Source organism: Microbacterium sp. Root553, from assembly GCF_001426995.1.
In the GTDB taxonomy this organism is placed as follows: domain Bacteria; phylum Actinomycetota; class Actinomycetes; order Actinomycetales; family Microbacteriaceae; genus Microbacterium.
Window position 1 is genome coordinate 967852 of the sequence record NZ_LMFY01000001.1, and the last position, 112333, is coordinate 1080184.

A 112333-nucleotide genomic window follows, 5' to 3' on the forward strand; every position below is an offset into this window, starting at 1 on the left:
AGGTCATGTGGCAGTTCGGGCAGACTGTCGACGGCCTGGCCGACGGATGCTACGAGCTCGGCACCCCGGTCACCGGCGGCAATGTCTCGTTCTACAACCAGACCGGCGACGTGCCGATCCACCCGACTCCGCTCGTCGGCGTTCTCGGAATCATCGACGACGTCTCGCGCCGCATCCCCTCGGGGTGGCAGGACGAGGGTCAGAACATCTACCTGCTCGGCACCACCTCGACCGAGCTGTCGGGGTCGGCGTGGGCCGAGACCGTGCACCAGCACCTCGGCGGACTGCCGCCCAAGGTCGATCTCGCAGGCGAGAAGCGCCTCGCCGGCCTGCTCGCGGCGGCTCGCGACGAATGGCTGATCTCGTCGGCGCACGACCTGTCCGAGGGTGGACTCGCGCAGGCACTCGCCGAGGGCGTCTCTCGCTTCGGAGTCGGAGCCCGCGTGTGGCTGAACGAGATCCTCGAGAGCTGTGGCGTGGATGCCGCATCCGCCCTGTTCTCGGAGTCGACCGGCCGCGTCATCGTGACCGTGCCGCGCGAAGACGACGTCAAGTTCCGCGGACTGTGCGAAGGCCGGGGATACCCGGTCATGCGCATCGGCGTGACCGACACCGAGGGCGCCAAGCTCGAGGTGCAGGGCGTCTTCACCGTTCCGGTCGCCGAGATCCGCGAGCGCTCGCAGGCCACCCTTCCCGCCGCCTTCGGCCCGACGGTCGCCGAGCCGGTCGGCGCATGAGCGAGCTCAGCCGGCGGCCCGACCCGTCAGGTCGTCCCGACCGGTCGCGGCCCGATGCGAGCGATCCTGCCGAGTTGAGCGAGGACTACGGCGATCTGGGCGAGCGTCGGAATCGCCGCATCCGCGTCGTCGCCTGGACGGTGATCGTCGCGCTCATCCTCGGCGGTGGCGGCGCGACCGTGCTGAGCCTCCTCATCGTCTGACTCGGGCTCGCGCTGAGGACCCGGTGACGACCTAGCGGGAGAAGAGGAACCGGGTCAGCTGCACGATCGACTCCGGGTCGTGGCGTTCGCGCCCCAGAGATTCGACGATGATCGCGCCGAGGATGGCTCGTCCGAGCTGTTCGACGGGGGCGTCGGCGGCGAGCTGGCCATCGCGGATGCCGCCGCGGATGCGCGCGCTCAGGTACTTCTCGACGCCGAGGCTCTCGCCGAGGTGCGCTCCGACACCGGCGTCCTCGGTCGCCGCGGCCACCAGCGACCGCAGCAGCACCCCGCCCTCCGGCGCCTCGAGGATCGAGAGCACGCTGCGCAGCCAGGTCTCGACGTCGGCGGCGAGGTCTCCCGTGTCGGGCACATCGAAGTCGACGGGGATCAGCCGTCCTTCGGCGAGGCATTCACCGATCAACGCACCGCGCGACGGCCACCACCGGTAGATGGTCTGCTTGCCGACACCGGCCTCCTTCGCGATCCCCTCGATCGTGAGTCGGTCGTAGCCCTGATTGTGGAACAGCCGGGCCGTGGCATCGAGGATGGCCTCGCGCGCCGCTGTGCTGCGCACGGGCCCGCTCCGATGATCGTTCACCACGAGTTCAGGATAACCACAGAACACTAGACGAGACGCACCGTATGATCATTGATGTCTGAAGGAGATCGTCGTGGCATCACTGCTCTACCGTCTGGGTTCCCTCGCTGCGCGCAAGGCATGGACGGTGATCATCTCGTGGGTCCTCATCCTCGGCCTCGGGGTCGGCGCGTTCCTGACCCTCGGCGGCACGCTCAGCAACAGCTTCGACATCCCCGGCACCGCGTCCGGCGCGGTGACCGACCAGCTGGCGAAGAAGCTGCCCGACACGGCCGGGGGCACGGGAACCGTGGTCTACCGGACCACCGACGGCTCGGCCTTCACGGAGCAGCAGAAGCAGGAGATCTCGACGCTGGCGTCGAGCGCCGAGGATCTCGACGGCGTGGCCTCGGTCATCGACCCGTTCGAAACCCAGCAGCAGCGGGCCGAGCAGGCCCAGCAGCTCGCCGACGGCAGCGACCAGGTCGAGGGCGGACGGGCGCAGCTGGATGCCGGACAGACGCAGCTCGACGAGGGACGCGCGCAGCTCGAGTCCGGGCTGGAGCAGCTGACCGCAGGCCGGGCGCAGGCCGAGGCCGGTGGCGCCCCCGCCGCACAGCTCTCGGCGCTCGATGGGCAGATCGCTGCACTGAACGCGCAGCTCACCGAGGTCGAGGCCCAGCAGAAGACCATCGACGACTCCCGCGCCGATCTCGACGAGAACGCCGAGAAGGTCGACCTCGGCACGACCCTGCTCGATCTCTCCGACGGCATCGGCGTCGTGTCGGACGACGGCTCGACCGCCATCGTCAACGTGTCGTTCGAGGACCCGCGGCTCGAGCTCTCGGAGGAGATCAAGCAGGGCACGATCGATCACTTCGACTCCGCGCCGATCGACGGCGTCGAGGTCGACTTCGGCACCGACATCGCGCAAGGCGTGCCCGAGATCTTCGGGGTCGGCGAGGCCGTCGGGCTCGCCTTCGCCGCGATCGTGCTGATCGTGATGCTGGGAACGCTGATCGGTGCCGCGCTGCCCATCGTCACGGCCATCGTCGGCGTGGGCGTCGGCGTGACCGCATCCCTCGCCTTCTCGGGCGTCGTCGACATGGCATCCGTCACCCCCGTGCTGGGGGTGATGCTGGGCCTCGCCGTCGGCATCGACTACTCGCTGTTCATCGTGAACCGACACCGCAAGCAGCTGCTCAACGGCGTGTCGGTGCGGGAGTCGATCGGCCTCGCCACCGGCACCTCGGGCACCGCCGTCGTCTTCGCCGGCACCACAGTCATCGTCGCCCTGCTCGCCCTCAACGTGACGGGCGTGCCGTTCCTCGGGCTCATGGGCACGGTCGGCGCGGTCTGCGTCGCGGTCGCCGTGCTCGTCGCGATCACGCTCGCACCCGCCATCCTGGGTCTCGTCGGCACCCGCCTGCTCAGCGGCAAGGCCCGCGCCACGATCGGCCAGCCGCATGCCGCGGGCACGCCGGTGAAGCGGATGTCGACGCTGCGCGCCGTCGTGACCGCCCTCGTCAGTGTGATCGCGCTGTTGATCATCGCCATCCCCTCGATGTCGATGCGTCTCGGCCTCCCCGACGGGGCCAGCGAGCCGTCGGACTCCACCAGCTATCGCGCCTTCCACGCCGTCGAGGAGCAGTTCGGCGAGGGAGCCAACGGACCGCTGCTCGTCACCGCGACCCTCGACGAGGCGGTGAGCGATGACGACCTGCTCGCCACGCAGGTCGAGGTCGCCCAGAAGATCGCCGACCAGGACGACGTCGTCGCCGTCGCCCCGATCGCGACCTCCGACGACAACACGCTGCTCGCGTTCCAGGTGCTGCCCGCCGAGGGACCGAACAGCTCGTCGACCGAGAAGCTCGTGCAGGACATCCGCGCGCTGCCGCAGCTCGACGGCGGCACCACCCTGGGCGTCGCAGGTCAGGCGGCGACCAACATCGACATCTCCGAAGCACTCGCCGGCGTCCTACCCCTCTACCTCGTGGTCGTGGTCGGACTCTCGCTGCTCATCATGATCGTCGTGTTCCGCTCGCTGCTCGTGCCGATCATCGCCACCGGAGGCTTCGTGCTCTCGCTGTTCGCGACCTACGGCCTGATCGTCGCCGTGTTCCAGTGGGGCTGGGGCGCAGACCTCATCGGCCTGGACAGCCCGGGGCCGATCCTGAGCTTCCTGCCGGTGATCCTCGTCGGCATCCTGTTCGGGCTCGCGATGGACTATCAGCTGTTCCTCGCATCCGGCATGCGCGAGGCGTACGTGCACGGTGCCTCGGCACGCGATGCCGTGGCGCAGGGCTTCCGCGCCGGCCGTTCGGTCGTCATCGCGGCGGCGCTGATCATGGTGTCGGTGTTCGGCGGCTTCATCTTCTCGGAGTCGACCATCATCCGCTCGATCGGTTTCGGACTCGCCTTCGGTGTGCTGCTCGACGCCTTCGTCGTGCGGATGCTGCTCATGCCGGCGCTCATGCATCTGCTCGGACGCTCGGCCTGGTGGCTGCCGCGGTGGCTCGACCGCATCCTCCCGAACGTCGACATGGAGGGCGCCGCCCTCGAGCGCGACCACCCCGGGGTGCGGACCGACACGGTTCAGGTGGTCTCACCGTCGGGCGGAGAACTCCCTGTTCGGCGGACCTCTGACAGCTAGGAGACCGCCCCACGCAGAGGACTCCGCCCGACACGGAGGTGCCTCCTGACGGGGAAGACGCCACTCGGGCGTGCGGCAGCAGCGGGTGCCAGAGGGGGGCGGCACGCGGGCAGCGGATGTCGGAGGAGCGGCTTAGAGTGTGCGGATGACGTCGGATGCCCGCTCTCGCCTCACCGTGCTGCGCGCCGAGTCCGCGGCTCGGGTCACGGCGACCGCGGCGACCCTTGCCGAGCTGATGCACGACCGCGAGGGGTCGAACGACGACGACGAGCACGACCCCGAGGGCGTCACGCTCTCGTCGGAGTGGTCACGATTGACCGGGCTGGCCGAAGCGGCGGCATCCGAACTGCGGCAGGTCGACGACGCGATTGCCCGCCTGGATGCGGGTACCTACGGCGTCTGCGCGCACTGCGGCCGACCGATTCCGGCGGAGCGCCTCGAGGTGCGCCCGTTCGCCACGCACTGCGTCGCCTGTGCCGAGAAGCTCGGCCTCTGAGCGACTGCGCCCGGCCGCGAGCCCGAGCCCGAGCCCCGGCCGCGAGCCCGAGCCCGAGCCCCGGCCGCGAGCCCGAGCCCCGGCCGCGAGCCCGAGCCCGGGCCGCGAGCCCGAGACATCGAGCACAACGTCGGAGCCGGATTCCGACTCGCCGCGCGCCCGTCCCCGCGGCACGGCGAGTCGGCGGCCGGATCCGAAGCCGTCCCCGGCGCCGCAGCAGACCGATCCCGGCCCGCCCCCGTCACCTCACCAGAGGAAGGTGACGCCGACCGCGAGCCCCGCACCGATCACGGCGACCGGCCACCAGAGCCAGGCGCGGCGACGCGGGAGGAACGGCAGCGGCGTCCGCGACGCGCGAAGCACGAGCACTCCGATCGCGGCGAGCGCGGGAGCGAGGGCGAGTCCCCACAACCACCCGCCGACCGCGAACCAGGGTCCGCTGTGCCAGAGCAGCAGCAGTCCGAATGTCGCCCAGATCAGGTCGCTGACCGACGGGAGCAGCGCCTTCACCCGGAACGAACGCAACAGGGCGATCAGGCCGAACAGCAGCGCGAGTCCGAAGACACCCCACGCCACGGTCGCCGTCGGGGCGTCGACCTCCGGGATCGGGGCGCCCGACAGGTATGACATCGCGATGTAGTCGGCGGGGGCCACGGTGTTCGACAGGGCGAGGAACGCCGTCCCGGCATCCCGATCGAGAGTGAGCATCGTGCGGAAGCCCGCGGTGCCGCCGTTGTGCCACGTCTGCAGACCCTCGCCCGAGAAGGAGGGGGAGGTGATCCAGCCCCACCCGATCTCGGTGCCTTCGCCCATCGGCGCGGTGGGTTCGAGCGCTGCGGCGCCCGGGGCCGTGCCATCGAGGTTGGCCTGCGCCCAGAGCGCGAGGTCTGCGGCGGTCGTGAAGGTCGACGATCCGGCCGGCAGGTATCCCTCACCCGACCAGCGGGGTGCACGGACGCCGTTGATGAGGAATCCGGGCACGGCATCGGCCGGAACCTCGTCGGCGGTCGCCGCGACGACCGTGTCGTCCATGCCGAGCGGGCCGGTGATGCGCTCCTCGAGCAGGGTCGCGTAGTCCCCGGCATCCGCTGCCTCGACGAGCGCGGTGCCGAGCAGCGAGACGGCGAAGTTCGAGTAGAGGGATCCCTGATCCGGGTCGACGGGCGCCACCGCGGCATCGGCGATCAGCTGCTCGGTCGTCGTGGTCGCGTAAGGGTTCTCGTTGAGGAGCACACCGGTGACTGCGGCGTCGGCGGCCGTGGCCCCGAGGCCGGGCAGACCCGACGTGTGCTGCGACAGCGAGGCGAGCGTCACGTCGCCGGCGGGCGTGCCCTCGAGTTCGGGCAGGTGCTCGGCGAGCGCGTCGTCGGCGCTCACCTCGCCGCGTTCGATCGCCTCGGCGAACAGCGCTCCGGTGAAGGTCTTGGTGATGGATCCGAGCTCGAAGACGGTGTCGGCGGTCGGCGCACCCGGGTCGGCCGGGTCGGCGTCGCCGAGTCCGGCGAAGACCGCCCCGTCGGGCCCGATCTCGGCGACCGAGAGCGAGCGGAAACTGTCGAGGCTGCCGGGAAGGGAGCGGATGCGGTCGGCGAGACCGGCATCGCCCGCCGTCGAGGCGCTCACGGTCTGGTGCTGCGGACCGATCGCCGCGCCGAGCGCGACGCCCACCACGGCGGCGGCGCCGATCACGGCGAGGATCGCGCGGGTCGGGCGGCGACGAGGCGCCTCCGATCCGCTCGCGCGGGCCTCGGGGTCGAGGGGTGTCGGGGGTGTCGGGGGTGTCGAGGGGGTGGTCACGGGGGGCTCCTCAGCTCGAAGCGATCATGGTCAGGACGAGAAGGGGGACGACGCGCGCCGCAGGAACTTCGTAGTACCCGCGGCGGGGCGAGACGAGCCACCCCGCCGCGACGAGCTGACGCAGGTGATGATAGAGCTGACCGGACGAGGCGAGGTGCTCGAGCTGCAGCAGCTCGGCCGTCGTGTGCGCGCCGCGCAGCACCTGACGGACGAGCTCGATGCGAGCGGGGTGGCCGAGCGCCTCGAGGGGGCGCGCGAGATCGCTCCAGTCCTGCGAGAGCAGGGCGTCGGCCATGAGGCCGTACTGCCAGCGGACGGGCCCTGCGGCGGTGTCGACCGAGCCGGCCATCATGACCGCACCCGGCACGCGTCGGCCGAGCTCGTTCACGAACCAGAGCGGGTCGTCCGCGCCGGCGGGCGTATCAGCGGCATCCGGCGCCGCACCGGCATCCGGGGCATCGGGAACATCCGCCGGCTCCGAGGAACCCGGAGCATCCGGGGAGTCCGGAGCATCCGAAGGCACGACGTCGATACGCCCCTGGGCGAGGGCGGAGAGCCGCGCGACCTCGTGCTCGAGGTCGGCCAGGCGGCGCTCGATCGCGCGCTCGTTCTCGGATTCCATGATTCGAACCTATCAAAAGTTCGTAATTACGGAAAATACTATCTAAGCGCGTCTCCGTGCACGCGGAACGTGGCCGCAGGGGTGCACGGCTGCGATCGACGGAACGTCGGAGGTCAGGTGACGACGGCCGGCCAGGACGTCACTCGGATGCCGCGCCAGAGCCGAGACAGCGACTCCGCCATGTCGATCGACGGATCCAGCAGCCACTGCACCTGCAGCCCGTCGGCGGCCGCGATGACCAGGTCCACGACATAAGGGATGTCGACGTCCGGCCCCATCAGCTCGACGGCCTGCTCGTGCCGCACGGCGTCGGTCATCAGCGTGCGCACCCACACGAAGCGCTCCTCGAAGAACGCCCGGGCGGGATGCCCTTCGATCGTCGCCTCGGCCGAGTACTCCACGTACAGCCTCACGAGTCCCGGCACGGTGGCGTTGTGCGAGATGACATCGAGGAAGCCCTCGAATGCCCCGTCGGGCGAGTAGTACTGCCGATGATCGCGCTCGTCGCGCGCACGGAGCACCTCGAGGAAGAGCTCTTCGCGGGTGCTGAAGTAGTGCATGAGTCCCGGCTGGGTGAGTCCGACGCGTGCCGCGATCTCCCGATTCGATGCCTTGCGGGTGCCCAGTTCGGCGACCACGTCGAGCGCGACGGCGAGGATCTCGGCGCGCTTCGCCGCACCCTTCGCGTACTGCCCCCGTCGTACCATGACGTCAGTCTAGGAGAATCCGATGAACGCTCGAGCGGAGACCCGTGACGACCGGATGCGCCCCCCGAGGCATCCGGTCGTCACTCCCCGTCCCCGCTATTTCACGCTCTTGATCGGGAAGATCACCGCGGCGCCTATCAGCGCCGCGACCGCGCAGATCGTGAACCAGACCGTGTAGTCGGCACCGCTGGCGCCACCGGTCGACGCCAGCACGAGACCTCCGATGAGAGGGGCCACCGTCTGCGGCAGCGCGTTGGCGATGTTGAAGACGCCCAGGTCCTTGCCCGAGTCGTCCGGGTTCGGCAGCACGTCGACGACCAGCGCGAGGTCGACGCCGACGTAGATTCCGAAGGCGGCCCCCAGCAGGATCTCCAGGACGTAGTACGACGGGACGTCCTGGATGAAGATCAGCGCGAACGTGCCGGCGGCGAAGAGCACCGTCGAGGTCCAGACGAACACCTTGCGTCGACCGATCTTGTCCGAGATCTTGCCCGCGATCCACGCCGTGACCACCAGGGCCGCGGTGTACACGAGCGTCGTGTTCGCAATCAGCAGGCCGATCTCCTCTTCGGGAACCCCCAAGTGGAAGCCCATGTACGCGAAGCGGAAGGTGGTGAACCCGAAGCTCGCGAACGTGATGAGGAACCGCGACCACCAGGCGAGCGCGAAGTCGGGGTGCGCGACCGGGCTGACCCAGATCGTCTGGACGACCTCGCGGAAGCTGATGCGCGGCGGCCGGGCCGGGAGCACCCTGTCTGGCAGCACGATCGCGAAGACGACCATGGCGATGATCGCGAGGATCGCGGGGATCACGAACACGATGAAGAGGTTGAACGAGAACCAGCCCGCGACATACGTGCCGCCGACGATGCCGAGGTTCTGTGCGATGCCGAGACCCGCGGCGACCGATCCGCGCTGGAACTTGGGCACCTGGTCGGCGATCGTCGCGACGAACGGCGCGAGCGTCATGTTCGCGCCGAGCTGGGCGATCGCCCAGCCGATCGTGGCGACGAGCAGGCTCGGGCCGAGCGCCATGAACACGAAGCCGATCGTCATGATGACGGTGCCCAGGACGATCCAGATCCGTCGGCGTCCCCACCGGCTCGTCGTGCGGTCGGAGACGCGGCCGAACACCACATTCGCGACGGTCGCGAAGAACGCTCCCACTCCACCGAGGATCGCGGAGGCCGTGTTGAAGCCCGCCGCGCCGTCGGCGATCGCCCCGGCGTTCTGCAGATCGGTGATCTTCAGACCGATGCCGACGATGGCCGGCCCCAGCAGGGCGATGAAGAAGATGAACTGCGCGATGATCAGCCAGGCGACATACCCCTTCTTCGCCGGCTCCGTCGGTTCTGCGAACCAGTGATGCTCCCGTGCGACCGCCGTCGCCGTCGTCATCCCCGACGGCGTACCCGCTGCGGAACCGCTCATGCCTGCCTCCTTCGGCCGGTGGGAGTCCGAAGGCGTCGCCACGCTGCGACATGCCGGAGATTCGCTCCCGTGGATGAAAACCTAGACCGTTCAGGTTTTCCGTGCAAGAGATTCTTCCGCAGATGTCGACCCTTCCTTGTGGGAGAAAACCATAACGACTAAAGTTTTGAGAATCGAGCGGATGCCGTACCTTCGACGCGGCCCGATCCGACTCAACGGCGAGAGGGATTCCCATGACCGAGCCCACCGGCGCGCGCGCCCACGACCTCACCCTCGAAGAGAAGGCCGCGCTCACCAGCGGCGCGGACTTCTGGACGACCAAGAGCATCGACCGCCTCGGCATCCCCTCCCTCATGCTCACCGACGGGCCCCACGGCCTGCGCAAGCAGGGCGGCGACACCGACCATCTGGGCCTTGCCGGCAGCATCCCCGCCACCTGCTTCCCGCCCGCTGTCGGACTCTCGGCGACCTTCGACCCCGCCCTCGCCGAGCGCGTCGGCGTCGCTCTCGGCGTCGAGTCCGCGATCGAGGACGTCGCGGTGATCCTCGGCCCGGGCATCAACATCAAGCGCTCACCCCTGTGCGGCCGCAACTTCGAGTACATGTCGGAGGATCCGATCGTGTCGGGCGCGATGGGGGCAGGGCTCGTGCGGGGCATCCAGTCGCAGGGCGTCGGCTCATCGCTCAAGCACTTCGCCGCGAACAACCAGGAGACCGACCGCCTGCGGGTCTCGAGCGACGTCGACCCGCGCACGCTGCGCGAGATCTACCTGCGCGGATTCCAGCGGGTCGTCGAAGACGCCCAGCCGTGGACGATCATGTGCTCGTACAACCGGATCAACGGCGTCTACGCGTCCGAGGACCCGTGGCTGCTGACGACGGTCCTGCGCGACGAGTGGGGCTTCGAGGGCATCGTCGTCTCGGACTGGGGCGCGGTCAACAGCCGCGTCGCCGGCGTCATCGCCGGAATGGACCTCGAGATGCCGGGCAGCAGCGGACGCACGGATGCCGAGATCGTCGCCGCCGTGCAGGACGGCACCCTCGACGAGGCCGCAGTCGACACCGTGGTCGACCGCCTGCTCGACCTGACCCGCAAGGCCCAGTCGCGCCCGGCGGCGTCGGGCCCGCTCGACGTCGACGGACACCATGCGCTCGCCCGCGAGGTCGCCGGCCGCTCGATCGTGCTGCTGCGCAACGAGGGCGGCATCCTGCCCCTGCAGCCGTCGACGAAACTCGCCGTGATCGGCGAGTTCGCGCGCACCCCGCGGTTCCAGGGCGCCGGTTCGTCGCAGATCAACCCGACCCGCATCGACACGGCTCTCGACGAGATCCGCGCGTTCAGCGACGGAGAGGTCGCGTTCGCCGCCGGCTTCACGATCGGCGCCGACGCGGATGCAGATTCCGCGGCCCTCCGCGATGAGGCCGTCGCCGCCGCATCCGCCGCCGATGTGGCCGTCGTCTTCCTGGGCGTGCCCGCGCACGAGGAGTCCGAGGGCTTCGACCGCGAGCACATCGACCTGCCTGCTGCGCAGCTCGATCTGCTGGATGCCGTGCTCGGAGTCACCTCGAACGTCGTCGTCGTACTCTCGAACGGCGGCGTCGTGGCCCTGCCGTTCGCCGACCGGGTGCCCGCCATCGTCGAGGCGTGGCTGCTCGGACAGGCGGGAGGCGGCGGCACCGCCGATGTGCTGTTCGGGGTCGTGAACCCGTCGGGACGGCTCGCCGAGACGATCCCGCTGCGCCTCGAGGACACGCCCGCCTTCGGCAGCTTCCCCGGCGAGCACGGCCACTCGTACTACGGCGAGGGCCTGCTGGTCGGGTATCGCTGGTACGACGCGCGCCACCTGCCGGTCGCCTTCCCGTTCGGACACGGCCTGTCGTACACGACGTTCTCGTACGGCGACGCGACGGCATCCGTCGACGGCTCGGGCGATGTCGTCGTCACGGTACCGGTCACGAACACCGGCGCGATCGCCGGCCGCGAGGTCGTGCAGGCGTACACGAGCCTGCCCGGATCGTCGGTGCAGCGCCCGCCGCGCGAGCTCAAGGCCTTCGCGTCGGTGCTGATCGAGCAGGGCGAGACCGTCGAGGTCGAGCTGCGACTTCGCCGCGCCGAGCTGGCGTACTGGGACGTGCGCGTCGACCGCTGGATCGTCGAGGGCGGCGAGTACGTGATCGACCTCGGCTCGTCGAGCCGTGATCTGCGCGCTCGCACCACGGTCGCGGTCGACGGTGACGAGGTCGTGCTGCCGGTCAGCCTCGGCTCGTCCTTCGAAGAGCTGCTGGTCGACCCGGTCGTGGGGGCGGAGTTCGCCGCAGTCATCGCCGAGAAGTTCGGATCCGAAGGTGGCGAGATGCTCAAGATGCTCGGCAACTTCCCGGTCGGTCGCCTCGACGGATTCCCGCTGCCGCGCGCCGAGCTCGTCGCGCTCGTGGAGCGCGCTCAGCGCGGCTGAGGCTCGGTCCGCGCCGTCCTGGAGCGCGCTCAGCGCGGCTGAGACTCGGTCCGCGCCGTCCTTCGGCGACGCCAGTGGGCGGGCTCCGGCGAACGTGGTTCACAATTCAGCAAGGAAAATCTCGCGCCCGAGGCCGAGCGCCGACGAACCGCGGATCGTCCGGCGCGCGACGCCGGCGGTCGACCAACGGTGCTGAATTGTGAACGGCGCCCGCCGGGAACCGTGCCCGCCCGTCACTCGGGGGACCGGCGTCGGCGCGGGCACACCGGCATCCGACGGTGTGCCCGCAGCGGAAACCCGCCCCGGCGGGCGCACCGAGAGCCGGCGACGGCGGGAACCCCGAGAAGTAGGCTGAGGGCATCATGGAACCCTTCTTCAGCTGGCTCGGCACCGTGCCCTGGTGGATCATCTTCCCCATCATGGGTGTCGCCGGCGGCGCGGCGAAGGCGTGGGAGCGCAACGCGAAGCGCCGCCATGAGCGACGCCTCGAGACGCTGCGCCTGAAGGCCGAGATCAAGACGGCACAGCTCGAGGCGCGCGGCGGCGCTGACAGGCGGGTCGGCCCGGCGGTCATCGACACGACGGCATCCGTGGCCCCGAACGCGCTGCTCGAGCGCCTGTTCTCGGAGCACGATGAGATCACCGCACGGTGGCTCGACTACGAGCTCGACGTCGCGAAGCTGATCGCCTTCCCGGCCATGAGCGACGGGCGCCAGCCTCTGGTCGCGGCGTTCCTGCGGGCCAAGAAGACGGCGGATGCTCTGCGACCGGCGTCCGCCGAGCAGACCGTCACCGAGAAGCAGGTGTCGGAGTACCTCGACGCGGTGGGCGCCTACGCCGTCGCGTTCGAGATCGCCGAGAAGGATGCCCGCCGTCTGCGCGACTCGTCGTTCACCGAACCGGAGCGCAAGAGACTGGATCGTGCGCAGCAGCTGCTCAAGGTCGCCGTCGACGAGTCGGCGACCCAGGCCGAGCGCAACGTCGCCTACCGTCGCGTGCGCGACGAGCTCGAAGGGCTGATCCTGCTGAGCGACGAGGCCGTGCAGGTGCTCGAGAAGCAGGTCGCGCGGGAGATCGCCGCTCCAGCCGCGCCCCCGCAGCCGATGCCCGAGCCGCTGCACCTGCCCCCGAAGACGACGAACGACGGAGAAGCGGCGCAGTGATCACACGGTTCGAAGAGCTCGACTGGCAGGAGACCCCGATCGGTGAGCTCATGCTGCGCCGGAGGACGGATCCTTCAGTCGGCCAGGAGATCTACGAGGTCAAGCTCGGCGACGAGTACCTCATGTCGAGTCTGTTCACGGTGGCGGAGGAGGAACTGTCGAATCTGGGTCTCGCCGCCGTCGCGGGTGACGACCTCGCCGTCCTGGTCGGCGGACTGGGGCTCGGCTACACGGCGGTCGCGGCACTGCGCGACGCGCGGGTGACCTCACTCACCGTGGTCGATCGGTTGGGCGCGGTGATCGGCTGGCATCAGCGACTGCTGCTCCCGGTGTCGGCCGAACTCGTCGAGGATCCCCGCACGAGCCTGGTCGAAGACGACTTCTTCGCGCTGGTGCGCGCCGCACCCCGCGAGGGCGAGGGCGGCTACTCGGCGATCCTCCTCGATGTCGACCACTCCCCGCGCCATCAGCTCGACGCCTCGCACGCCGACCTCTACACGGTCGACGGCCTGCGATCGCTCGATCGACACCTCGCCACCGGCGGAGTGTTCGCACTGTGGTCGGACGACCCGCCCGACGAAGACTTCCTGGAGACGATGCGCGCCGTGTTCGATGATGTCGTCGCTCACGTCGTCGACTTCGCGAACGCCGTCACCGGCGGCACCTCATCGAACACCGTGTACGTCGCGCGCAGCCGCACCGCCGGGGAACCGGCATCCGATCGCCCATCGAAGGCAGGATCATGACGACCAAGACGATCGTGCTCACGGGGGCGTCCGACGGCATCGGGGCGGCATCGGCCCGCCAGCTCGCGGAGGACGGCCATCGGCTGATCCTCGTCGGACGCTCGGTCGAGAAGACACGCGCGGTCGCCGCCGACACGGGTGCGGAGTGGTTCACCGCCGACTTCGCGCGACTCGATGACGTGCGCGAGCTCGCCGCGAAGATCGCGGAGGCGGTCGGCGACGGCGGCATCGACGTTCTCGCGAACAACGCGGGCGGCATCTTCGGCGATCAGACCCCGACGGTCGACGGCCACGAGAAGACCCTGCAGGTCAACCACCTCGCGCCCTTCCTGCTCACCAACCTCCTGCTGCCGCAGCTGCGCACCGGCCGCGCGGCGGTCATCAACACTTCCAGCGTCGCTCACCGGCTGTTCGGACGCATCGACGTCGACGACCTCGACAATCGCGCCAAGTACAGCGCGAACAAGGCGTACGGCGATGCCAAGCTCGCGAACGTCCTCTTCACGAAGAGCCTGCACACGAAGTTCCACGGCGAGGGCCTCACCTCGGTCGCCTTCCACCCCGGCACCGTGCAGACGAACTTCGCGTCCGACTCGAGCACCATCATGCGCCTCGTCTATCGCACGCCGCTCAAGCACCTGCTTCTCATCAGCAGCGACAAGGGCGGCCGCACCCTGACCTGGTTCGCCGAGGGGACACCCGACGAGACCTGGATCTCGGGGCGGTATTACGACGAGCGCGTGCTGACCCGACGGGTCAATCCGATGATCGAGGATGCCGCTCTCGCCGAGGCTCTGTGGCGCAGGAGCGCCGAACTCGTCGGCATCGACGCCTGAGGCGTCCGCTCCGCGGAGTCCACGTCCAGCGCGCAGGAGTATGCTGGCACGTCGGGTCATGTGACCCCTTCAGAGCGCGAGAGGCGGTGATGGCGATGTCCGGTGATAGTTGCGACGCCGCCTTCGTTGCGTCGCGTCTGACGGCATCCGTGCGTTGAGCTCCGGCTCCGCATCCGCTCGTCCCGCTCCGCAGCCGTCGGCGGCGTCATCCGCCCCCTGACGAAATCTGCGCACGACCCCTCTGTCCGGGCGTGCGCCTGCGAGAACGGAGCCAGCCATGGCCCTCATCGACAACGGCGTGTACGTCCAGGGACGTCGCGTGGAGACCCCCGAGAACCTTGACGAGACCTACCGGTCGCTCGACGCGCACGGCGGCATCGCCTGGATCGGCCTGTACCGTCCGAGCCCCGAGGAGGTCGCCTCGGTCGCGCGCGAGTTCGACCTGCATCCGCTGGCCGTCGAGGACGCCCTCTCGGGACACCAGCGGTCGAAGGTCGAGCGCTACGGCGACACCCTCTTCGCGGTGCTGCGCCCGGCCCGCTACCGCGACGAGCAGGAGTCGATCGAATTCGGCGAGCTGCACCTCTTCGTCGGCCCCGACTTCGTCGTGACGATCCGGCACGCGGAGTCGCCCGACCTCGCCGCCGTCCGTCGGCGCATGGAGGCGAACCCCGAGCTGCTCGCGATGGGCCCGGAGGCCGTCTTCTACGCGATCCTCGACGAGGTGGTCGACGGCTATGAGCCCATCGTCTCGGGCCTGCTGAACGACATCGACGAGATCGAGGACCAGCTCTTCGGCGACAGCGACGACGACGCGCTCTCCCGCCGCATCTACGAGCTCTCGCGCGAGGTGATCAACTTTCAGCGGGCGGTGCATCCGCTCTCCGGGATGCTGGAATGGCTGCGCCGCGGGTCGGAGAAGTACCGCATCGACGAGGAGCTGCAGCGGTCGCTGCGCGACGTGCTCGACCACGTCATCCGCGTGAACGAGCGGGTCGACTCGTTCCGCGCGATCCTCGAGAACGCGCTCACCGTGCACTCCGCGCTCGTCGCGCGGCGGCAGACCGAGGCCGGACTCGCGCAGAACGACGAGATCAAAAAGATCTCGTCGTGGGCCGCGATCATCTTCGCCCCCACGCTGGTCGGCACGGTGTACGGCATGAACTTCGAGGCGATGCCCGAGCTCGAGTGGGCGTTCGGCTACCCGATGGCGATCGGCGCGATGGCCGCGTTCGCCGTCGCGCTCTACGGGGTGTTCAAGTACAAGAAGTGGTTGTGAGGGGGGCCGACTCAGCGATCGCGCACCTCGATGTTGGCGACCTCGAGCTCGTCGTCGAGCTGCACGAGGATCCGGGAGTCCGGGAACTGCTTCGGCGCATCGAAGGCGACCAGCACGGCATCGGCGAACACCACCGCGGAGGTGGCCTCGAGGTCGTCGCGCAGATCGGTCTGCTCGATCACCGGCTCGTCGTCGACCGCCTCGTCGATGTCGTCGGCGACCTCGTCGATCACGGCACGCCACCGCCCCTCTGACACCGACAGGATGCGGCTGATCGCCCCGAGCAGCACATCGGCGTCGAAGCTCTCCTCGTCGTCTTCGAGCTCGGGGTCGACGTTGATCGTGACCACCGCGCCGGCCGCGTCGATCGTCGCCCGGCCGTAGACGAGGCCGTTCTCGGCGACCGGGTCATCGAGCATGCCGCTTTCGACGATGCGGGCGAGGAGGTCGTCGAGCAGTGGAGAAGCCATGAGACCAGTCTCCCACTGACGCCGCAGCTAGTCTTTAGGGCGTGTCGAACGCCGAATTCCCCGCATCCGCATCCGATCTCCGCCGCCTCGCCGACCTGCTCGCGGGCTCCAAGCCGCTGAACTGGGTCATCACCGGCGACTCGATCACCCACGGACTCGTGCACACGCAGGGTGCACGCACCTACGCCGAGCACCTGCACGAGCTGGTGCGCGGCGAGCTGGGTCGAACCCGCGATGCCGTCATCAACACGGCGATCAGCGGGCACCGTCTCACCGACATCCTCGGCGACTGGGATCGTCGCGTCGCGACGTGGCGCCCCGACATCCTGACCCTGATGATCGGCACCAACGACATGGCGACCGGTCCCGGCCTGGCGACCGTCGCGCCGGCGGATTTCGCCGCGTCGCTGCGCGAGTTCGTCACGCGCGCGCGGGCTGCGGGCATGATCGCCGTGCTGCAGACCCCGCCGTCGATCGACGTCCCCAACGCACCCGGTCGCGAGCGGATCGTGGAGTTCGCGGATGCCGTGCGCGAGGTCGCCGCGTCGGACGACGTGATCCTCGTCGACCAGCACGCGCGCTTCACCGACCTCGGTGGCGGTGCGGTGCCCTGGGGTCTGATGAACGATCCCTTCCACCCTAACGCCGCGGGTCATGCCGCACTCGCGCTCGAACTCACCCACGCCCTCGGCATCCGCCCGCAGCCCGAGGTCGACCGCACCCTGCCCCTGCTCGCGGCGCAGGTCGCGGTGGCGCGCCTCTGACCCGGCCCTCCTCTCCGTTCCCGCGTCGGGCGGTGAACGCCACGATGGGCGGAAGATCTGCAAGAGATCCTCCGCCCATCGGGGAGAATTCCGCCCACCGGGGCGGAAGCGCGGAAGCGCGAAAGCGACTCAGGTCAGCTGACGACCCAGTCGAACTCGTCGCCGTGCTCCTCGAGCCATGCGTCGACGGCATCCGCTTCCTTGCCCTCGCCGAACTCGTTCACGACCTTGTCTTCGAGCGAGCCGTACTGCTCGTCGTCGAGCTTGATCTTCTCGATCAGCTCGGCGGCCTCGGGGAACTCCTCGGCGAAGCCCTTCGTGCCGAGGAAGTGCAGGGCCTCAGCCTCGCCCATCGCGCCCTTGGGGTCTTCGAGGTCCTTCACGGGGAAGGCGTCATTGGCCCAGAACGGACGCCACAGCGTCACGACGACGTCCTCCTGCTTGTCGGTCGCGGACTTCAGCTCGGTGAGCATCGCCGCGGTCGACGAGGTGACGAGCTCGTACTCGCCGTCGAGACCGTACTCGGGCATCATCTTCTGCGTCTGCGCGGTCAGACCGGCGCCCGGCTCGATGCCGTAGATCTTGCCGTCGAGCTCTGCACCCTTGCCCACGAGGTCCTCGATGGAGTTCAGGTCGGAGTACTCCGGAACCGCGAGGGTCAGCTTCGCGTTGTCGTAGTACGCGCCGAGGTCTTCGATGTCGTCGCCGTACTGGTCCATGTAGGACTTGTGCGTCAGCTCGGGCCACGCCGACGGGTACATGTCGACATCGCCCTGGGCGAGGCCGGTGTACAGCGGGCCCGCCTCGGTCAGCGTCTTCATCTCGACCGTGTAGCCGATCTTCTCGAGCTGGTCCTGCAGCAGGTACGCGGTGCTGAGTCCGTCGGTCCACGAGGGCAGGAAGCCCAGCGTGATCGTGCCCTTGTCGCCCGATCCGGTGTCTCCGCCGCCGGTGCCTCCACCGGTGCCGCCCATGCCGTCTCCGCTGCATCCGGCGAGGGTCAGGGTCGCTGCGGCTCCGATGGCCGCGATCGTCAGGAACTTCTTCTTCATGTGTGTCTCTCTCGTTACGTATATATGGGTGCTGTGTTGCTGTGTACTGCGGTGGTGCTGTTCTCTTGTGGGAGGGATGAGTCAGTGCACGCCGCCGCCGACGGCGGTGCGGCGCGGAGAGGCCTTCTCGCGCTCGGCCGCATCGGCGGCATTCTTCGAGTCGGCCGCCTCGGCCGACTCGGATGCGGTCGACGACGCCTCAGTGGTGGCCGCCTCGAGGCGCTGGGTCGTCCGACGACGCGCGAGCAGGCCGAGCAGCGACGAGCGGTTGCTGCCGAGGTCGCCCAGCGCCGCGGTGACGCGGTCGAGGAACACGGCGATGAGCACGACGCCCAGACCCGCCTCGACGCCCTTGGCGATGTTGATGGTCGAGATCGCCTCGACGACGATCTTTCCGAGGCCGTCCGCGCCCGCCATTCCGGCGATGACCGCCATCGACAGCGCGAGCATGATGACCTGGTTGACGCCGGCGAGGATCGTCGGCATCGCGAGCGGAAGCTGGATGCCGCGCAGGATTTGCCCCGGCTTGGCGCCGAACGCCTGCCCTGCCTCGACGGTCTCGGAGTCGACTCCGCGGATGCCGAGCTCGGTGAGGCGCACGCCCGGGGGCAGCGCGAAGATCACGGTCGCGACGAGTCCGGGGACGACGCCGATGCTGAAGAACACGATCGCCGGGATCAGGTAGACGAAGGCCGGCATGGTCTGCATGAAGTCGAGCACGGGCTTGAGCACCGCGCGCACGGTGGCGTTGCGGGCCGACCAGATGCCGAGCGGCACGGCGATCAGCACCGCGATCACCGCGGCGACGAGCACGAGGGCGAGCGTCTGCATCGCCGGAACCCAGAGGTTCATGGCCACGATCAGCCCGAACGAGACGATCGTCCCGATCGCGAGCTGCCAGGAGCGCACGAGCCACGCGATGAACGCGGCGATCAGGATGATGACGATGAAGTGCGGGCTGAGCAGCGCGCGGGTGAGGCCGTCGACGAGGAAGCTGACCACGAACGAGATGACGTCGAGCAGACCGTCGAGGTTCGTCTTGATCCAGTCGACGCCCGTCGCGACCCAGCTGCCGAGGGGAATGCGGAAACCATCCATCAGCGCACCTCCTCCGTCGTAGCTGCGGCCGGCTGCGGGTCGGCCGTCCATCCGTCATCGAGCACCGCGTCGATCTCCGCCTGCGGCATCGGAAGAAGCGGCACCGTGATCTCGCCGGTCGCACCGGGGCCGGGGCCCAGCGCTGCGAGCAGGGTGATGCGCGGGATCACGCCGGTCAGTCGTCCGGCGGCATCCACCACGGCCAGCGGCAGGGGCGACTCCACCGACGGCACGAAGAGATTCATCAGGACCTCGTCCTCGCTCACGCTCTGCGGCACCGGCTTGATGATCGATTCGAGGGTCGACACGCCCTTGCGCACGAGCTTGACGGCATCCCGATCGGTGACGATGCCGAGCAGCTTGCGGTCCCGACCGGTGACGTAGGTCGCCGACATGAACGCGTCGCGCATCTGGCGCAGCGCGGTGCGCGGGCCCGCCGTCTCGGCGACGACCGGGCGTGGACGCTCCATGACGTTCGCGGCGGTGAGCACGCGGGCACGGTCGACGTCCTGCACGAACTGCTCGACGTAGTCGTTCGCCGGGTCGGTGAGGATGTCTTCCGGCGTTCCGATCTGCACGATGCGACCGTCGCGCATCACGGCGATGCGGTCACCGAGGAACATGGCCTCGTTGAGGTCGTGGGTGATGAAGACGATCGTCTTCTGCAGCTTCTCCTGCAGTTCGAGCAGCTGCTCCTGCATCTCGCGCCGGATCAGCGGGTCGAGCGCGCTGAACGCCTCGTCCATGAGCAGGATGTCGGAGTCGGCGGCGAGCGCGCGGGCGATGCCCACCCGCTGCTGCATGCCGCCGGACAGCTCGGAGGGCAGCTTCTCGGCCTGACCCTCGAGACCGACGAGGGCGAGGATCTCTTCGGCCTTCTTCAGGCGCTCGTCCTTGCCGATGCCCTTGAGCTCGAGGGGGTAGGCGACGTTCGCGGCGACCGTGCGATGCGGCAGCAGCGCGAAATGCTGGAACACCATCGAGATGCGGTCGCGGCGGATCTCGCGCAGGCGGCCCGCCGGGATGCCGGTGATCGGATCGCCGTTCACGACGACGGATCCGTCGGTCGCCTCGTGCAGCCCGTTGAGCATGCGGATGATGGTGGACTTGCCGGAGCCGGAGAGGCCCATGATCACGAAGATCTCGCCGCGGTTGACGGTGAAGCTGGCGTCGATGACGGCGGCTGTCCCTGCGTCGCCGACGGCGGATCTGCTCTCACCGGCCTTGAGTCGACGGACGGCACTGCTCGGATTCTTCCCGAACACCTTGTACAGATTGCGCGCTTCTAGAGCGATTTCGGACACGTTTCCCCTGCGGCTCGCCTTCGGGCGGCTGAGCCTGCTTCGGTTACGCCCGGGTGATCCTCCCGGCCGTTTCGACGTGGTGCTGTGGCGGCGCGGACGGCGGATTTCGGATCCACCGCGATAGAGCATCGACCGTACGTCCACGCCTCTTCGCAGCACAGCACATTCGAAAGAAGGACGTGGTCGCGGACTGGTCTTCGGGCCGTCAGGCCCATCGACCAACGTAACGAAACGGCCGGTCAGGGGCAAATCCGCAATATCTGATGTCGTTCAGTTCCCGCCGCTGACCGGGGGATTGTGCGGGTTTCGGACAGGGCGGCGAGGCGATGCCGCACGGGTGTTTCGAGGCGCGCGGTCAGCGACGGACGCTGCGCGTCACGGTGAATTTCGGCGTGCGCTGGAGCTGCTCGGTGGTGCCGACGAGACGGGTGAGTTCGCCCCGATATCCGAGCGACGAGTTGAAGACCGTGAACAGCTCACCGCCGGGGCGGAGCATGCGCGCGGCGGCCTCGAACAGGCGCGTCGCGGCGCCGGTGTGCACGCTGGTGCCGAGGTGGAACGGCGGGTTGAGGAGGACGACATCGGCACTCGCGTCGGCGATCTGCGATCCGGCGTCGTCGTGCATGACGGCGACGCGGTCGGCGACGCCGTTCGCGGCCGCCGTGGCGCGCGCGGAGGCCACCGCCGCCGCCGACCGGTCGGTGGCGATGACCCGCGCATCCGGGTGTGCGAGGGCGTAGGAGGTGGCGAGCGCCCCTGTTCCGCAGCCGAGATCGACGACGATCGGTGTCGGGCTCGACCCGTCGCCGTTCACAGCGCAGCACGGATTGCCGGGATCGGCGGGTTCCGGGGCGCCTTCACCCGGCGGGGTGGCGTCTGTGCTGAGTTGTGAACCACCGAGGCCGAGCACCTCGAGCAGGAACCGCGTGCCGATGTCGAGCTTCGCGCCCGCGAACGCGCCGCCGTGGGCGACCAAGACCAGTCCCTCATGCTGCGCGGTCACCGGGAACGGCGGCTCGGCGGGAACCGGCCGGGGCTCGGATGCCACGACGAGGCGCGACTTGCGCTCGGCGCGCTGCGCCTGCACGTGCGCGAAGCGGCGTCCGAGCACCTCGTTCTGCGCGATCGTCATGTGCTTCACGCGACCGCCGGCGACGAGCACGACGTCCGGGGCGGCCCACCGCGCGACCGCGTCGGCGATCTCGTCGAGCTCGGCGAGGGCCTTCGGCAGCTGCAGCAGCACGAGCCGCGCCCCGCCCAGCAGTGCGACGTCGAGTTCGTGGCCGGAGAACCCGGCGAGCCCGAGCTCTTCGGCGTTGCGCGCGAGGGCGCGTCGCCCGGTCGCGAGGTCCTGATGAACGCGGATGCCGTCGAGACCGGCGGCGGTCAGCGCGAGCGTGATCGCACCGTAGTCGTCACCGATGACCACGGTCTCCCCTCCGTCGACCCCGAGCGACAGGGCGCGCTCGACGAGCAGCAGATCGGTCGCGTCGTGGGCCTGCAGATTGTCGGCCTCGACATCGGGCCAGCGGCGCAGGCGGCTGTAGGGGAAGTCCACGCCTCCAGACTACGAGCGGCACCCCTTGACGCAGACTGAACAAGTGTTTAGTCTGCTGCACATGCGTTCAGCTTCTGACGACCTCACCGCCCGCGCCCGCATCCGCGACGCCGCGATCGCCGCCTTCGCCCGCGACGGATTCGACGCCACGAGCCTGCGGGCGATCGCCGCGGAGGCCGGGGTCAGCGCCGCGCTGATCGTGCACCATTTCGGCGACAAGAACACCCTCCGCGCCCAGTGCGACGAGTACGTGGTCAGCGTGTTCATCGATGAGGAGCACGACCTCATCGAGGCGCCGACCGGCGACCGCATCCGCGCGGCCCTGCACGATCTCGACCGCTACGGCAGGTACGTCGACTACCTCTCGCGGATGCTCGTCGACGGCTCGCCCGCCGCCGATCGACTGTTCGACAGCTTTCTGGCGAGCACCCGCAGCGTGCTCGCCGAGCAGCGCGACGCAGGGATGCTCGAGCCCATGAGCGACCCCGAGCTGACGACCCTGCTCGTGACTCTGATGGGCCTCGGCCCCGTCGTGATGCGCAGTCAGATCGCGCGCGCACTGGGCACGGATCAGCTGAGTCCCGCGGGGCTGCTGCGGCTGACGCTGCCCACGCTCGAACTGCTCACGCACGGCATCTACTCGACGACCACGCTGCTCGACAGTGCCCGCGACGCCCTCGCGCCATCCGCGGATGCCGCGGACCCCGCAGACGCCTCGGAACCCGCAGACGCCTCGGGCCCCATGACGACCTCGAAACCCGCAGACGCCTCGGAGGGAGACGCATCATGACCGACACCGTCGAGATCGACCGCCTGCACAAGCGCTACGGCAGCCGTGTCGCGCTGCACGAGCTCGGTCTGCACGTGCGACCCGGCACCGTCTTCGGGCTCATCGGCCCGAACGGCGCCGGCAAGACGACCACTCTGCGCACCCTGGTCGATGTCATCCGCCCCTCGTCCGGCACCGTGCGCGTGCTCGGGGAGGATCCGCGTCACGGCGGCGCGGCACTGCGACGTCGCATCGGCTACGTGCCGGGAGAACTGCACCTCGACGGGCGATCGAGCGGACACCGGATGCTGTCGTTCTACGCGCAGGTGTCGGGAACGCGCGACGCCGCGGCCACGCTGCGCACGGGCCGAGACCTCGCGGACCGCCTCGGCGTCGACCTCTCGCGTCCCGTCCGCACGCTGTCGAAGGGCAACAAGCAGAAGGTCGGACTCATCCAGGCCTTCATGCACAGGCCGGAGCTGCTGATCCTCGACGAACCCACCAGTGGCCTCGACCCGCTGGTGCAGCGTGAGTTCCTGCAGATGGTGCGCGAGGCGAGGGATGCGGGCCAGACCGTGCTGCTCAGCTCGCACGTGCTCAGCGAGATCCAGCAGACCGCCGACGAGGTCGCCGTGCTCGCGAACGGCCGAGTGGTCGCCGACGGCGACGTCGCCTCGCTGCGGCTGGGGTCGATCCGCCGGGTGCGCGTCGAGCTTGCGACGACGGATGCCGCGGCAGCCCGCGCCGACTTCGACCGGGTTCCGGGGCTGAGCGGGATCGACGCGACGGATGCCGACGGCATCCTGCAGCTGTCGGGAACGATCGACGGCACCATCGATCCGTTCATCAAGGCGCTCGCCCCGTTCGAGGTGCGAGACCTGACGGTCGAGGAACCCGACCTCGAGGAGTCCGTGCTGCGGCTGTACGGTGACACGGCGGCGAGCGCAGCGTCGGTTCGGACACGCGGCGAGCGCGGCACGGGTGCTGCCGAGCCCGACGCCGCTGCCGCTGCCGAGGCGCGTGTCGAGACCCGTGCCGAGCGCCGGACGAGACGCTCGATGCGCGACGGGGAGGGACGGCGATGAACGGCATCCTGCCGGTGTTCCGGCGCAGCCTGCGCGACTCGTGGCGGAGCCTGCTCGGGTGGACGGTCGGCCTCGCCGCCGTGCTCTTCCTCTACCTTCCGCTCTACCCGAGCCTCGGCGGCAACGGGCAGCTGCAGGACATCATCTCGGCGCTGCCGAAGCAGCTCGTCGAGACCATCGGATATGACCAGATCTCCAGCGGCGCCGGGTACACGCAGAGCACCTTCTACGGACTGATGGGCTTTCTGCTGCTCACGATCGCCGCGGTGCTCTGGGGTTCCGCCGCGATCGCCGGGGCGGAGGAGAGCGGTCGCGCCGAGCTCGACCTCGCGCACGGGATCGGCCGCGGTCAGTACGCGCTCGAGTCGGCGGTCGCCGTGCTCGTCCGTCTGCTCTGGCTCGGGGCGTTCTCGGGGTTCGTCGTCTGGGCACTGAACGACTCCGCCGAACTCGGCCTCGAGGGCTGGCGGATCGTCGGCGCCAGTGCGGCGCTCACCGGGCTCGCGTTCCTCACGGCATCCGCAGCCCTGCTCGCGGGGGCGGCGACCGGGCGCCGGGTCTGGGCGACCGGTGTCGGTGCAGGGATCGCGGTGGTCGGGTACATCCTGCAGGCGCTCGCCAAGCAGTCGACGGATCTCGACGGGCTGAACGCCCTCTCGCCGTACGCATGGGTCTACCGGCAGTCGCCGCTCGCCGATGGCGTCGATCCCGGCGGCCTCGCGCTGACCTGGGGGCTCGCGCTGCTGTTCGTCGCGGCATCGGTCGTCGCGCTGCGCGCCCGCGACCTGCGCGGCTGACGCCCGGGGTGGCGGATGCCGCCGCATCCGCCCCTTTCGCGCACCCGCTCGCCCGCTCGCCCTCCCGCTCGCGCGCGCCCGCTCGCCCTTCCACTCGCCCTCCCGCCACCGTGCGGGGCCGCTTCCGCACCGCCCCACCCAGCGGGGTCACTTCCGCACCGCCCGCCCAGTGGGGCCACTTTCGCACCGCCCCACCCAGCGGGGCCACTTCCGCACCGCCCGCCCAGCGGGGTCACTTTCGCACCGCCCCACCCAGCGGGGCCACTTTCGCACCGGAATCGAGCCTTTCCGATGCGAAAGTGACCCCGCCCGACTTGGGTCGGCAGCAAGGATGCGAAAGTGACCCCGCCCGACTCGGGTCGGCAGCGAGGGATGCGAAAGTGACCCCGCCCGAGTCGGCTGGACTCGGCTCGACTTGGCTCGACCGGCTCGACTCCACTCCACTCCACTCCAGGATGCGGATGCATGCAGAGGCGCGCGCTCGAAAGGGTTGACACGGCCAAGGTTCGGTGGTTACCTAGTCGAGTAACTAACCCACTAACCACCGCGGAGGACTCGTGATCGACGAAGGCAAGCCGCTCTTCCTCCAGATCGCCGAGCAGATCGAGGACTCCATCCTCGACGGCTCACTGGACGAGGAGGCGCAGGCTCCGTCGACCAACGAGCTCGCCGGCTTCTACCGGATCAACCCCGCGACCGCAGCGAAGGGAGTCGCCATGCTCACCGACAAGGGAGTGCTGTACAAGCGCCGCGGCATCGGCATGTTCGTCGCATCCGGGGCCCGAGATCTCGTGCTCGGCGAGCGTCGAGCGGCCTTCGCCGACCGCTTCATCGACCCCCTCCTCTCCGAGGCCCGCACGCTCGGGCTCGGCGCCGAGGACCTCGCCGCCCTCCTCCGCGAGCGCGCGGCACAGACAGTCGCAGATCCCGCCGCACCCCGACCAGAAGGGAAGACCGGAGCATGACCGCCGTCATCGAGGTACAGAACCTCACGAAGCGCTACAAGGACACCCACGCGCTCGACAACATCTCGCTCAGCCTCGAAGGGGGCGCCATCTACGGCCTCCTCGGCCGCAACGGCGCGGGCAAGACGACACTCATGTCGATCCTCACCGCCCAGAACTTCGAGTCCTCCGGCACCGTGCGCGTCTTCGGGGAGCATCCCTACGAGAACTCGCGCGTGCTGAACCGGGTGTGCTTCGTACGCGAGAGCCAGAAGTACCCGGATGACGCCTATCCGCGTCATGCCTTCGCCGCGGCGCGCCTGTTCTTCGAGAACTGGGACCAGGACCTGGCCGACGAGCTGATCGCGGAGTTCCAGCTGCCGATGAAGCAGACGATCAAGAAGCTCTCGCGGGGTCAGCTGTCTGCCGTCGGAGTCATCATCGGACTCGCCTCCCGCGCCGATCTGACCTTCTTCGATGAGCCCTACCTCGGCCTCGACGCCGTGGCTCGGCAGATCTTCTACGACCGGCTGCTCGCGGACTACGCCGAGCATCCGCGCACCATCGTGCTGTCCTCGCACCTGATCGACGAGGTCTCGAACCTCATCGAGAAGGTCATCGTCATCGACAGCGGTCGCATCATCCTCAACGAGGACACGGATGCCGTGCGCGACCGCGCCGTCACCGTGGTCGGCGATGCGGATGCGGTCGACGCCTGGGCCTCCGGCCGCGAGATCCTGCACCGCGAGACCCTCGGACGAGTGGCCTCGGTCACTGTGCTCGGGGCGCTGTCCGCCGCGGAGCGGGCCGAGGTCGCGGCATCCGGCCTCGATCTGACGCCCGTCTCGCTGCAGCAGCTCGTCGTCCGTCTCACACAGAAGGCCGAGGCCGCCGGCAGAGCCTCGACCGCCAAGGAAGGAGCACGCTGATGCGACGCACACTCAACGTCATCCGCCTACAGCTGATCAACCGTCAGACGTTCGTCTGGGTGCCGCTGATCATCCTCGTGTCGGCGACGGTTCTCTCGGTGCTGATCTACGCGATGATCCCCGGCGACGGACCCAAGTACGGCGGGGGCGGGCAGGCCCCGCTCTGGTATTTCTTCGCCATCGGGATCTCGGCGATGACCCTCACCTTCCCGTTCTCCCAGGCCATGAGCATCACCCGCCGCGACTTCTTCGTCGGCACGATGCTCACCGCGATCCTGGGCAGCGCGTTTCTCGCGGCTCTGTTCCTGCTCGGCGGGGGCATCGAGGTCGCGACGAACGGCTACGGCGTCAACGGCTACGTGTTCTACCTGCCATGGCTGTGGGAGGCGGGTCCGCTCGGGGCGTTCGTCGTGTACTTCGCCCTCGCGCTCTTCCTCTTCGTCCTCGGCTTCACCGGGGCCACGATATACAAGAGCTGGGGCCCCACGGTGGTGACGATCGTCGGCGTGGGCCTCTCCCTCGTGCTGGTGGGTCTCGTGTTCCTCGTCACCCGCCTCGAGCTGTGGGTCCAGGTCGGGCTCGCGATCGGCGATCTCGGTGCACTCGGGCTCGCGCTGTGGGGCCTCGCGGCCGTGGTGGTGCTCGGCGCGGTGTCGTTCCTCGCCTTCCGCCGCGCGACCCCCTGACGCCTCAGCACTCTCGACGCCTCAGCACTCTCGACGCCGATCACGCGGCGGCGCCGGCCCTCTTCGGCCGGCGCCGCCGCGCGTGCGCGTACCCGCCCGACGCCGATGGCGCAACCCGTTGGAGCGATGCGCACGCTCCCGACTAGCGTCGCCCTCCGGGAGGCGGACGGGAGGATGCAGTGACCGACATCAGAACGCGATTGCGCGCACGCCGTTCGGGCGCGGGCCGGTCGATCCGCGAAGCGGTGCACCCCGCACGCCTGCTCCTGGTCGCCAAGACGACGCTCGCCGTCGGACTGGCCTGGATGATCGCGCCGCACATGCCCGGCGTCACGGAGCAGTACCCGTACTACGCCCCGCTCGGCGCCCTCGTGAGCATGTACCCCACGCTGATGGGATCGCTGCGCTCGGGACTGCAAACGCTGATCGGCCTCGCGACCGGAATCGGCCTGGCGTTCCTGGTGGTCATGACCGTCGGGCCGAACTGGTGGACGATCCCCGTCGTCGTCGGGCTCGGCGTGCTGGTCTCGGGCACCGGATGGTTCGGCGCGGGCCGGGAGTACGTGCCGATCGCGGCGCTGTTCGTGCTGATCGTGGGCGGGCAGAACGCCGACGACTACTCGCTCGGATACCTCGTGCAGATGGCCGTCGGCGTCGCGATCGGACTCATCGTGAACGTGGTCATCGCCCCCGCTCCCCTCACCCTCGCGGCCTCTGCGAGGGTCGACGAGTTCCGCGCGCAGCTGAGCACCCACCTGCAGGACATCGGTGTGGCCGTGTCGGAGTACTGGCCACCCGAGCGGCAGCAGTGGGCGAGCGACGCGGCATCCCTCGCCGATACCACCGCCGCCCTGCGTACAGCGCTGGCGGAGGCCGACGACAGCCGACGGGGCAATCCCCGGGCCTGGGGCCGCCGCGGCGAGACCCGGCACATCCACGAGGAGCTGACCCGTCTCGACCGGATCGCCCACCTCATCCGCGACATCTCCGACGAGATCGCCGACACCATCTGGGACCGCCCGGGATCCCTCGATCTCGACCCCGCGCTGCCCGAGCCGCTGTCGGCTGCATGCCAGGCCGTGGCCGAGGTGATCGCGCAGCAGGATCCGGTCGACCCCGCAGACCACCGGGCGCGCGGCGAGGCCGCGCGTGCGATCCGGCTGCTGCTCGAGACGGTCGACGACCGCACGATCCGGCAGGGACGCTCCATGGGTCCTGGTGTGCTCGCCGCGATGGACCTTCGGCGCATCCTGATCGTCAGCGGCCACCGGGAGCCCGAGGAGGAGACGCCGGAGACGCCCGAGGAGGAGACGCCGGAGTCCGACAGCGAGCGGTCCGGCCGCGACTGACTGTCAGATGGTGTCGTCGGCGGCGAGGATGTCGATCTGCCAGGGACGCCCGTCGGGATCGTTCGGGTCGTGCGCGTCGACCGCCTCCGTGATGACCTCCTGGACGCGCTCCATCACCGCGTCGAACTCGGACTCGGTCAGCCGCACCATGCGCTGCGAGAACGCCGCGTGAATCTCGGTCGCACGTCCGGAGAGGTACTCGGGGGTCCAGGCGACGACCCGCGCCATCATCTCCTGATGGTCCTCGGCGAGCGAGCGCACCATCGCGGTCCCCAGCGCCTCGTCGGGCACCGGATGCTCGGGGCCGCCGAGATTGATCGACCCTTTGCGGGACTTCCAGACCCGATCGCGGCGATCCCTCGCGTGCTCCGGAGCCTCTTCGATCAGCCCGGCATCGGCGAGGACGCGCAGGTGGAAGCTCGCGCTGTTGGGGGCGACGCCGAGATCATCCGCCACATCGGCCGCGCGGAGGTGCTCGCGGCGGGCGAAGAGGCGGATCATCTGACGGCGCAGCGGGTGCGCGTAGGCCTTGAGCATGGCCGTGGTCATCCAGACCTGGTCTTCTCCGCTCTGCGACTCCGTCATCCCCGCAGTCTATCCGCACGCTAAATTGCGCAATAAGTATTGCGCAATTGTTCTTGCGGAACTATCGTGATGAGCATGACCACCGTGACCGCACCGCATCGCCTGTGGCGCAACACCCGATACCTGACCTGGCTCGTGAGCGACACGAGCAAGGGGCTCGCGGCCGCGCTGTTCTCCTTCGCCATTCCTCTACTCGCCCTGATCGTCACGAACGACCCCGCCCAGGCCGGCATCATCGGCGGTGCCGGCATGGTCGCGCGGCTCCTGCTGACCCTCGTCGGCGGCATCCTCGCCGACCGGCATCCTCGTATCGTCCTGATGCTGATCGGCTCACTCGTCGGCATCCTGTTCGCGGGCGCCTTCACGCTGCTCGCCCTCGCCGATGCGCTCACCTTCGGCACGCTTCTCGCCGCCAACGTGCTGCTCGCCGCCCGTGGCGGCCTGTTCGACGTCGCCGGCGAGAGCGCGATCAAGGAGATCGTCCCCGATGACGCGATGGGCCGGGCCCAAGCGGCGAACCAGGGACGGGATGCCGCGCTGCAGCTCGCCGGCGGCCCGCTCGGCGGCCTTCTGCTGGGCGCCGGCGGATGGCTGGTCGGCGTCGTGATGACCCTCTGCCACGCGGCCGCCGCCCTGACCGCGTGGATGCTGAAGAGAGAGGCCCGCCGCTCCGGGATCGTCGATGCGGGAGCGGATGCCGATCGCGAGGGAGCGGATGCCTCGAGGTCGGTCGCTGCGGCGCCCGCCGTCGATGCGCGCGATGGCCTCGGTTCTCCGACAGAGCTGAGCGCCGAGGTCGCCGTGGTCGCCGCCCCCGCCAAGCCCGACGCGTGGTCCGAGCTGCGCGAGGGATTCCGCTGGCTGCTCTCTCGCCCCGACCTCGGCGGTGTGCTGTTGATCATCACCATCATCAACCTCGGCTTCAACGCCGCCATCACGACCACGATCTACGCACTGCAGCAGGACGGCTACTCCGAGCTGCTCATCGGCTCGCTGAGCGCGGCCGTGGGCGCCGTCATGCTCGTCGGGGCCGTCGTCGCGCCGATGCTGGTGCCGCGCTTCCGGGCGGGAATCATCGCGATCAGCGGGCTCTCGGTCGTCGCCGTCGGCGCGATCGTGCTCTCGATGGTCACCGAGCCCTGGGCGATCGTCGTCGTGCTGGGCGCATCGGTCCTGCTGCTTCCGGCCCTCAACGCGGGGATGATGGGCTACTTCATGGTCGCGACGCCCACCCAGCTGCTCGGGCGCGCGAACAGCGCGGCCGCCGTTCTGGGGATGGGCGCGATGCCGCTCGCGCCCATGATCGCGGGCTTCGGACTCACGTGGATCGGCCGCGAATCGACGATCCTCGTGTGCGCCGCGCTCTGCGTGATCGCCGTCGCACTCGCGCTGGGCAACCGCGCGCTCCGCGGACTTCCCGTCGAGTCGCGCTGGGCCGAGCATGCGAAGCAGTACGAGAACGCCTGAGTCGGCTTCGAAGCCCGCGCCGCCGTCACAGCATCGCCGTGAGCACTCCTCCGTCGGCACGGAGGGCCGCGCCGTTCGTCGCAGATGAGAGCGGGCTCGCCAGGTAGGCGACCAGGCTCGCGATCTCGCTCGGATCGATGAAACGCTGCAGCAGGGTCGTGTGATTCCGGCCGATGATCGCCTCCCTCATCGCGTCCGCGGGGAGCGACCGAGCGTCGTTCACGAGGATGTCCACCTCATCGAGGGTGTCGACGAGCCTCGACACATCGCCGGCATCCGAGAAGTCGGCCGCGAGTCCTGACACCCGGGACCCCGGCCCGTATCGGATGTCGGTGTCGGTGCGTAGGATCGGCGGCACCGACCACCGCTACCCGAGGAGACGACGATGTCAGCCCTGGAGATCACTCAGAACCCTCTTCCCTCCGTCCGTCTTGCGACCCTGACCGAGTCGGTCGGCTCACAGCCCGAGGTCGCCGCGGTCGTCGGACCGCTGTTCGACCGCGTGGCCGACGCGCTTCTGGCATCCGGGGCGACGCCGGGGCTGCCGATCGCCGAGTACGACATGGACCGGCACGGGGTGCGCATCACCGTCGGTTTCACCTACGACGGCCCTCCGATCGACGGCCTCGTGATCGTGGAGCTGCCCGCCGTGGCTACGGCCTTCACCGCCACCCATCACGGGTCCATGGCGACGATCGACGAGAGCTGGGGCGCCGTCAACGCCGCGATCACCGAGCGTGGCGCAGAGGCGGTGGGACCATGCCGAGAGGTCTACCTGCAGTCCGAATCCGAAGACCAGGCCGACTGGATCACCGAGTTGCAGCAGCCGGTCTCGGCGGGCTGAGCATCACCCGGGCATGATCGTCAGAGTGCGCCGGACGGTGGCCCTGCCGCTCGGTCGGGCGTGACCGTCAGAGTGCGCCGGTGAGTGCGGCGACGCCGACGAGCACCGAGACCAGAGCCAGCACCAGGGCGATCGCGATCAGCACGGCGTGCACCTTGAGGAAGGTCGTGGCCTTGCCGTCGGCATCCCGTGCCCGCGGGTCGGTCGCGACGCGCTTGTAGAAGCGGGGCCACACCACCACGTTGAAGGCGGCATTGAGGAACAGGACGACAGCGAGAGCGATCACCCCTCCACGGTATCGCGCGCGGCATACGGCATTGTCCCGGCCTCTCTCCCGACAACCAGACCCAGATCCGGAAAACAACCGAGTCCATGTATCACCGAGCCCTTGCCGCGCTCCTTACTGGTGTGATCACAATGGGACTCATGATCGACGGCGCACCCGATGGCGCCGGCCTCGATCCTGCACCGGACGACGGTGCGGCGCGCTGGAAGCGCGCTGCCGACTTCTTCGAGGCATGGCGGGACGGCGACAGCCGCGCGATGGACGACCTCGTGCGGCTGATGACGCCTGTGCTCTGGCATGTCGTGCGCGCCTACGGGCTCGAGCGCACGCTCGCCGAAGACGTCATCCAGACGACGTGGCTGCAGCTGGTGCGCGGACACCGTTCGATCTCCGATCCGAAGGCCGTCTCCGCCTGGCTCACCACCACCGCCCGGCGGGAGGCCTGGCGCGCGGGCAAGGCGCACAACCGTCTCGACACGACAGAGGCGGATGCTCTCGACGCGCTCCTTCCTGAGCAGCAGTCGGCCGAAGACCATGCGGCGATCGGCGACGAGAGCCGTCGGCTGTGGGCGGCGGTGCAGCGCCTCGCCGAGCGATGCCAGCGACTGCTGCGTGTGATCGCCTTCGAAGAACGCCCCGACTACGCCCGCCTCGCCGCTGACCTGGCGATGCCGGTGGGCAGCATCGGCCCCACGCGACAGCGATGCCTGGCGAAGCTGCGCGACCTGCTCGACACGACCCCACGAACGGAGGGACGCTCATGAGCGAGAACGATGGGAACAACGGCGGCGACAACCACGAGGATGCCGAGCTGTTCGCCCACCTGCGCTCGCTCTGGCGCGGCGTGGACCCGATGCCGGCGAGCCTCATCGATCGCATGATCGCCTCGGTGGCGGCTGAGGGCATCTCGGCGGAGTACGCGCTGCTCACCCTCGTCGACGAGCCGCTCGGCGCGGTGCGCGGAGATGCGGACGCTCTGACCCTGCAGTTCAGCGACGGCACCACGAACATCCTGCTTCATGTCACCGGCACCGCGACCGGCGCGCACCGCGTCGACGGCTGGGTCGACGCGGTCGCCGGGTCGATCGAGCTCGTGCAGGGCGAGCACGTCCGCACCACGACCGCCAGCGAGACCGGACGGTTCGTGTTCGACGAGGTGCCGGACGGCCTGACGCTCGTGCGCCTCTCCACCATGGTCGGCGATGAGGAACGCACGCTGTCGACCCCGCAGTTCGAGCTGTGATCGACCGCGGGTCCGCCCGCACACACCGCGGGCAGGCCCGCACATACGGCAGGGCCGCTCCCGCACCTCGCGGGTCCGCCCGCATAGGAGGCGGGTGCGCCCGCGAGGAGAGGACCGACGATGGAACAGCCCGCGGGATGGACCTGGCAGGACAGAGCGGAAGGATCGATCAGGCGCGGCACGGCGCTCGATCCCTCGATCGAACCGGTGGGCGGGGTCAGAGCGTTCCCGACCGCCTATCTGCAGGATCGACTGCTGATCACGCAGGATCAGGACGACGATCAGGAGGGCTACGACCGGGAGATCAAGGAGCTGCAGGAGGCCGCAGGAACCTTCGGGTGGACCCTCGAGCTCGAACCCGACGACGATGGGGTCGTCCGCGGCCCGCTGGTGCCGGGAGTCCCCGGATTCCTGCGCGCACGGCTGTCCACCCCCGACGAGCCCACCCGTGGCGAGTCGCCGGTCCCTCCTGACGCGTGGCGCGTTCTGCAGCGTGCACGGCGCAGCTCCCGCACATCGATGCCGCGGACGAGCCTCGAGCACGTGCTGTCGATCGACCCGGTGGGGCTCAATCCGTTCAGTCGCACGAATCCCTTCAGCCGCACCAACCCGTTCAGCCGCACCAACCCGGTGCGCGGTGCGGGTGCCGGCGGCAGCGATGACTACCTCGAGCCCGGACGTGGAGCGCGGCAGCCGGTGGCCTGGGTGGGAGCGGCGCCGCAGCGCGCGGCGGCCCCGAAGCGCGGACGCCGCCCCGTCGTGGCCGTGCTCGACACCGGATGCGGTGTGCACGACTGGCTGCCGGATGACGTGGTGACCCGACACATCGAGCTCGACGGTGTTCCGGTCGGCCTCACCGACGACGCCGACCCCGAGCGGTACCCCGACCTGTACGGGCAGCTCGACGGCGAGATCGATGCGGTCGCCGGTCACGGCACGTTCATCGCCGGCATCATCCGTCAGGCGGCACCGGATGCCGACATCCTGTCGATCCGCATGGCGGGGGCGCTCGGCGTCATCGACGAGAGCACGTTCCTCACCACGGTCGCGCAGGTGGTGGAGCTGCTGCGGCGCCACCGTGAGGATCCGAAGACCGGGCATCCGATCGACGTGCTGAATCTGTCGCTCGGGTACTACCACGAGACGCCGGTCGACGGACTGTTCAGCCGCACCCTGCATGCGCTGCTCACCACGGCACGGCAGCTCGGATGCGTGGTCGTGTGCTCGGCCGGCAACGACGCGATCGACCGGCCGTCGTTCCCGGCCTCGCTGTGGTCGTGGCCGGGGGCTGACAACGGCATCCCCCGTGACCGCGATGCTCCGCATGTGTCGGTGGGCGCCCTCAACCCGTCGACCCGCTCGGTCGCCCTGTTCTCGAACGTCGGACCGTGGGTGCAGACGTACGCGCCGGGTGCGGCTGTGGTCAGCACCTCGCCGGCGTTCGTCGGCGGCGAGCAGGCGAGCACGAGGGCAGACGTCGAGGGACTGCGCCGCGAGACGATCGATCCCGACGACTACCGGGGCGGCTTCGCGATCTGGAGCGGCACCTCGTTCTCGGCGCCTTACGTCGCGGGGCGGGTCGCGGCCCAGCTCGGCACTGTCCCGACGCAGGGGGCGACTCCTGCCGCCGCGGCGAAGGCGGTCGCGGCGGTGCTGAAGACGCTTCCGACTCCGGTCGAGCGGGGGTAGGCGCGCTCGGGTGGCTGACGAACGCCCGGGCGGCTGACCGAAGGGGACGGAATCGTCAGCCATCCGGGCACCGTCCGGCCATCCGAAGCCGCGGATGCCGCCGCGGGCCTTCCCTGACACCCCGCCGACCGGCATTCTGGTGTGATGCCCCTGACCGCGCACGCGCTGCATCGGCGCGGCGTCGACGCGGCCAACTCCCGACGGTTCGCGCAGGCACGTCGCGCCCTCACCGCTGCATCGTCGCGCACCGACGACCAGGATCTGCGCGCCCGCATCGACGGCACCATGGCGTACGTGCTCGCACAGACCGGCCAGCCCGCCGCGGCCGAGCAGCTCTGCCGCGAAGCGCTGTCGCGACCGGGGCTCAGCCCCGAGACCGTCGCGCTCTCGCACGGTCAGCTCGGCACGCTGCTGATGCACGGCGGGCGGCTCGACGAGGCGGAGCTGTCGCTGACCACCGCGATCGACGGCCTCGACGACGACTCGATCGAGGGCGCGAATCTGCGCATGAGCCGGGCCATGGTCGATATGCAACGGCACCATCTCGACCGCTGCGCCGACGACCTGCAGCGGGCCATCGCGACCTATGAGGCGCACGACGCACAGGAGCCCCTCGCCGAAGCCCGCCACAACCTCGGCTATGCGGCCCTGCTCGGCGGCGACCTCGTCACCGCTCTCGCCCTCATGACGCGCTCTCGCCCCACCCTCGCGGCGACCAGCGACCTCGCCGCCGCCATCAGCGATCTCGACCGGGCCGAGGTGCTGCGCGATGCCGGCCTCACGACCGAGGCCGAAGAGCTGCTGGGTGCGGTCGCTGCGCAGTTCGGAGCGCAGCGGATGCGGCAGGCCCGGGGGGAGGCCGAGTTCCACCTCGCCCGGTCACTGCTGCGGCACGACGCCGCAGCAGCCGAACGTGCTGCCGCGACCGCATCCCGCCGGTTCGCCACCCTCGGCAGTGAAGGATGGGCGGCGCGCGCCGAGGCCGTGCGGCTCGAGGCCCGGCTGCGCGCCCACCCGACGCGTCCGCCGGCCGCCGCCGACTTCACCCGCACCGCCGCCGCTCTCACCCGCGGCGGATTCCGCACCGAAGCCGCCGCCCTGTCGCTCACGGCCCGGCTCGCCGACGGGGGACGGATGCCGCGGCTCGCCCCCGACGCCCCGATGCCCCTGCGTCTGCGGGCGCACGAGGTACGCGCCGTGCGGGCCGCCGACCGGGGCAGGGATGCCGACGCCCGCCGCACCGCTGCGGAGGGGCTCGACCTGCTCACCACCTGGCAGCAGTCCTTCGGCGCGCTCGACCTTCAGGCATCCGTCGCGATGCACGGCACCGAGCTGATGTTCACCGGCCTCGCCGCGGCTGCTCGCTCCCACGACCCGGAAGTGGTGTTCGAGTGGTCGGAGCGCGCCCGGCATCTGAGCCAGCAAGTGGCTCCGGTGCGGCCGCCGCACGACCCCGAGCTGTCGGCCGACCTGGCGGAGCTGCGGATGCTGCGCGCCGACCTCGCCGGGTCCGACTGGACGACCGACACCCGTGTGCGCGAGCTGCGCGACCGGGTGCGCGACCGGCAGTGGTCGTCGACCAGAGCCGGTGGCAGTCGCGAACGCCTCGGACTGCGAGAGACCCGTTCCGCCCTCGACGGCGACACCGCGATCCTGGCCTACATCTACACACGCACCGAGCTGCTGTGCGTGGTGGTGACGGCATCGGGATCATCGATCGTCGAGCTGTCGTGGTCGCGGATCCAGGACGCGCTCGACGGGCTCCGCGCCGATCTCGATGTCGCGGCGCTGACCCGCGGTGGCGCGATGGCGGCGCTCGTCTCCCGCTCGCTCGACGAGCGACTGCGGATGCTCGACGACGCCCTCCTCGCCCCGGTGCGCGCGGCCGCGGGGCACGCGCGGAGGCTGGTGCTGACGGTTCCCGGCATTCTGGCGGGAGTCCCCTGGGCGATGCTCCCGGGGATGTCGGGAACACCGTTCACCCTCGCGACGTCGATCTCGCGCTGGCTCGGCGACATCGCTCCGGCCCCCTCGACGGGCGCGCGAACCACCGCCGGCTTCGCGACGGGTCCGCGCGTGGCTCGCGCCGACGAGGAGGTGCGTCGAGCGGCGGCGGCGTGGCAGGACGCCACGGTGCTCACGCGAGACGACGCCCGGGTCTCCGCGGTCACCGCACTCGCCGAAGACGTCGACATCCTGCACATCGCCGCGCACGGACGTCACGCGGTCGACAACCCGCTGTTCTCCGGCTTCGAGCTCGCCGACGGCACTCTGTTCGGCTACGACGTCGATCTCATCGCGCGCGCACCCGACACCGTGGTGCTCTCGGCCTGCGAGCTCGGCCGTTCATCGGTGCGCTGGGGCGAGGAGGCGCTGGGAATGACGAGGGTCTGGCTGCACGCGGGCACGCGCTGCGTCATCGCGGCCCCGGTCGTGGTCGCCGACGACGTCGCGTGCGAGCTACTCGGAGCCGTGCATGACCAGCTCGCGGCCGGTGTCGCTCCGGCCGTCGCGTTGGCCGCCGCATCCGTGTCCACCGGCCTGGCCGCACCGTTCCAGTGCCACGGGAGCGGACTCTGAGGAAATTTCTCCACTCGATGTATCAGGACGTCGAGCGGTCACTCCTTATCTCCAGAAGGTGCCACGCGAAGGGCTTCGGAGACGGAGTGCGAGGGAGGCGCAGTCGGTATGGGGTACCTCGTGCACTGGGGAGTGTGAGGCCGACAGACACCATCTGCTCCGGGGATGTCGCGAGAAGGGTCGCGGCATCCCCGCATGGAGTCCGGCACCGGGATGCTTGCAGGGGTCGGCTCCGGGTGCGAGCATTGCAGAGATTCGGCGCGGACGGCCGCGTGAACTGCCGGGGAGCTGGTACTGATGAGATCGAGAAGCATGTTGCTCGTCGCAGTGGCGGTCGCCTGCGCTGCGACGACGGTGGGGTGCACGGTCCAAGGGCAGAACTCCGTGATGCCGACCCCCACGCCGTCAGCCTCGACGCTCTCGCCGAGCGACGCGCTGGTGGGCGCATGGGCCTCGCCGGATGATCCGGATGTGTCGCTGACGCTGAATGCGGACGGGACGATGGTCGGCTTCGACGGCTGCAACACGCAGTCCGGGACCTGGAGCGGTCCGAACGGCGGCACCATCTATCTCGAGTTCACCGGGCAGACCGAAAGAGGCTGCCCGGAGGGCGTGGTGCCCGTGCTCGCAGCGTCCGATGGCGCGATGGTCGACGGCGGAGCGCTCATGCTCTTCGGACCCACGGACGCTCCGACCATCGAGCTGGTGAGGTCTGAGGACTGAGGTCCGACACCGGGCTCATGAGGTCAGGACCTCGTAGCCTGCCGCGCGCAGGTCGGCGAGGGTCGCGGCATCCGCGCCGTCGTCTGTGAGGAGCACGGGGAACAGCTCCGCACCGCCGACGGCGGCGAACGCGATCGTGCCGAGCTTGCTGCTGTCGGTGACCACCACGGCACGACGCGCACGCTCGGCCATCATGCGGTTCACCGCGGCCTCGCGTTCGTCCTGCGTGGTGGCGCCGGCTGCGGCATCCATGCCGTTGACGCCGATGAAGGCGATGTCGAGTCGCACCCCGCGCAGCAGCTGCTCGACGAACGGTCCGACCAGCTCGTAGCTGCGCGAATGGATCACGCCACCCGTGACGACGACCTTGATGTCAGGGCGGGTCGCGAGCTGCGCCGCGATGTTCACGGCGTTCGTGACGACCGTGATCCCCGGACCGACCGCGAGGTCGTCGCGCGCAGCGAGGGCGGCAGCGATCGCGGTGGTGGTGGTGCCTCCCGAGAGCCCGACGACCATGCCCGGGGCGACCAGGGCCGCCGCGGCCTGGGCGATGCTCTCTTTCTGCTGCGTGCGCTGGTGGCTCTTGTAGCGGATCGGCAGCTCGTAGGCGACCGAGTGCGCGACCGCCCCGCCGTGGGTGCGGGTGAGCAGACGCTGCTCGGCGAGCGAGTCGAGATCGCGGCGGGTGGTCGCGGCGGATGCTCCGAATCGGGCGACGAGCTCGTCGACGTTCACCTCACCGTCCGCGGCCAGCAGGTCGAGGATCGCGTTCAGTCGGGCGGCGCGCTTCATGTCACCATCTTGCCCGTGTTCACGGGGTCACCCCGCAACTCCGGCGCCCTCGAGCGCGAACAGTCGCAGCATCCGGGCAGCCTCGCCGGCGAGCGCCTCCCGCGCAGGGTTCAGGTACTTCCGCGAGTCGACCAGGCGCGGGTCGGCGTCGAGCGTCGAGCGGACCGCCCGAGTGAAGAACCCGTTCAGGTGCGTCGAGACGTTGATCTTGGTCATCCCCGCGCGCACCGCGTCGGCGATCACGGCATCCGCGACGCCCGACGAGCCGTGCAGCACGAGGGGCACGTCCAGCGCCGCGCGAAGGCGGCCGATCAGCGCGAGATCGAGGGATGCCGTGCGATCCGTCATCGCGTGCGACGACCCCACCGCCACGGCCAGCGCGTCGACGCCGGTCGCCGCGACGAACGCCCGCGCCTCGTCGGGATCGGTGCGCACTCCGGGCGCGTGGGCTCCGTCTTTGCCGCCGACCTCGCCGAGTTCACCCTCGATGTAGACACCGGCGGCGTGCGCGCGCGCGGCGACGGCGGCGGTGATCGCGACGTTCTCGTCGTAGGGCAGTGCACCCCCGTCGAACATGACCGAGCCGAATCCGAGGGCGATGGCCTCGTCGACGAGCTCGGGCCGCTCCGCGTGGTCGAGGTGCACCGCCACCGGTGTCTCCGCGCGTCGAGCGACCGCGAGGGTCGCCAGCGCGATCGGTTCGAGGCCGCCGTGATAGTCGGCGCAGTTCTGCGAGATCTGCAGGATCACCGGCAGGTGCGCTGCCTCGGAGGCCCGCACCAGCCCTTCAGCGGTCTCGAGATGGATCACGTTGAACGCGCCGATGCCGGTGCCGCGGGCTGCGGCATCCGTCACGAGCTCGCGGGCGGAGACCAAAGTCACGGGGAGTCCTCTCGAGAGACGGGGGTGAAGGGGCCGACGGTGAGGCGGGCTTCGAGAGCCTCCCAGTCGTCGGAGATCTCGCCGGCGAGTGGCATCAGCACCGCGGCGGCCGACCAGGCGGTCGCACGGCGCAGGATCGTCTCGGGGTCACGCACACCGTCGGCGTAGAGCACGGCGCAGGCTGCGACGGCGGCGTCACCCGCACCGGTCGGATTGCCCGCGAGCGGGGTCTCGAGCCGTGCGTGCCGCACGTCGGACGCCGTCACCGCGAGCATCCCATCGGCACCGAGCGACAGCAGCACGAGCTCGACGCCGCGCGCGATCAGCGAGCGGGCGCCCTCGACGGGGTCGGCGATGCCGGTCGCCTCGACGAGCTCGGCGGCATTGGGCTTGAGGACGGATGCTTTGGCATCCGCGGCGAGCAGCATCGCGGATCCGGACGTGTCGACGATCACGGGCACACCGGCGTCCTGGGCCGTGCCGATCAGCAGGGGAAGCAGCGTCTCGGGCGCTCCAGGAGGCAGGCTGCCGGAGATCGCCAGCACCCGCGCGCCGGGAAGAGCGTCGACGATCTCGCCGACGAGCGTGGCCCACTCGGCATCGGTCGGATTCACACCACGCTCGTTCACGACCGTGGTGTCGCCGAGCTCGCGATCGACCAGCGCGATGCTCTGCCGGGTGGCACCCGCCACCGGAACGAGTCGGTGCGGCACGCCGCTGGCTCCGAGCTCGGAGGCGAGCTCGATTCCGCTGCGACCGCCCGCCGTCGAGACGGCCAGCACCGAGGCGCCCTGAGCATGAGCGACCCTGGCGACGTTGAGGCCCTTGCCGCCGGCGCGAACCGCGCCGGCATCCGCCCGATGCGTCTCGCCCGGCGTGAGCCGGTCGACGTGCCAGGTGAGATCGAGCGCCGGGTTGGGGGTGATGGTGAGGATCATGCGAGCTCCCTCGCGCGCAGTGCGGCGCCGAGGATGCCGGCGTTGCCCGACAGCTCGGCGGGGACGAGGGCGGGGATGCGGTGGAAGCTCAGCCGGGCGGTGAGCCGCGCCCGCAGCTCGTCGAACAGCGCCCCACCGGCGCGGGAGAGTCCCCCGCCGATCACGATGGCCTCGGGCGCGACGACCGCGGTCAGCTGCGCCAGCGAGAGAGTGAGCGCGTCGAGTGCGGAGTCCCAGATCTCGGCGGCGACGGGGTCGCCGGCCGCGGCACGGGCGATCACGTCCTTCGCACCGTCGGGGTCGACGCCGGTCGCCTCACGGTATCGACGGGCGATGGCCCCGGCCGACGCGACGGTCTCGAGACACCCGCGGGCACCGCACGAGCACACGGGGCCGTCGGCGATCGGGGAGTGGCCGATCTCGCCGGCGTAGCCCCCGGCCGTGTACGGCTCACCGCCCACGAGGAGGGCGCCGGCGATGCCCGTGCCGATCACGAGCACGACCGAGTTCGCGTACGCGCGCGCGCCGCCGAGGCGGTGCTCCGCCCAGCTCGCCGCCCGCACGTCGTGATCGAAAGCGACCGGAAGACCGAGCTTCGCCGAGGCGAGGTCGCGCAGCGGTGAGTTCCTCCAGCCGAGATTGCTCGCGAAGACGCCGAGCCCGGCATCCGCGTCGACGATCCCCGGCACCACGAGGCCTGCAGCCTCCGGCACGACATCGGGATGGTCGGCCCGCAGCTCCGCGGCGAGCACCCCGAGGCGCTCGATGAGCACCGCCGTGCGATCGCCGTCGGCCGCGGGAGTCGGCGTGCGCCGAAGGCCCAGCGCCGTGCCGTCGGCGTCGAACAGCGCCGACTTGATGTCGGTGCCCCCGACGTCGAAGGCCAGCACGGGGACTCCGGGGCCGACCGTGCGCGCCGCGGCGAGCGTCTCGCCGGACGGGTCACGCACGACATCGGCGATGTGCGCGGCATCCTCAGCGCTGGTCATGGACAGCTCCGGACTCGGTTCGGGTCATGCGTCCAGGATGACGGATCGCGTGAGGTTGCGCGGCAGGTCGGGGTCGAGGCCGCGGGCCACGGCGCGGTCGAGCGCGACGCGGTGCAGCCGGACGAGGTCGGCCAGAGGGTCGACCGGATGCTGCACGAAGCGCGCACCGGTGGCGCGAACCTGCGCGGCCAGCCCCTCGGGCGCCTCGCCGAACTGCCAGGTGACGCGACCGGGCGCCGCGATCGCGATCGGACCGTGGCGGTACTCCATCGAGGGGTACGACTCGGTCCACGACTGCGAGGACTCGCGCATCTTGAGCGCGGCCTCGTGCGCGAGACCGACGGTCCAGCCGCGTCCGAGGAAGGAGTACTGCTCGGCGTCCCGCAGCTCGTCGTCGTAGTCGTCGGCCAGGACTGCTGCGGCATCCTCGATCGCCCCGGTGAGGTCCTCCCCGAGCGACGCGCGGAAGAGCGCGAGCGCTGTGGTGGCGAATCGCGTCTGCACGACCGACTTCTCGTCGGCGAACGGCAGCAGCACCGCGTCATCGACGAGCGAGACGAGAGGCGAGGTCTCGTCGCCGATCACACCGATCGTGCGCACGCGCCCCTTGATGCGGTCGACGAGCTCGAGGACCTCGGTCGTGGTGCCCGAACGCGTCAGCGCGACGACGGCGTCATAGCCACGGTCGACGAAGGACTCGGAGGCGGCGAAGGCATCGGTCTCGCCGTGCCCTGCGGTCTCGCGAAGGAACGCGTAGGACTGCGCCATGAACCACGACGTCCCGCATCCGACGACCGCGATACGTGCCCCGGATGCGGGCAGCAGAGCCTGCGCGTCACGCAGATCGGCCGCGCGCGACCAGGTCTCGGGCTGCGAGTGGAGCTCTTCGCGCATGTGGGCGCCGGGCTGATATTCAGGCATGTCGGATCCTCCGGACCAGATGTTGCAGGTTTGTGATCGTTTTATAGCTTATTCGATCATAGTATTTCGACATCAGGAATCGATGCAAGGTTCCCCTTGATTTGTTTATTCTCCTGACAAATAATCGAACAAGTTCCACCGCCCCTCCGCCGCCCCGGTCTCGGAGGACCCCGAGCCGACCCGGCTTGACCGATCGCCCCGCCACCGGGAAGGGCGATCACACGCACCGTCGCGTGCAGTGCGTGCGCCTGTGCACCACCTACACAGTGAGGAATGCAATACACATGAAGAAGTCACTGCGATTCGGCGCCGTCGCCCTGGCGGCGACCGCCACTCTCACGCTCGCTTCGTGCGGGTTCGGCGGCTCGACCGGAGGCGGGGGAGACGCCGACGGCGAGACCACGCTCGACCTCCTCGTCCCGAGCTACTCCGACGCCACGAAGGGCCTGTGGGAAGACGTGATCGACGGGTTCGAGAAGGAGAACCCCGACATCAAGGTCGAGCTCGAGGTGCAGTCCTGGGACAACCTCGAGAAGGTCGTCTCCACCAAGATCCAGGCCGGCGAGGCTCCTGACATCTACAACGGCGGCCCGTTCGCCGGGTTCGTCGGCGACGAGCTCCTCTACCCGGTGGAGGATGTCGTCTCGGACGACACCTACTCCGACTTCCAGGACGCGTTCCTCGCGAACGCCGAGGTCGACGGCACCGCATACGCCCTGCCCCTGATCGCCTCCGCTCGCGCGCTGTTCGTCAACAACGCGCTGCTCGAGCAGGCCGGCGTCGAGGCGCCGAAGACCTGGGACGAGCTGCTCGACGCCGCGACCAAGGTGTCGGCGCTCGGCGGCGGAGTGGCCGGCTACGGCATGCCCCTCGGCTCGGAAGAAGCTCAGGCCGAGGCGGCCGTGTGGCTCTGGGGAGGCGGCGGCTCGTTCGGCGACGCCTCCGAGATCACGGTCGACACTCCGGCGAACCTCGCCGGTGCCGAGCAGATCAAGAAGATGATCGACGCCGGCGCGACGCAGGCCGACCCCGGCTCCACCCAGCGCTCCCCCCTGATGGACATCTTCATCCAGGGCAAGATCGGCATGCAGGTGGGACTGCCCCCGACGGTCGGCCAGATCGAAGAGGGCAACCCCGAGCTCGACTACTCGATCGTCCCCATCCCGACCGAGGACGGCTCGCCGTTCACCCTCGGCGTGATGGACCAGCTGATGGCGTTCGAGAACGACGGGGACAAGCAGGAGGCGATCACCAAGTTCTTCGACTACTACTACTCGGCCGACGTGTACGTGCCGTGGGTGCAGGCCGAGGGCTTCCTGCCCGTCACCAAGTCGGGTGCCGAGCAGCTCTCCGGCGAGGAGGCTCTCAAGCCGTTCCTCGACGTGCTGCCGGACGCGCAGTTCTACCCGTCGACGAACGCGAAGTGGTCGGCCGCCGACGGCGCCTTCAAGTCGCTCTTCGGCCAGCTGCAGACGAAGTCCGCACAGGACGTCCTGACCGAGATCCAGGCGCAGGTCGACGCGGGCTGAGTCCCGCAGACCCTGCCCCACACCAAGCGACGGAGAGGTTCGGGTATTCCCATGAGCCAGACGACAGAATCCTCGAACCTCGCGGGGGCGGCCACCGGTCGCCCCCGCACCCCCGGCCGCCGTACCGGCGGCACCCGCGGCACCCGCGGTAAGGACCTCCTGCAGGCGCTGCCGTGGATCGCGCCGGCACTGCTGCTCATCATCGGCGTCGTGCTCTTCCCCGCCGGCGTGATGTTCTTCAACTCGACCCGCGACATCTCGCTCTCCGGCCTCGACAAGGGGTCGGTCGGCTTCGACAACTTCGCGACGGTGTTCGCGTTCGCCGAGTTCTGGCCGATCATCTTCCGCACCGTCATCTGGGTCGTCGTGGTGGTCGGCTTCACCGTGATGATCTCGCTCGGGCTCGCCCAGATCCTCAACAAGGCGTTCCCCGGACGACAGATCGTGCGCATGGCCGTGATCGTCCCGTGGGCCGCATCCGTCGTGATGACGACCATGGTCTTCTACTACAGCCTCGAGCCGTACTTCGGTGTCTTCAACAAGTTCCTCTACGACATCGGCCTCTCCGACGACGCGGTGGGCTACGGGTGGACGAAGAACCCGGCGACCGCATTCGCCTGGTCGATCGTGATCGCGATCTTCGTGTCCCTCCCGTTCACGACCTACACGATCCTCGCCGGGCTCCAGACGGTTCCGTCCGACACCCTCGAGGCCGCGAAGATGGACGGCGCCGGCGCCACCCGCACCTACTGGACCATCGTGCTGCCGCAGCTGCGCAGCGCACTCGCGGTCGCCGTGCTGATCAACATCATCAACGTGTTCAACTCGCTGCCGATCCTCAAGGTGATGACCGGATCGATCCCGGGCTACGGCGCCGACACGATCATGACGATGATCTTCAAGTACATCGAGCTGCAGAAGAAGGTCGACGTCGCGAGCGCCCTGTCGGTCGTGGCCTTCCTCATCGTGATCGTGATCGTCGCGATCTACGTCAAGGCCGTCAAGCCCATGAAGGAGGTCTGATCGTGACCCTGACCGAGACCGCCCTCGTCACCACCGCCGGAGACGACGCCGCGCCCCGCATCCCCGGACGCAAGCGCCGGTACACCGAAGACCAGGTGACGCTGCCCCGCGTCATCCTGCGCATGGCCGCCGGGGTGCTCGTGCTCGCGATCTTCGTGCTGCCGTACCTGATCATGTTCTTCGGCAGTGTGAAGACCAAGCCGCAGATCCGGTCGGTCGACCCGACCTACCTGCCGATCGAGTGGCACTGGGAGAACTACATCTCGATGTGGTCGACCCCCGAGACGCCGCTGCCCTACAACCTGATCTCGACGATCATCATCGCCGTGTTCGCGACCCTGCTCGTGCTCCTGGTCTCGCTGCCCGCCGCGTACTACACCGCCCGCTTCAAGTTCCCCGGACGCATGGTGTTCCTGTTCCTGGTGATCGTGACGCAGATGCTGCAGCCCGCGGTGCTGACCTCGGGTCTGTTCCGCCAATTCACGGTGCTGGGGCTCGGCGACACGTGGGCGGCGATGATCTTCATCAACGCGGCGTTCAATCTGTCGTTCGCGGTCTGGATCATGCACTCGTTCTTCGCCGGCATCCCCAAGGAGATCGACGAGGCCGCCCAGATCGACGGAGCAGGGCGCTTCACGGTGCTCTTCAAGATCAACCTGCCGCTCGTATGGCCGGGAATCGTCACCGCGATCGTCTTCACGTTCGTCGCCTGCTGGAACGAGTTCGCCGCATCGCTGGTGATCCTCTCCACCGACAAGAACCAGCCGCTGTCGGTCGCGCTGACCAAGTTCGTCGGTCAGTACGAGACCAGCTGGCAGTACGTGTTCGGCGTATCGATCGTCGCGATCCTGCCGGTCGTCATCCTGTTCATGCTCATCGAGAAGCGTCTGGTCGGCGGGCTGACCGCCGGCAGCGTCAAGTAGATCGTCGGGGTGCCCGGGCGGTCTCGCCTCGTCCCGTCTGCAGGACTTCGGCACGGATGCAGGGCCATCCGGCCGATTCGATCGTGCAGACGTGCCCCGGTCCTGCAGACGGTCCACCGGATTCGCCCAGCGAGCCCGAGCGGCGGGCCGTCTGCCGCCGGCCCGGTTACGCTGGCACGGTCGACTCCGCCATCCGGTGCGGTGAGGCAGGGGGGGAATCAGATGACGTGGCAGGATGCGGGGCGCGTCGACAGACGCCCGGCGACCGATGCACACCCCGGCTGGGGCTGGGGCGTGATCCTCGTGCCCGTGGCGGTCGGGCTCGCCGCTCTCGGGATGTTCTTCCTCCGAGAGCTCGACCCCGGGGCGGGCACCCTGATCGGCGTCGCGCTCATCGCCTGGGCGGTGTCTCTCGCGATGCCCTTCTTCGTGATCGCCTGGTACGCGGTGCAGGCGGCATGGAAGTCGTCACGCGAAGAGCACGGGCAGACGTTTCGCGCGCCGTCGCACGCGCTGCGGCGCATCGGGTTCAGCATGCGCTGGAGCTTCCACGCGCGCGGCGTGCTCTTCAACCCCGCGTCGTACGACGGGCCCGACCTGCCGATGCTCGTCGCCGGCAAGATCGTGCACATCCTCGCGATCGTCGTGCTGGTGATCGCCGGACTCGTCGCCGCGCTCGTCGGGATCGCCACGCGCTGAGCGTGATCCGGCGCCGTGGAGGCGTCGGTTCGGATTCCTCGATCAGGATGCCGTGGCGGATGCCGGGCGCAGCTGCGCCGGACTCCAGCGCACCCCCAGCGCGCGGGACAGCGCCACCTGCGCGACGCCCGTCGAGATCGAGGCGTCGGCGGCCGAGTACCGCACGGACACACCGACGGTGCCCATCGCCGGGTAGTCGATCTCGCTCTGCACGAGTCGCAGGAACCGGTCTCCGAGGGCCCGCGCCGGCCCGCCGATCACGACCTCCCGGGCGTCGAGGACCGCAGCGATGAGGCGGATCGCGCCGGCCAGCGCCCGCGCGCCGACGACCAGACGCCGCTCGTCGGCAGAGGCCGCGACCTCGGCGATCACCGCCTCATCCATCGCGTCGTCGACGTCGTCGCCGAGCATTGCCGTCAGCGAGGCCACGGCTTCGAGGCACCCCCGCCGCCCGCAGCGGCACGCAGGAGCGTCGTCACCGAACTGCACCTGCACATGCCCGATCTCCCCCGCGCGGTCGCGCGGCCCCGGGGCCAGTTCGCCGTCGAGGGTGACCGCGGCGCCGATGCCCGTGCCGAGGTGGATGAAGAGGCGGTAGCCGGCGGCCTCGTCCTCGCGGGCGGCCTCGGCGATGGCCTCGGCATCCACGTCGTTGACGAGCAGCACCGGCACGTCGATCACCCGTTCGAGACGGTCGGCGAGCGCGACGTCGGTCCAGTCGAGCTGCACGCTCTCGAGCACACGGCGGCCGTCCGTGGTACCGGGCAGCTGCACGCCGACCACGAGAAGGCGACCCGCGTACTCGGCGGCGATGCGCGCGACGGCCTCGTCGAGGACCGCATCCCTCGAGCTCGGGGAATACGAGATCCGGCGCGACTCGACCTCGGTTCCGTCGAGGGCCACCAGAGCGAGCGCGGCCTCGGAGGGCCTGATCACGACGACGACGATGAGGTGACGGGTCGCATCGATCGTCAGCGTCGTCGCCCGCTTGCCGCCGGTGCTGGCGGCCTGTTCACCGTCGACGATGAGGTCGAGATCGATGAGTTCGGCGACGAGCGACGACGCGGTCGCCGCGGTGAGACCGGTGGCCCGCGCGATGCCCGCGCGGGTCTGCACGCCGGGTTCGCTGAAGACGAGCTGCAGTGCACGGCGCAGGTTCGCTCGGCGCAGAGCCGCCTGGGTGTCGAGGGTGTCGTCGCTGTTCAGCATGGATCCGATCCCGTCGACGCGATCTGTTGACAGGTTGGAGTGCCCTGCGTACGCTCAGTCATAGTTTATTCAATAAACTTAGTTCGGTCTCCGGGCGGGTGAGTGCTGCACACACTGTCATCCGCTCGGACGACCGGATCATCGTCCTTCTGCGGCTTCGGTGTGATGGCGGATGACCTCGGCCACCACGAAGTTGAACCACTTCTCGGCGAACTCGGGGTCGAGATGCGCCTCCTCCGCGAGCGACTTGAGCCTCGCGACCTGCTGCTCCTCGCGGCCGGGGTCGGATGCCGGCATCTCGTGCATGGCCTTGAGCTGGCCGACCTGCTGCGTCGCCCGGAAACGCTCGGCGAGCATGAAGATGAGGGCGGCATCGATGTTGTCGATACTGGCACGAAGGCGGAGGAGCTCAGCCCGAGGATCTTCGACGGCGGTCATGCCCCTACTCTACGGAAACACGGGGCCACACGACCCTCCGTGTGCGCGGATGCGGGCTCCACATCCTGCAGACGAGACCCGCGTCGGCAGTATCGTGAGCACATGAGCCGTGAAGATCAGGACCCCTCCTCGACAGCGCCCGATGCGGCATCCGGGGCTCCCGCGGCGGCCTCGCTGCCGGCTCTCACCGTCGACACGGCAGCAGCGACCGAGCATCCCACCACGGCGGACCCGCGGGCCACCGAGCCACACGCGACCGACCCGCACACCACCGGCCCGGCCGACACCGCTGTCGCACATGCGCTCGCCTCCCCCCGTCCGGTGATCATCGAACCGATGACCCCCAGCCGTTCGTTCTGGACCCGGATCGACCGCCCCTTCGTGTTCGGCTTCCTGGTGACGCTCGGCGGCCTGGCCGCCCTCGTCCTCGGCCTGGCGGTCGCCAACCTCTCCACCGTCCTCATCTACATCGCCCTCGCGCTCTTCGCGGCCCTCGGCCTCGACCCGACCGTGCGGTTCCTCGAGCGACGCGGGCTCTCGCGGGCGCTCTCCGTCGTCGTCTCGATCGCCGGGCTGGTCGTGGTGATCGCGCTGGTCCTCTGGATGGTGCTTCCGGTCGTCATCGATCAGATAGCCGGCTTCGTGAAGTCCGTCCCGGGCATGATCCAGGAGTTCACGCGCAGCGACCTCTACGCGACTCTCGACGCCCAGTTCGGCGATCAGTTCCAGAGCCTCGTCGCCGACGTGCAGAAGTTCCTCACCGATCCCGGCAACATCGCCACGATCGGGGGCGGGGCGCTGCAGGTCGGCGCCTCGATCGCGAACGCCATCTCGGGAATCATCGTCGTGCTGGTGCTGACGCTCTACTTCGTGGCGACGCTGCCCACGATGAAGGCGGGGATGCTGCGCCTCGCTCCCGCCCGTGACCGCGCTCGTGCGAGCGACATCACCGATCAGATCACCGATTCGGTCGGCGCCTACGTCATGGGCATGGTGGTGCTCGCGCTCTGCAACGCGATCCTCGCGTTCCTGCTGTACTTCTTCCTCGGTCTGCCGTTCCCCCCGCTGATGGCGACGGTCGCGTTCTGCATCACGCTCATCCCGCTCGTCGGTTCGGTGATCTTCTGGATCGTCGGCACCGGACTCGCGCTCTTCAGCGATCCGATCGCTGCCCTCGTCTTCGCGATCGTCTACCTCGTCTACATGCAGATCGAGGCGTACGTGATCACCCCGCGCGTGATGAACCGTGCGGTCGCCGTGCCCGGGGCGCTCGTCGTGATCGGCGCCCTCGCCGGCGGCACGCTGCTCGGCCTGCTGGGTGCACTGGTCGCGGTGCCGGTCGCGGCATCCATCCTCATCATCATCAAGCAGGTGCTGATCCCCCGGCAGGACTCCCGGGTCTAGCGCTCGCGACTCGCCCGCGGACGCACAAGTGCCCGGCCCCCGTGCGGGACCGGGCACTTCTGCGACGGGGCGACAGTGATCTCAGCTGAGGTCGTTGTCAGCCAGCCACTTCTTGGCGATCTCGGCGGAGGACTGCTGGTCGACCGTGCTCAGCACGTTGAGAGCGACGAGCTCCTCGCCGGTCAGCTTGGCGCTGATCGCGTTGAGCACATCGGACACGTCGTCGGCGATGTCACTCGAGACGATCGGCACGACGTTCGACGAGATGATGAGGTTCTCGGGGTCTTCCAGGGCCACGATGTCCTCGGTCTCGAAGGCCGGGTCGGCGGTGTAGATGTCTGCGACCTGGATCTGGCCGGCGAGCAGCGACTCGAGCGTGGTCGGGCCGGTGGCCGAGAACGTCAGATCGACGCCGTACACCTCCTTGGCCTTCGCCGGGCTGTACGGACGCTGCTCGAACTCGGGCGACGCGCCGATGGTGACCGGCGAGGTGACCTTGCTGAGGTCGCCGATCGTCTTCAGGTCGTTCTCCTCGGCGAAGCTCTTCAGCACCGTGTAGGAGTCCTGGTCGGTCGCCTCGGCGAAGTCGAGGGCCGTGAGACTGTCGGGCAGAGCATCCTGCAGGGCGGCGTAGACGTCGTCGGGGCTGGTCACGGTCACGTCGTCATCCGAGATGTACTCGAGCAGGCTGCCCGTGTACTCGGGGAAGACGTTGATCGCGCCGGACTCGACGTCGGGCATGTACGCGTCGCGCTGACCGATGTTGAGCTTCTTCTCGACGTCGAAGCCGGCACCCTCGAGTGCCTGCGCGTAGATCTCGGCGATGATCTCGTTGGAGTAGTACGCCTGCGATCCGACGACGATCGTGTCGCCACCGCCCGAGCCGGAGCTGGATTCGGACGGCTCGTCGAGCGGGTTGCTCGAGCTGCAGGCGGACAGGGCGAGTGCCGCCGCGGCGACAAGGCCTACGGCGAAGACGGAGCGCTTGCCTCGTGCTGTGAACATGGACTTCCTCTTCTCTGGAACTGCTGTGGGGAATGGGACGGTGAGGGGCGGTTCAGGCGGCCGCGGGCGTCACGGCTGCGGGTCGCGCCGAGGCGCGGGACCGGCGTCCGGCCTGCCGGCCGGTGCGCAGGCCTGCGGGGACCGCGGCATGCTGAGCGGCCGCGAGGAGAAGATCGACGATCAGGGCGAGCACGGCGACGATGATCGCGCCGGCGAGCACCTGATCGAACCGACGCAGCGGGATGCCCTGGATGATCGGGTATCCGAGGCCGCCGAGGTTGACGTATGCGGCGATCGTGACGGTGGCGATGACCTGCAGGAGAGCCGAGCGGATGCCGCCGACCAGCAGCGGCAGACCGAGCGGCACCTCGACCTTCCAGAAGACCTGCCAGCCCGTCATGCCCATCGCCTTCGCGGCGTCGATGACCCGACGGTCGATGGCCTCGAGTCCCGTGTAAGCGCCCGCGAGCAGCGACGGGATCGCCAACAGCACGAACGTGACCACTGCGGCCTGCGGCACGCGCAGGACGCCGAGCAGCAGGACGAGCAACACCATCAGGCCGAACGCCGGGATCGCGCGAGCCGCTCCCGACACCGCCACCGCGATCTCGCGACCGCGTCCGGTGTGACCGATGAGCCAGCCGATCGGGAGGGCGATCACGGCCGCGATCAGCACCGAGATCGCCGTGAGCACGAGGTGCTGACCGAGCAGCACGGGCAGCGCGTAGCTGCCCGTCCACTGCGAGGGGGCGAGCATCCAGGCGATGGCCTCCGCGAAGAGGTTCATGCGGGAGCCCCCACGGCGAGAGCGCGGGCGGCGGTCGGCTTGGACGCGGCGCGGGTCCACGGCATCAGCGCGCGGCCGATCACCAGCAGGATGAGGTCGATCACCAGCGCGATGACGACGACAGCGATCACGCCGGCGAAGACCTCGGCGATGATGCGTCGTTCGAGGCCGTTGGTGAAGAGATAGCCGAGATTCGTGACGCCGATCAGGATGCCGACCGTGGCGAGCGAGATCGTGCTCACCGCAGTGACACGCAGACCCGCGAGGATGACCGGCCCGGCCAGGGGGAACTCCACAGCCCAGAAGCGGCGGAAGGCCGCGAATCCCGTTGCGGTGGCGGCCTGCCGCACCCCGTCGTCGACCGAGTCGAGGCCATCGGACACCGCGCGCACGAGAATCGCGATCGCGTAGATGGTCAGGGCGATCACGAGGTTCGACTCGCTGATGGCCGAGTAGCCGAGTGCGGCCGGCAGCAGGATCAGCAGGGCGAGCGACGGGATCGTGTAGAGCAGACCCGTGAGCACGATGATCGGCCCGCGAACGAGTCGGAACCGCCACGCGACCCAGCCGAGCGGCAGCGACAGCACGAAGCCGAGCACGATCGGGATGATGCTCTGCCGCAGATGCACCAGGGTCAGTTCGAAGATCAGCCCCAGGTTGTCGGTGACCCAGTTCACGTGCGATCGTCGCCCTGGACGACCCCGAGGGCGGCGGCATCCGGTCCTGCGAGAGGACCGTCGGACCTCTCGACGTCGGCCACGATGGCTCCCTGCGTGCGACCCTCGGAGTCGACCACGACGGTGCCGTGCGGCGTCTCCCGCAGATGCAGAGCGCGGCGTCCGCGGTCGGCGCCGATGAAGGACGACACGAAGTCGTCGGCCGGGTTCTCGATGATCTCGCTCGGGCTGCCCACCTGCACGATGCGCGCGCCCTTGTCGAGGATCACGACCTGGTCGCCGAGCAGGAACGCCTCGTCGATGTCGTGCGTGACGAAGACGACCGTCTTGTCGAGCTCGCGCTGCAGTCGCAGCGTCTCGGTCTGCAGATCGGCGCGCACGATCGGGTCGACCGCGCCGAACGGCTCGTCCATGAGCAGGATGTTGGGGTCGGCCGCGAGCCCGCGGGCCACGCCCACGCGCTGCTGCTGCCCGCCCGAGAGCTGGCTCGGGTACCGCTCGGCCAGGGACTGGTCGAGGCCGACGGTCGTGAGCAGCTCACGCGCCCGGTCGTGGGCCGGCCCCTTCTTGACGCCGGTCAGGCGCAGCACGGTGGCGACGTTGTCGATCACGGTGAAGTGCGGCATGAGCCCGGAGTTCTGCATGACGTACCCGATGCTCCGCCGCAGCTGCACGGGGTCGCCCCCGAGGACGTTCTCGCCGTCGATCTCGATGTCGCCGGACGTCGGCTCGACCATGCGATTGATCATGCGCAGCAGGGTGGTCTTGCCGCAGCCCGAGGACCCGACGAAGACCGTCGTCTTGCGGGACGGCAGCACCAGGCTGAAGTCCTTGACGGCGGTGGTGCCGTCGGGGAACTGTTTGGTGACGTTGCGGAATTCGATCATGGCTGGTCTCCAGTCGGTGGATCGACGAGACGGGCGTCAGCGCCCCGTCTACGGCATACGGAGGTCATTCGGAGATCTCGACCCGCGGATCGAAGGCGACGAAGCCCGAGAAGTCCTTGCCGACGCGGTCGAACGCACTGGGGAACGGCGTCGGGTACGACCACGCGTAGTCGGTGTGCAGCTCTCCGCCGGCCTGCACCGAGAAGTACTGCGCAGCGCCCTTCCACGGACAGGTGTACGGGGTCGGGCTCTCGACGAGCGCTCCCTCGGTGATCGATGCGGGCGGGAAGTACCAGTTGCCTTCGATGCGTGCGAGATCGCTCTCGTCTGCCTCGGCGATGACGGTTCCTGCGAGTACAGCCTTCATGGTCCTGCCTCCTCGGATGTGGGTTCGAGCGTATAAGAGGTCTGCGACATCCGTCCCGGGCTTGCGCCGGGGGCTGTCGATGTGAGTAACAATCCCGGGTCAGGGCGCGCGGAACGCTCCCTGTCTCCGACGTCTGTTCGGAGCGGATGCGGGAACGGATCGCCCACCGGCATCCGCGCCCGCCCCGCTCATGCGGAGTCCCGCCCGTAGGTCTCGAGCAGCCGCAGCCAGATCTCACTGATCGTCGGGTACGCGGGTACGGCGTGCCAGAGCCGGGCGATCGGCACCTCGCCGACGATCGCCACCGTCGCCGTCTGCACGAGCTCCGCGACCTCCGGGCCCACGAACGTCGCCCCGACGATGACGTCGCGCGCCGTGTCGATCACGATGCGGGCCTGACCCGCGAAGCCGTCCTCGTACAGGCTCGCGCCCGCGATGCCGCCCAGGTCGTAGTCGACGGCCGCCACGTCGATGCCGGCCTCGCGGGCCTGCGCCTCGGTGAGCCCGACCGATGCGACCTCCGGGAACGAGAACGTCACCTGCGGCGCGGCCGCGTGATCGGCCGTCGCGACGTGCTTTCCCCAGGGCGCGTCATCGACATCCGCCCCCTGAGCGCGTGCCGCGATCACGTCGCCGGCCGCACGCGCCTGGTACTTGCCCTGGTGCGTCAGCAGCACGCGGCCGTTCACGTCGCCGACCGCGTAGAGCCAGTCGGAGCCGGGCACGCGCATCGTGTCGTCGACCACGATCCAGCGCCCGGGCTCGAGACCGACGACGTCGAGTCCGACATCTCCGCTGCGAGGCGAGCGCCCGGTGGCGACGAGGACCTCTGTCGCGGTGACCGTCGAGTCGTCGTCGAGCACGATCGTCACGCCGTCGTCGCCGCGCGTGACGCGTGTCGTGCCGGTGTCGGTGCGCACGTCGACGCCGAGCTCCCGCAACCCCGCTGCGACGCGCTCGCCCGCGAAGGGCTCCATCGAGCCGAGCAGACCGCTGCGGGCGATGATCGTGACCGTCGAGCCGAGAGCCGCATACGCCGTCGCCATCTCGACCGCGACGACTCCGCCGCCGATCACGGCGAGCGACTCGGGCAGCTCCTCGGCGCTGGTCGCCTCGCGGCTGGTCCACGGAGACGCCTCGCGCAGTCCGTCGATCGGGGGGATCACGGCATCCGAGCCCGTGCTGATCGCGACCGCGTGGCGGGCGCGGATCACGCGGGTGCCGCCGTCGGCGTCGGTCACCGTCACCTCCCGCTCGCCCGACAGGCGGCCGTGACCGCGAGCCAGATCGATGCCGGCGGAGTCGAGCCACTTCACCTGACCGTCATCGGACCAGTTGCTCGTGAAGGAGTCGCGACGGTCGAACACCGCGCGCACGTCGAGCTTTCCGGTGACCGCTTCGGCCGCGCCCTTGACCTTCTGTGCCGCACGCAGGGCCTGGCCCGAACGCAGCAGCGCCTTCGACGGCATGCAGGCCCAGTACGAGCACTCACCGCCCACCAGCTCGCTCTCCACGATGATCGCGGTCAGTCCGTCCTGCACGGCGCGGTCGGCGACGTTCTCGCCCACCGGACCTCCGCCCAGCACGATCAGGTCGTATTCGTCGGTCTTCTCAGCAGTCATGGGGTGCACCTCTCCGTCGCCCAGTCTTGCTCAAGACCAACGTCGAGTCACGGGGTGGTGTTCCGCAGAGCACTGTGCAAGAGAGCCCGGGCGCGTCGCCGGCGGTGGCTGGGGGTCGGCGGTCGGGGGTTGCTGAGCGGGTCCCCGTTCACAACTCAGCAGGGAAATTCTCCATCTGCCCGGAACGGCCCCTCCCCGCCCGATGTCACAGACCTGTGCTGAGTTGTGAACGGCCGCTCCTCAGCCAGCCACCCGCGGCGAGACCCGGGGGGCGAGCACCGCAGCGGCGAGCGCGATGATCCCCGTGAAGACGAACACGGTGACGAACGGGTCGGCGACCGCGGCGACACCCGTGAACAGGACCCCCGTGATCGCGAGGGCGAGTGCACTGCCGAACGAGTCCGCGACCGACATCGCCGAGCTGTTGAATCCCTGGTTCTCGGGTGCCGACATCTCGAGGGTGAGAGCGCTGGTCCGCGGGCTCATCAGTCCCATCCCGGCGCCTGCGACGATCCACGCGACGACGATGGAGGCGACCGGCGCGGCGAACGCGGCGGCGACGAGGGTGAGAGCGACGCCCGCGGCGACGAGGATCGTGCCGATGCGCACGGCCACGGCGCTGGGCAGGCGGGTGCTCATACGCCCCTGCACGGTCGCGGCGACCGACCACGCGAGCGCCCCGCCGGTGAGCGAGAGTCCGGCCACTGTGGGCGAGACCGCGTAGCGCTCGGTCAGCAGATACGGGATGTACACCTCCGCACCCAAGAACCCTGCGGCCGCCAGCCCTCGCACGAGCATCACGGAGGGGAGGCCGCGCACGGCGCGGAGCGTTCCCTTCGGCAGCAGGGCCCGCACCGCGACGAGCGCCACCACCACCGCTGCCCCGGCGAGGACCAGGCCCGCCCCCGGCACATCGCCGACCAGGTTGAGGGCGAGCACCGCGGCCGCGGCGAGCACCGCCCACCCGAGTCGTCCGAGCGCCCACGGCGTCGTCGCGTCGCCGGCGCCGGACAGCCCGCGGAGCGCCGGGACCACCATGAGCAGGGCCGGCACGACGAGGAGCACGACGCCGAGGAACACCCAGTGCCAGCTCCACAGCTCGGTGACGGCTCCGGCCACCGTGGGTCCGACGAGGGAGGGGACGACCCAGGCGGCGGCGAAGCCGGCGAAGATCGCGGGATGCAGCGCGCGGGGGTACACCCGGGCGACGACCACGTAGAGGGCGACCATCAGGCCCCCGTTCCCCAGTCCCTGGGCGAACCGCCCGGCGACGAGAACCTCCATGGTGGGCGCGAAACCCGCCACCAGCAGTCCGACCACGAAGAGTGCGACCGATGTGTACAGCGGTGCCACCGGTCCTCGTCGGTCCGCCCAGTTGCCCGCGATGACCATGCCGATCACCCCGGTGGCCAGCGGCCCGGCGAATGCCAGCGCGTACAGGCGCTCGCCGTCGAGGTCGGCGCTGACGACGGGCATCACCGTGGTGACGGCGAGGGATTCGAACGCCCCGAGGAACACGAGCGCGCACGCCCCGATCGTGACCCAGAGGTAGGCGCCGCTCATGATTCCGGGGGCCGCGACCTTCTCGGTCGGCACCCCATCCGTGTCGATGGTCATAGGCACGACGGTAGAACCTCAACAAAGGTTGAGGTCAAGCGAGCCCGTTGAGGCTACCGGACGGGCAGGAAGTGCGTCGGCGTCGGCACCTGGGCGGTGTGGCGGATGCCGAGCGGCGCCCCCGTGCGCTCGTCGAGGTCGAGCAGGGCGATGCTGTCGGACCGCTGCCCGGCCACGAGCAGCTTGCCCTCGTGCACGAGATGATGCCGCGGCCAGTCCACGCCGGAGTCGGCGAGCGCGATCGATTCGAGGCTCTCGCCCCCGCCCCGCACACGCAGCGCAGCGATCGTGTTGCTGCCGCGCAACGCGGTGTAGAGGAACTGTCCGTCGCGCGAGCGCACCAGCTCGGCGGGGAAGTCCACCCCCACCTCGGCGATCGGGCTCGACAGCACCGCGGACACGACCGCCCACGTGCCGTCGCGGCCCGCGGCGAGCGTGAACACCTCGCACGAGTACTCGGTCACCACATGCAGGTGGCCGCTGGGGTGCGCGACCATGTGGCGCGGTCCGGTGCCCAGCGGCAGCACGATCTCGTGATCGAGGATCAGCCCGCCCGCCGTCGGTCGCCAGATGCGCACGAGATCGAAGCCGAGATCGGTCGTGGCGATGCGTCCGTCGGCGAGGAAGACGGCGGAGTGCGCGTGCGACTCCCGCTCGTCGCCCGAGGCCGTGTGCTCGCCGGGATAGGGGTCGGATGCCGCGGCGGCGACGCCCGCCGGCGCAGACGTCTCCAGGGTCTCGCCGAGCAGCGCCGCCCGCAGTTCCGCGGCCCTGTTCGCGGCATCCGCGACCAGACCTCCGTCGGGGGCTATGCCGATGCGCACGACCCGACCGTCGCCGTAGCAGCTGGCGACGAGGTATCCGCCGGACGGCGACACCGCGACGTGGCAGACGTTCTCTCCGGCCTCGACCGGCTCGCCGAGGGGTCGGAGCGCGGACTCGCCGCTGCGGGAGAACGCCTGCACGGCGGCATCCCCCTCGAGCGCCGCGTAGACGACGTCGAGGGTCGGATGCTGCGCGAGCCACGACGGCGACGGCGTCTGCGTGACCGCCCCGCGGTACTCGAGGGCGGTCTGCCTGTCGGCGTCGCCCGCGAGCAGCCCGATGCCGTCGGCGGAGCCCTCCATCGCGGAGCCGTATCCGCCGAGCCAGAACCGGGTCACGATGCGCTCAGTCCAGCAGATCGTGGCGGACGACCACCTGGTCGCGCTCGGGGCCGACGCCGATGACCGAGATGCGCGTGTTGCTCATCCCCTCGAGCGCGAGCACGTAGTCCTGCGCGTTCTGCGGCAGGTCCTCGAACGTGCGAGCGGTCGAGATGTCCTCGCTCCAGCCCGGGAAGTACTCGAGGATGGGCGTCGCGTGATGGAAGTCCGTCTGGTTGACGGGCACCTCGTCGAAGCGCGTGCCGTCGACGTCGTACGCCACGCAGACCGGGATCTGCTCGAGTCCGGTGAGGATGTCGAGCTTGGTCAGCACCAGGTCGGTGATGCCGTTGACCCGGGTCGCGTAGCGCGTGATGGGGGCGTCGTACCAGCCGACCCGGCGCGGACGACCGGTGGTGGTGCCGAACTCGAAGCCGCGCGAACGCAGCCACTCGCCCTGCTCGTCGAAGAGCTCGGTCGGGAAGGGGCCCGAGCCCACCCGGGTCGTGTACGCCTTGACGATGCCGACGATGCGGTCGAGCGCGCCCGGTCCGACCCCCGATCCGGTCGAGGCGCCACCGGCCGTGGCCGACGACGAGGTGACGAACGGGTAGGTGCCGTGATCGACGTCGAGCATGGTGGCCTGGCCGCCCTCGAACACGACGACCTCGCCGCGGCGCAGCGCGTCGTCGAGAAGGTGGCCGGTGTCGGCGACCATGGGCCGCAGACGCTCGGCGTACGAGAGCAGGTCCTCGACGACCTCGTCGGCGGTGATCGAGCGGCGGTTGAAGATCTTCACCAGCAGGTGGTTCTTCTGGTCGAGGGCGCCCTCGACCTTCTGCCGCAGGATGTTCTCGTCGAACAGATCCTGCACGCGGATGCCGACGCGGTTGATCTTGTCGGCATACGCCGGCCCGATGCCGCGACCGGTGGTGCCGATCATGCGCTTGCCGAGGAAGCGCTCGGTGACCTTGTCGAGCGTCCGGTGGTACTGGGTGATGATGTGCGCGTTGGCGCTGACCTTGAGGCGCGAGACATCGATGCCGCGGCCGCCGAGCGCCTCGAGCTCGCTGAAGAGCACCTCGAGGTCGATGACGACGCCGTTGCCGATGACGGGCGTGACCCCGGGCGAGAGGATGCCGGAGGGCAGCAGGTGCAGCGCGTACTTCTCATTGCCGACCACGACCGTGTGACCGGCGTTGTTGCCGCCGTTGAACTTCACGACCCAGTCGGTGCGCTCGCCGAGCAGGTCGGTCGCCTTGCCCTTGCCCTCATCGCCCCACTGGACGCCGACGATAACGATTCCTGGCATGGGTATCCCCCTTGCTTCCGCCGGGTTTGCACCGGCTGATGAGCTGGCCCTCTGCGGGCGGTCCCATCCTACCGAAGGGGTGTTTCACCGCCGTGTCGGGGAGGTCGGGCGGTCGGTCGGTCGGGGCGCCGCACAGATGCAGGACCGATGCACGGATGGCGGACGAAAGCCGGCGTTCCGTCCTGCATCCGTGCATGCGTCCTGCAATCGCACACCTCCGACCGGAGGCGCTGCACGGATGGCGGAAAAGGAACGGATGCTGTCGCTCGGGCGCATCTCCGATGTCGGTGGCCGGTGCCAGGATCGGAGGATGCCGAAGACCGGTCGCGTGCAGCGCGACGACACCCTGATTCCCGCGAAGCCCCGCTCACAGGGTCCGCTCGTGCTCGTCGCCGCCCTCGTCACGGTGGTGCTGTGGGCGTCGGCGTTCATCGGCATCCGCGGTGCGGGCACTCACTTCGACCCGGGCGCGCTGGCGCTGCTGCGCATGGCCGTGGGCAGCGCAGCACTCGCGATCATCGCGGTGCGCCACGGCATCCGTCTGCCCGAACGTCGCCACCGGTGGCTCGTCGCCGTGTGGGGCGTCGGCTGGTTCTGCGTCTACAACCTCGCCCTGAACGCCGCGGAGCGCTCACTCGACGCGGGCACGGCGGCGATGGTCGTGAACCTCGCGCCGCTGATGGTGGTGATCTTCAGCGGACTGTTCCTGCGTGAGGGTTTCCCGCGGCCGCTCGTCATCGGCGCTCCGATCGCGTTCCTCGGCGTGGTGCTGATCGGAATGAACTCGTCGACGAGCGAAGGACCCGACATCACCGGGCTGCTGCTCGCGCTGCTCGCCGCCGTCATGTACGCCGGGTGCACGCTGCTGCAGAAGCGGCTGCTCAGCGCCGGGTCCGACGCGACGACACTGACCTTCCTCGGGGCCGTGGCCGGCACGGTCGCCCTGCTCCCCTGGACGGGCAGTCTCGTCGGCGCCCTGCAGGCGGCTCCGCTCGACGCGACGCTCTGGGTCGTCTACCTGGGCATCTTCCCGACCGCGATCGCCTTCACGACCTGGGCCTACGTCCTGCAACGCAGCACGGCGGGCCAGACCTCCGCCACGACCTACGTCGTTCCGGCGATCGCGATCCTGATGTCGTGGGCGATCCTCGGCGAGGTGCCGACTCCGCTCATGTTCGTGGGCGGCGCGCTGTGCCTGCTCGGCGTCCTCGTCACCCGCATGCGATGGGGCCGCCGCACCTGACCCGTGCGCTCCGCCCGGCATGCCGAGGCCTCCCCTCCCGCTTCCCCCTCCTCGCCCGATAAGGTGTGCGCGGAGGCGAAGATGACGACCTGGTGGCCCTACGCACGACTCGCTGCAGCAGTGCTCTCACTCGCCGCGATCATCGCCCAGCTGTCCCGCAGCATCCAGAACGCCCTCGACGCCACCACCGAGTGGGGGCAGCATCTGCCGACGGTCGCCGCGAACTTCCTCAGCTTCTTCACGATCCTGTCGAACCTGCTCGCAGCGATCGTGCTGATCATCGCGGCGGTCTGGGCACTGCGCCACCGCCGCGACAGTCGGCCGGAGCCGAACGGGCTCGCCGTCGCCCTCGCGTGCGCGAGCACCTACATGATCGTCACCGGCATCGTCTACAACACGCTGCTCCGCGGCGTCGAACTGCCCCAGGGCGTCACGGTCCCCTGGTCGAACGAGGTGCTGCACGTCGTGTTCCCTCTGTTCCTGCTGCTCGACGTGCTCTTCGCCCCGCGTCGACGCGCCCTCGCCTGGAGCACGATCTTCATCGCCGCGATCTTCCCGATCCTCTGGGCGATCTACACGATGATCCGCGCGAACTTCATCACCTCGCCCGCCACGGGGAACACCTGGTGGTACCCGTATCCGTTCCTCGACCCGCGCCTCGTCGGCGGCTACCTCGGCGTCGCCGGCTACATCATCGGCATCGCGGTCGCGATCATCGGCGTGGCCGCCCTCGTCGTCTGGGTCGGTCGCCGGCGCGGTGCCAGAGTGCCCGTCGACGCCTGACCGGCATCCGCACCGGGACCGGCAGCGGCACAGGCGGGCGCGCCCATGGGCACAAGTCCCCATGGGCGGGCCGGATCGGCGCGTTCGGATGCGGTTACGCTGGTCGCGGGGGATCGTCGACGCGTCCCCGTGGCAACGAGGAGACACATCGATGAACGAGCCCTACGCGCCCGGCGCCTCTGCAGGTGCGACGCCGCCTCCCCCCGCGCCCTCCGGCTCGTCGATGCCCCCGGCCCCGCCCGCTCCGGCCACCCGCGCCGCGGCTGCGGCCGTCGCGCCGCCCGCGTCCCCCTCGGCGAGCAGGAAGTCCGAGGCCCCGACCGATGCCGAGCTGCGTCGCGCGAGCGAGGTGCTGAAGACCGTCTCCGACGCGTACTCGGCCAAGATGGTCGGCCAGGAGCGACTGCGCATGAGCCTGCTGATCTCACTGATCGCCGGCGGCCACATCCTGCTGGAGAGCGTTCCGGGGCTCGCGAAGACGACCGCCGCGAGCACGCTCGCCGACACGGTCAAGGCGCAGTTCAAGCGCATCCAGTGCACACCCGACCTGCTGCCCAGCGACATCACCGGCAACCAGATCTACGACGCGGCGACCGGATCCTTCCGCACGGTGCTGGGTCCGGTGCACGCCAACTTCGTGCTGCTCGACGAGATCAACCGCTCGAGCGCGAAGACCCAGAGCGCGATGCTCGAGGCCATGCAGGAGCACCAGACCACGATCGGCGGCGAGGTGCATCACCTGCCCAAGCCGTTCCTGGTGATCGCGACCCAGAACCCCATCGAGCAGGAGGGCACCTACGAGCTGCCCGAGGCGCAGATGGACCGCTTCCTGCTCAAGGAGATCGTCGAGTACCCCAGCCCCGCGGAGGAGTTCGAGATCCTCGGCCGCATCGACTCCGGCGTGCTCGATCCCGACCGTCACGTCTCGAGCGCGATCAGCCTCGACGACGTCGACATGCTGCAGGACGTCGCGAGCCGGATCTACGTCGACCCCGCGATCCGCAACTACATCGTCTCGATCGCCTACGTCACGCGAAACCCCGCGCCCTACATCGGCGAGGAGCGTGCCCGGTACATCAAGTACGGCGCGAGCCCCCGTGCGAGCATCGCCTTCCTGCAGGCCGCCCGCGCGCTCGCCCTGCTCAACGGCCGTGCGCACGTGCTGCCCGAGGACATCCGCTCGCTCCGCCACCTGGTGCTGCGCCACCGCGTGCTGCTGACCTTCGAGGCCGACGCCGAGGGCATCCGCAGCGAGGAGATCATCGACCAGATCTTCGCGTCGGTGCCCACGCCCTGACACCCCCATGGCCAGCCTGATCACCCAGGTGAAGAGCAAGCTCTTCATCCACTCGTCGCGCAAGTCGCTGCACGCGCTCGACGGCGCCTACGCGTCGTTGCTGCACGGGCGCAGCCTCGACTTCGAGGATCTGCGCAAGTACGAGTACGGTGATCAGGTGCGCGACATCGACTGGCGCGCGACCGCCCGACTGGGCACGCCGCTGGTCAAGCGGCACCGCGCGATGCGCATGCACACCATCCTCTTCGTGGTCGACACCGGACGCTCGATGGCCGCCCTCGCCCACGACGAGAGGTCGAAGAAAGACCTCGCGATCCTCGCCACCGGCGTGCTCGGGGTGCTGGCGCTGCGGCACGGCGACGATTTCTCGCTCGTGTACGGCGACTCCGACCGCATCCGTCGCCGGGCACCGGGCCGCAGCGAGGGTGCTCTCGAACACGCGCTGCGCACGATCGAGGGAGCCATCGACTCCAGCACCGCGTCCAGCGACCGCGACGCCCTGCTCTCGTACGTCACCCGCACCATCTCGCGCCGGATGATCGTCGTGGTGATCACCGACGAGGCTCCCGTGACCGACGAGACCGAGCGGATGCTGCGACGCCTGCGCGTGCAGCACGACGTGCTGTGGCTGACCGTGAGCGACGCGGATCCCGTGCTCGACCACGCGACCGGAACGATCCGCAGCGACGTGGACAGCCTGTGGGAGGTCCCGGACTTCGTGCAGGGCGACCTCGACATCATCCGCGAGCTCACCGCGCAGACCGAGGCCGACGCCGCCCGCCTCGCCGAGGTGCTCAAGCGCATGGAGATCAGCCACAGTGTGCTGGCCGGTCAGGACGACGCCGTCTCGCAGCTGCTCCAGCTGCTGAATCGGAGGTCGAATGCCCGGCTCTGACGAGCTCTACCCTCCGGCCCAGTACGGCTGGGGCTGGATCCTGCTCGCGTTCGGCGTCCTCGCGCTCCTGATCGCGGGAGCCTGGCTGGTGGCCGCCCTCACCCGGCCGCGTCGCGATCTCACCCTCACCGACGAGTCGCAGGGGCCGTTGCTGCTGACCGTCGACGTGCTGTCGCAGCTGCGGGTGGAGTACCTCGACCGCATCCAGCGCATCGAAGACGACTACCGCGCCCGCACGCTCTCGGCCCGCAATGCGAACCTCGAGTTCAGCCGCGTGGTGCGCACGTTCGTCAACGAGTACAGCGGACTCGAAGCCCCGGTGCTCGCCCTCGACGACCTCGTCGCGCGCGGGGTGCACCCGGCGCTGATCGACGCCATGGGACGCCATTACTATCCGAGCATCTTCCGTCAGGGCCCCGCGATCGATCCGGCCGCGGGCGCCGAGGCCGCGCGAACGGTGGTGCGCACATGGCACTAGCCCACGGATGGCTGATCCTCGTCGCTGTCGGCGTCGTACTCGCCGCGATCGCGATCGGGGTGGTCGTCGGCCTGCGCAGCGGCGCCAGGACCGAGGAGCACGAGCGCGCCCGCGTCGCCCGCGCCGAGCGCCTGCGGGCGCTGCCCACCTTCCGCCAGGCGTTGAACCGTCGCGTGCTCGCCCTCTCCGCCGTCCTGCTGCTCGGCGTGGTCGCCGCACTGTCGGCCGGAGTCATCGCGGCGCGGCCGATGTCGTCGCAGACCATCCAACCGGTCAACACGAGCCGCGACATCATGCTCTGCCTCGACGTCTCGGGGTCGATGAGCGAGGTCGATGTCGAGGTGCTGTCGGTCTTCGAGGATCTGCTCGACGACTTCGAGGGGGAGCGCATCGGACTGACGATCTTCAACAGCTCCCCCGTGCAGATCTTCCCGCTCACGGACGACTACGAGTTCATCCGCGGTCATCTGCAGAGCATCCGGGAGAGCTTCGACTACACCGATCAGGTTCCGGAGCACTGGGTCGGCACGCTGAACGGCAACGGCGCCTCGCTGATCGGCGACGGGCTCGCCGCCTGCACGATGGCGTTCGACCACCCCGACGACGAGCGCTCCCGCTCGATCATCTTCGCCACCGACAACGAGATCAACGGCGCCTCGATCGTGACCCTCGACGAGGCGGCCGCGTACGCCGACTCGATCGGTGTGCGCGTGTTCGCACTCAACCCCGTCGCCGGCAAGGACGACGCCGTGAGCGCCGAGCTGGCGAAGGCGGCCGAAGCCACGGGAGGCGCGGCCTACGGCCTGCGCGACACGACCACCGTCAGCGACATCGTCACCCAGGTGCAGGAGCAGGAGGCGACGGAGCTGAAGGGACAGGCGCAGGTGGTGTGGACCGACACCCCGAACCTGTGGATCGTGGTGCTGCTGATCTCGATGCTCTCGTTCCTCGTGGTGCTGTGGAGGGTGCGACTGTGATCTTCCAGCCCGTGCTGAACGTCTTCCTCCTCGTGCTGCTGTGCGCGCCGGTCGGGGGTCTCGCCGTGATCGCGCTGGCGAAGGCGAAGGGCCGAGACAAAGCGCTGTGGGTCCTGCGGCTCGTGCTGCTGCTGGCCTGCTTCGTCATGTTCCTGCGCCCCGGCATCCCCGGCGGCGCCACCCAGACCCTCGCGACCGACACCGACGTCGTGCTGGTCGTCGACACCACCGCGAGCATCGTCGCCGAGGACTGGAACGGCGACGAGCCGCGCCTCGACGGAGTGCGCGCCGACGTGCAGAGCATCGTCGACGAGTATCCGGGCGCACGGTTCGCCCTGATCACCTTCGACGCCTCGGCCGACCTGCGGATGCCGCTCACCACCGACACCACCTCCCTCATCTCGTCTCTCGACGTGCTGCGCCCCGAGGTGACGAGTCAGTCGCGCGGCAGCTCGATCGGCATCGCGAGTCCGCTGCTCGCCGAGACCCTCTCGAATGCGGCGGAGTCCTCACCGGACCGCTCGCGCATGGTGTTCTACTTCGGCGACGGCGAGCAGACGGTCACTTCGGCACCCGAGCCGTTCGACGGCAGCGCGGAGTTCACCGACGCCGGCGCCGTGTTCGGCTACGGCACCGCGGAGGGCGGGCCGATGCGGCTGACCACCGGCGGTCTCGGCGATTCGGGATCGGGCGAGTACATCGAGTACCAGGGGTCGAACGCGCTGTCGGTGATCGACGAGGCGAACCTCGAGGCGATCGCCGGTGAGCTCGGCGTCGACTACCAGCACCGCACGGCGGATGCCGAGATCACGCTGCCCGAGGCCCCCTCGACGACGACGAACTACGCCGAGTCCGGATCCGTCGGCAACGTCACCGAGCTCTATTGGATCGCCGCCCTCGTCGTCGTCGCCCTGCTCGGCGTCGAGCTCGCACGGGCCAGCATGCTCGTCGCCCGGCTGCGGCTGCTGCGCACCCCGCGCTCCCGGGACCGGTCGACGCGCGACGCGTCCCGGTCGACGCGCGACGCGACGGCGACCCGACCCGACGACGGAGGTGCCGCATGACCGAGGCGACAGCACCCGAGGCGACGGCGCCCGAGGACATCCGCGCGAGGGCGGCATCCGCTCTTCTGGCATCGAACCGCAGGCGGCGCCGCATCCGTCGCTGGATCGCGATCGGCACCCTGCCCCTCACTCTCGCCGCGCTGCTCTTCGTCGGCAAGGTGCTGAGCATGTACGCCTTCGCGCACCAGTCGATCACGGCCTACGTCGCCGACGACTTCGCGGGATCGGAGTCCGCCGCCCACGGCCAGGAGTTCCTCAACTGGTTCGAGCCGTACAAGGCTCCCTTCAACGCGGGCACCGCCCTCGCCGGCGCCGAGGAGCTGTCGGCATCCCGCGCGAAGCTCGAGGAATCGCTCGACCTGGCCACCGGCCTCGAGGTCTGCAGCGTGCGCATCAACCTCGGGCTCGTGATCGAGCGCATGGGAGATGCGGCCAGGGCCGACGGCGACGGCACGGGAGCCGCGGCGCTCTACGGCGAGGCGCTCACCGTCACGTCCGAGATGCCGCCGGAGTGCGACAGCGACGAGGCGGAGGAGCAGTCCTCCGACCCCGACCGCGACATGCAGCAGAGCAAGGAGGATCTCGAGGGTCGGCTGAAGCAGAAGCAGCAGCAGACGCCGCCCGAGGAGGAGCAGCCTCAGGAGGAGTCGGAGCCGCAGCCGTCGGACGACAAGCTCGACGAGCTCAAGGACAAGCTCGAGCAGGGCACGCAGGAGCGGGACCAGCAGCAGGGCGAAGACGGCGGCGGCTCGGGGACGGACAAGCCATGGTGATGGATCACGAGAAGCAGCGCGCCCGCTACGTCGCCGGCACCGAGGGCGCGCCGCCGGTGCCGCCGCCCGGCGGGTACCGCAACGCACGCCGCGCATCCGGCCCCTTCGTGCAGCAGCCCGGCGTTCCGGGGGCCACGGCCACCGCCACTGCGACCGGCTCTGCGACCGGCTCGGCATCCGGCACCGCGGACACGCCGAAGAGACCGGCGAACACCCTGGGCTGGATCGCGCTGGTCGCCGGCATCCTGTTCGCCGCGATCCTGCTGATCACGCTGGCCGTGGGAGCGACCGACGTGCTCTACGGCGTCACGATGCTGACGCTGCAGCTCGTCGTGGTGGCCGTGATCGTCGGCGCGCTCTTCACCGCCCGCGGACGCACCCTGGCCGCCGCGGCGCTCGCGGTCACGCTGATCTTCAACGTCGCCACCGTCGGCGGCATCGGTGCGCTGCAGACCTCGGCATCCGGAAGCTACGACGGCATGAAGACCGAGGAGCAGAAGCACGAGGAGGCCTACCCGGGCATCAAGGGCACCGACCCGCAGGCAGCCCTCCGTCAGCAGTCGCTCGAGGAGGTGCGGGCGGAGGCCGACAGCGTCTTCGCCGACATCCGCGCCCGCATCACCGCCGAGTACGGGTACGAGTGGGTGCAGGTCGGCGACGAGGACCTGCGTCCCGAGCGCAACGGGTACGGCGGAGAATCGATGCTGATCGAGTACACGTCGGTGGGCTGGGCGACCACGCAGCCGATCCAGGATTACAACACCAAGCTCGACGTCATGGCCACCATCGACGCGGTCGTCGCCGAGCACGGGATGCCGCCGCTCTACTCGTTCAACGGCGAGTATTCGGGCATCGATCCGACGATGATCGCGAAGCTCTACGGCAGCGAAGACCCGCGCGAGCAGCACACGTGGGAGTACTACACCGACAACTACCCCGATCCGACGCGGCTCTACGCCAACATCTACGACCTGTCGAATGACCCGACGGGCGACTTCCGCACCACGCGCGAGGCGCAGAGCGCCCGCACGGGCGAACCGCTCGAGGGGCTGCAGATGGTCGTGCTCGCGAGCGCCGTGCTCAGCGAGAACGATCGGGCGGAGTACGAGGAGAAGCTGAAGGACTACCCCGGGTTCCAGTGATCGGGGGCGGCGGCACGGTCGTCGCGGTCGTCAGGAGGCGAGGGCGAGACCTGCGGCGAGCGCGAAGCCCAGCACGGTCGCGAGCCCCGTCGATTCCTTCGCCTTCGACTGCGCCTCCGGGATCATGGAGTCGACCAGCATCACGAGCAGGGCTCCCGCCGCGAAACCGCTCGCTCCGGCACGGAAGCCGTCACCGGTCACACTCGTGAGAGCGAAGCCCGCGACGGTCGCCACCGCGCAGACGACCGCGACGCCGGCCCACAGCAGCAGCACCCGCGACTTCGCCATCCCGCCCTGCAGCAGGTCCGCCGCCGAGCCGATCGATTCCGGCAGGTTCGACACGAGGATCGCGACCACGAGCGCCACGCTCACCGGCTCTCCGGACGCCAGCCCGATGCCGAGCACCAGCTGCTCAGGGATGCCGTCGAGCAGCGCACCCACCGCGAGCTGGCCGCCGCCGGCCTGCCCCTTCTTCTTCGCGGCTCTGGCGTCGAGGATGCGGGCGGCGATGTAGTAGCTGATCGCTCCCAGCGCGACGCCGAGCACGAGCGGGATGGGGCCGGCGAGCGCGAGCCCCTCCTCCCACAGCTCGAATGCGATCGACGCCATGAGCGCGCCCGCACCGAACCCGAGCACGATGCCGAGCCAGCGCGGCGGCCAGGCGCGCAGCAGTGCGAGCACCGCGCCGACGAAGAGGGGCGCCGCCGCCACCACGCCCCAGAGGATCGCTCCGCCCATGTCCTGCCTCCTTCAGGGCCACTCTGCCACTGAGGCGCCGAAACCGGTGAGTCGCCGCCTCCGCCGTTCAGTCGCGTACGCGGCGATGGATACCGAGGTCGGTGCGTCCCGGCAGCAGATCCGCCCGCAGCGCTCGGGTGCCGTGGTACTCGCCGTCGCGCAGCCGGCGGTACGGACTGCTCGGCGTCTCGTCGTCGATCCCCGCGAGTCGTGTGCGCAGGCGGGCGGATTCCCGCTCGACGTCAGCGGCGCCGAAGCCGTCGACGTCGTGCACGACGTGCAGGTCGAGCGGCTCGATGCCGGTGTACCAGAGCGTGCCGTGGGTGAGCGGGAACATCAGCGCGTCGATGTCGCCGCTGATGCCGCGGGTGCCGATCGAACGCTCGTCCTCCCCCGCGGTCACGATCACGAGCGCGCGCCTGCCGGCGAGCAGTCCCTCCCCGTACCGCAGCGGCAGCCCGGTCTCGGGATCGGTGGGTCCGTAGGCGAATCCGTTCGTGAGCACGCGATCGAACCACCCTTTGAGAATCGCCGGCGGGCCGTACCACCACAGGGGGAACTGGAGCACGACCAGATCGGCCGCCGCGAGCTTGCGCTGCTCCTCGCGCACATCGGACGGCACCGTGCCGTCGGCGTGCGCGGCACCCATGAGGTCGACGACGTTTCCCTCCCGTCCGCCGGGCGCACCGAGGTCGGCAGCGCCGAGCACCGGATCGAACCCCTGCCGGTACAGGTCGGAGACGTGCACGTCATGATCGCGCGACAGCATCTCCACCCCCTCTCGGAACAGACGGGCGTTGACGGAGCTCTCCTGGGGGTGGGCGAGGATCCAATGGACGGTCTTACGGGGCGCGGACAAGCGAGGCTCTCTTCCGTGGGGATGATGATGGCGGGATGCGGCGGCGGGCGTCAGCGGATGCCGGCGGCGTCGTGCGGGGAGCGTTCGGCGCCCTGTGGGGCGCGTCGCACCAACGGCACGAGCGCGGCGGCGGCCACCGCGACGGCGGCGACCACGAGAGCCACCGCGAATCCGCTCGCCCCGACGACCTGGGAGATCGTGCCGAGCACGGCGATGCCGAGCCCGCCGCCGAGGGCGAAGGCGACCTCCTGGATCGCGCCGACCTGCCCGGCGTCGTCTTCGGTCGTGACGTCGAACAGGGTCGTGGCCGCCAGGGTCGCTGCGACGCCGAATCCGGCGCCGACGAGCACGAGCGGCAGCGCCACGATCTCGGGATCCAGCGCCAACCAGACCAGCCCGACGCCCTGGATCACGAGCGCGAGCACCGTGAGCGAGGGTGAGGTCAGCCACCGCAGGAACAGGGGTGCGGCGACGCCGCCGAGGGCGATCGCGACCGCCTGCGGCAGGATCGCGATCCCCGCCTCCGCCGCGGAGTACCCGCGCAGATCCTGCAGGTGCAGGCTGGCGAGGAGCACGCAGGCCGACGACACCCCGCTGCTCGCCACGATGCGCACCACCGCAGGACTGAAGCCGGACACGCGGAACAGGCGAAGGTCGATCAGGGGGTCACGCAGCGAGCGCTGCCGTCGGATGAAGAACGCGAGGGTCACCACGGCGATCAGGCCGGCGGCGGCCGCGGGCACGGGAGCGGCCAGAATCTCGTGCAGCGCGAACACCAGGGCACCCAGCGCCACGATCGACGACACGATGCTGAGGGTGTCCCACGACACCGGCCGGGAGCTGCGCGAGTCCGGCACGAGCCAGAGGGCGAGCACCGCGGCGACCAGGGCCAGCGGCACGCTCCCCAGCAGCAGCCAGCGCCATCCGGGCCCCTCGGTCACCAGACCGCCGAGAACGGGACCGAGGGCGCTGCCGGTGCCGAACGTCGCGGTCCACAGCCCGTAGGCGAGCACGCGCTGACGAGCCTGATAGTGCGCGCCGATCGTGGCGACGACGCCCGCGACGACGAAGGCCTCGGCCACACCGAGGAGGGCGCGCACGACGATCAGCACGAGGCCGTCCTGCGCGAGGCCGCCGATGAGGTTGAGGATCGCGAATCCGGCGAGGCCGAGGAGCACGATCCGCTTGCGCCCGACGGCATCTCCGATGCGTGCGGCGAGGATCAGCGTCGCCGCCAGAGAGAGGGAGTAGACGTCGACGAGCCACAGCGCGCCCGTGTCGCTGAGCGTCAGATCGCCGCGGATCGCAGGCAGCGCGGTCGACACGCTGCTGATCGCGAGCGCGCCGATCAGGATGCCGAGGAGGAGGGGGATCATGGCCAGCCACGGATGCCGCGGCGAGCGCGAACGGGTGGATGCCACGGGCACAGAGGAAGTCACGTGTCCAGTGTCGCGGACCGGTACGAGACGAGCAAGTACGGTCATTCTGGTCACATACTGACGTTTCGGATACTATGGGACCGACGAAGGGCGGGTCCGGTGAGGGAGAAGACGGCGCGCATCGTGCAGGAGTGGACGGACGCCTGCGATGCGGAGATCTCGATCGCGGTGCTCGGCGGCGCATGGAAGCCCAGCATCCTCAGCCTGCTGCGCGAGCACGAGGTGCTGCGGTTCGGCGAGCTGAGCCGCCTGCTTGACGAGCCGACGGCTCGCGTTCTGACCCGCCAGCTGCGCGAGCTCGAAGACGACGGCCTCGTCATCCGCACGGTGTACCGACAGGTGCCGCCCAAGGTCGAGTACCGGTTGAGCGAGCTCGGCCGTGGATCCCTGCCGCTCGTCGACGCGCTGACGTCGTGGGGCGGGAGCTATGCCGAGCACCAGCGGAGCCTGCTGCCGGGAGCGAGCGCTCCGTTCGCTCGCTGACCCCGCGCGAACGGCCCCGAGAGATCTTCGGCCGTCGCGCACCTCGCGGACATCGGGTGCGTCCGAAACAGCCGACACGCCGCCGATAGACTGGGAGCCATGTCCAAGGTCCTCCAGTCACTTCCCGTCGGCGAGCGCGTCGGCATCGCCTTCTCCGGAGGACTCGACACCTCCGTCGCCGTCGCGTGGATGCGCGACAAGGGCGCCGTCCCCTACACGTACACCGGTGATCTCGGCCAGTACGACGAAGACGACATCGCGTCGATCCCCGGCCGCGCGCTGGAGTACGGCGCCGAGGCGTCCCGCCTGGTCGACTGCAAGACCGCGCTGGTCGAAGAGGGCCTCGTCGCCCTGTCGTGCGGCGCATTCCACATCCGCTCCGGCGGCAAGACCTACTTCAACACCACGCCGCTCGGTCGCGCCGTGACCGGCACGATGCTGGTGCGCGCCATGAAGGAGGACGGCGTCGACATCTGGGGCGACGGCTCCACCTACAAGGGCAACGACATCGAGCGGTTCTACCGCTACGGCCTGCTGGCCAACCCCCGCCTGCGCGTCTACAAGCCATGGCTCGACGCCGACTTCGTGACCGAGCTCGGCGGCCGCAAGGAGATGAGCGAGTGGCTCGTCGCCCACGACTTCCCCTACCGCGACTCGGTGGAGAAGGCGTACTCGACCGACGCCAACATCTGGGGGGCGACACACGAGGCGAAGACGCTCGAGCACCTGAACGTCTCGCTCGAGACGGTCGACCCGATCATGGGCGTCAAGTTCTGGGATCCGTCGGTCGCGATCGAGACCGAAGACGTGTCGGTCACCTTCGACGCCGGACGCCCCGTCGCCCTCAACGGCGTCGAGTACACCGATCCGGTGGCCCTCGTCATGGAGGCGAACACCATCGGCGGACGCCACGGCCTCGGCATGAGCGACCAGATCGAGAACCGCATCATCGAGGCGAAGTCGCGCGGCATCTACGAGGCACCTGCCATGGCGCTGCTGTTCATCGCGTACGAGCGCCTCGTGAACGGCATCCTGAACGAAGACACCCTGGCCACGTATCACGAGTCGGGTCGTCGCCTGGGTCGCCTGATGTACGAGGGACGCTGGCTCGAGCCGCAGTCCCTCATGCTGCGCGAGTCGATCCAGCGGTGGGTCGGTCTCACGATCTCGGGAACCGTCACCGTGCGTCTGCGCCGCGGCGACGACTGGACGATCGTCGACACCACCTCGCCAAACCTGTCGTACGGCCCCGAGAAGCTGTCGATGGAGCGTGTCGGCGACGCAGCCTTCGGCCCGGTCGACCGCATCGGCCAGCTCACCATGCGCAACCTCGACATCGCCGACTCGCGGTCCCGCCTCGAGCAGTACGCCGGCCTCGGCCTGATCGGCGGCGCCACCGGCGAGCTCGTCGGCCGCGTCACCGCGGGTGAGTCCGGGGAGATCACCGGCGCGGTCGAAGACGTCGACCAGGCGCTCGCGGGCGCGGTGGACACCGCCTCTGAGGGTGCGGCCTTCGACTCCGGCACCGACTGACCGAACAGGCGTCACGAGAGGGGGGCGGATGCGATCAGCATCCGCCCCCCTCTGCTGTCTGTCCGAGTCATGGCGTGCACAATTCAACACGGACGGGTGCCGATCGGCACCGACACCCGCCGGTTCGTCGATGGAACGACCGTTCTCTGCTGAGTCGTGAACGGGCGACCCCCGTCACCCGTGAGTCCGCCGCACTATCTTGCACACTTCTGTGCACATTAGCTACCATGGACGCATGACCACCCGTGCTCCCCGTCGCGATTCCGTCGAGAACCGTGCCGGAATCCTCGATGCGGCCCGAGAGACCCTCGCCGCCGATCCCCGCGCCTCGATCGACGTCATCGCCCGCAGCGCCGGCCTCTCCCGCCGCACTCTGTACGGGCACTTCGACGACCGCGAGGCGCTGATCCGCGAGCTCATCTCGGTGGGCGCGCAGCGCTTCAACGCGATCGCCGAGTCCGTGACCGACGCCGACGCGCGCATCGCGCTCGCCCGGCTCGCAGCCAGGCTCTGGCAGGAGGCGTCCCACGTGCAGGTCGCTGCGGCCCTCGCCCTCGACGAGGCGCACGTGCAGCACACCGCCGACGCCCTCGCGCCGCTTCGTCGCACCGTCTCGGCCCTCGCCCGACGCGGTCAGGACGACGGCAGCTTCCGCACCGACATCGCCGCACCGACGCTCGCACGCCTTATCGAAGAGGTCGCCCGCACAGTCGTATCCCGCACCGATGCCGCGAGCATCGGCGCCGAGAACCTCGCCGTGCGCACGCTCCTCAGCATCGCGGGGCTGTCCTGGCGCGATGCCGACGACCTGCTGACCGCGCATCCCGAGATCATCGGATCCGAGCGGGTCGACGCATGAAGATCACTCTCCACGAGGTGAGCAAGGGGCGGGGCGGCCAGGCTCTGCCCACCACCAGCCTCGAATTCCACACCGGTGCCGTGCGCTTCGCGATCGCCGAGACCGAGCAGCGACCGAGCGTCCTCGGCCTGATCGCGAGCGGGCGGATGCGCCCGGACACCGGCCGCGTCACCATCGACGGCAGCGTCGACAACCGACGGCTGCGCCGCACGATCGCGCTCGTCGACGCCCCGGACGTCAGCGACCCGCATGCCGACATCACCCTCGCGGGCGTCGTCGGCGAAGAGCTCATGTTCGCCGGCGTCGGAGCGACACCCCTGCACTCGCGCCGCTGGCTCACGCAGCTCGGCTTCGGAGAGCTGGCGGGCGTGCCGATCGGCAACGTCGATCCGGCCGCCCGCGTGCGCATCCTGTGCGAGCTCGCGGTGCTGCGCAAGGGCACCGAGGGCGTGGTGCTCGTCTCACCCGACCGCCACGGCGGCAGCCCGGACGGCTGGTGGCGCATCGCGTCGGAGTTCGCCGACCGCGGGTACGCCATGCTCGTCATCGTCGGCGGATCTGCCGCGGTCGCCCTCGAACGCATGCATGAGCTCGAGGCCATCAACGCCTCGGGTCCGATCCCGCCGCTCGTCCTCGACTCCCTCGCCGCCGACGAACCGACGGCGGGCGCGGACATCGTCACCGACACGGCTGCGGACGACGACGCAGACCCGGATCCCGACCCCGACCCCGACACCGACACGGCTGCGGACGAAGACGAAGACGCCACAGCCACGGATCCCGCCATCGACACCGATACCGACACCGATATCGACACAGACACAGACCAGAACGGAGCAGGGCGATGAAGGTCCCCTCCATGATCGCCGCCGAGCTGCGGCGACTCACCGCGAGCAAGATGGGCATCATCGCGCTGATCGCGCTCGTGTGCGTGCCGATCCTCTACGGCGGGCTCTACCTCTGGGCCAATCAGGACCCGTATGCCAAGTTCCCCGACGTCCCCGTCGCGCTCGTCGTCGACGACGAGGGCGCTGCGACCCCCACCACGGGGACGGATGCTCCGACCGGCGAGACCGTCAACTACGGCGAGGATGTCGCCGACAACCTCATCGAGGGCAACGCCTTCGACTGGCAGCGCATGTCGGACGACGAGGCCGCGAGCGCCCTGCGCGAGGGCACGGTCGACTTCGCGGTGACGATCCCCACGGACTTCTCCGCCGCGCTGACCTCGGCATCCGGCGACGACCCCCATCAGGCGCGGATCGAGCTCGAGACGAACGATGCCAACAACTACCTCGCCTCGTCGATGGGCACCCAGGCGGTCGAGAAGATCCGCAGCTCGGTCGCCGAGATGGTCGGGAGCGAGGCCGCGGAGCGGCTGCTCACCGGATTGAGCGAGGTGCGCGACAAGCTGGTCACAGCCGTCGACGGCGCGACTCAGCTGACGGACGGTGCCAACACCGCGGCGACCGGCAGCGCGACCCTCGCCGACGGCACGGCGCAGCTCGCAGACGGCACGGCGCAGCTCGCGACCGGCGCACAGACGCTCGCCGGCGGGGCGCAGACGCTCGCGAGCGGTGCGCAGACGCTAGCCAGCGGCGCACAGCAGGTCAGCGACGGCAATCGTCAGCTCGCCGACGTCGCCGACCGCGCGGGCAACGCGGTCCAGCAGGCCGCGAACGCGCTGCCCCAGGTGCGCACCGACATCGCGAACGCCCTGACCGCGCAGGGGCTCACCCCCGATGAGGTCGACCAGGTCCTCGCGAAACTCGACCCGCTCGGCACCCGCCTGCAGGAGGGCAACGCGCAGGTGCAGGGGGCCGTCGGCAAGGTCGACCAGCTCGCCGCCGGCGCAGCATCCGTCGCCTCCGGAGCCGCCGACCTCGCCTCGGGCGCCGGTACGCTCGCCTCGGGCGCCGGCACGCTCGCCTCCGGCGCCGGCACCGTCGCGACGGGCGCGGCATCCGCGAACGACGGTGCCGCACAGCTGCGCGACGGACTCGGCACGCTCGCCTCCGGCACGGCCGAGCTGCGCGACGGACTCTCCGACGGGGTCGCGCAGATCCCCGTCTCCACCCCCGAGCTGCGCACCCAGCAGGCCGACACCATCGCCGACCCGGTGAAGGTCTCCAGCGACAAGGTCGCCTCCGCCGAGGACTACGGTGCAGGCCTCGCGCCGTTCTTCGCCGCGCTCTCGGCATGGATCGGCATCTACGCACTGTTCCTCATCGTCAAGCCGATCTCCCGTCGCGCCGTCACCGCGCTGCACTCGCCGCTGCGCGTCACCCTGGCGGGGTGGCTCACCCCGGCGATGCTCGGCGCCCTGCAGATGGTGGGGCTCATGGGCATCCTGGCCATCACGCTCGGCTTCACGTTCAACAACCCGATCGGCACGCTCGGGGTGATGGTCTTCGCCTCCGCGACCTTCGCCGCCATCATCCTGATGCTGAACGTGTGGCTCGGCTCGGTGGGGCAGTTCCTCGGTCTGGTGCTCATGGTGCTGCAGCTCGTCACCGCGGGCGGCACCTTCCCGTGGCAGACGCTGCCCGCCCCTCTGGCCGCCCTTCATCATGTGCTCCCGCTCGGTTACGTCGTCGATGCGATGCGGCAGCTGATGTACGGCGGCAACCTGGGCCGGGCCGGCTGGGATATCGTGGTGCTCGGCATCTGGCTCGTCGGCGCGCTGCTGCTCGCGGCGATCGGCGTGACGCGGATGACGCATCGGAGAACGCTGCGCGATCTGCAGCCGAGCCTGATCGGCTGATCCCCCGCTCGGTGCGACCGAGAACCCGGCGGCGTCCCACGCCGTCCGTGGGTGTGAGTAGGATTCCCAGAGTGCGTCCGATGAGACGCGCTCTGGGGCTCAGTGGGACCGGGTCCCACCATGCCGTCCGAAAGAGTTCTCGATGATGACAACCGATTCGCCCGATCCTGCCCCGGTCGCGCGCACCTCTCTGCGCGGTCGCATCGGCCGCATCGCCTTCCTCGTCGTGGCCGCGGTCGTCGTGATCGCCGTGGCCGCAGCGTTCGTCGTCACCTGGACCATCCAGCGGTCCTTCCCTCAGACGGAGGGCACCCTCCCCCTCGACGGGCTGCAGGCGCAGGTCACGGTGCAGCGGGATGATCGCGGCATCCCGACGATCACCGCCGAGTCGACGGACGACCTCTTCTACGCCCAGGGGTTTGTGCACGCGCAGGATCGATTCTTCGAGATGGACTTCCGCCGCCATGTCACGGCGGGCAGGGTCGCCGAGATGTTCGGAGAGTCGCAGGTGGCGACCGATGCCTTCCTGCGCACCCTGGGCTGGCGCGTGGTCGCCGAAGCCGAGGTCGAGGCGATGGACGAGGTGACGATCGGCTACTACGAGGCGTACGCCGACGGCGTGAACGCGTACCTCGGATCCCGATCTGGCCCCGAGCTGTCGCTCGAATATGCCGTTCTGGGCATACAGAATCCGGACTACGCCCCGGAGCCCTGGGAGCCCGCGGACTCCGTCGCCTGGCTCAAAGCGATGGCCTGGGATCTCCGCGGCAACGTCGACGACGAGGCGGCACGCTCGCTGCTCGCCTCAGAACTCGCGACCGGCGCCGATCCGGACTCGGCGCAGGCCACTCTCGAGCAGCTCTACCCGCCGTATCCGTTCGACGAGAATCCCGTGATCGTCCCCCAGATCTCCACCCTCGAGACGGGCACCGAGCCGGTCGTGTTCACCGACGACGCGCACGACGGTGAGATGCAGCAGGCGGCCACCACCATCGAATGGCAGGAGGCCTCCGACGTCATCGAGGCGGCGAGCCTGCTCGTCGGGGATGTCGGGGAGGGCATCGGCTCGAACTCGTGGGTGGTCTCGGGCGACCTGACCGAGAGCGGCCTTCCCCTGCTCGCCAACGACCCTCACCTCGGTGCATCGCTTCCCTCGGTCTGGTACCAGGTGCAGCTGCGGTGCAGCGAGGTCACGGATGCCTGCCCGTTCGATGTCGGCGGCTTCTCGTTCTCGGGCCTCCCCGGAATCGTGATCGGACACAATCAGCAGGTCGCCTGGGGGTTCACCAACCTGACCACCGACGTCACCGACCTGTACGTGGAGCGTCTGGAGGGCGACCAGTACTGGCGCGACGGCGTGCTCGTGCCGCTCGACCAGCGCACCGAGACGATCGAGGTCGCCGGGGGCGACGACATCGAGCTCACGATCCGCTCGACCGCGCACGGCCCCCTCATCTCGGGACTCACCGACGACTTCACCGCGATCGCCGCCGATCCCGAGCCCGGACTCGCGGCGGGCGGGTCGACCGCCACCGCCCCCACCGGCGAGGACGCCGAGGACGCCGAGTACGCCGTGAGCCTGCGGTGGACGGCGCTGGACCCCGGAACCGCGGCGACCGCGATCTTCGCGCTCTCGACCGCGCGGAACTTCGACGACTTCCGCGCCGCGGCATCGCTCTTCGACGTGCCGGCGCAGAACCTCGTCTACGCCGACGTCGAGGGCAACATCGGCTACCAGGCGCCGGGGCGCCTCCCGATCCGCGGCGCCGGAGACGGATGGATGCCGCAACCCGGCTGGGACAGCCGCTACGACTGGACCGGGTTCATCCCGTTCGAAGAACTCCCCGTGTCGTACAACCCGCAGTCCGGGTACATCGTCACGGCCAACAACGCGATCGTCGCCGACGACTATCCCTACTTCCTCTCCCGGGACTGGGACTACGGCTACCGCGCCGATCGCATCGAGCACCTGATCGAGCGTCGAGCCGCCGCGGGCCCTCTGACCGCGCAGGACATGCGCGAGATCCAGATGGACAGCGAGATGTGGATCGGCAAGCGGCTGGCCTCGGCGATGGATGACGTCACAGTGACGGGCGCGGGCACCCGTGATGCGGTCGACCTGCTGCGCTCCTGGGACGCCCAGAACACGGCATCCTCGCCCGCCGCGGCCTACGCGAACGTGCTCTGGTCGAATCTCGTGCGCAACATCTTCGCCGAGCGCGAGGATCCGCTGCCGATCGAGGGTCACGGCCGCCTGTTCACCGTGGTCGGAGATCTCCTCGACTCCCCCGCGGACCCGCTCTGGACCAACCCCACCCTGGGTGTCACCAGCATGAACGAGATGCTCGCGGTGTCTGCTGAGGAGGCCTACGATGAGCTCGTGGGCCTGCAGGGCGACGCCGTCAACGCGTGGCGGTGGGGTGACCTGCACGCGATCACCCTGACCAGCGACACCCTCGGCTCGTCGGGGATCGCCCCGATCGAGATGCTCTTCAATCGCGGACCCTACGCCGTCGGCGGCGGCGCGTCGGTGGTCAACGCCACGGGATGGGATCTCGGCACCTCGTACGCGACCACGACCGTCCCGTCGATGCGGATGATCGTCGACCTCGCGGACCTCGACGCCTCGACGTGGATCCACCTCACCGGCGCCTCCGGGCACGCGTTCGACGAGCACTACATCGACCAGACCGCCGACTGGGCGTCGGGTGTGCAGAAGCCGTGGGCGTTCTCGCCGGCGGCGGTCGATGCCGCCACCCGGCACACCCTCGTTCTCGTCCCGGCGGGCTAGCGGGCCTCGGGATCCGCGGGCTTCGGGTCAGCCGGCATCGGAGTCAGCGGGCTTCGGGTCAGCCGGCATCGGCGTCAGCGGGCCTCGCGGTCAGGCAGTATCGCGGTCAGGCGGGGCCGGGTGCGGCCCCCGGGCTCACGGATGCCGCGGCGGCGCGGCGCGCGATGATCCAGATGCCGACGGCCGCCGCGAAGAAGATCGCGCCCAGCATCGCCCAGCCGGGCAGTCCGAACGTGATCGCGGTCGCATTCACGACGATCGGGGCGGCCAGCGCGCCGACAGAGAACCCCATGCCGAACACGCCCTGGTAGGCGCCGGCTCGCACCGGATCGGCCAGCTCGAAACTGAGTCCCCACGCCCCCGCCTGCGACAGGATCTCGGCGAAGGTGTGGGCGATCATCCCGACGATGAGAATCACGATGGCGGCCCAGGCCGGCATCCCTGCGGCGAACGCGTAGACCAGGCATGCGGCGACCATCAGCCAGCCGGCGATCATCGTCACGCGCCCGGCGACGCGCAGGTCGTGCGTGCCGCGCGACGCCCGCACCTGGAAGAGCACCACGAGAGTCGTGTTGACGATGAGGAGCACGGCCACCATGACCTCGGGGGCGTTCGTGTTCTGCGTGATCCACAGCGGAACGCCGAACTCGGCCACCCCGAACTGCATGCCGAAGATCGCCGAGAGTCCGCTCAGCGCGAGATACCTCGGGTCGCGCCACGGCGAACGCCGGTTCCAGTCGCTGCGCTCGGCGGATGCGGCGGCCGCGGCCTTCGTGTCGATCGACCCGGTCTCGGTGCGGAGCGTCTTGATCCGCACGCGTGCCGGCGCATCGACCGCAGGGGTGAGGCGCAGCAGCGGCAGCGAACCGAGCGCGCAGATGGCCCCCGCGCAGGCGATGACGGTGCGGTATGCCTCGGGAGTGCCCAGCGCCAGCGCGATCGCGCCGAGTCCCGACCCTGCCGCGATCGCGATGTTGGTGACGGTACGCAGCACGGCCCGCGCGTGCACACGTCGCTCCGACGCGAATCCCCGCGCGATGATCGCCGACCGCGCCGAGTGGCCGAGGGTGTCGAAGAAGCCGGCGAGGCTGGCGAGCAGAAGGGCCGATGCGAAGTCCCCCACGAAGGCGTACCCCGCCAGCAGCGCGCCGCCGGTGAGCTCGAATCCGAACGCGAGGCGTCGCGCGCTCCAGCGATCGGCGAGCCAGCCGCCGAGGAACGACGCCACGACACCGCATCCGCTCGACACGGCCAGCACCACCGCGGCCTGCGCCGGAGACAGACCGATGATCTGGGTGAAGAAGAGCACGGTGACGGCGAAGAAGACGCCGCGCCCGATGCGCGAGACCGCGGTCGCCGCGACCAGGGCGCGCAGCACCGGATCGTCGAATCCCGCCGTCAGTCGCGCGAGAGGACCGCGGGTGCGGCCGGTCGACTCCTCCACCGCCGGGACCTGGTCGGGATCGGGTTGCGGGGAAGACACCACTTCATCCTCGCACGAGGGACGGACACGGCCCATCGTCCGAGCTGCGGTGCCCGCGGTCTCTCCCTCGTGCAGAGGCCTGCGGTTCGCCGCATCCGTCCTGCTCGGTTAGCGTTGACGGGTGGTCTCCAGCTATCTCGCCCCGAAAGGCACGCCCGTCACCCTGCTCGAGTACGAGCACGGCGGTTCCACGCTGATCTCCGAGACCTTCGGCGAAGGTCCCCGCACCTTTCTGCTGCTGCACGGCATCGGCATGGGTCGCAGCGTCTACCTCGACGTGGTGCAGAGGTTGCACGGACGGGTCATCGCCCTCGATCTGCCCGGTTTCGGCGAAGCACCGGAGCCCACCCGCACGCTGACCATGGAGCGGCACGCCGACCTCGTCGCCGCCTACCTGCGGCACGCCGAGGAGGGACCGGTCGTGGTGATCGGCCATTCGATGGGCAGTCAGATCGCGGCGGAGCTCGCGGCACGGCATCCGTCGCTCGTCGCGGGCGTCGTGCTCGCCGGCCCCACCGTGAACAAGGCCGCCCGCAACGTCGCGGCGCAGGCGAGCTACCTGCTGCGCGACCTCATCGGCGAACGCCCTCTGGTGATCTGGCGCGGCGCGAGGGAATACCTCCGCGGAGGCCCTCACCTCATCCGCAAGATCCGCGCGACCATCGTGCATCAGCCCGAGAAGGCGTTCGCGCGGATCGAGCAGCCGGTGCTCGTGCTGCGCGGCGAGGACGATCCCCTCGCCCCGATGAGCTGGTGCCAGGAGATCATCGATGAGATCCCCGGTGCCGACCTCCGGGTGATCCCCGACCACGGTCACGGCACGTTGATCACCGACTCCGAGCCCGCCGCCGAGCTGATCCAGCGCTTCGCCGACGACCTCTGACCCTGGCGACGGCGCGGCCTCCGGCGCGCGTGTCTGGCGCACCGCTCGCACGGCGTCGCGGCTTCCCGGCGTCCCGGTTCCGACCCTCGCCGTTCACAATTCAGCACAGAAGTCCGCCCAGCCGCAGAACCGCGCCGCGTCATATCGATCGGCGGCCGCTCCTGCTGAATCACGAACGGCGACCGCGTGTGAATCGTGGTCCCATCACCTCGATGATCTGCTCCAGTGCCTCCCGCACGACCGTGTGGTCGCCGAGGAGGTCCACCGCCAGGGGCCGGACAGTGACGTAACCCAGCCGGGCCGCAGCGACATCGCGCGCCCGATCCTGCACCTGCTTCTCCCACCCCTCGTGGAACTCCTTGCTGTCGCACTCGATGATCAACCACCCGTCGACGACGAAGTCGACGTAGCCGACACCCTCCAGATAGACCTGCATCTCATACGAGACGCCCATCGCCCTCAGAATCAAACGCATGTAGGTCTCCGGGCCCGAGGCCGCCGACGGATCCACGAGGGCGAGCAACGGACGGAACCTGGTGGGCAGCGACTCGAACAGTTGGGCGAGTTCGTCGAAGGTCATGAGTGCGTGATGCAGGATGCTGTCGAGGGTCGCGAGCGTCTCCCGCGGGGACTGACAAAACACCGAATGGGCGACGGCATCGACGATCGGGGCCGCATGAAGACAGCCATCGACACTCGACCGCACCCGCCAGTGCAACACGGTCGTGCTGTTCTTCGACAGACGCAGGCGCGACGATCCGGGAGTCACGAGGACGTGCAACCCGCGGCTGCGGTGAACGAAGACCCCCATCGCCACGAGCAAGGAGAGACACGACACGCGTCCGCCGATCCGCACCGCAGTGACCACGTCGCTCGGGGCCGTGGGCAGCGCATATCGGTCACGCCGGATGTGCAGGAGGTCGCTCCTCGCCACCGCGGCTGCAATCCGGCGCCCGGTCAGTCCCTTCCGGATCAGCTGGGATCGGGAGAACACCGTCGGCGCGTAGGCATCTCCAGCTCGCTCCGCCACAGTCCGCTTGTCGACATCACCGTGCTCGCTCATGAGGGAAGTGTGCGGATGGGCGGTGTTGTGCGTGAGCCGTTTTCCCACGATTTCGGGGCGGGTCGCCGTTCGAGGGTTTCGGTGCAGGAAGAAACCACCCCGGCATCGCCTTGGGTGGACGCGGGTCACCGATCAGGTTTCAGCACCGATCCTCGATATATCGGTGGCCGGGGGCCCGGATACTCGGTCTGAGAGATCTCATGCTGAATTGCGCACCGCGACCCGGCGAGGCCCGGACCGCCGGACCGGCCGGACGGAGCGGCGCCGGCCGGACGGAGCGGCGCCGGCCGGACGGAGCGGCGCCGGCCGGACCGGACGGACGGGCCCGGCGCCGGTCAGCCGGCGGCGGGAGGGGTCTGCTTGGAGTCGGCGAGCTCGTCGACGACCAGGTTGCGCTCGTCGGTCGTCCCGTTGCGATACGCCTGCCGTCCGACGATATGGGCAGACAGCGGGGCGGTGGCGAACTGCATGAGCACGATCGGGGTCACGAGGGCGAGTCCAACGAGGATGCTGCCGAGGGTGCGCTGCGACAGCGCGATCGCGAGGCAGATGAGCACGAGTCCCAGCACCTGCGGCTTCGTCGCGGCGTGCAGTCGCGACGGCACGTCGCGGAACCGCAGCAGTCCGACTGCGGCGGACAGGCAGAGCACGGCGCCGAGCAGTATCAGCACGAGGACGGCGACGTCGATGACGGCGTCGGGGATGGCAAGGCCGAACACGTTCATGGTGTCGTGTTGTCCCTTCTCGCGACGAAGCGGGCGACCGAGATCGACCCGAAGACGCCCACCGCGGCGATGATCAGCAGCACCGGGATGTTGCGCGTGTGTCCGTTGATCGCCATCTCGGCGCCGAGCACGCACATGACCTCGGTGAGGAGCACGTCCGACGCCACGGCACGGTCGAGGATCGAGGGACCGCGCACGATCCGGACGATCGTGAGGATCGCGGCGATGCCGAAGATGACCATGATCGCCAGCAGGAGAACGTTCATCGCACACCGCCCTTCATCGAGTCGCCCGAGCGCACCGCGCGCTCATCGGCCTTGAGGGCACGGTACTGGTCGGGGGCGCCGAGCGCACGGACGACCCGACGCTCCCAGCGCAGCACGCCCTCGCGCTGCTTCTCGACGTCGGCCATGCTGCGCACCCCGATCACGTGCAGGTAGAGCACCTGACGGTCGCGGTCGGCCTCGACCACCAGCGAACCGGGGACGAGTGAGGAGACGACCGACACGTGCGTCATCATCAGATCGTCGGCGTAGCGCAGCGGTACGGCGACGATGGCCGCCCCGGGCTGACGGCGGAAGTCGAAGACCTGCACCGTCACGGCGAGGGCTCCGCGCAGCATCGCGAACAGGAACTGCACGAGCAGCAGCAGGGCGTACCAGACGTTGATGCGGCCTGACAGTTCCACCGTCGGCAACCGGAACACCCGCGTCACGAACACCGCGACCACGAGGCCCGAGATGAAGGAGAGCACCGTGAACTGGCTCCACAGGAGCATCCACAGCACCACGAGCCACGCGAGGAACGGCAGCTGCACGCGCGTGTCCCGCCAGAAGTGACGGCCGGTCTCGGAGGGACTCATCCGTCGACCTCGCCTTCCAGCTGCACCAGGCTCACGGGCTCGAGGAGCACCGCGCCGATCCGGTCGCACAGGGCGTAGAGGGGGCCGGCGAACACGGTGAGAGCAAGCGTCACCCCGACCATCCCTGCCGTCGCGACGGTCATGATCCGCGGGATGCGGCGGCGCTCCTGCTGCTCGTCGGCGGCGGGCGCGTTGCCGAGGTACGAGATGCGCCCCTCGGTCTCGGTGGAGTCCTCCTCCTCGCGCCAGAAAGCGAGGTTCCAGGCGCGCATCAGCGCGTACAGGGTGAGCAGCGACGTGACGATGCCGCCGCCGATCAGAACGATCATCAGAGGCGTTCCGACCGATGCCGCCGCCTCGAAGAGTGCGAACTTGCCGATGAAACCGGAGAACGGGGGCAGGCCGCCGAGGTTGATCGCGGGGATGAAATAGAGCACGGCGATCACGGGGGCGACTTTCAACAGCCCCTTCACGCGCAGGATCGACGTGCTCCCGGCTCGGCGCTCGATGAGTCCGACGGCGAGGAACAGGGTGGTCTGCACGACGATGTGGTGGACGATGTAGTACACCGTCGCGCCGATGGCCGCGGGCGTCGCGATCGCCAGGCCGAAGATCATGTACCCGACGTGGCTGACCAGGGTGAACGACAGGATCCTCTTCAGCTCCGCCTGCGCGACGGCGCCGAGCACTCCGACGATCATGGTCGCGAGCGCGATGATCAGCAGCACGGTGTCGATGCTGTTCTCGGCGAAGAGCTGCGTCTCGGTGCGGATCAGCGCATACACGCCGACCTTCGTGAGCAGTCCGGCGAAGACGGCCGTGACGGGTGCGGGTGCTGTCGGATATGAGTCGGGCAGCCAGAACGAGACCGGGAAGATGGCGGCTTTGATGCCGAAGGCCACGACCAGCATGAGATGCAGCACGAGCTGCGTCTCCTGCGGGAGCTCGGTCATCCGCTCGGCGATCTGCGCCATGTTCACGGTGCCCAGCGCGCCGTAGATCATCGCGATGGAGGCGAGGAACAGAATCGACGACACCAGCGACACCACGATGTAGACGGCACCGGTGCGGATGCGGGACTCGGTGCTGCCGAGTGTGATGAGCACGTACGACGCGACGAGGAGGATCTCGAATCCGACGTAGAGGTTGAAGAGGTCGCCCGCGATGAAGGCGTTGAAAATGCCGGCGGCGAGGATCAGATACGACGGGTTGAAGATCGAGATCGGCGTCTCGTCGGTGCCGTCAGCGGCACCCTGGCCGATCGAGAAGAGGAGGACGGCGAGCAGCACGATGCTCGAGATGAGCACGAGGAGAGCCGCGAGACGGTCGACGTAGAGCACGATGCCGAAGGGCACCGGCCAGCCTCCCACCGAGACGGCGATCGGGCTTCCGCCGTCGACGGCGACCAGCAGCACCGCCGCGATCACCGACACCGCGGCGAGAGTCGCGACCGTGACGAAGACCTGCAGTCGGGGTCTGCGTCCGAAGATCAGGGTGACGGCGGCGCCGAGCAGCGGCAGACCCACCAGCAGGGGGACGAGTGCGCTCATGGGCGGTCCTCCCTGTCGGTGTCGTCGGTGTGCTCGGGGGCGGAGTCATCGGATGCCGTGTCGGCCGCCGTGTCTCGGGCGGCGTCCGCCGCATCCGTCTCGTCGGCGTCGGACGCGTGCGTATCGGCATCCGCGCGGAAACCGGGACGCTCGTCCCCCTCGGGCGTGGACTCGCCGTCGCCGTCGCCGTCGGATGAGGCCCTGCCTTCGGCCTCGGACGTGCCCCCGTCATCGCGGGGGGCCCTCGATACGTAGGCCCGATCGACCGGTGCATCGTCGTGGATCGCCGGGTGGTCGCGCATGTGCAGCACGGTGATGGGCGCGGTCTGCACGCCGACGAAGTCGGTGGTCGCGGAGTCGTCGTCGGCGTCGGCCTCGTCGTCCATGAGGTCTTCGTCGGCATCGGTGCGCTCGCGGAGAGCGATGTCGGCCTCGTCGTCCTCGACCGTGTCGGCCTGACCGAGCTGCCAGGAGCGGTAGATCAGGGCGAGCAGGAATGCCGAGACGGCGAAGGTGATCACGATGGCGGTGAGCGTCAGCGCCTGCGGCAGGGGGTCGCTGAGCTCGCCCTCGGTGCCGAAGAAGGGGGCGTTGCCAGGAACGCCCATCACGATGAGAAGCAGCAGGTTCGTGGCATTGCCGAGCAGCAGGAATCCGATCAGCACGCGGGTGAGGCTGCGCTCGAGCATCGCGTAGACACCGCAGGCGAACAGCACGGCCATGATCACGATCAGGGTCAGCGAGACATCCATCAGACGCTCACCCCCCGCTCGCGGAACTCCTGCGCCTGGCGGTCGACCTCGGCCCCGAGGCTGCGCAGCACGTCGAGTACGAGTCCGATGACGACCAGGTACACGCCGACGTCGAAGATCGTCGAGGTCACGAACTCCATGTGCCCGATGCCGGGGATCTCCCACTCCCAGAAGTTGCTGGTGAGGGGGGCGAGGCCGAAGAACAGCGGCACGATCGCGGCTCCGACGGCCAGGATCAGGCCGGTGCCGAGCAGGCGTCCTGCGTCCGTCGGCGCCGCGGCTCCGAGCTCCCAGCGACCGCCCGCGACGTAGCGCATGACGAGCGCCATGCCCGCGACGAGCCCTCCGGCGAAACCGCCGCCCGGCAGGTTGTGGCCGGAGAACAGCAGGAAGATCGACACGACGATGATCGTGTGGAACAGGACGCGGACGATGACCTCGAGCAGGATCGACCTGTTCTCGGGCCTCATCTTCTGGCCGCCGACGAGCCAGGCGCGCGGGCTGCTCTCGTTCTCGGACGTCTGGAACCGCACACCCTCGGTCGTCTCGACGAGCGGACGGCTGAGAGTCCGGCGGCGTCGCGCCTTGGGAAGGGTCTTGGTCGCTGCGAGCATGTCGGCGCGGTGCGTGACGAACACGAGCGACGCCACGCCGGTCGCCGCGAGCACGAGCACCGACAGCTCGCCCATCGTGTCCCAGCCGCGCAGGTCGACGAGGGCCACGTTGACGACGTTCTTGCCGTGACCGATGTCGTACGCGAGCTGCGGGAACATCTCGGAGATCGGATCCGCGATCCTCGACTGCGTCGCCACGATCGCCACCAGGGCCATCGTCAGACCCACGCCGACGCCCAGCAGGGCGCGGGGGATGCGCCCGACGGACGCGTTGTGCTCGCCCATCCGCGCCGGCAGGCGGCGCAGCACGAGGGCGAAGGTCACCATCGTCACGGTCTCGACGAGGATCTGCGTGAGCGCGAGGTCGGGGGCACCGCTGGTCGCGAACAGCACGACCATGCCGAGACCGGTGATCGACACGAGCACGACGCCCGTGTACCGCTTCTGCGCACGCACCGCCATCACACCGGCGGCCGCCATCATCGGCGCGACGACGAGCTGGACCGGGGTGTGCCAGGCCGAGAGCTGGAAGCGATCGATGTCGGTGGCCACGAGGGCGGTGATCTCGGCCGCGACGAACACCACGAAGATCGTCCCGACGTAGACCGGCAGCGATCCGCGCTGGGTGAGGGTGGTGCTGAGCACCGAGAGCCGGTCGACGCCGCGCATCACCAGGTAGTAGACGTCTGCCGCGGTGAAGGGGATCAGGCGCGGCTTGCGATCCCAGCCGGTGCGGATGCTGAGCAGGAAGAGGCCGGCGCCGAGCAGGATCGACAGGATCGAGATGCCCAGGGCGGGCTCGAGGCCGTGCCAGAGAGCGAGGTGTCCCGGCCCTTCGACCGCCTCGCCCGCGGCATCCAGGCCCGGCGTCGCGGTGAGTGCGTATCCTTGCAGCGCCACATCGAGTGCGGGGGCGCCGATCCCCGCCGCGAGCGTCACGCCGGCGAGGATGATCGGTGCCGAGAGGAAGCCGACGGGCGGGTCGGGCCATGCCGTGTCCTGGCGACGGTCGCCGGCGCCGTCGCGTTTGGTCCAGAACGCCCCCCACAGGAAGCGGATGCCGTATGCCGCAGTGAGCATGGACCCGATGCTCACGCCGATGATCGCCACGAGTCCCCACGGGGATCCGTGCAGGGCGTCGTCGAGCAGCGCGGTGAGCGTCGACTCCTTCGCGACGAACCCGATCGTGGGGGCGACTCCCGCCATCGAGGCGACCGAGATGAACGCCGCGGTGGCCATCACCGGGGCCTGTCGCCCCACACCGCTGAGCTCGTCGATGTCACGCGTGGACAGCTGCCGGTCGATCACCCCGACGATCAGGAACAGCGCCGACTTGAACAGCGCATGGCCGATCACGAGGGCGACTCCGGCGAGTGCGCTCGCCTGCGTGCCGTAGCCGACGACGATCGCGAAGAACCCGAGCTGGCTGACGGTGCCGAACGCGAGGATGCGCTTGAGGTCGGTCTCGCGCAGCGCCTGGATGCCGCCGAGCAGCATCGTGACCACGCCCAGCGAGATGATGATGGGACGCCATGGGCCCGTGAAGGCGAAGATCGGTGCGAAGCGCGCGATCAGGTAGATGCCGGCCTTCACCATCGCCGCGGCGTGCAGATAGGCGCTGACCGGTGTCGGCGCGGCCATGGCGCCGGGCAGCCAGAAGTGGAACGGGAAGAGCGCGGACTTGCTGATCGCACCGATGAGGAGCATCACGACGGCGGCGTCGACGATCGGCCCGGTGGGTGCGAGCTCGAGGATCTCTCGGATGCTGGAGGTGCCGGCATCCACCACGAGCAGCACGACGCCGACGAACATCACCAGTCCGCCGAGCGTGGTGACCAGGAGAGCCTGCAGCGCGGCTCGACGACTGGCCGCGCGACGCCGGTAGTGACCGATCAGGAGGTAGGAGAGGATGCTGGTCACCTCCCAGAACATGACCAGCATGACCAGGTCGTCGGTGAGGACGAGTCCGTACATCGCTCCGGCGAATCCGAGCAGGACGCCGGCGAACTGGCCGATCCCCGCGGAGTCGTCGTGGAAGTACCAGCGGCAGTAGAGGAGCACGAGCGCGCCGACGCCCGTCACGATCAGCGTGAGCACCCAGCCGAGCACGTCCATGTGCATCGACAGATCGAGTCCGAGCTGCGGGATCCAGGCGATCGACACGAACGGGGCGGGGCCGTCGAGCACCTGGGGGGTGACCACGAGTGCGTGCACGAATGCCGCGGCGGGGATGATGGCCGCGACGGCGAATGCCTGCGATCCCAGCCAGCGCACCAGAACGGGCATCAGGATGGACCCGAGGAGAAACACGGCGAGGAGCGTCAGCATATACGCGGCTCCTCGAAGCTCGTCGGCCGGATGCGGCACAGGCGGGCGGGTGTCTATATCGAGTTTACCTGGTGTTTTGGCCCTTTCGGTCCGCGGATTCGGTGCAGAGGTCACACAAATGGCCGCTTCGCACCGTCATCCCGGGCAATCTGCCCTGTCCGAGATCCGTGCGGGGTGCGATCCTGGTCGAGGTGGCCGACGCCGTGACCTCCTCCCGGCGTCCTCCATCCCCGACCGCGACACCCGCACCGATGAGAGGCCCCCATGCGCATCGCCCTGCACTCCGAGATCCGCGACGGCGCGATCGACCACTACCGCTCCGCTCACGTCCGCATCCCCGACGCCCTCGCCGCGACGTTCGATCGCATCGGCATCCGCGACTGGACGATCTGGCGCTCCGGCCACCGTCTCTTCCACCTCGTCGACTGCGAGGACTGGGATACCGCGGTCGCCGCGCTGCAGGACGACCCGGCCGATCACGCCTGGCAGGCCGACATCGGCCGTTTCGTCGAGGTGTTCCGCGACGCCGAGGGGGCAGAGGGGACGGCGCCGCTCGAGGAGATCTGGGATCTGCGCACACAGGTCTCCTGACATCCTGGTACCGGGCAGGTAGGCGCTCGGGACGCGTGACAGAGTAGCCCCGTGACACGGGTGTGGATGCGGGAGCTGTCGGGGTGGATCCTCGCCGCAGCCATCTCGCTGATCAGCGTCGCCGCGGTCGCGGCCTCTCCTCGCGCCGAACTGCTGTTCCGCGACGGCGACTCACTGGTCGTCGCGATGCTCGCCCGCGCCGTGCTCTCCGGGCAGCCGCTCGACTGGGCGATGTCGAGCGTGCTGTTCGTGCCCGAGTCCGCCGCGTTCACCGCGCTGGACGTCGTGCTGCCGCTCGGCACGAACGGAGTCCTCGCGGCGAGTGCGGTGGGGAACCTCCTTGCGCTGTACGGCGCGATCCGCCTGGTCGCCGGACGCTCCCGACCGGGGCATGCCCCGATCGCCTGGTCTCTGCTCGCCCTGGGCGCTTTCGGCGCCTCGGCGATGACCGAGGTCTCGTCGTCGCGTGAGGCCCTCGAACTCGCCTCGCTGCAGGCGACCACCACGTACTACTCGGCGACCGTCGTCGCGGTCGTGCTCGCGGTCGGGCTCGTGCGCCGCATCCTCGACCGCGAGTCGCGCAGCCCGGCCATGGTCATCGTCCTCGCCGCGGTCGCGCTGGTGTCGACGTTCTCGAATCCCCTCTTCCTCGCGTGGGGCGTCGCACCTCTCGTGCTCGTGCTCGTCGTCCTAGCCGTCCGCGCACCGCAGCGCACCCGCATCCTGATGCTCTCAGCGCTTCTCCTCGGAGCAGCGGCAGCGGGGATGCTCGCTCGTATTCCGTTCGCGGCATGGATCGCCAACACGGGCGCGGGATACGCGCAGCCGAGCCATTGGCGGGACTCCGCCGAGTATTACCTGGGGCTGCTCGGCGATCGGATCGTCTCGCCCTTCGGGCTCGTGGGCTTGCTGATCACCGCCGCGCTGCTGGCCCTCGCCGTCGTGCGCACCACTCGGTCACCCGATGTCGGCGCGCGCCTGATCGCGGCCGTGGCGTGGGCGACGCCGTCGGTCGTCGTCGTCGGAGCGGTCGTGCTCGGCACCCATGCCTCGCGCTACCTGCAACCCCTCGCGTTCGCGCCGGTGCTCGCGCTCGTGGCCTGGCCGACGACGCTCCGGGTGTCGGCCGATCTGCGCCGCCGCACCGCCGCCGTCGCCGGCGTCCTCCTGCTGGTCGGGGGCGGCCTCAGCGTGCCGCGGCTCACCGCCGCAGCCTCCGCCCCCGATGCCGACCTCGCGTGCGTCACCGACTGGGTCGAGGCGTCCGGTCGCACCGGAGCCGGGCAGTTCTGGACCGTCCGCCTGCCGAAGCTGCATCTCGACGATCCCTCGCAGCTGGTGCAGGTGGATCACCGGCTGGACGCCTACGCCTGGCTCGTGAACCGCCACGACGCCGATGTCGGCGAGGTCTCGTTCCTCGTCGAGGACTCGCAGACGGTGCCATGGGAGCTTCCGCAGGCTGTCGTGCCCACGGACATCATCGACTGCGGGCGCTATATGATCCGCGACTTCGGGACGTCGACGCTGCCGATCGGTCCCGCCCACAGCTGACAGGGTCAGCGCGCCGGCGGTGCCGTCGTCGTTCCCTCGCGGAACCGGCACGTCAGGTGCAGCGTGAGTCCGGTCTCGCCCTGCAGCATCCGGGCGACCTGCTCGCCGGCCGCACGCCCCTTCTCGACAGCCGGCTGCACGCTCGTCGTGAGCACGAGATCGCCGAGGCCGTCTGCGGCGATCCCGTCGAATCCGGCCACCGAGAGATCCTCGGGCACACGCAGTCCGAGTTCCTCTGCCGCACGGATGACGCCGACCGCGATCAGGTCGCTCTGCGCGAGGATCGCCGTCGGTCGCGTGGCGGGATCCGCGAGCAGCATCCGACCGGCGAGCAGTCCCTCGTCGATCAGGCTGCCGCCCGCCGAGATCGCGGGAGCCGTCGGGAACACCTCGCGCATACCGGCGAGGCGATCGACCGTGACGTCGACCGTCGCCGCGGCGATGCGCTCCTGCGTCACCGGTGCTCGTTCTCCCTCGGTGTCGAGGGGCAGGGTCACCAGGGCGACCTCGCGGTGTCCGAGGTCGTACAGGTGGCGCGCGACATCGGCGGCCGCGGCGGTGTTGTCGAGGGTGATCCTCGGGATCCCCTCGCCCGCATCGCCTTCGATCACCACGACCGGAAGCCCGCGGCTGCGGACGATGTCGAGCGATGCCTTGGTGCGACCCGAGCAGCCGATCAGAACGACCGCATCGACCGGCGCATTCGAGAGAGGGGAGCCGTCGTCGCCCGGGTCGTCTCGCATGAGGAGGATGCCGGCGCTCATATCCGCGAGTCCGTCGGTCAGGCCGTCCATCATCGCAGTGGTCACCGGATCGAGGAACGCCGCGCGCAGGTGCCCCTCGAGCACGACCGCGACGATGCCGCTGCGTCCGCGCCGCAGCGAGGCCGCACGAGGGTCGGGACCCGCGTAGCCGAGGTCGGCCGCCACCGCGAGCACCCGCTCCCGAGTGGCGGGGGCCACGCTCGCCTTGCCGCTGAAGACGACGGATGCCGTCGACGTGGCCACCCCTGCCGCGCGGGCGACGTCGGCGATCGTCGCGCGGCGCGGGGTGTCGTGACTGGTCATACTCCGAGGATAGCTCCCCCGGGTTCCGCGCGATCGAATCGATTCGATATGCTGATCCGATGGACACGGCTCTCTCCCGGTCGCAGTATGTGCGCTGGCGCACGGCGATCTTCGCGATCTTCCTCGCCAGCGGTCTGTCGATCGCCACCTGGGCGTCGCGGGTCCCCGACATCAAGCTCGCCCTCGAGGTCGACAAGGCGCAGGTCGGCATGCTGCTGCTCGGCGCCGGGATCGCGTCCATCATCGGCATCTCGACGAGCCCCGCGATCATGGCGCGCACCGGTGCGCGCACCGGGATGATGGTCTCGATCTTCACCTTCGCCTCGGGCGTCGCCCTGATCGGGATCGGCACGAACGTCGTCGGCTCGTATTCGGTGGTGCTGATCGGCCTGGTGCTCTTCGGCCTCGGCAACGGATGCGTCGACGTCATGATGAACGTCGAGGCCACGGCGATCGAGCAGCACTCGGGCAAGACGATCCTCCCGCTGTTCCACGCCTTCTTCAGCTTCGGCACGGTCATCGGAGCCGGGCTCGGAGCACTCGCCGCGCAGCTGCAGATCACTGTCTTCACGCACACCCTCGTCATCGCGGTGCTGATCGCCGCGATCGGCGTCGTCAGCATCGCCAGCGTTCCCCGACGCCAGGAGGCGCTCGATCCGAGCGAGGGCGACGGCGAGAAGCGGCGCTGGCGCGAGCGGATGCACGTCGCGATGTCGGCCTGGCGAGAGCCGCGCACCTACGCGATCGGCGTGGTCATGCTCGGGATGTCGTTCGCCGAGGGCGGGGCCAATGACTGGCTCGCGCTCGGCGTCGCCGAAGATCACGGCGGCGGAACGGCCCTCGGTGCGGCCGCCCTCGCCACCTTCTCCGTCGCGATGACCGTCGTGCGCATCTTCGGCGGACCTCTCGTCGACCGCTTCGGCCGCGTGGCGGTGCTGCGCATCCTCGCGGTGGCCGCGGCATCCGGCATCCTGCTGTTCATCCTCGCGCCGAGTCTGCCGCTGGTGTTCGTGGGAGCAGCCCTGTGGGGCGTGGGCGCCTCGCTCGGGTTCCCCCTGGGCATGTCCGCCGCCGCCGACGACCCGGCCAAGGCGGCCGCGCGGGTCAGCGCCGCGGCGACCATCGGCTACATCTCCTTCCTGGGCGGCCCGCCGGTCCTCGGCTTCATCAGCGAACACATCGGCCTGCTCAACACCCTGTTCATCCTCGTCGCCCTCGTCGTCATGTCCGGTCTGTTCTCGGGCGCCGCGCGCCCGCTGCGCCACGACGAGATGTCAGCAGAGCCTGTGTCCGCGACGAAGGACTGAACGTCAGCGTGTGACCAGAAGGCGCGGCGTCGGGCCTTCGAGCCGCGCGATCGCGATCTTCACCTCGCCGATATCCATCTCCAGTCGGTCGAACCGTGCATCCGCACGCTGCTCCGCCCTCGCGAACCGCGCATCCATCCGCTGCTCCGCCCGCTCGAACCGCGCATCCATCCGCTGCTCGAAACTCTCGAACCGCGCGTCCGTCTGCAGTTCCGCCCGCTCGAACCGGGCATCCATCCGCTGTTCGAAACTCTCGAACCGTGCGTCCGTGCGGGTGATCATCCACCCGAACCCGGCGGCGAGTCCCAGCAGCGTCGATGCGACGGTCACGATCATCGTCACCAGTTCGATCGACACGGTCATCTCCTCATCCTCGGTCTGCTCGCCCAGAATGTCAGGATCCAGTGCGGCACGATCGCGGAAGATGGCGGCGGCACGGGAGATGGGGAAACACCGGCGACCGACACCGTCGCCGCAGGAGGAGTGCGTCCGACGAAGTAGGCTCGAACGGTGCGTCTCGTCATCGCCCGCTGCTCCGTGGATTACACCGGGCGGCTCAATGCCCATCTCCCGCTCGCGACACGTCTTCTCGTGCACAAGGGCGACGGGAGTCTGCTCGTGCACTCGGACGGCGGCAGCTACAAGCCGCTGAACTGGATGAGCCCGCCGTGCTCCCTCTCTTCCGAGGAGCCCGGCGAGGAGGAGTCGATCGCCGGCGTCACCGAGGTCTGGCGTGTCACGCACAAGAAGACCGGCGATGCCCTGCGTGTGCAGATCTACGAGATCCTGCACGACACGCAGCACGACCTCGGGATCGACCCCGGGCTGCAGAAGGACGGTGTCGAAGCCGACCTGCAGCGTCTGCTGGCCGAGCAGGTCGACCGCATCTCCGACGGCGCGACGCTCGTCCGTCGCGAGTATCCGACGGCGATCGGTCCGGTCGACCTTCTCGTGCGGGATGCCGACGGTGCCGCGATCGCCGTCGAGATCAAGCGCCGCGGTGACATCGACGGCGTCGAGCAGCTGACCAGATATCTCGAGCTGCTCGGCCGCGACCCGCACCTCGCCCCCGTGCAGGGGGTCTTCGCGGCCCAGGAGATCAAGCCACAGGCGCGCGTGCTCGCCGAAGACCGCGGCATCCGCTGCCTCGTGCTCGACTACGACGACATGAAGGGCATCGAGTCCGGCATCCCGCGTCTGTTCTGACCCCGTCTGCACAGATGTTCACCGCGGTCGGTCGCATCTCCCGCTGCCCATAGGCTGGAAGGCATGGCTTCTTCCCCCTATTCGTGTGTGCTCTGGGACGTCGACGGCACGATCGCCGACGCATCGGTCGGCATCCTGCGCCGTCTGAATGTCGCTCTCACGCACTTCGGACACCCGGCGCCGACGAGGGAAGAGCTGGTGCACTGGATCGGTCCGCCGATGTTCCAGTCCTTCCAGGCGCAGGCGGGCATGACCCCCGAGGAGTCCGCCGAGGCCGTGAGCTTCTACCGCACCCTGGGCAAGGCGGACGGGTACACGACCGACGTCGCGACCTACCCCGGCGTGCCCGAGATCATCCGTGATCTGCACGCCGCCGGTGTTCCTCAGGCGACGGCGAGCTCGAAGCCCGAGATCCAGGTCGATGCGATCATCGACTTCTTCGCGCTGCGGCCGTACTTCCTCACCACGGTCGGAGCCACCCCCGACGAATCGACCCTCGCCTCGAAGACCGACATCGTGGCTGAGGCGCTGCGTCGTCTCGCCGAGCGTGGCGCAGACGTGTCACGGCCGGTGCTGATCGGCGACCGTCACCACGACGTCGAGGGCGGCAACGCGAACGGCGTGCCCGTGGTCTTCGTCGAGTGGGGTTTCAGCGACACGCATGAAGGCGATGAGGCGGCCTTCCGCGCAGCATCCGCCGACGAACTGCGCGCACTGCTTCTGAACTGACCGCGGGCTCGCCGCCTCGGGAGGAGGACTCTCCCTGGGGAGGATCCTCGGCCCGCACGCATCCTCCCGTCAGACAGATCTCCTCCCGAGAGGGCGGGAGAACACAGCTGAATCCCGCCCACAAAGCACAGAGCTCCCCGCCGAGCGGCCGCGACGGATCGCAACCCCCGGTCGGGGAGCTCTATGGACGTCCGCTCTCAGAGCGGACGGATGTTCTCAGCCTGCAGGCCCTTGGGGCCCTGCGCCACGTCGAACTCGACTCGCTGGTTCTCTTCGAGAGAGCGGTAGCCGGATGACTCGATGGCGGAGTAGTGCGCGAAAACGTCAGCGCCGCCGTCGTCGGGGGAGATGAAGCCGAAGCCCTTCTCCGAGTTGAACCACTTAACCGTGCCCTGGGTGCTCATGTACTGCCTGTTCTGCTGGAAAGAAGCCGACGCAGGATGCCCCGACGTGCTCCACGCTAGTGGAGCAGGCGCTGAGCGGAAGTCCCGAGATCAGCCCGTAACCCAAATGTTGCACGAGCGGTAATGGAAGGTCATCCGTCGGGCGCGCGGAGCCGCCCGGAAAATGGTGTGGCCCTCACCGCGGGGGGAGCGATGAGGGCCGAAGACGACCGGAGGGTGCGTCAGATTCCAGACTAACCCCTCCGGAACCGTTTTGTCCCCCATTTGGGGGACAAAACCGAAAATCATCAGAGGATCGCCGATAGCGGCCCTCTCGAGCGGCCCGTTGGGGACAGAACCGCTCGAGAGGGCCCAATCGCATGCACGGATCGCCTTGCCTCTGGGGAAGGCGGTCCGTCTCTGGGGAAGACGGAGGCGATCGATCCCCTGTGCATGCATCTTCACCATAAGGGAGTGGATGCGGCTTCGCCATGGGGTTGCATCCCGGCATTTCGAGGAGAGCGTCGGCGAGTAGCCTGGTGCGGTGACCATGCTGAACAAGGACATGACGCTGTGCATCTCGCTCTCGGCGCGCCCGAGCAACAACGGCACCCGGTTCCACAACCGCCTCTACGAGGAGCTCGGCCTCAACTGGATCTACAAGGCCTTCGCCCCCACCGACCTCGCCCAGGCGATCGCGGGTGTGCGCGGACTCGGCATCCGGGGATGCGCGATCTCCATGCCCTATAAAGAGGACGTCATCGCACTGGTGGATCGGATGGATCCCTCCGCGACCGCGATCGACTCCGTGAACACGATCGTGAACGACGAGGGCGTGCTCACCGCGTACAACACCGACTACAGCGCGATCGCCCAGCTGATCGAGCAGAACAGCCTCGACCCCGCGGCATCCGTCCTGCTGCGCGGGTCCGGCGGGATGGCGAAGGCGACCGCGGCCGCGTTCCGCGACGCCGAATTCACCCGCGTCACGGTCGCCGCGCGCAACGAGGGCCGCGGCCGCGCGCTGGCCGATCTGTACGGCTTCGACTGGACGGCGGATGCCGAGGCGGTGACCGCGGACGTGATCGTCAACATCACCCCGATCGGCATGGCCGGAGGTGCGGACGAGCACGCCGTGTCGTTCACCGACGCGCAGATCGCCGCCGCATCGGTGGTCTTCGATGTGGTCGCCCTCCCCGCGGAGACCCCGCTGATCACCGCGGCCCGGGCGGCCGGCAAGACGGTCATCACCGGTGCCGAGGTCGCGACGCTGCAGGCGCTCGAGCAGTTCGTGCTCTACACCGGCATCCGTCCCTCTGCCGAGCAGGTGCAGGCCGCCGAGGAGTTCATGCGGGCCCAGTGAGCGGCCCAGTGAGCGGCGGGGCGGGAGTGCGCGTTCACGCAGAACTCAGACGAGCCGGCCCGGCTCAGCGCGTCGGAACGGCCGCATCGACGACCTGACCGTCGACGAGGTGCAGCACCCCGTGCATGCGCGGGAGATGCACGAGGTCGTGCGTGACCAGCAGCGTGGACGTGTTTCGTTCGTCCGTGAGCCGCAGGATGAGATCGATGATCCTGGCCCCGCGTTCCTGATCGAGAGCGCTGGTGGGCTCGTCGACCAGGAGCACGCTCGGATCGTTCATGAGCGCTCGAGCGATGTTGACGCGCTGACGCTGTCCGCCGGAGAGCTGGTGCGGCCTCTTGTGCGCGTGCGCGGAGAGGCCGACCGCAAAGAGCAGCTCCTCCGCGCGAGCGGTCGTCTCGGCGCGACCGTGTCGACTGCGCGGAGCACCGAGCTCGTTCATGACGCTCAGCTGCTCGCGGGCGGTCAAGGACGGGATGAGGTTGGGCTGCTGGAAGACGATTCCGATCCGGTCCCGCCTCAGACGCGTCGCCTCGGCTGCGCTGAGCCCCGTGACGTCATGCCCGTCGATGAGGATCTCGCCGGAATCCGGACGCAAGAGGGTGCCGGCGACGGCGAGCAGACTCGACTTGCCCGAGCCGCTGGGCCCCGTGATGCCGGTGACCGTTCCCGGGTGGGCGGTGACGGAGACGCCGTCCACGGCGGTCACGCGGGAGTCCCCGTCGGGGAAGGTCAGGGTGATGTCGGTCAGGCGGATCATCGGTTGCTCCCGAGTGCGGTGAGGGGGTCGGCGGAGGTGACGGATCGCAGGGCGAACGCGGCGCCCGCGAGGCCGAGGGCGATCATGATCCCGCCGGGAACGATGGTCGTGACGGGGCTCAGCAGGAACGGAAGAGCGGTGCCGGCGAGCAGGCCCAGCACGGTGACCAGCCCCAGCCCCACTCCGATGCCCACCAGAAGGACGATCAGCGCCTGACCCAGCGCGTCGCGGATCAGGGACCGCGTGCTCGCCCCGAGCGCTTTGAGGACGGCGACGTCGCCCTTGCGCTGCATGGTCCAGACGGTGAAGAACGCCCCGATGACGAGTCCCGAGATGCCGAAGAGCATGGCCACCATGAGCAGGAGCGATCCGATCTCGGAGCGGAAGGCGCTCAGGGCTGTCAGCGATCCCAGGGTGGTCTCGGAGATCGTGTCGTTCGCCGCGTCCGCAGCATCCCCATCGGGGGCGCCCGAGACGACGAGGACCGTGGCGTAGGCATCGGGGTTGCCGGTGGATGCCGAGTACGCCTGCCAGTCGTGCAGGGTCATCTGCACGACCGGGGTGTGGCTGTACCACGCGTCTCCCTCGACCGTCTCGACGTCGTAGGAGACGCCGGCGATCTCGATCTGCTCTCCGGCCTTCACGGCGAGCGCCTCAGCGGCGGGCACCGACAGTCGCAGCCGACCGTCTGCGGAGGGCGCATCGGCGTCGAACCCCGGCTCGACACCGAACACCGCGATCGCCGCACGGGTGTCGGCGGTCTCGGCACGGGTCTGGCTGATGCCGAGGGGGCGTGCGTCGGTCACCCCGGCCGTCGCCGCCCAGTCGATCGCCTGCTGCTCGGTGATCGCGGAGTCGGCGAAACTGGCCGCAGCGTCTCCGCCGGAGGGCGAGGAGAACACGATCCTGTCTCCGGGCAGCGCGAGCACGGCCGAGACGTTCTGGATGGCGAGGCCGCCCGTCAGTCCGCTGAGGAACCCGACGAGAAGGGTGATGAGGGCGACGGCCGAGCCGATGAGGATGAATCGCCCCTTGGCGAAGCGGAGATCGCGTAACGCGACGAACATGGTGTGGCCTTTCCTGTCGCCGATGCGGCGACCATTCCACTTTCGCCGCGGGCGTCATCCTGGTCATCCGCCACCGGGACGAGCTTTCGCGCCCAGGATGAGGACGCCTCGATCGTCCTTTCGGACGATGCGGCCGCTCGGCGCCGCGGCGTAGAGTTCGATCCATGGCGCATACCGCTCTGACCCCGGTGTTCGTGGGTCTGCGGACGGGTCTGCACGTTCTCTTCTTCGCCCTGACGGGGCTCGTCATCGCCCGCGCGGTGCTCGACCCGTCGGATTCGAGCGTCGCCGCGACGGCGTTGGCGCTGATCGTCGGCGTCACTTACGCCTCGGGCATGCTGCTCGCTCGCCTCTCGCGCGGCCGACGGCCGGTGACACTGATCTGGTTGGCACTCCTTTCCGCAGAGTGGCTCTGCCTGCTCTGGATGAGCGCCGATGCCGCCTACCTCGTCTTCCCCCTGTTCTTCCTGTTCCTCCATCTGCTGGGGCGTTGGATGGGATCCGCAGCCATCCTCGCGGCGACGGTCGTCGCGGTGTGCGCACTCGGCATCCACGGCGGGTGGAGCGTCGGCGGCGTCGTCGGTCCGTTCGTCGGCGCCGGCGTCGCCCTGCTGATCGGCCTCGGCTACCAGGCTCTGGCGAAGGAGGCCCAGCAGCGCGAAGCGCTGGTCACCGAACTGCTCGCGACCCGTGGACAGTTGGCTGCACAGGAACACGAATCAGGCGTGCTCGCTGAACGCGCGCGGCTCGCTCGTGAGATCCACGACACGCTCGCGCAAGGACTCTCCAGCATCCAGATGCTGCTGCACGCCGCGGAACGCGCCGACGATACGCGCCCGGGGATCGAGCACATTCGCCTCGCCCGCGAGACCGCTGCCGCGAATCTCATCGAGGCGCGGCGATTCATCCGCGAGCTGACACCTCCCCAGCTCGACGATCAGACCCTCGGTGGGGCGCTGCGTCGGCTGGCGCGCACGCAGTGGGCGACGCAGGGACTCGACGTGCAGGTGCGGGTCTCCGATACCGTCGTCCTACCCATGCATCTGCAGACGGCACTGCTGCGCATCACGCAGGGTGCGATCGCCAACGTCCTCCAGCACGCCCACGCGACCACGGCGTCGGTCGCCATCGGCATCGAGGGCGACACCCTCCGTTTCACCGTCGAGGACGACGGCACCGGTTTCGACGCGGAGCTTCCTGAACCAGGGACCGCCGGGAAGTCGGACTCCTTCGGCCTGCGCGCCACCGCCGAGCGAGTGCATCAGCTGGGGGGACGGCTCGATATCGACACCGCGTCGGGTCGAGGAACGACACTCACCGTCGATCTGCCCCTGACGGAGTTCGCATGATCCGCCTCGTCATCGCCGACGATCACCCCATCGTGCGGGCGGGCCTCGCCGCCCTGTTCAGTCTCGAAGCGGATCTCGAGGTGGTCGCCGAGGCAGGCACACCCGAAGAGGCCGTGACCTGCGCCGAGCGCGAGAATCCCGACGTGGTGCTGATGGACCTGCAGTTCGGCGCCCAGTCCCCGACCACGGGTGTGGACGCGACCCGACGCATCCGTGCGCTCGAGGCTCCGCCCTACGTGCTCGTGCTCACGAACTACGACTCGGATGCCGACATCCTCGGCGCCGTCGAGGCCGGCGCGAGCGGCTATCTGCTGAAGGACGCGCCGCCGCACGAGCTGACCGCCGCCGTGCGCGCAGCGGCCGCCGGAGAGAGCGCACTCGCTCCGGTGATCGCCTCCCGTCTGCTGGATCGCATGCGCGCACCCCGTGTCAGCCTCAGCAGCCGTGAGATCGAGGTGCTCGAACTCGTCGCCGCCGGGCGCTCGAACAGCGAGGTGGCTGACCTGCTCTTCGTCAGCGAGCGGACCGTGAAGTCGCATCTCGCGCACATCTTCTCGAAGCTCGATGTCAGCTCACGCACCGCCGCGGTCTCGGCGGCGCGCCAGAAGGGAATCCTCCGCTGACACCCGGTGTGTCGCGGACCTCAGATGTCTTAGACGGCGCGTCGATGCGCGACACGGACGACCGTCACGAGCACCTGCTCATCGATGACCTCGTAGAGAACCCGATAGTCGCCGACTCGTATTCTCCGGGCGTCGTCGCGAGGACGCACCCCTCAGGCGGCAGGAGCGGCCGTCGACGCGCGCACGATCAGCTGAGACCCGAGGGTCACGACGTCGTCGATCGCGGTGCCGCTCATGGCCTGCAGCAGCAGGTCGACCGCGAGTGCGCCGCTGCGCTCGATCGGCATCCGCACCGTGGTGAGCGCGGGGGTGACCGCACCCGCGAGATCGATGTCGTCGATGCCGACGATGCTGATGTCGGCGGGGCAGCGCTTGCCGAGTTCGAGCAGCCCCGCCTCGAGTCCGAGAGCGACGAGGTCGTTGTAGGCGATCACGGCCGTGGCTCCGCTCGCGGCGGCCGGGGCAGCGGCGGCTCGGCCGCCCTGGATCGACGCGGCGTGATGGCTGAGTCCGGTGAGGAGGATCCCGTGTCGCTCGCACGCACGGGCCACGGTGTCGGCACGGCGCGCGTCCGCCCAGGAACCACGGGGTCCCGCGGCGTAGGCGATGTGCGTGTGCCCCAGGGCCGCGAGATGCTCGATGGCCTGAGCCGGTCCGTGCTCGGTGTCCATCAGCACGCAGGGCGCGCCGTCGATCTGGCGGTTGACGATGACGCACGGGGTGTCGCCGACGAGCTCGAGCACATCGGCGTCGGGCAGACGCGGACTGCACAGCAGCATGCCGTCGAGCTTGCGCGCCTGCTCGATCTGCTCGCGCTCGCGACGCAGGTCCTCGTCGGCGTCGAACAGCACGATGCGGTGACGCCCGTGCCAGGCCTGGCCCTGCACGGCCTTGAGGAGAGTGGCGTAGACAGGGTTGGCGACGTCGGGAACGACGACCCCGAAGGTGCGGGTCGCGGTGGCCTGCTGCGACGCGGCGTACCCGAGTTCACCCGCCGCCTCGAGAACGCGGCCGAGCGTGTTCGGGGCGAGGCGATCCGGCTCTCCGAAGGCGCGGGAGGCGGTGGCGATCGACACGCCTGCGCGCCGTGCCACATCCGTCAGCGTCGCCGCCATGTCGACCTCCCACCCTCGCAGGCAATCCTACGATCCCCCCTCCCGATGTAAAACCGGTTGACAAGTTTGTACAAACAATGCACACTGATTTTCATGACGATCAACGCCGATCACCCTCAGCGGTGCGCGGCCCCGAGCGAAGGAGCCACCGCGTGAGCGACGACACACCGGTCCTGCGCCGCACCACCCCCGCGAGCGCCATCCCCGGAGCCGCCCCCTCGGCTGCCGGCATCCTGCACCTCGGACTCGGAAGCTTCCACCGTGCGCACCAGGCCGTCTACACGGCAGCCGCCCTGCAGTCCGCCGGCGGCGACTGGGGGATCATCGGCGTCGCCTCGCGTTCCCGCTCCATCGTCGACGCGATGCACGCGCAGGACATGCTCTACTCGGTCGCCACCATCTCGCCCGGCAGCACCTCCCTGAGTATCCCCGGCGTGCACACCGATGCCTTCGTCGGCGCGGAGCAGCCCGAGCGCGTCGTCGCGCAGATCGCCGACGACGGCATCCGCATCGTGACGCTGACGGTGACCGAGAAGGGCTACAGCTACTCCCCCGCGTCGCAGGCGCTCGACCTCGACGACGACACCGTGCGCGCCGACCTCCGCGGCGGTGCCCCCCGTTCGACCATCGGCCAGCTCGCCCGCGGGCTGCAGGCGAGAGCCGCCGCAGGCGGTGCCCCCCTCTCGATCCTCAGCTGCGACAACCTGTCGGCCAACGGCGCGCACACCGAGAAGCTCGTCCGCGAGTTCCTCACCGAACTGCCCGGCTCGGAGGGCTCCGACGCACTCGCGTTCCTCGACCGCGCCGTGACGTTCCCCTCCAGCATGGTCGACCGCATCGTGCCGTCGACCACCGCCGAGCTGCGCACCCGCGTCAGCACCCTGCTCGGCGCCCGCGACGAGATCCCCGTGCCCGCCGAGCCGTTCACGATGTGGGCGATCGAAGACCGCTTCGCCGGCGGCCGCCCCGCGTGGGAGGCCGGCGGCGCCGTCTTCACCGACGAGGTCGGACGCTACGAGCAGATGAAGGTGCGGCTGCTCAACGGCACGCACTCCCTCATCGCCTACCTCGGTGCTCTGAGCGGAGCGGCCACGATCCCCGAGGCGATCGGACTCGACGGCATCGAGAGCGCCGCGCGCGCCGTGCTGCGTGACGAGTACGAGCCCTCGATCGAGGTGCCCTCCGGCGTCGACATCCGTGCGTACGAGAGCGAGCTGTTCGAGCGCTGGGCCAACAGCGCGCTGGGCCACCGCACCAGCCAGGTCGGCACCGACGGCTCGGTCAAGCTGCGCCAGCGCATCCCCGAGCCGGCACTGCTCGCTCTCGGAAAGGGCGAGATGCCGCACCTGATCGCTCTGACGGTCGCCGGCTACCTCTCGTGCATCGCTCCGCTGCCCGGGTTCGACCCCGGCCTGCACGCCGCCGCGATGACCGACGGCGCCCGCGAGCGCCTCGCCGGATTCGCGGCAAGCGCCCGCACCGGTCGTGAGCTCGCACAGCGCGTGATCGGCGACCTGCACCTGTTCGGTGATGGACTCGGATCTCAGGATGCGTTCATCGCCCGCGTCGGCGAGCTCGTCGACATCATCCGGCGATGCGGCGTCGAGGTCGCGATCGCGGATGCCGTCTCGGCATCCCGGACCACCGCATCATCACTCATCAGCGCAGAGGAGCTGCAGCCATGAAGTCTCTCGCCATCCACGGCAAGGAAGACATCCGCTGGGAGGACCGCGAGGTCCCGACCCCCGGTGAGGGCGAGGTACGCCTCCGCGTGAACTACGTCGGCATCTGCGGGTCCGACCTGCACTACTACTTCCACGGCGCCAACGGCGAGTACACGATCCGCGAGCCCCTGACCCCCGGTCACGAGCTCTCCGGCGTCGTCGACCTCGATCCGTCCGGGCGCCTCGCACCCGGCACACCGGTGACCGTGCACCCCGCCCGCTACGGACCCGAGGTCCCGGGCCTCGAGAACCGTCCGCACCTGCGCTCCGGGGGCGACTACCTCGGCAGCGCCGCGGCGGACCCGCACCGTCAGGGCGGAGCATCCGAGCTCCTGCTCGTCGAAGACCACATGATCCGCGTGCTGCCGGCCTCCCTTCCGCTCGAGCGTGCGGCCCTCGCCGAGCCGCTGGCCGTCGCGATCCACGCCGTGAGCCTCGCCGGTGACATCACCGGCATGCGCGTGCTCGTGATCGGGGCCGGCCCCATCGGCCTGCTCGTCGTGGCCGCCGCGGTCAACGCCGGAGCATCCGTCGTGGGCGCCAGCGATGTGCGCGCCGAGCCCCTCGACCGCGCGCAGGCACTCGGCGCGACCGAGGTCTCGCTCGTCGGCCGCGACACGATCGAGAACGAGTCGTACGACGTCGTCTTCGAGTGCTCCGGCGTCGGAGTCGCGCTCTCCTCGGCCGTCCGCGCGGCCCGCCGCGCCGGCACCATCGTGCAGGTCGGGATGCTGCCCAACGCCGACATCGGAGTGAACCTCGCCCCGATGCTCGCCAAGGAGCTCACGATCCGCGGTGCGTTCCGCTTCTCCACCGAGATCGACGATGCGATCGCCCTGCTCGCCGAGTCCGACGCGCTCGACTCCGTCATCTCCCACGTCATCCCGGCATCCGACGCCGTCGAGGCCCTCCAGCTCGCTCGCGACTCGTCCGCCTCGGCGAAGGTCCTGCTGTCCCTCTAGCCACACCCCTCCGCGCCCCCGCGCACCCCACCTGTTCCCGGTCCGAAGGAGTACCTCCCATGTCAGAAGCCCCGACGACGACCCCGGCCGTCGATCCCGCCGAGAAGAGGTCGGTGCGCGACCTCGTGCGCGCAGCCATCTCCGGATGGCTCGGCACCGCCCTCGAGTTCATGGACTACCAGCTCTACTCGCTGGCCGCCGCGCTCGTGTTCGCCGACCTGTTCTTCTCGTCCGAGAACCCCGCGGTCGCGGTCGTCGCCGCGATGGCCACCTACGGTGTCGGCTACGTCGCGCGTCCCGTCGGCGCGTTCTTCTTCGCCCGTCTCGGCGACAAGACCGGCCGCACGAAGGTGCTGTTCTACACGATCCTGCTGATGGGTCTCGCGACCACCCTGATCGGCTTCCTGCCCACGTACAACCAGGTGGGTGTGCTCGCGCCGATCCTCCTCGTGCTGCTGCGCATCGCGCAGGGCTTCGGTGCGGGTGCCGAGATCTCGGGCGCGGGCGTCATGCTCGCCGAGTACGCACCGGCGAAGCGCCGCGGCATCATCGCCTCGCTCGTCGCACTGGGCACGAACTGCGGCACGCTGCTCGCCTCGGGCATCTGGGCGATCCTGCTCGTCGCCTACAGCGAGCAGGAAGTCATCGACTGGGCATGGCGCATCCCGTTCATCGGCAGCGCGGTCATCATGCTCTTCGCCATCTGGGTGCGCTTCAACCTCAAGGAGACCCCGGTCTTCGAGGAGCGCGAGGACGTCGTCGACGGCAAGGCCCTCTCCAAGGAGGACACGATCAAGCTCGCCACCGAGACCGGTGACGTGCGCACCCTCGAGGCGATGGAGCGCAAGCCCTGGAAGGCGTTCTCGATCGCCCTCCTGCTGCGTTTCGGCCAGGCCGGCAACTCGGGCATGATCCAGACCTACCTGATCAGCTACATCACCGTCGTGCTGCTGCTCGACCGCTCGATCGGCGTCAACGCCGTGATCGTCTCGTCGCTCGTCGCCTTCATCACCGTCCCGCTCTCGGGCTGGCTCGGCGACAGGTTCGGCCGCAAGCGCATGTACATGATCTGGGCGGTCATCGCACTCATCGTCATCGTCCCGACGATGCTCATGATCAGCAGCGGTGTCACGCTGCAGGTCTTCATCGGCTACGTCGTGCTGCACAACCTCGCGGTGATGAGCTTCGCCTCGCTCGAGAACCTGACGCTCCCCGAGCTGTTCGGTGCGCGCAACCGGTACACGTTCACGGCCATGGCACGCGAGATCGCCGCCATCGTCGCGACCGGCGCGGGCCCGGTCATCGCCGCCGCATGGGTGTCGGCCGCCACCGGCTCGTTCATCCCGATCATCATCATGCTGTTCATCTTCACCCTGAGCGCGCTCATCGCCTCGATCTGGATGCCCGAGGTCGCAGGCCGCGACCTGACGGACCCCCGCGACGCGATCTGATCGCCCCGCACCCACTCGGGGTGCGGCCGCGACACGCGGCCGCACCCCACTCCACCCCCACTGCTGAGGAACCCCCGCAATGACCATCGAGCTCGTCGACGTCACCATCACCAGCCCCGGCCGCAACTTCGTGACGCTGAAGATCACGACCTCCGACGGCATCACCGGCCTCGGTGACGCCACGCTGAACGGCCGCGAGCTCGCGGTCGCCGCCTACCTGTCGGAGCACGTCGCGTCGATGCTCGTCGGCCGCGACGAGGACAGGATCGAAGACACCTGGCAGTACCTCTACCGCGGACCGTACTGGCGTCGCGGCCCTGTGACCATGGCGGCGATCGCCGCGGTCGACATGGCGCTGTGGGACATCAAGGCCAAGAAGGCCGGGATGCCGCTGTACCAGCTGCTCGGCGGCGCCAGCCGGGAGGGCGTGCGGGTGTACGCCCACGCCTCGGGCACCGACTATGCGGCGCTCTCCAACGCGATCACCGGCTACAAGGAGCTCGGCTACACCGCGGTGCGCGTGCAGACCGGCGTGCCGGGTCTCGGTCAGATCTACGGCGTCTCGAACGCCGGACCCGGCGTGCGCTACGACTACGAGCCGGCCAAGCGCTCGGGTGCGCGCCCCGCCGAGGAGACCTGGGACACCCGCAACTACCTCAGCCACATGCCCGGGATCTTCGCCCAGATCCGCGAGGAGTTCGGCACCGATCTGCGCATCCTGCACGACGGACATCACCGGATGTCGCCCATCGAGGCCGCGCGCTTCGCGAAGGACATCGAACCCTACGACCTCTTCTGGCTCGAGGACTGCACCCCCGGCGAGGACCAGACCGCGCTGCGTCTGGTGCGCCAGCACTCCACGACACCCCTCGCGATCGGCGAGGTCTTCAACTCGGTGTACGACTACCAGACGCTGATCACCGAGCGACTGATCGACTACGTGCGCTCGGCCGTCACGCACACCGGTGGCATCACCGCCATGAAGAAGCTGCTCGACTTCGCCGCGATCTACGGCATCAAGTCCGGCATCCACGGACCCACCGACATCTCCCCGGTCGGCATGGCCGCCGCGCTGCACCTCGACCTGGCGATCCACAATTTCGGCATCCAGGAGTACATGCCCCACAATGAGAAGACCCTCGAGGTCTTCCAGACCTCGTTCACCTTCGACGAGGGATTCCTGTACCCCGGTGACCTTCCGGGTCTGGGTGTGGAGCTCGACGAAGAGGCCGCAGCCGCTCACGAATACACCAAGGCGTATCTGCCGGTGAACCGACTTCTCGACGGGACCGTACATGACTGGTGACACCCCCCGCATCGCGCTCCCGCCCCGCTCGGTCGACTCCCGTCTGATCGTCGTCGCCCGTGCGAAGCGGGCGGAGGACTACGACGCCGTTCTCGAGGTGCTGGTCGATGCCGGCATCCGCAGTGTCGAGCTGACGCTCACCACGCCCGGCACGTTCGACCACTTCCCCCGCCTGCTCGCGCAGTTCGGCGAGGTGGCAGACCTCGGCATCGGCACCGTCACGTCGTCGGCCGACCTCGGTCGCGCAGTCGACGCCGGTGCCCACTACCTGGTCACTCCGATCACCTCGACAGCGTTCGTGCAGCAGGCCACGGATGCGGGTGTGCCCATCGTCCCCGGCGGCCTCACCCCGACCGAGCTGTTCGCGTCGTGGTCGGCCGGTGCATCGGCGGTCAAGATCTTCCCCGCAGGACAGGTCGGTCCGGCATACCTGAAGGACCTTCGCGGCCCGTTCCCCGACCTGGTGACCGTGCCGTCGGGCGGCGTCGACCTCGACGGCGCCTCCGCGTGGCTCGCGGCCGGTGCGGTCGCGGTGAGCGTCGGCGGCCCCCTGCTCGGCGACGCCTTCTCGGGCGGCGACCTCACCGCGCTGCGCGACCGGACCCAGGCCTTCGTCGAGGTGTGCGCTCGATGACCTCGCCCTCCGTGGTCACTCTGGGCGAGACCATGGCGCTCATGCGCACGACCGAGATCGGTTCGCTGCGGCATGCTCACGCGATGGCGCTCGGCATCGGAGGCGCGGAGAGCAACGTGGCGATCGGCCTCGCCCGCCTGGGTGTCGCCGTGTCGTGGCTCGGACGGGTGGGCGACGACTCCCTCGGTGAGCGCGTCGCGCGGGACATCAGGGCCGAGGGCGTCGACGCGCGCGTCATCGCCGATGCCGGAGCCCCGACCGGGCTGATGGTGAAGGAGCGACCGTCTGCATCGTCGACGGCCGTGCAGTACTACCGTGCGGGGTCGGCCGGATCCCGACTGCACCCCGACGACCTGCCCGACGGGTGGATTGCCGCCGCCTCGCTGCTGCACCTCACCGGCATCACCGCGCTGCTGTCCGACACCGCGCGTGCAGCGCTGCACTCAGCCATCGATCATGCGCGTGATGCGGGGGCCACCGTCACGTTCGACATCAACTACCGTTCTGCGCTGGCATCGGCCGAGACGGCCGGTCCGGTGCTGCGTGAGATCGCCGAGCGCGCCGACATCGTGTTCGGAGGCGCCGAGGAGTTCGCGATCCTCTACCCGGGGCTGTCGGCCGACGGGGCGGCAGCGCGGCTCCGTTCCGCGGGATGCGCGACGGTCGTGCTCAAGCGCGGCGCGGAGGGCGCGTCGGTCCTCACCGACGGCTCGGTGGTCGATGCACCCGGCTTCTCGATCGATCCGATCGACACGGTCGGTGCAGGAGATGCCTTCGTCGCGGGCTACCTGAGCGGTCTGCTCGACGGCCTCGACGTCGAGCAGACTCTGCAGCGAGCGAACGCGTGCGGCGCGATGGCCTGCCTCGTGCCCGGCGACTGGGAGGCCGCGCCGTCGCTGCGCGACCTCGAGCGCTTCCTCGACGGCGACGCCGACCCGGTGCGACGCTGAACGTCGCACCCGCGGCGGCATCCGGAACTCGGGTCGCCGAATCCCCCCGCACCCCGCTGTTCGCTCACGCCGCACTGAACTCCCGACCGGTCGCGCTCGTCTATCGGATCATCGCGCTCGCGGTCATCGTCACCGGCGTGGTCCGGCATTCCGACGTGCTGACCGGAGCCCCGAACGGGACGACGCTGCTGTTCTACACGATGGTCAGCAACCTGCTCTGCCTCGTCTGGGTGGCTCTGCTCGTCGTGCGCACGGCCCGCGATCTGCGTGAGGCGGGGGCATCCGGCACCTCGACGCCGAGTCCGCGAGCAAGCGGAGCGGTGATGATGGCGATCACCGTCACGATGCTCATCTACCTGGTCGTCCTGGTGCCGGCGAGATTCGCCGACGGCGACTCCGACGTCTTCTCGCTGACCGACAACCTCATCCACATCATCACGCCGCTGCTGGTGATCGTGGACTGGCTGATCTTCGTCCCCAAGGGCGCGTTCCGGTGGGTCGATCCGCTGCTGTGGACGCTCATCCCCTACGCCTACCTCGTCTGGGCCTTCGTCTACGGAGCTCTCGGCGGGGAGTTCACACCCGGCCAGAAGTACCCCTACCCGTTCATGGACGTCGACGTCCTCGGAGTCGGCGGCGTCGCCCAGTGGATCGTGGCACTGACCCTGGCGCTCATCGTCGTCGGCCTGGTGTTCGTCGTGATCGATCGCACCCTCGCCGCCCTCGCACGGCGCATTCCCCGCCGCTGACTCAGTTGATGATCTCGCCGCGCTCATCGTCGCGGATGGCGGCGAGCCGCTCCCGCCACGCGGCGAGAGCCTCCGGTGTCAGGCGCGTCCAGTCGTGCACCTCGCGGATCACTCGCAGCGATGCCGTGCTGCGGTATGACCGGGTCGGGTTGCCCGGGAACTTCTTGTCGGTCACGTTCGGGTCGTTCTCGAACTCCCCGGTCACCTCGACCTCGTAGACACGCGGCTCGCGGTCGCCGGGCGCGAGCTCCGCAGCAAGGCCAGCGCCGTCGGCCACGGCCGTGAAGTAGATGTGGTTCATCACGATCTCAGGGCGATAGTTCGAGTGGAATCCCGCCGTCAACAGGTCTCCCGGTCTCAGGTCGGCCTTGGTGCCGTGGAAGAAGGGGCCGTCGTCCCGTGCGTCACTCACCGCAGAAGCCTACGACTGCTCCGCGCGCTGCGGAAGGCCGCCTCGCGCGGGGCGCGCGCGCTGCGGGAGGAGAACTGCGTGTGGGGAGGAGGGGATCTCGCCTCCGCTCCTCCCGACGCGCGGTTCTCCTCCCGACGCGCGGTTCTCTCCGCCGTCAGTCCTCCGAGCGACGGGTACCCACGCCGGGTTCGTCATTGTGCACCGACTCGTCAGCCACGGATGCCTTCGACGACGGATCGACGCGTACCGCGCCGGACCCGCCCGAGTCCGCGCCTGCTCCTCCTGCGGGGGTATCCGTCACCTGTCCGGGGTCGTCGCCGTCGCGCTCCTCGATGAGCGCGGCGATGCCCTCCTCCGAGGGCGCGGCTCCCCCGGCAGGGGCCGTGCCTTCGTGGCCGTCGCTCACTCGGTGCCGTCCCGCAGGTCGGTCGGGGCGTCCCCGCTGTGCGGAGCCCCCTCGTCCTCGGGCGCGAGATCGCCCTGGCCGTTCTCTCCGATCTCCGCGTCGAGGGGATCGTCTTCCTGGGTCTGGGGCTGCGCGGTGTCCGTCGGGAACGTGCCGTCGCGGAAGTCGTCGACGGGGGGAATCCCGGGCATCTCCGGCGGGAAGCTGTTGGCGAAAGCATCGATGTTCGACATGGTGGCCCTCCTCGTGTGGTCGGATCTCCATGATCGGGGAGAGACCGCGGCGAGCGCAGGGCGGTTGACAGGCGCGGTCAGGACGAGGAGGATTCCTGCCCTTGACGCGCCGGATCGGAGGAGCCCAGGCCGAACGCCCGGAGCACCTCGTCGACCTGCGCGTCGATCTCGCTGACGGAGAACGGCCCGGCGAGGCCCAGCAGTCGACGTCGATGCGGCTCACCGAGAAGAGCGGTGAAGAGCAGCGCGGGCGAGACCGGCGCGTCTGCGGGGAGGTGCGCGGCGAGGAACCCCTGGGCCCGCGCCGGCCCTTCCTCGTAGAACTCGCGGGCGAGAAGCGGATGCAGGGCGGCGGCACCGGTGATCGCACGGTGCACCCCGATCGCCTCGTCCCCGAGCAGATGACGAAGGATGCCGCGGGCTGCCGATCGCAGGTCGGCCGCCCCGTCTCCGGCATCCCCGAGGTAGGCGTGCTGTCGGCGGACCGCCGCGCGCACGAGCCCTGCCCGGTCGCCGAACACCGTGTACAGCGTGCGCTTGGCGACGTGAGCGTCGGCGGAGACGCGGTCGAGGGTCAACGCCTCGAGCCCCTCCCCGGTCAACACGGCGACGACGACGTCGATGACGCGCTCATCCCTGGCACCCGCCTCTGCCGCGGAGGGCCGCCCGCGCTTTCCCGTCATGGGCATACTCTACCATTAATGCTACGAAGCCGTTTCATTAAGGAGCTGTCATGTCCGATCTGATCCACCACATCGCCATCCAGGACGACTGGGAGATGAGCCGAGGGTTCGGCGAGTACGTCGTGTCGACCCGGGGCGTGCATCTCGACGACGCCGGATTCATCCACGCCGCCACCGCAGATCGGCTCGACGAGGTGATCGCCGCCCGCTTCAGCGACCTCGCGCTCCCGCTCCTCGACA

General features: G+C 69.5%; 111 protein-coding genes and 1 pseudogene (2 of these 112 running past the window's edge). 61 read left to right on the forward strand and 51 right to left on the reverse strand.

What is annotated here, in order from left to right; genetic code table 11:
• Positions 1-737: the final stretch of a phosphoribosylformylglycinamidine synthase subunit PurL gene (purL, locus tag ASD43_RS04345; protein ID WP_056414078.1), read on the forward strand. The gene continues 1597 nt to the left of window position 1, outside the view; only the last 737 of its 2334 coding nucleotides appear in the window; its start codon lies off the left edge, out of view; its stop codon occupies positions 735-737.
• Positions 734-940 (forward strand): hypothetical protein, encoded by a 207-nt coding sequence (locus tag ASD43_RS04350; RefSeq protein WP_056414081.1) that lies wholly within the window; start codon positions 734-736, stop codon positions 938-940. The genes purL and ASD43_RS04350 overlap by 4 nt, the downstream gene beginning before the upstream one ends.
• Positions 941-971: 31 nt before the next feature.
• On the opposite strand, the gene ASD43_RS04355 is transcribed toward ASD43_RS04350, so the two are convergent.
• Positions 972-1517, reverse strand: coding sequence for a TetR/AcrR family transcriptional regulator (locus ASD43_RS04355; RefSeq protein ID WP_235564019.1), 546 nt, complete (start codon positions 1515-1517; stop codon positions 972-974).
• A gap of 97 nt (positions 1518-1614) precedes the next feature.
• Here ASD43_RS04355 and ASD43_RS04360 point away from each other — a divergent pair, with 97 nt between their 5' ends.
• Positions 1615-4173: an MMPL family transporter gene (locus tag ASD43_RS04360; protein WP_082539252.1), complete on the forward strand. Its 2559-nt coding sequence runs from the start codon at positions 1615-1617 to the stop codon at positions 4171-4173.
• Positions 4174-4318: 145 nt separating this feature from the next.
• Positions 4319-4669 (forward strand): TraR/DksA family transcriptional regulator, encoded by a 351-nt coding sequence (locus ASD43_RS04365; RefSeq protein ID WP_056414086.1) that lies wholly within the window; start codon positions 4319-4321, stop codon positions 4667-4669.
• 246 nt (positions 4670-4915) lie between these two features.
• On the opposite strand, the gene ASD43_RS04370 is transcribed toward ASD43_RS04365, so the two are convergent.
• From ASD43_RS04370 to ASD43_RS04385, 4 genes are all read right to left on the reverse strand, one after another.
• Positions 4916-6466 carry a serine hydrolase domain-containing protein gene (locus ASD43_RS04370; protein ID WP_056414089.1) on the reverse strand — a complete coding sequence of 517 codons (1551 nt, stop codon included), beginning with the start codon at positions 6464-6466 and terminating at the stop codon, positions 4916-4918.
• Positions 6467-6476: 10 nt separating this feature from the next.
• Complete coding sequence (locus tag ASD43_RS17505) at positions 6477-7088, reverse strand: ArsR/SmtB family transcription factor (RefSeq protein ID WP_056414093.1); 612 nt, start codon at positions 7086-7088, stop codon at positions 6477-6479.
• 113 nt (positions 7089-7201) lie between these two features.
• The gene (locus ASD43_RS04380) at positions 7202-7795 is read right to left on the reverse strand and encodes a TetR/AcrR family transcriptional regulator (RefSeq protein ID WP_056414096.1); all 594 of its coding nucleotides are present in this window, start codon (positions 7793-7795) and stop codon (positions 7202-7204) included.
• A gap of 96 nt (positions 7796-7891) precedes the next feature.
• Positions 7892-9226 carry an MFS transporter gene (locus ASD43_RS04385; RefSeq protein WP_056414099.1) on the reverse strand — a complete coding sequence of 445 codons (1335 nt, stop codon included), beginning with the start codon at positions 9224-9226 and terminating at the stop codon, positions 7892-7894.
• A 233-nt stretch (positions 9227-9459) separates the two neighbouring features.
• On the opposite strand from ASD43_RS04385, the gene ASD43_RS04390 reads away from it, so the two are divergent.
• From ASD43_RS04390 to ASD43_RS04410, 5 genes are all read left to right on the forward strand, one after another.
• Positions 9460-11682, forward strand: a complete 2223-nt coding sequence (locus tag ASD43_RS04390; protein WP_056414102.1) for a glycoside hydrolase family 3 C-terminal domain-containing protein — start codon at positions 9460-9462, stop codon at positions 11680-11682.
• 362 nt (positions 11683-12044) lie between these two features.
• A complete protein-coding gene (locus ASD43_RS04395; protein ID WP_082539253.1) occupies positions 12045-12845 on the forward strand; it encodes a hypothetical protein in 801 nt (266 codons plus the stop codon).
• Complete coding sequence (locus ASD43_RS04400; RefSeq protein ID WP_200946561.1) at positions 12842-13591, forward strand: spermidine synthase; 750 nt, start codon at positions 12842-12844, stop codon at positions 13589-13591. The genes ASD43_RS04395 and ASD43_RS04400 overlap by 4 nt, the downstream gene beginning before the upstream one ends.
• Positions 13588-14427, forward strand: a complete 840-nt coding sequence (locus ASD43_RS04405; RefSeq protein WP_056414104.1) for an SDR family NAD(P)-dependent oxidoreductase — start codon at positions 13588-13590, stop codon at positions 14425-14427. The genes ASD43_RS04400 and ASD43_RS04405 overlap by 4 nt, the downstream gene beginning before the upstream one ends.
• A 277-nt stretch (positions 14428-14704) precedes the next feature.
• Entirely contained in the window at positions 14705-15706 is a 1002-nt protein-coding gene (locus ASD43_RS04410) for a magnesium and cobalt transport protein CorA (protein WP_045252527.1), read from the forward strand.
• 11 nt (positions 15707-15717) lie between these two features.
• Here the strand turns inward: ASD43_RS04410 and ASD43_RS04415 are convergent, their stop codons facing one another.
• Positions 15718-16176 (reverse strand): cytochrome C5, encoded by a 459-nt coding sequence (locus ASD43_RS04415; RefSeq protein ID WP_235564020.1) that lies wholly within the window; start codon positions 16174-16176, stop codon positions 15718-15720.
• 41 nt (positions 16177-16217) lie between these two features.
• Here ASD43_RS04415 and ASD43_RS04420 point away from each other — a divergent pair, with 41 nt between their 5' ends.
• Positions 16218-16940 (forward strand): SGNH/GDSL hydrolase family protein, encoded by a 723-nt coding sequence (locus tag ASD43_RS04420; RefSeq protein ID WP_056414107.1) that lies wholly within the window; start codon positions 16218-16220, stop codon positions 16938-16940.
• A 134-nt stretch (positions 16941-17074) separates the two neighbouring features.
• On the opposite strand, the gene ASD43_RS04425 is transcribed toward ASD43_RS04420, so the two are convergent.
• The 4 genes from ASD43_RS04425 to ASD43_RS04440 all read right to left on the reverse strand — a co-directional run bounded on the left by ASD43_RS04425 (position 17075) and on the right by ASD43_RS04440 (position 21952).
• Positions 17075-17992, reverse strand: coding sequence for a glycine betaine ABC transporter substrate-binding protein (locus tag ASD43_RS04425; RefSeq protein ID WP_056414110.1), 918 nt, complete (start codon positions 17990-17992; stop codon positions 17075-17077).
• An 81-nt stretch (positions 17993-18073) separates the two neighbouring features.
• Positions 18074-19090 carry an ABC transporter permease gene (locus ASD43_RS04430; protein ID WP_056419079.1) on the reverse strand — a complete coding sequence of 339 codons (1017 nt, stop codon included), beginning with the start codon at positions 19088-19090 and terminating at the stop codon, positions 18074-18076.
• Complete coding sequence (locus ASD43_RS04435; RefSeq protein WP_056414112.1) at positions 19090-20394, reverse strand: quaternary amine ABC transporter ATP-binding protein; 1305 nt, start codon at positions 20392-20394, stop codon at positions 19090-19092. The genes ASD43_RS04430 and ASD43_RS04435 overlap by 1 nt, the downstream gene beginning before the upstream one ends.
• 355 nt (positions 20395-20749) lie before the next feature.
• Complete coding sequence (locus ASD43_RS04440; protein WP_056414115.1) at positions 20750-21952, reverse strand: class I SAM-dependent methyltransferase; 1203 nt, start codon at positions 21950-21952, stop codon at positions 20750-20752.
• Positions 21953-22013: 61 nt separating this feature from the next.
• Between ASD43_RS04440 and ASD43_RS04445 the strand changes: the two genes are divergently transcribed.
• The 7 genes from ASD43_RS04445 to ASD43_RS04475 all read left to right on the forward strand — a co-directional run bounded on the left by ASD43_RS04445 (position 22014) and on the right by ASD43_RS04475 (position 28511).
• The gene (locus tag ASD43_RS04445) at positions 22014-22742 is read left to right on the forward strand and encodes a TetR/AcrR family transcriptional regulator (RefSeq protein ID WP_056414117.1); all 729 of its coding nucleotides are present in this window, start codon (positions 22014-22016) and stop codon (positions 22740-22742) included.
• Entirely contained in the window at positions 22739-23806 is a 1068-nt protein-coding gene (locus tag ASD43_RS04450; RefSeq protein WP_056414120.1) for an ABC transporter ATP-binding protein, read from the forward strand. Before ASD43_RS04445 ends, ASD43_RS04450 begins: the two co-directional genes overlap by 4 nt.
• Positions 23803-24603: an ABC transporter permease subunit gene (locus ASD43_RS04455; RefSeq protein ID WP_056414123.1), complete on the forward strand. Its 801-nt coding sequence runs from the start codon at positions 23803-23805 to the stop codon at positions 24601-24603. Before ASD43_RS04450 ends, ASD43_RS04455 begins: the two co-directional genes overlap by 4 nt.
• A 557-nt stretch (positions 24604-25160) precedes the next feature.
• Positions 25161-25568 carry a GntR family transcriptional regulator gene (locus ASD43_RS04460; protein WP_056414125.1) on the forward strand — a complete coding sequence of 136 codons (408 nt, stop codon included), beginning with the start codon at positions 25161-25163 and terminating at the stop codon, positions 25566-25568.
• Entirely contained in the window at positions 25565-26476 is a 912-nt protein-coding gene (locus ASD43_RS04465) for an ABC transporter ATP-binding protein (protein WP_056414127.1), read from the forward strand. Before ASD43_RS04460 ends, ASD43_RS04465 begins: the two co-directional genes overlap by 4 nt.
• The gene (locus ASD43_RS04470) at positions 26476-27162 is read left to right on the forward strand and encodes a hypothetical protein (RefSeq protein ID WP_056414130.1); all 687 of its coding nucleotides are present in this window, start codon (positions 26476-26478) and stop codon (positions 27160-27162) included. The genes ASD43_RS04465 and ASD43_RS04470 overlap by 1 nt, the downstream gene beginning before the upstream one ends.
• Positions 27163-27341: 179 nt before the next feature.
• Complete coding sequence (locus tag ASD43_RS04475; protein ID WP_056414131.1) at positions 27342-28511, forward strand: FUSC family protein; 1170 nt, start codon at positions 27342-27344, stop codon at positions 28509-28511.
• 3 nt (positions 28512-28514) lie between these two features.
• Here the strand turns inward: ASD43_RS04475 and ASD43_RS04480 are convergent, their stop codons facing one another.
• Positions 28515-29096 (reverse strand): helix-turn-helix domain-containing protein, encoded by a 582-nt coding sequence (locus tag ASD43_RS04480; RefSeq protein ID WP_056414134.1) that lies wholly within the window; start codon positions 29094-29096, stop codon positions 28515-28517.
• A gap of 75 nt (positions 29097-29171) precedes the next feature.
• Here ASD43_RS04480 and ASD43_RS04485 point away from each other — a divergent pair, with 75 nt between their 5' ends.
• Complete coding sequence (locus ASD43_RS04485; RefSeq protein WP_056419081.1) at positions 29172-30563, forward strand: MFS transporter; 1392 nt, start codon at positions 29172-29174, stop codon at positions 30561-30563.
• 25 nt (positions 30564-30588) lie between these two features.
• Here ASD43_RS04485 and ASD43_RS17625 read toward each other — a convergent pair whose 3' ends face one another.
• The gene (locus ASD43_RS17625; RefSeq protein WP_327043707.1) at positions 30589-30921 is read right to left on the reverse strand and encodes an SDR family oxidoreductase; all 333 of its coding nucleotides are present in this window, start codon (positions 30919-30921) and stop codon (positions 30589-30591) included.
• A gap of 27 nt (positions 30922-30948) precedes the next feature.
• Between ASD43_RS17625 and ASD43_RS04495 the strand changes: the two genes are divergently transcribed.
• Positions 30949-31407, forward strand: coding sequence for a GyrI-like domain-containing protein (locus ASD43_RS04495; RefSeq protein WP_056414139.1), 459 nt, complete (start codon positions 30949-30951; stop codon positions 31405-31407).
• Positions 31408-31474: 67 nt separating this feature from the next.
• Here the strand turns inward: ASD43_RS04495 and ASD43_RS04500 are convergent, their stop codons facing one another.
• Entirely contained in the window at positions 31475-31693 is a 219-nt protein-coding gene (locus ASD43_RS04500) for an SCO4848 family membrane protein (protein ID WP_045252487.1), read from the reverse strand.
• 140 nt (positions 31694-31833) lie between these two features.
• Here ASD43_RS04500 and ASD43_RS04505 point away from each other — a divergent pair, with 140 nt between their 5' ends.
• The 5 genes from ASD43_RS04505 (at position 31834) to ASD43_RS04525 (ending at position 37928) form a co-directional block, all read left to right on the forward strand.
• The gene (locus tag ASD43_RS04505; protein WP_235564022.1) at positions 31834-32457 is read left to right on the forward strand and encodes an RNA polymerase sigma factor; all 624 of its coding nucleotides are present in this window, start codon (positions 31834-31836) and stop codon (positions 32455-32457) included.
• Complete coding sequence (locus tag ASD43_RS04510) at positions 32454-32936, forward strand: hypothetical protein (protein ID WP_056414145.1); 483 nt, start codon at positions 32454-32456, stop codon at positions 32934-32936. The genes ASD43_RS04505 and ASD43_RS04510 overlap by 4 nt, the downstream gene beginning before the upstream one ends.
• A 120-nt stretch (positions 32937-33056) precedes the next feature.
• Positions 33057-34625, forward strand: a complete 1569-nt coding sequence (locus ASD43_RS04515) for a S8 family peptidase (protein WP_056414147.1) — start codon at positions 33057-33059, stop codon at positions 34623-34625.
• A gap of 144 nt (positions 34626-34769) precedes the next feature.
• Positions 34770-37205, forward strand: a complete 2436-nt coding sequence (locus ASD43_RS04520; protein WP_056414150.1) for a CHAT domain-containing protein — start codon at positions 34770-34772, stop codon at positions 37203-37205.
• Positions 37206-37517: 312 nt separating this feature from the next.
• Positions 37518-37928, forward strand: coding sequence for an META domain-containing protein (locus ASD43_RS04525; protein ID WP_056414153.1), 411 nt, complete (start codon positions 37518-37520; stop codon positions 37926-37928).
• Between the two features lie 15 nt (positions 37929-37943).
• Here the strand turns inward: ASD43_RS04525 and ASD43_RS04530 are convergent, their stop codons facing one another.
• Genes ASD43_RS04530 through ASD43_RS04550 form a run of 5 tightly spaced genes read right to left on the reverse strand, consistent with a single transcriptional unit; the run spans position 37944 to position 42450 of the window.
• On the reverse strand, positions 37944-38720 hold the full coding sequence (locus ASD43_RS04530; RefSeq protein ID WP_056414156.1) for a DeoR/GlpR family DNA-binding transcription regulator: 777 nt from the start codon (positions 38718-38720) through the stop codon (positions 37944-37946).
• A gap of 27 nt (positions 38721-38747) precedes the next feature.
• Positions 38748-39602: a class II fructose-bisphosphate aldolase gene (locus ASD43_RS04535; RefSeq protein ID WP_056414159.1), complete on the reverse strand. Its 855-nt coding sequence runs from the start codon at positions 39600-39602 to the stop codon at positions 38748-38750.
• Positions 39599-40540, reverse strand: coding sequence for a 1-phosphofructokinase family hexose kinase (locus ASD43_RS04540; protein WP_056414164.1), 942 nt, complete (start codon positions 40538-40540; stop codon positions 39599-39601). Before ASD43_RS04540 ends, ASD43_RS04535 begins: the two co-directional genes overlap by 4 nt.
• Positions 40537-41529, reverse strand: a complete 993-nt coding sequence (locus ASD43_RS04545; RefSeq protein ID WP_082539255.1) for an ROK family protein — start codon at positions 41527-41529, stop codon at positions 40537-40539. Before ASD43_RS04545 ends, ASD43_RS04540 begins: the two co-directional genes overlap by 4 nt.
• A gap of 24 nt (positions 41530-41553) precedes the next feature.
• On the reverse strand, positions 41554-42450 hold the full coding sequence (locus ASD43_RS04550; RefSeq protein WP_056414167.1) for an SIS domain-containing protein: 897 nt from the start codon (positions 42448-42450) through the stop codon (positions 41554-41556).
• 284 nt (positions 42451-42734) lie between these two features.
• Here ASD43_RS04550 and ASD43_RS04555 point away from each other — a divergent pair, with 284 nt between their 5' ends.
• The 4 genes from ASD43_RS04555 (at position 42735) to ASD43_RS04570 (ending at position 46624) form a co-directional block, all read left to right on the forward strand.
• Positions 42735-43979 carry an extracellular solute-binding protein gene (locus tag ASD43_RS04555; RefSeq protein ID WP_056414169.1) on the forward strand — a complete coding sequence of 415 codons (1245 nt, stop codon included), beginning with the start codon at positions 42735-42737 and terminating at the stop codon, positions 43977-43979.
• A gap of 51 nt (positions 43980-44030) precedes the next feature.
• On the forward strand, positions 44031-45002 hold the full coding sequence (locus ASD43_RS04560) for a carbohydrate ABC transporter permease (protein ID WP_082539256.1): 972 nt from the start codon (positions 44031-44033) through the stop codon (positions 45000-45002).
• A 2-nt stretch (positions 45003-45004) separates the two neighbouring features.
• A complete protein-coding gene (locus tag ASD43_RS04565) occupies positions 45005-45925 on the forward strand; it encodes a carbohydrate ABC transporter permease (RefSeq protein WP_200946563.1) in 921 nt (306 codons plus the stop codon).
• A gap of 222 nt (positions 45926-46147) precedes the next feature.
• A complete protein-coding gene (locus tag ASD43_RS04570) occupies positions 46148-46624 on the forward strand; it encodes a hypothetical protein (RefSeq protein WP_056414173.1) in 477 nt (158 codons plus the stop codon).
• Between the two features lie 42 nt (positions 46625-46666).
• On the opposite strand, the gene ASD43_RS04575 is transcribed toward ASD43_RS04570, so the two are convergent.
• Together ASD43_RS04575 and ASD43_RS04580 are read right to left on the reverse strand one after the other, a co-directional pair.
• Positions 46667-47833 carry an ROK family protein gene (locus tag ASD43_RS04575; RefSeq protein WP_056414175.1) on the reverse strand — a complete coding sequence of 389 codons (1167 nt, stop codon included), beginning with the start codon at positions 47831-47833 and terminating at the stop codon, positions 46667-46669.
• Between the two features lie 138 nt (positions 47834-47971).
• Positions 47972-48271, reverse strand: a complete 300-nt coding sequence (locus ASD43_RS04580) for a chorismate mutase (RefSeq protein WP_045252643.1) — start codon at positions 48269-48271, stop codon at positions 47972-47974.
• A 102-nt stretch (positions 48272-48373) separates the two neighbouring features.
• On the opposite strand from ASD43_RS04580, the gene ASD43_RS04585 reads away from it, so the two are divergent.
• Positions 48374-49675, forward strand: a complete 1302-nt coding sequence (locus ASD43_RS04585) for an AI-2E family transporter (RefSeq protein ID WP_235564024.1) — start codon at positions 48374-48376, stop codon at positions 49673-49675.
• A gap of 81 nt (positions 49676-49756) precedes the next feature.
• On the opposite strand, the gene ASD43_RS04590 is transcribed toward ASD43_RS04585, so the two are convergent.
• From ASD43_RS04590 to ASD43_RS04630, 9 genes are all read right to left on the reverse strand, one after another.
• Positions 49757-50680, reverse strand: a complete 924-nt coding sequence (locus ASD43_RS04590) for an ABC transporter substrate-binding protein (RefSeq protein ID WP_056414178.1) — start codon at positions 50678-50680, stop codon at positions 49757-49759.
• Between the two features lie 52 nt (positions 50681-50732).
• The gene (locus tag ASD43_RS04595) at positions 50733-51467 is read right to left on the reverse strand and encodes an ABC transporter permease (RefSeq protein ID WP_056414182.1); all 735 of its coding nucleotides are present in this window, start codon (positions 51465-51467) and stop codon (positions 50733-50735) included.
• Positions 51464-52144 (reverse strand): ABC transporter permease, encoded by a 681-nt coding sequence (locus ASD43_RS04600; RefSeq protein ID WP_056414185.1) that lies wholly within the window; start codon positions 52142-52144, stop codon positions 51464-51466. Before ASD43_RS04600 ends, ASD43_RS04595 begins: the two co-directional genes overlap by 4 nt.
• Entirely contained in the window at positions 52141-53031 is an 891-nt protein-coding gene (locus tag ASD43_RS04605) for an ABC transporter ATP-binding protein (protein ID WP_082539257.1), read from the reverse strand. The genes ASD43_RS04600 and ASD43_RS04605 overlap by 4 nt, the downstream gene beginning before the upstream one ends.
• 64 nt (positions 53032-53095) lie before the next feature.
• Complete coding sequence (locus ASD43_RS04610; protein ID WP_056414187.1) at positions 53096-53398, reverse strand: DUF427 domain-containing protein; 303 nt, start codon at positions 53396-53398, stop codon at positions 53096-53098.
• A gap of 188 nt (positions 53399-53586) precedes the next feature.
• Positions 53587-55020, reverse strand: a complete 1434-nt coding sequence (locus ASD43_RS04615) for a dihydrolipoyl dehydrogenase family protein (RefSeq protein ID WP_056414190.1) — start codon at positions 55018-55020, stop codon at positions 53587-53589.
• Between the two features lie 240 nt (positions 55021-55260).
• On the reverse strand, positions 55261-56637 hold the full coding sequence (locus ASD43_RS04620) for an MFS transporter (RefSeq protein ID WP_056414194.1): 1377 nt from the start codon (positions 56635-56637) through the stop codon (positions 55261-55263).
• Positions 56638-56690: 53 nt separating this feature from the next.
• Complete coding sequence (locus ASD43_RS04625) at positions 56691-57800, reverse strand: lactonase family protein (protein ID WP_056414197.1); 1110 nt, start codon at positions 57798-57800, stop codon at positions 56691-56693.
• Between the two features lie 7 nt (positions 57801-57807).
• Entirely contained in the window at positions 57808-59094 is a 1287-nt protein-coding gene (locus ASD43_RS04630; protein ID WP_056414200.1) for an adenylosuccinate synthase, read from the reverse strand.
• 310 nt (positions 59095-59404) lie between these two features.
• On the opposite strand from ASD43_RS04630, the gene ASD43_RS04635 reads away from it, so the two are divergent.
• The 9 genes from ASD43_RS04635 to ASD43_RS04675 all read left to right on the forward strand — a co-directional run bounded on the left by ASD43_RS04635 (position 59405) and on the right by ASD43_RS04675 (position 67746).
• Positions 59405-60337, forward strand: coding sequence for a DMT family transporter (locus ASD43_RS04635; protein WP_056419093.1), 933 nt, complete (start codon positions 59405-59407; stop codon positions 60335-60337).
• 81 nt (positions 60338-60418) lie between these two features.
• Positions 60419-61120 carry a Pr6Pr family membrane protein gene (locus ASD43_RS04640; RefSeq protein WP_056414204.1) on the forward strand — a complete coding sequence of 234 codons (702 nt, stop codon included), beginning with the start codon at positions 60419-60421 and terminating at the stop codon, positions 61118-61120.
• A 151-nt stretch (positions 61121-61271) separates the two neighbouring features.
• The gene (locus tag ASD43_RS04645; RefSeq protein WP_235564026.1) at positions 61272-62417 is read left to right on the forward strand and encodes an AAA family ATPase; all 1146 of its coding nucleotides are present in this window, start codon (positions 61272-61274) and stop codon (positions 62415-62417) included.
• A 7-nt stretch (positions 62418-62424) separates the two neighbouring features.
• The gene (locus ASD43_RS04650) at positions 62425-63312 is read left to right on the forward strand and encodes a DUF58 domain-containing protein (protein ID WP_056414207.1); all 888 of its coding nucleotides are present in this window, start codon (positions 62425-62427) and stop codon (positions 63310-63312) included.
• Complete coding sequence (locus ASD43_RS04655; protein ID WP_056414210.1) at positions 63299-63790, forward strand: hypothetical protein; 492 nt, start codon at positions 63299-63301, stop codon at positions 63788-63790. Before ASD43_RS04650 ends, ASD43_RS04655 begins: the two co-directional genes overlap by 14 nt.
• Entirely contained in the window at positions 63781-64767 is a 987-nt protein-coding gene (locus ASD43_RS04660) for a vWA domain-containing protein (RefSeq protein ID WP_235564028.1), read from the forward strand. The genes ASD43_RS04655 and ASD43_RS04660 overlap by 10 nt, the downstream gene beginning before the upstream one ends.
• Entirely contained in the window at positions 64764-65831 is a 1068-nt protein-coding gene (locus ASD43_RS04665; protein WP_082539258.1) for a vWA domain-containing protein, read from the forward strand. Before ASD43_RS04660 ends, ASD43_RS04665 begins: the two co-directional genes overlap by 4 nt.
• The gene (locus tag ASD43_RS04670; RefSeq protein WP_056414214.1) at positions 65828-66604 is read left to right on the forward strand and encodes a hypothetical protein; all 777 of its coding nucleotides are present in this window, start codon (positions 65828-65830) and stop codon (positions 66602-66604) included. The genes ASD43_RS04665 and ASD43_RS04670 overlap by 4 nt, the downstream gene beginning before the upstream one ends.
• On the forward strand, positions 66598-67746 hold the full coding sequence (locus ASD43_RS04675; protein ID WP_056414217.1) for a hypothetical protein: 1149 nt from the start codon (positions 66598-66600) through the stop codon (positions 67744-67746). Before ASD43_RS04670 ends, ASD43_RS04675 begins: the two co-directional genes overlap by 7 nt.
• Before the next feature lie 30 nt (positions 67747-67776).
• On the opposite strand, the gene ASD43_RS04680 is transcribed toward ASD43_RS04675, so the two are convergent.
• From ASD43_RS04680 to ASD43_RS04690, 3 genes are all read right to left on the reverse strand, one after another.
• Positions 67777-68484 (reverse strand): ZIP family metal transporter, encoded by a 708-nt coding sequence (locus ASD43_RS04680; RefSeq protein ID WP_056414219.1) that lies wholly within the window; start codon positions 68482-68484, stop codon positions 67777-67779.
• Positions 68485-68551: 67 nt separating this feature from the next.
• Positions 68552-69343, reverse strand: a complete 792-nt coding sequence (locus ASD43_RS04685; protein ID WP_056414222.1) for an NAD(P)H-dependent oxidoreductase — start codon at positions 69341-69343, stop codon at positions 68552-68554.
• Positions 69344-69393: 50 nt separating this feature from the next.
• On the reverse strand, positions 69394-70782 hold the full coding sequence (locus ASD43_RS04690) for an MFS transporter (protein WP_235564030.1): 1389 nt from the start codon (positions 70780-70782) through the stop codon (positions 69394-69396).
• 99 nt (positions 70783-70881) lie between these two features.
• Here ASD43_RS04690 and ASD43_RS04695 point away from each other — a divergent pair, with 99 nt between their 5' ends.
• The 6 genes from ASD43_RS04695 (at position 70882) to ASD43_RS04720 (ending at position 79212) form a co-directional block, all read left to right on the forward strand.
• A complete protein-coding gene (locus ASD43_RS04695) occupies positions 70882-71265 on the forward strand; it encodes a winged helix-turn-helix transcriptional regulator (protein ID WP_056414228.1) in 384 nt (127 codons plus the stop codon).
• A 99-nt stretch (positions 71266-71364) separates the two neighbouring features.
• On the forward strand, positions 71365-72798 hold the full coding sequence (gene argG / locus ASD43_RS04700) for an argininosuccinate synthase (RefSeq protein ID WP_045252663.1): 1434 nt from the start codon (positions 71365-71367) through the stop codon (positions 72796-72798).
• A 235-nt stretch (positions 72799-73033) separates the two neighbouring features.
• Complete coding sequence (locus tag ASD43_RS04705; RefSeq protein WP_056414231.1) at positions 73034-73657, forward strand: TetR/AcrR family transcriptional regulator; 624 nt, start codon at positions 73034-73036, stop codon at positions 73655-73657.
• Positions 73654-74505 (forward strand): hypothetical protein, encoded by an 852-nt coding sequence (locus tag ASD43_RS04710; protein WP_200946564.1) that lies wholly within the window; start codon positions 73654-73656, stop codon positions 74503-74505. The genes ASD43_RS04705 and ASD43_RS04710 overlap by 4 nt, the downstream gene beginning before the upstream one ends.
• Positions 74502-76421 carry a YhgE/Pip domain-containing protein gene (locus tag ASD43_RS04715; protein ID WP_056414234.1) on the forward strand — a complete coding sequence of 640 codons (1920 nt, stop codon included), beginning with the start codon at positions 74502-74504 and terminating at the stop codon, positions 76419-76421. Before ASD43_RS04710 ends, ASD43_RS04715 begins: the two co-directional genes overlap by 4 nt.
• Before the next feature lie 145 nt (positions 76422-76566).
• Positions 76567-79212, forward strand: coding sequence for a penicillin acylase family protein (locus ASD43_RS04720; RefSeq protein WP_082539436.1), 2646 nt, complete (start codon positions 76567-76569; stop codon positions 79210-79212).
• Between the two features lie 106 nt (positions 79213-79318).
• Here the strand turns inward: ASD43_RS04720 and ASD43_RS04725 are convergent, their stop codons facing one another.
• On the reverse strand, positions 79319-80695 hold the full coding sequence (locus ASD43_RS04725; protein ID WP_162247486.1) for an MFS transporter: 1377 nt from the start codon (positions 80693-80695) through the stop codon (positions 79319-79321).
• A 121-nt stretch (positions 80696-80816) separates the two neighbouring features.
• On the opposite strand from ASD43_RS04725, the gene ASD43_RS04730 reads away from it, so the two are divergent.
• Positions 80817-81578, forward strand: a complete 762-nt coding sequence (locus ASD43_RS04730) for an alpha/beta fold hydrolase (RefSeq protein WP_056414237.1) — start codon at positions 80817-80819, stop codon at positions 81576-81578.
• A gap of 169 nt (positions 81579-81747) precedes the next feature.
• Here ASD43_RS04730 and ASD43_RS04735 read toward each other — a convergent pair whose 3' ends face one another.
• From ASD43_RS04735 to ASD43_RS04765, 7 genes and pseudogenes are all read right to left on the reverse strand, one after another.
• On the reverse strand, positions 81748-82641 hold the full coding sequence (locus ASD43_RS04735) for a hypothetical protein (RefSeq protein WP_157550804.1): 894 nt from the start codon (positions 82639-82641) through the stop codon (positions 81748-81750).
• Between the two features lie 335 nt (positions 82642-82976).
• Complete coding sequence (gene mnhG, locus ASD43_RS04740; RefSeq protein WP_056414241.1) at positions 82977-83366, reverse strand: monovalent cation/H(+) antiporter subunit G; 390 nt, start codon at positions 83364-83366, stop codon at positions 82977-82979.
• Complete coding sequence (locus ASD43_RS04745; protein ID WP_056414244.1) at positions 83363-83632, reverse strand: monovalent cation/H+ antiporter complex subunit F; 270 nt, start codon at positions 83630-83632, stop codon at positions 83363-83365. Before ASD43_RS04745 ends, mnhG begins: the two co-directional genes overlap by 4 nt.
• Positions 83629-84228, reverse strand: coding sequence for a Na+/H+ antiporter subunit E (locus ASD43_RS04750; RefSeq protein ID WP_056414246.1), 600 nt, complete (start codon positions 84226-84228; stop codon positions 83629-83631). Before ASD43_RS04750 ends, ASD43_RS04745 begins: the two co-directional genes overlap by 4 nt.
• A complete protein-coding gene (locus ASD43_RS04755) occupies positions 84225-85778 on the reverse strand; it encodes a Na+/H+ antiporter subunit D (RefSeq protein ID WP_056414249.1) in 1554 nt (517 codons plus the stop codon). The genes ASD43_RS04750 and ASD43_RS04755 overlap by 4 nt, the downstream gene beginning before the upstream one ends.
• A 191-nt stretch (positions 85779-85969) precedes the next feature.
• A pseudogene (locus tag ASD43_RS04760) lies at positions 85970-86530 on the reverse strand (Na(+)/H(+) antiporter subunit C); the annotation flags it as partial.
• Positions 86530-89472: a Na+/H+ antiporter subunit A gene (locus tag ASD43_RS04765; protein ID WP_056414252.1), complete on the reverse strand. Its 2943-nt coding sequence runs from the start codon at positions 89470-89472 to the stop codon at positions 86530-86532. The pseudogene ASD43_RS04760 and the gene ASD43_RS04765, both read right to left, overlap by 1 nt.
• A 264-nt stretch (positions 89473-89736) precedes the next feature.
• On the opposite strand from ASD43_RS04765, the gene ASD43_RS04770 reads away from it, so the two are divergent.
• Together ASD43_RS04770 and ASD43_RS04775 are read left to right on the forward strand one after the other, a co-directional pair.
• Positions 89737-90063, forward strand: a complete 327-nt coding sequence (locus ASD43_RS04770) for an L-rhamnose mutarotase (RefSeq protein WP_056414254.1) — start codon at positions 89737-89739, stop codon at positions 90061-90063.
• Positions 90064-90114: 51 nt separating this feature from the next.
• On the forward strand, positions 90115-91614 hold the full coding sequence (locus tag ASD43_RS04775) for a hypothetical protein (protein ID WP_056414258.1): 1500 nt from the start codon (positions 90115-90117) through the stop codon (positions 91612-91614).
• Positions 91615-91619: 5 nt separating this feature from the next.
• Here ASD43_RS04775 and ASD43_RS04780 read toward each other — a convergent pair whose 3' ends face one another.
• On the reverse strand, positions 91620-92681 hold the full coding sequence (locus ASD43_RS04780; protein ID WP_056414260.1) for a LacI family DNA-binding transcriptional regulator: 1062 nt from the start codon (positions 92679-92681) through the stop codon (positions 91620-91622).
• Between the two features lie 59 nt (positions 92682-92740).
• Here ASD43_RS04780 and ASD43_RS04785 point away from each other — a divergent pair, with 59 nt between their 5' ends.
• Positions 92741-93988 (forward strand): MFS transporter, encoded by a 1248-nt coding sequence (locus ASD43_RS04785; RefSeq protein WP_056414262.1) that lies wholly within the window; start codon positions 92741-92743, stop codon positions 93986-93988.
• A gap of 3 nt (positions 93989-93991) precedes the next feature.
• On the opposite strand, the gene ASD43_RS04790 is transcribed toward ASD43_RS04785, so the two are convergent.
• A complete protein-coding gene (locus tag ASD43_RS04790; RefSeq protein WP_056414265.1) occupies positions 93992-94351 on the reverse strand; it encodes a hypothetical protein in 360 nt (119 codons plus the stop codon).
• Between the two features lie 147 nt (positions 94352-94498).
• Here ASD43_RS04790 and nucS point away from each other — a divergent pair, with 147 nt between their 5' ends.
• Both nucS and ASD43_RS04800 read left to right on the forward strand, forming a co-directional pair.
• Positions 94499-95194 (forward strand): endonuclease NucS, encoded by a 696-nt coding sequence (gene nucS, locus ASD43_RS04795; protein WP_045252593.1) that lies wholly within the window; start codon positions 94499-94501, stop codon positions 95192-95194.
• A 63-nt stretch (positions 95195-95257) separates the two neighbouring features.
• Positions 95258-95923, forward strand: coding sequence for an HAD hydrolase-like protein (locus ASD43_RS04800; RefSeq protein ID WP_056414267.1), 666 nt, complete (start codon positions 95258-95260; stop codon positions 95921-95923).
• Positions 95924-96120: 197 nt separating this feature from the next.
• Here the strand turns inward: ASD43_RS04800 and ASD43_RS04805 are convergent, their stop codons facing one another.
• The gene (locus tag ASD43_RS04805; RefSeq protein ID WP_042540947.1) at positions 96121-96327 is read right to left on the reverse strand and encodes a cold-shock protein; all 207 of its coding nucleotides are present in this window, start codon (positions 96325-96327) and stop codon (positions 96121-96123) included.
• 529 nt (positions 96328-96856) lie between these two features.
• On the opposite strand from ASD43_RS04805, the gene ASD43_RS04810 reads away from it, so the two are divergent.
• Entirely contained in the window at positions 96857-97669 is an 813-nt protein-coding gene (locus ASD43_RS04810; protein ID WP_082539437.1) for a shikimate 5-dehydrogenase, read from the forward strand.
• A gap of 64 nt (positions 97670-97733) precedes the next feature.
• On the opposite strand, the gene ASD43_RS04815 is transcribed toward ASD43_RS04810, so the two are convergent.
• Both ASD43_RS04815 and ASD43_RS04820 read right to left on the reverse strand, forming a co-directional pair.
• Positions 97734-98429: an ABC transporter ATP-binding protein gene (locus tag ASD43_RS04815; protein ID WP_056414270.1), complete on the reverse strand. Its 696-nt coding sequence runs from the start codon at positions 98427-98429 to the stop codon at positions 97734-97736.
• Complete coding sequence (locus ASD43_RS04820; RefSeq protein WP_056414272.1) at positions 98426-99496, reverse strand: ABC transporter permease; 1071 nt, start codon at positions 99494-99496, stop codon at positions 98426-98428. The genes ASD43_RS04815 and ASD43_RS04820 overlap by 4 nt, the downstream gene beginning before the upstream one ends.
• A 164-nt stretch (positions 99497-99660) precedes the next feature.
• Between ASD43_RS04820 and ASD43_RS04825 the strand changes: the two genes are divergently transcribed.
• Entirely contained in the window at positions 99661-100845 is a 1185-nt protein-coding gene (locus tag ASD43_RS04825; RefSeq protein WP_056414276.1) for a sensor histidine kinase, read from the forward strand.
• Complete coding sequence (locus ASD43_RS04830; RefSeq protein WP_056414279.1) at positions 100842-101468, forward strand: response regulator transcription factor; 627 nt, start codon at positions 100842-100844, stop codon at positions 101466-101468. The genes ASD43_RS04825 and ASD43_RS04830 overlap by 4 nt, the downstream gene beginning before the upstream one ends.
• 29 nt (positions 101469-101497) lie before the next feature.
• Here ASD43_RS04830 and ASD43_RS17590 read toward each other — a convergent pair whose 3' ends face one another.
• Both ASD43_RS17590 and ASD43_RS04835 read right to left on the reverse strand, forming a co-directional pair.
• On the reverse strand, positions 101498-101617 hold the full coding sequence (locus tag ASD43_RS17590) for a type II toxin-antitoxin system RelE family toxin (protein ID WP_082539261.1): 120 nt from the start codon (positions 101615-101617) through the stop codon (positions 101498-101500).
• Positions 101618-101620: 3 nt separating this feature from the next.
• Positions 101621-102583 (reverse strand): LacI family DNA-binding transcriptional regulator, encoded by a 963-nt coding sequence (locus tag ASD43_RS04835; RefSeq protein ID WP_056414281.1) that lies wholly within the window; start codon positions 102581-102583, stop codon positions 101621-101623.
• A gap of 152 nt (positions 102584-102735) precedes the next feature.
• Here ASD43_RS04835 and ASD43_RS04840 point away from each other — a divergent pair, with 152 nt between their 5' ends.
• From ASD43_RS04840 to ASD43_RS04870, 7 genes are all read left to right on the forward strand, one after another.
• Positions 102736-104268, forward strand: coding sequence for a mannitol dehydrogenase family protein (locus ASD43_RS04840; RefSeq protein WP_235564032.1), 1533 nt, complete (start codon positions 102736-102738; stop codon positions 104266-104268).
• Positions 104265-105269, forward strand: a complete 1005-nt coding sequence (locus ASD43_RS04845; protein WP_056414284.1) for an L-idonate 5-dehydrogenase — start codon at positions 104265-104267, stop codon at positions 105267-105269. The genes ASD43_RS04840 and ASD43_RS04845 overlap by 4 nt, the downstream gene beginning before the upstream one ends.
• A gap of 59 nt (positions 105270-105328) precedes the next feature.
• Positions 105329-106720, forward strand: a complete 1392-nt coding sequence (locus ASD43_RS04850) for an MFS transporter (RefSeq protein ID WP_056414288.1) — start codon at positions 105329-105331, stop codon at positions 106718-106720.
• Positions 106721-106799: 79 nt separating this feature from the next.
• Positions 106800-108026, forward strand: coding sequence for a D-mannonate dehydratase ManD (gene manD / locus ASD43_RS04855; RefSeq protein WP_056414291.1), 1227 nt, complete (start codon positions 106800-106802; stop codon positions 108024-108026).
• On the forward strand, positions 108016-108660 hold the full coding sequence (locus ASD43_RS04860; RefSeq protein WP_056414294.1) for a bifunctional 4-hydroxy-2-oxoglutarate aldolase/2-dehydro-3-deoxy-phosphogluconate aldolase: 645 nt from the start codon (positions 108016-108018) through the stop codon (positions 108658-108660). Before manD ends, ASD43_RS04860 begins: the two co-directional genes overlap by 11 nt.
• Entirely contained in the window at positions 108657-109610 is a 954-nt protein-coding gene (locus ASD43_RS04865; RefSeq protein ID WP_056419112.1) for a sugar kinase, read from the forward strand. Before ASD43_RS04860 ends, ASD43_RS04865 begins: the two co-directional genes overlap by 4 nt.
• 137 nt (positions 109611-109747) lie before the next feature.
• A complete protein-coding gene (locus tag ASD43_RS04870) occupies positions 109748-110359 on the forward strand; it encodes a Pr6Pr family membrane protein (RefSeq protein WP_157550808.1) in 612 nt (203 codons plus the stop codon).
• Position 110360: 1 nt separating this feature from the next.
• On the opposite strand, the gene arr is transcribed toward ASD43_RS04870, so the two are convergent.
• From arr to ASD43_RS04890, 4 genes are all read right to left on the reverse strand, one after another.
• Positions 110361-110771 (reverse strand): NAD(+)--rifampin ADP-ribosyltransferase, encoded by a 411-nt coding sequence (arr, locus tag ASD43_RS04875; RefSeq protein WP_056414300.1) that lies wholly within the window; start codon positions 110769-110771, stop codon positions 110361-110363.
• Positions 110772-110925: 154 nt separating this feature from the next.
• Entirely contained in the window at positions 110926-111177 is a 252-nt protein-coding gene (locus ASD43_RS04880) for a hypothetical protein (RefSeq protein WP_056414302.1), read from the reverse strand.
• Positions 111174-111410 (reverse strand): hypothetical protein, encoded by a 237-nt coding sequence (locus ASD43_RS04885; RefSeq protein ID WP_056414305.1) that lies wholly within the window; start codon positions 111408-111410, stop codon positions 111174-111176. The genes ASD43_RS04880 and ASD43_RS04885 overlap by 4 nt, the downstream gene beginning before the upstream one ends.
• A gap of 77 nt (positions 111411-111487) precedes the next feature.
• The gene (locus ASD43_RS04890) at positions 111488-112093 is read right to left on the reverse strand and encodes a TetR/AcrR family transcriptional regulator C-terminal domain-containing protein (protein WP_056414308.1); all 606 of its coding nucleotides are present in this window, start codon (positions 112091-112093) and stop codon (positions 111488-111490) included.
• Positions 112094-112143: 50 nt separating this feature from the next.
• Between ASD43_RS04890 and ASD43_RS04895 the strand changes: the two genes are divergently transcribed.
• Positions 112144-112333 carry the 5' portion of a DUF952 domain-containing protein gene (locus ASD43_RS04895; RefSeq protein ID WP_056414311.1) on the forward strand. Its footprint extends 131 nt past the window's final position, so 190 of the gene's 321 nt are visible here — the first part of the coding sequence; the start codon lies at positions 112144-112146; the stop codon falls past the right edge of the window.

Excerpts from the sequence above, each read along its gene's own strand:
- ASD43_RS04805 (WP_042540947.1), bottom strand. The coding sequence starts at position 96,327 with ATGAGCACCCAGGGCACGGTTAAGTGGTTCAACTCGGAGAAGGGCTTC.
- ASD43_RS04405 (WP_056414104.1), top strand. The coding sequence starts at position 13,588 with ATGACGACCAAGACGATCGTGCTCACGGGGGCGTCCGACGGCATCGGG.
- ASD43_RS04390 (WP_056414102.1), top strand. The coding sequence starts at position 9,460 with ATGACCGAGCCCACCGGCGCGCGCGCCCACGACCTCACCCTCGAAGAG.
- ASD43_RS04570 (WP_056414173.1), top strand. The coding sequence starts at position 46,148 with ATGACGTGGCAGGATGCGGGGCGCGTCGACAGACGCCCGGCGACCGAT.
- ASD43_RS04380 (WP_056414096.1), bottom strand. The coding sequence starts at position 7,795 with ATGGTACGACGGGGGCAGTACGCGAAGGGTGCGGCGAAGCGCGCCGAG.
- ASD43_RS04530 (WP_056414156.1), bottom strand. The coding sequence starts at position 38,720 with ATGAAGCGCGCCGCCCGACTGAACGCGATCCTCGACCTGCTGGCCGCG.
- ASD43_RS04580 (WP_045252643.1), bottom strand. The coding sequence starts at position 48,271 with ATGACCGCCGTCGAAGATCCTCGGGCTGAGCTCCTCCGCCTTCGTGCC.
- ASD43_RS04645 (WP_235564026.1), top strand. The coding sequence starts at position 61,272 with ATGAACGAGCCCTACGCGCCCGGCGCCTCTGCAGGTGCGACGCCGCCT.
- ASD43_RS04680 (WP_056414219.1), bottom strand. The coding sequence starts at position 68,484 with ATGGGCGGAGCGATCCTCTGGGGCGTGGTGGCGGCGGCGCCCCTCTTC.
- ASD43_RS04655 (WP_056414210.1), top strand. The coding sequence starts at position 63,299 with ATGCCCGGCTCTGACGAGCTCTACCCTCCGGCCCAGTACGGCTGGGGC.
- ASD43_RS04650 (WP_056414207.1), top strand. The coding sequence starts at position 62,425 with ATGGCCAGCCTGATCACCCAGGTGAAGAGCAAGCTCTTCATCCACTCG.
- ASD43_RS04710 (WP_200946564.1), top strand. The coding sequence starts at position 73,654 with ATGAAGATCACTCTCCACGAGGTGAGCAAGGGGCGGGGCGGCCAGGCT.
- ASD43_RS04815 (WP_056414270.1), bottom strand. The coding sequence starts at position 98,429 with ATGATCCGCCTGACCGACATCACCCTGACCTTCCCCGACGGGGACTCC.
- ASD43_RS04485 (WP_056419081.1), top strand. The coding sequence starts at position 29,172 with ATGACCACCGTGACCGCACCGCATCGCCTGTGGCGCAACACCCGATAC.
- ASD43_RS04350 (WP_056414081.1), top strand. The coding sequence starts at position 734 with ATGAGCGAGCTCAGCCGGCGGCCCGACCCGTCAGGTCGTCCCGACCGG.
- ASD43_RS04765 (WP_056414252.1), bottom strand. The coding sequence starts at position 89,472 with ATGCTGACGCTCCTCGCCGTGTTTCTCCTCGGGTCCATCCTGATGCCC.
- ASD43_RS04510 (WP_056414145.1), top strand. The coding sequence starts at position 32,454 with ATGAGCGAGAACGATGGGAACAACGGCGGCGACAACCACGAGGATGCC.
- ASD43_RS04785 (WP_056414262.1), top strand. The coding sequence starts at position 92,741 with ATGGACACGGCTCTCTCCCGGTCGCAGTATGTGCGCTGGCGCACGGCG.
- ASD43_RS04715 (WP_056414234.1), top strand. The coding sequence starts at position 74,502 with ATGAAGGTCCCCTCCATGATCGCCGCCGAGCTGCGGCGACTCACCGCG.
- ASD43_RS04495 (WP_056414139.1), top strand. The coding sequence starts at position 30,949 with ATGTCAGCCCTGGAGATCACTCAGAACCCTCTTCCCTCCGTCCGTCTT.
- ASD43_RS04455 (WP_056414123.1), top strand. The coding sequence starts at position 23,803 with ATGAACGGCATCCTGCCGGTGTTCCGGCGCAGCCTGCGCGACTCGTGG.
- mnhG (WP_056414241.1), bottom strand. The coding sequence starts at position 83,366 with ATGAACGTGTTCGGCCTTGCCATCCCCGACGCCGTCATCGACGTCGCC.
- ASD43_RS04660 (WP_235564028.1), top strand. The coding sequence starts at position 63,781 with ATGGCACTAGCCCACGGATGGCTGATCCTCGTCGCTGTCGGCGTCGTA.
- ASD43_RS04505 (WP_235564022.1), top strand. The coding sequence starts at position 31,834 with ATGATCGACGGCGCACCCGATGGCGCCGGCCTCGATCCTGCACCGGAC.
- ASD43_RS04610 (WP_056414187.1), bottom strand. The coding sequence starts at position 53,398 with ATGAAGGCTGTACTCGCAGGAACCGTCATCGCCGAGGCAGACGAGAGC.
- ASD43_RS04615 (WP_056414190.1), bottom strand. The coding sequence starts at position 55,020 with ATGACTGCTGAGAAGACCGACGAATACGACCTGATCGTGCTGGGCGGA.
- ASD43_RS04585 (WP_235564024.1), top strand. The coding sequence starts at position 48,374 with ATGAGCCGTGAAGATCAGGACCCCTCCTCGACAGCGCCCGATGCGGCA.
- ASD43_RS04850 (WP_056414288.1), top strand. The coding sequence starts at position 105,329 with ATGTCAGAAGCCCCGACGACGACCCCGGCCGTCGATCCCGCCGAGAAG.
- ASD43_RS04810 (WP_082539437.1), top strand. The coding sequence starts at position 96,857 with ATGCTGAACAAGGACATGACGCTGTGCATCTCGCTCTCGGCGCGCCCG.
- ASD43_RS04620 (WP_056414194.1), bottom strand. The coding sequence starts at position 56,637 with ATGACCATCGACACGGATGGGGTGCCGACCGAGAAGGTCGCGGCCCCC.
- ASD43_RS04385 (WP_056414099.1), bottom strand. The coding sequence starts at position 9,226 with ATGAGCGGTTCCGCAGCGGGTACGCCGTCGGGGATGACGACGGCGACG.
- ASD43_RS04745 (WP_056414244.1), bottom strand. The coding sequence starts at position 83,632 with ATGAACGTTCTCCTGCTGGCGATCATGGTCATCTTCGGCATCGCCGCG.
- ASD43_RS04540 (WP_056414164.1), bottom strand. The coding sequence starts at position 40,540 with ATGATCCTCACCATCACCCCCAACCCGGCGCTCGATCTCACCTGGCAC.
- ASD43_RS04705 (WP_056414231.1), top strand. The coding sequence starts at position 73,034 with ATGACCACCCGTGCTCCCCGTCGCGATTCCGTCGAGAACCGTGCCGGA.
- ASD43_RS04365 (WP_056414086.1), top strand. The coding sequence starts at position 4,319 with ATGACGTCGGATGCCCGCTCTCGCCTCACCGTGCTGCGCGCCGAGTCC.
- ASD43_RS04640 (WP_056414204.1), top strand. The coding sequence starts at position 60,419 with ATGACGACCTGGTGGCCCTACGCACGACTCGCTGCAGCAGTGCTCTCA.
- ASD43_RS04445 (WP_056414117.1), top strand. The coding sequence starts at position 22,014 with ATGCGTTCAGCTTCTGACGACCTCACCGCCCGCGCCCGCATCCGCGAC.
- ASD43_RS04820 (WP_056414272.1), bottom strand. The coding sequence starts at position 99,496 with ATGTTCGTCGCGTTACGCGATCTCCGCTTCGCCAAGGGGCGATTCATC.
- ASD43_RS04410 (WP_045252527.1), top strand. The coding sequence starts at position 14,705 with ATGGCCCTCATCGACAACGGCGTGTACGTCCAGGGACGTCGCGTGGAG.
- ASD43_RS04675 (WP_056414217.1), top strand. The coding sequence starts at position 66,598 with ATGGTGATGGATCACGAGAAGCAGCGCGCCCGCTACGTCGCCGGCACC.
- ASD43_RS04845 (WP_056414284.1), top strand. The coding sequence starts at position 104,265 with ATGAAGTCTCTCGCCATCCACGGCAAGGAAGACATCCGCTGGGAGGAC.
- ASD43_RS04720 (WP_082539436.1), top strand. The coding sequence starts at position 76,567 with ATGACAACCGATTCGCCCGATCCTGCCCCGGTCGCGCGCACCTCTCTG.
- ASD43_RS04550 (WP_056414167.1), bottom strand. The coding sequence starts at position 42,450 with ATGCCTGAATATCAGCCCGGCGCCCACATGCGCGAAGAGCTCCACTCG.
- ASD43_RS04595 (WP_056414182.1), bottom strand. The coding sequence starts at position 51,467 with ATGAACCTCTTCGCGGAGGCCATCGCCTGGATGCTCGCCCCCTCGCAG.
- argG (WP_045252663.1), top strand. The coding sequence starts at position 71,365 with ATGTCCAAGGTCCTCCAGTCACTTCCCGTCGGCGAGCGCGTCGGCATC.
- ASD43_RS04425 (WP_056414110.1), bottom strand. The coding sequence starts at position 17,992 with ATGAAGAAGAAGTTCCTGACGATCGCGGCCATCGGAGCCGCAGCGACC.
- ASD43_RS04395 (WP_082539253.1), top strand. The coding sequence starts at position 12,045 with ATGGAACCCTTCTTCAGCTGGCTCGGCACCGTGCCCTGGTGGATCATC.
- ASD43_RS04635 (WP_056419093.1), top strand. The coding sequence starts at position 59,405 with ATGCCGAAGACCGGTCGCGTGCAGCGCGACGACACCCTGATTCCCGCG.
- ASD43_RS04575 (WP_056414175.1), bottom strand. The coding sequence starts at position 47,833 with ATGCTGAACAGCGACGACACCCTCGACACCCAGGCGGCTCTGCGCCGA.
- ASD43_RS04545 (WP_082539255.1), bottom strand. The coding sequence starts at position 41,529 with ATGACCAGCGCTGAGGATGCCGCGCACATCGCCGATGTCGTGCGTGAC.
- ASD43_RS04560 (WP_082539256.1), top strand. The coding sequence starts at position 44,031 with ATGAGCCAGACGACAGAATCCTCGAACCTCGCGGGGGCGGCCACCGGT.
- ASD43_RS04830 (WP_056414279.1), top strand. The coding sequence starts at position 100,842 with ATGATCCGCCTCGTCATCGCCGACGATCACCCCATCGTGCGGGCGGGC.
- manD (WP_056414291.1), top strand. The coding sequence starts at position 106,800 with ATGACCATCGAGCTCGTCGACGTCACCATCACCAGCCCCGGCCGCAAC.
- ASD43_RS04515 (WP_056414147.1), top strand. The coding sequence starts at position 33,057 with ATGGAACAGCCCGCGGGATGGACCTGGCAGGACAGAGCGGAAGGATCG.
- ASD43_RS04450 (WP_056414120.1), top strand. The coding sequence starts at position 22,739 with ATGACCGACACCGTCGAGATCGACCGCCTGCACAAGCGCTACGGCAGC.
- ASD43_RS04470 (WP_056414130.1), top strand. The coding sequence starts at position 26,476 with ATGCGACGCACACTCAACGTCATCCGCCTACAGCTGATCAACCGTCAG.
- ASD43_RS04630 (WP_056414200.1), bottom strand. The coding sequence starts at position 59,094 with ATGCCAGGAATCGTTATCGTCGGCGTCCAGTGGGGCGATGAGGGCAAG.
- ASD43_RS04860 (WP_056414294.1), top strand. The coding sequence starts at position 108,016 with ATGACTGGTGACACCCCCCGCATCGCGCTCCCGCCCCGCTCGGTCGAC.
- ASD43_RS04430 (WP_056419079.1), bottom strand. The coding sequence starts at position 19,090 with ATGGATGGTTTCCGCATTCCCCTCGGCAGCTGGGTCGCGACGGGCGTC.
- ASD43_RS04525 (WP_056414153.1), top strand. The coding sequence starts at position 37,518 with ATGTTGCTCGTCGCAGTGGCGGTCGCCTGCGCTGCGACGACGGTGGGG.
- ASD43_RS04835 (WP_056414281.1), bottom strand. The coding sequence starts at position 102,583 with ATGGCGGCGACGCTGACGGATGTGGCACGGCGCGCAGGCGTGTCGATC.
- ASD43_RS04890 (WP_056414308.1), bottom strand. The coding sequence starts at position 112,093 with ATGACGGGAAAGCGCGGGCGGCCCTCCGCGGCAGAGGCGGGTGCCAGG.
- ASD43_RS04800 (WP_056414267.1), top strand. The coding sequence starts at position 95,258 with ATGGCTTCTTCCCCCTATTCGTGTGTGCTCTGGGACGTCGACGGCACG.
- ASD43_RS04750 (WP_056414246.1), bottom strand. The coding sequence starts at position 84,228 with ATGAGTCCCTCCGAGACCGGCCGTCACTTCTGGCGGGACACGCGCGTG.
- ASD43_RS04415 (WP_235564020.1), bottom strand. The coding sequence starts at position 16,176 with ATGGCTTCTCCACTGCTCGACGACCTCCTCGCCCGCATCGTCGAAAGC.
- ASD43_RS04885 (WP_056414305.1), bottom strand. The coding sequence starts at position 111,410 with ATGTCGAACATCGATGCTTTCGCCAACAGCTTCCCGCCGGAGATGCCC.
- ASD43_RS04770 (WP_056414254.1), top strand. The coding sequence starts at position 89,737 with ATGCGCATCGCCCTGCACTCCGAGATCCGCGACGGCGCGATCGACCAC.
- ASD43_RS04480 (WP_056414134.1), bottom strand. The coding sequence starts at position 29,096 with ATGACGGAGTCGCAGAGCGGAGAAGACCAGGTCTGGATGACCACGGCC.
- ASD43_RS04590 (WP_056414178.1), bottom strand. The coding sequence starts at position 50,680 with ATGTTCACAGCACGAGGCAAGCGCTCCGTCTTCGCCGTAGGCCTTGTC.
- ASD43_RS04825 (WP_056414276.1), top strand. The coding sequence starts at position 99,661 with ATGGCGCATACCGCTCTGACCCCGGTGTTCGTGGGTCTGCGGACGGGT.
- ASD43_RS04865 (WP_056419112.1), top strand. The coding sequence starts at position 108,657 with ATGACCTCGCCCTCCGTGGTCACTCTGGGCGAGACCATGGCGCTCATG.
- ASD43_RS04670 (WP_056414214.1), top strand. The coding sequence starts at position 65,828 with ATGACCGAGGCGACAGCACCCGAGGCGACGGCGCCCGAGGACATCCGC.
- ASD43_RS04605 (WP_082539257.1), bottom strand. The coding sequence starts at position 53,031 with ATGATCGAATTCCGCAACGTCACCAAACAGTTCCCCGACGGCACCACC.
- ASD43_RS04520 (WP_056414150.1), top strand. The coding sequence starts at position 34,770 with ATGCCCCTGACCGCGCACGCGCTGCATCGGCGCGGCGTCGACGCGGCC.
- ASD43_RS04780 (WP_056414260.1), bottom strand. The coding sequence starts at position 92,681 with ATGACCAGTCACGACACCCCGCGCCGCGCGACGATCGCCGACGTCGCC.
- ASD43_RS04755 (WP_056414249.1), bottom strand. The coding sequence starts at position 85,778 with ATGAGCGCACTCGTCCCCCTGCTGGTGGGTCTGCCGCTGCTCGGCGCC.
- ASD43_RS17505 (WP_056414093.1), bottom strand. The coding sequence starts at position 7,088 with ATGGAATCCGAGAACGAGCGCGCGATCGAGCGCCGCCTGGCCGACCTC.
- ASD43_RS04790 (WP_056414265.1), bottom strand. The coding sequence starts at position 94,351 with ATGACCGTGTCGATCGAACTGGTGACGATGATCGTGACCGTCGCATCG.
- ASD43_RS04465 (WP_056414127.1), top strand. The coding sequence starts at position 25,565 with ATGACCGCCGTCATCGAGGTACAGAACCTCACGAAGCGCTACAAGGAC.
- ASD43_RS04555 (WP_056414169.1), top strand. The coding sequence starts at position 42,735 with ATGAAGAAGTCACTGCGATTCGGCGCCGTCGCCCTGGCGGCGACCGCC.
- ASD43_RS04735 (WP_157550804.1), bottom strand. The coding sequence starts at position 82,641 with ATGAGCGAGCACGGTGATGTCGACAAGCGGACTGTGGCGGAGCGAGCT.